109 protein-coding genes, 3 tRNA genes and 2 pseudogenes (1 of these 114 cut by a window edge) are annotated in these 113233 nt (G+C 67.9%); 63 read left to right on the forward strand and 51 right to left on the reverse strand.

All coding sequences use genetic code 11. The annotated features are described in order from the left end of the window. Positions 1–1073 precede the first annotated feature (1073 nt). Positions 1074–1214, forward strand: coding sequence for a hypothetical protein (locus F1D05_RS20650; protein ID WP_185441806.1), 141 nt, complete (start codon positions 1074–1076; stop codon positions 1212–1214). Positions 1215–3301: 2087 nt separating this feature from the next. Here F1D05_RS20650 and F1D05_RS20655 read toward each other — a convergent pair. The 8 genes from F1D05_RS20655 to rpmH form a co-directional block, all read right to left on the reverse strand. Next, positions 3302–4249, reverse strand: coding sequence for a ParB/RepB/Spo0J family partition protein (locus tag F1D05_RS20655; RefSeq protein ID WP_185441807.1), 948 nt, complete (start codon positions 4247–4249; stop codon positions 3302–3304). A gap of 222 nt (positions 4250–4471) precedes the next feature. Then, a complete protein-coding gene (locus F1D05_RS20660) occupies positions 4472–5407 on the reverse strand; it encodes a ParA family protein (RefSeq protein WP_185441808.1) in 936 nt (311 codons plus the stop codon). A gap of 752 nt (positions 5408–6159) precedes the next feature. Beyond that, entirely contained in the window at positions 6160–6795 is a 636-nt protein-coding gene (gene rsmG / locus F1D05_RS20665; protein ID WP_246485811.1) for a 16S rRNA (guanine(527)-N(7))-methyltransferase RsmG, read from the reverse strand. A gap of 52 nt (positions 6796–6847) precedes the next feature. Next, positions 6848–7369 carry a protein jag gene (locus F1D05_RS20670; RefSeq protein WP_428994968.1) on the reverse strand — a complete coding sequence of 174 codons (522 nt, stop codon included), beginning with the start codon at positions 7367–7369 and terminating at the stop codon, positions 6848–6850. 93 nt (positions 7370–7462) lie between these two features. Beyond that, positions 7463–8674 carry a membrane protein insertase YidC gene (yidC, locus tag F1D05_RS20675; RefSeq protein ID WP_185441810.1) on the reverse strand — a complete coding sequence of 404 codons (1212 nt, stop codon included), beginning with the start codon at positions 8672–8674 and terminating at the stop codon, positions 7463–7465. Beyond that, complete coding sequence (gene yidD, locus F1D05_RS20680; RefSeq protein ID WP_185449283.1) at positions 8675–8983, reverse strand: membrane protein insertion efficiency factor YidD; 309 nt, start codon at positions 8981–8983, stop codon at positions 8675–8677. Continuing rightward, positions 8983–9339: a ribonuclease P protein component gene (gene rnpA, locus F1D05_RS20685; RefSeq protein WP_185441811.1), complete on the reverse strand. Its 357-nt coding sequence runs from the start codon at positions 9337–9339 to the stop codon at positions 8983–8985. Before rnpA ends, yidD begins: the two co-directional genes overlap by 1 nt. Positions 9340–9378: 39 nt before the next feature. Further along, positions 9379–9516, reverse strand: coding sequence for a 50S ribosomal protein L34 (gene rpmH, locus F1D05_RS20690; protein ID WP_133979874.1), 138 nt, complete (start codon positions 9514–9516; stop codon positions 9379–9381). 658 nt (positions 9517–10174) lie between these two features. Between rpmH and dnaA the strand changes: the two are divergent. The 5 genes and pseudogenes from dnaA (at position 10175) to F1D05_RS20715 (ending at position 16339) form a co-directional block, all read left to right on the forward strand. Next, positions 10175–11702, forward strand: a pseudogene (gene dnaA, locus F1D05_RS20695) (chromosomal replication initiator protein DnaA). Positions 11703–12223: 521 nt separating this feature from the next. Beyond that, positions 12224–13369 carry a DNA polymerase III subunit beta gene (dnaN, locus tag F1D05_RS20700; protein WP_185441812.1) on the forward strand — a complete coding sequence of 382 codons (1146 nt, stop codon included), beginning with the start codon at positions 12224–12226 and terminating at the stop codon, positions 13367–13369. Positions 13370–13403: 34 nt separating this feature from the next. After that, entirely contained in the window at positions 13404–14321 is a 918-nt protein-coding gene (gene gnd, locus F1D05_RS20705; RefSeq protein WP_185441813.1) for a phosphogluconate dehydrogenase (NAD(+)-dependent, decarboxylating), read from the forward strand. A gap of 196 nt (positions 14322–14517) precedes the next feature. After that, positions 14518–15657 (forward strand): DNA replication/repair protein RecF, encoded by a 1140-nt coding sequence (gene recF / locus F1D05_RS20710; protein WP_185441814.1) that lies wholly within the window; start codon positions 14518–14520, stop codon positions 15655–15657. Then, positions 15650–16339: a DUF721 domain-containing protein gene (locus F1D05_RS20715; protein ID WP_343066492.1), complete on the forward strand. Its 690-nt coding sequence runs from the start codon at positions 15650–15652 to the stop codon at positions 16337–16339. Before recF ends, F1D05_RS20715 begins: the two co-directional genes overlap by 8 nt. A 42-nt stretch (positions 16340–16381) precedes the next feature. On the opposite strand, the gene F1D05_RS40535 is transcribed toward F1D05_RS20715, so the two are convergent. Beyond that, positions 16382–16870: a hypothetical protein gene (locus tag F1D05_RS40535; RefSeq protein WP_246485812.1), complete on the reverse strand. Its 489-nt coding sequence runs from the start codon at positions 16868–16870 to the stop codon at positions 16382–16384. A gap of 136 nt (positions 16871–17006) precedes the next feature. Here F1D05_RS40535 and F1D05_RS40540 point away from each other — a divergent pair, with 136 nt between their 5' ends. After that, positions 17007–17729, forward strand: a complete 723-nt coding sequence (locus tag F1D05_RS40540; RefSeq protein ID WP_246485813.1) for a hypothetical protein — start codon at positions 17007–17009, stop codon at positions 17727–17729. A 4-nt stretch (positions 17730–17733) separates the two neighbouring features. Here the strand turns inward: F1D05_RS40540 and F1D05_RS20725 are convergent, their stop codons facing one another. Further along, positions 17734–18294: a hypothetical protein gene (locus F1D05_RS20725; protein ID WP_185441815.1), complete on the reverse strand. Its 561-nt coding sequence runs from the start codon at positions 18292–18294 to the stop codon at positions 17734–17736. Next, positions 18291–18713 (reverse strand): hypothetical protein, encoded by a 423-nt coding sequence (locus F1D05_RS20730; protein ID WP_246485814.1) that lies wholly within the window; start codon positions 18711–18713, stop codon positions 18291–18293. The genes F1D05_RS20725 and F1D05_RS20730 overlap by 4 nt, the downstream gene beginning before the upstream one ends. On the opposite strand from F1D05_RS20730, the gene F1D05_RS40545 reads away from it, so the two are divergent. Continuing rightward, complete coding sequence (locus F1D05_RS40545; protein WP_246485815.1) at positions 18700–18954, forward strand: hypothetical protein; 255 nt, start codon at positions 18700–18702, stop codon at positions 18952–18954. The two genes, F1D05_RS20730 and F1D05_RS40545, sit on opposite strands and share 14 nt — an antisense overlap. On the opposite strand, the gene F1D05_RS20735 is transcribed toward F1D05_RS40545, so the two are convergent. Next, positions 18885–19517 carry a hypothetical protein gene (locus tag F1D05_RS20735; protein ID WP_246485816.1) on the reverse strand — a complete coding sequence of 211 codons (633 nt, stop codon included), beginning with the start codon at positions 19515–19517 and terminating at the stop codon, positions 18885–18887. The two genes, F1D05_RS40545 and F1D05_RS20735, sit on opposite strands and share 70 nt — an antisense overlap. A gap of 264 nt (positions 19518–19781) precedes the next feature. Here F1D05_RS20735 and gyrB point away from each other — a divergent pair, with 264 nt between their 5' ends. The 11 genes from gyrB (at position 19782) to F1D05_RS20785 (ending at position 28708) form a co-directional block, all read left to right on the forward strand. Further along, positions 19782–21860 carry a DNA topoisomerase (ATP-hydrolyzing) subunit B gene (gene gyrB / locus F1D05_RS20740; protein WP_428994969.1) on the forward strand — a complete coding sequence of 693 codons (2079 nt, stop codon included), beginning with the start codon at positions 19782–19784 and terminating at the stop codon, positions 21858–21860. A 90-nt stretch (positions 21861–21950) separates the two neighbouring features. Beyond that, positions 21951–24602: a DNA gyrase subunit A gene (gene gyrA / locus F1D05_RS20745; RefSeq protein ID WP_185441818.1), complete on the forward strand. Its 2652-nt coding sequence runs from the start codon at positions 21951–21953 to the stop codon at positions 24600–24602. Then, positions 24602–25582, forward strand: coding sequence for a DUF3566 domain-containing protein (locus F1D05_RS20750; RefSeq protein ID WP_185441819.1), 981 nt, complete (start codon positions 24602–24604; stop codon positions 25580–25582). The genes gyrA and F1D05_RS20750 overlap by 1 nt, the downstream gene beginning before the upstream one ends. 106 nt (positions 25583–25688) lie before the next feature. After that, positions 25689–25762, forward strand: a tRNA-Ile gene (locus tag F1D05_RS20755). Positions 25763–25794: 32 nt separating this feature from the next. Further along, complete coding sequence (locus F1D05_RS39405) at positions 25795–25926, forward strand: DLW-39 family protein (RefSeq protein ID WP_219732954.1); 132 nt, start codon at positions 25795–25797, stop codon at positions 25924–25926. A gap of 7 nt (positions 25927–25933) precedes the next feature. Continuing rightward, positions 25934–26006, forward strand: a tRNA-Ala gene (locus F1D05_RS20760). Positions 26007–26160: 154 nt separating this feature from the next. Further along, positions 26161–26520, forward strand: coding sequence for a VOC family protein (locus tag F1D05_RS20765; protein ID WP_185441820.1), 360 nt, complete (start codon positions 26161–26163; stop codon positions 26518–26520). A gap of 69 nt (positions 26521–26589) precedes the next feature. Continuing rightward, entirely contained in the window at positions 26590–27216 is a 627-nt protein-coding gene (locus F1D05_RS20770; RefSeq protein WP_185441821.1) for a class I SAM-dependent methyltransferase, read from the forward strand. Positions 27217–27335: 119 nt separating this feature from the next. Then, on the forward strand, positions 27336–27809 hold the full coding sequence (locus tag F1D05_RS20775) for a carboxymuconolactone decarboxylase family protein (RefSeq protein ID WP_185441822.1): 474 nt from the start codon (positions 27336–27338) through the stop codon (positions 27807–27809). Between the two features lie 255 nt (positions 27810–28064). Then, positions 28065–28442: a hypothetical protein gene (locus F1D05_RS20780; RefSeq protein ID WP_185441823.1), complete on the forward strand. Its 378-nt coding sequence runs from the start codon at positions 28065–28067 to the stop codon at positions 28440–28442. After that, positions 28430–28708 carry a VanZ family protein gene (locus tag F1D05_RS20785; protein WP_219732955.1) on the forward strand — a complete coding sequence of 93 codons (279 nt, stop codon included), beginning with the start codon at positions 28430–28432 and terminating at the stop codon, positions 28706–28708. The genes F1D05_RS20780 and F1D05_RS20785 overlap by 13 nt, the downstream gene beginning before the upstream one ends. Positions 28709–29009: 301 nt before the next feature. On the opposite strand, the gene F1D05_RS20790 is transcribed toward F1D05_RS20785, so the two are convergent. Then, positions 29010–29621 (reverse strand): pentapeptide repeat-containing protein, encoded by a 612-nt coding sequence (locus F1D05_RS20790; RefSeq protein WP_185441825.1) that lies wholly within the window; start codon positions 29619–29621, stop codon positions 29010–29012. A 93-nt stretch (positions 29622–29714) separates the two neighbouring features. On the opposite strand from F1D05_RS20790, the gene F1D05_RS20795 reads away from it, so the two are divergent. The 4 genes from F1D05_RS20795 (at position 29715) to F1D05_RS20810 (ending at position 32929) form a co-directional block, all read left to right on the forward strand. Next, complete coding sequence (locus F1D05_RS20795; RefSeq protein ID WP_246485817.1) at positions 29715–30620, forward strand: NAD-dependent epimerase/dehydratase family protein; 906 nt, start codon at positions 29715–29717, stop codon at positions 30618–30620. An 8-nt stretch (positions 30621–30628) separates the two neighbouring features. Next, on the forward strand, positions 30629–31390 hold the full coding sequence (locus F1D05_RS20800; protein ID WP_185441826.1) for a protein phosphatase 2C domain-containing protein: 762 nt from the start codon (positions 30629–30631) through the stop codon (positions 31388–31390). A gap of 108 nt (positions 31391–31498) precedes the next feature. Then, positions 31499–32650, forward strand: a complete 1152-nt coding sequence (locus F1D05_RS20805; protein ID WP_185441827.1) for a DUF4328 domain-containing protein — start codon at positions 31499–31501, stop codon at positions 32648–32650. A 21-nt stretch (positions 32651–32671) separates the two neighbouring features. Further along, positions 32672–32929 carry a hypothetical protein gene (locus F1D05_RS20810; protein WP_185441828.1) on the forward strand — a complete coding sequence of 86 codons (258 nt, stop codon included), beginning with the start codon at positions 32672–32674 and terminating at the stop codon, positions 32927–32929. Here F1D05_RS20810 and F1D05_RS20815 read toward each other — a convergent pair. Together F1D05_RS20815 and F1D05_RS20820 are read right to left on the reverse strand one after the other, a co-directional pair. Next, entirely contained in the window at positions 32910–34466 is a 1557-nt protein-coding gene (locus tag F1D05_RS20815) for a glycerol-3-phosphate dehydrogenase/oxidase (RefSeq protein ID WP_185441829.1), read from the reverse strand. The genes F1D05_RS20810 and F1D05_RS20815 overlap by 20 nt on opposite strands. Next, the gene (locus F1D05_RS20820; RefSeq protein WP_185449286.1) at positions 34463–35104 is read right to left on the reverse strand and encodes a TetR/AcrR family transcriptional regulator; all 642 of its coding nucleotides are present in this window, start codon (positions 35102–35104) and stop codon (positions 34463–34465) included. The genes F1D05_RS20815 and F1D05_RS20820 overlap by 4 nt, the downstream gene beginning before the upstream one ends. 117 nt (positions 35105–35221) lie before the next feature. Between F1D05_RS20820 and F1D05_RS20825 the strand changes: the two genes are divergently transcribed. Continuing rightward, positions 35222–36820 carry an FAD-binding oxidoreductase gene (locus F1D05_RS20825; protein ID WP_185441830.1) on the forward strand — a complete coding sequence of 533 codons (1599 nt, stop codon included), beginning with the start codon at positions 35222–35224 and terminating at the stop codon, positions 36818–36820. Positions 36821–36834: 14 nt separating this feature from the next. Here F1D05_RS20825 and F1D05_RS20830 read toward each other — a convergent pair whose 3' ends face one another. Next, complete coding sequence (locus F1D05_RS20830; protein ID WP_185441831.1) at positions 36835–36951, reverse strand: LuxR C-terminal-related transcriptional regulator; 117 nt, start codon at positions 36949–36951, stop codon at positions 36835–36837. A 211-nt stretch (positions 36952–37162) separates the two neighbouring features. On the opposite strand from F1D05_RS20830, the pseudogene F1D05_RS40550 reads away from it, so the two are divergent. From F1D05_RS40550 to F1D05_RS20845, 4 genes and pseudogenes are all read left to right on the forward strand, one after another. Next, positions 37163–39082 (forward strand): annotated as a pseudogene (locus tag F1D05_RS40550) (glycosyl hydrolase family 28-related protein); the annotation flags it as partial. Further along, complete coding sequence (locus F1D05_RS40555; RefSeq protein ID WP_343066493.1) at positions 39067–39372, forward strand: discoidin domain-containing protein; 306 nt, start codon at positions 39067–39069, stop codon at positions 39370–39372. The pseudogene F1D05_RS40550 and the gene F1D05_RS40555, both read left to right, overlap by 16 nt. A gap of 202 nt (positions 39373–39574) precedes the next feature. Further along, positions 39575–40294 (forward strand): SDR family NAD(P)-dependent oxidoreductase, encoded by a 720-nt coding sequence (locus F1D05_RS20840; protein ID WP_185441832.1) that lies wholly within the window; start codon positions 39575–39577, stop codon positions 40292–40294. Continuing rightward, positions 40291–41328: an S-adenosylmethionine:tRNA ribosyltransferase-isomerase gene (locus tag F1D05_RS20845; protein WP_185441833.1), complete on the forward strand. Its 1038-nt coding sequence runs from the start codon at positions 40291–40293 to the stop codon at positions 41326–41328. Before F1D05_RS20840 ends, F1D05_RS20845 begins: the two co-directional genes overlap by 4 nt. A gap of 268 nt (positions 41329–41596) precedes the next feature. Here the strand turns inward: F1D05_RS20845 and F1D05_RS20850 are convergent, their stop codons facing one another. The 3 genes from F1D05_RS20850 to F1D05_RS20860 form a co-directional block, all read right to left on the reverse strand. Continuing rightward, positions 41597–42385, reverse strand: a complete 789-nt coding sequence (locus F1D05_RS20850) for a sugar phosphate isomerase/epimerase family protein (protein WP_185441834.1) — start codon at positions 42383–42385, stop codon at positions 41597–41599. Beyond that, the gene (locus F1D05_RS20855; protein WP_185441835.1) at positions 42382–44361 is read right to left on the reverse strand and encodes a DUF4328 domain-containing protein; all 1980 of its coding nucleotides are present in this window, start codon (positions 44359–44361) and stop codon (positions 42382–42384) included. Before F1D05_RS20855 ends, F1D05_RS20850 begins: the two co-directional genes overlap by 4 nt. A 219-nt stretch (positions 44362–44580) precedes the next feature. Next, positions 44581–45378 carry a DUF4328 domain-containing protein gene (locus tag F1D05_RS20860; protein ID WP_246485818.1) on the reverse strand — a complete coding sequence of 266 codons (798 nt, stop codon included), beginning with the start codon at positions 45376–45378 and terminating at the stop codon, positions 44581–44583. A gap of 229 nt (positions 45379–45607) precedes the next feature. On the opposite strand from F1D05_RS20860, the gene F1D05_RS20865 reads away from it, so the two are divergent. Together F1D05_RS20865 and F1D05_RS20870 are read left to right on the forward strand one after the other, a co-directional pair. Beyond that, positions 45608–46087 carry a methylated-DNA--[protein]-cysteine S-methyltransferase gene (locus F1D05_RS20865; RefSeq protein WP_185441836.1) on the forward strand — a complete coding sequence of 160 codons (480 nt, stop codon included), beginning with the start codon at positions 45608–45610 and terminating at the stop codon, positions 46085–46087. A gap of 113 nt (positions 46088–46200) precedes the next feature. Continuing rightward, the gene (locus F1D05_RS20870) at positions 46201–46551 is read left to right on the forward strand and encodes a hypothetical protein (protein ID WP_185441837.1); all 351 of its coding nucleotides are present in this window, start codon (positions 46201–46203) and stop codon (positions 46549–46551) included. Between the two features lie 67 nt (positions 46552–46618). Here the strand turns inward: F1D05_RS20870 and F1D05_RS20875 are convergent, their stop codons facing one another. Next, positions 46619–47371, reverse strand: coding sequence for a DUF5324 family protein (locus tag F1D05_RS20875; RefSeq protein WP_185441838.1), 753 nt, complete (start codon positions 47369–47371; stop codon positions 46619–46621). Positions 47372–47632: 261 nt separating this feature from the next. Here F1D05_RS20875 and F1D05_RS20880 point away from each other — a divergent pair, with 261 nt between their 5' ends. Beyond that, on the forward strand, positions 47633–48175 hold the full coding sequence (locus F1D05_RS20880; protein WP_185441839.1) for a peptidylprolyl isomerase: 543 nt from the start codon (positions 47633–47635) through the stop codon (positions 48173–48175). A 64-nt stretch (positions 48176–48239) separates the two neighbouring features. Beyond that, entirely contained in the window at positions 48240–48974 is a 735-nt protein-coding gene (locus F1D05_RS20885; protein ID WP_185441840.1) for a rhomboid family intramembrane serine protease, read from the forward strand. Here F1D05_RS20885 and F1D05_RS20890 read toward each other — a convergent pair. The 3 genes from F1D05_RS20890 to F1D05_RS20900 all read right to left on the reverse strand — a co-directional run bounded on the left by F1D05_RS20890 (position 48971) and on the right by F1D05_RS20900 (position 51364). Then, positions 48971–50212 (reverse strand): RNA polymerase sigma factor, encoded by a 1242-nt coding sequence (locus F1D05_RS20890; RefSeq protein WP_185441841.1) that lies wholly within the window; start codon positions 50210–50212, stop codon positions 48971–48973. The two genes, F1D05_RS20885 and F1D05_RS20890, sit on opposite strands and share 4 nt — an antisense overlap. A 1-nt stretch (position 50213) precedes the next feature. Continuing rightward, entirely contained in the window at positions 50214–50564 is a 351-nt protein-coding gene (locus F1D05_RS20895; protein WP_185441842.1) for a YciI family protein, read from the reverse strand. Positions 50565–50650: 86 nt separating this feature from the next. Beyond that, positions 50651–51364 carry a TetR family transcriptional regulator gene (locus F1D05_RS20900; protein WP_246485819.1) on the reverse strand — a complete coding sequence of 238 codons (714 nt, stop codon included), beginning with the start codon at positions 51362–51364 and terminating at the stop codon, positions 50651–50653. A gap of 104 nt (positions 51365–51468) precedes the next feature. Between F1D05_RS20900 and F1D05_RS20905 the strand changes: the two genes are divergently transcribed. Both F1D05_RS20905 and F1D05_RS20910 read left to right on the forward strand, forming a co-directional pair. Then, positions 51469–52623, forward strand: coding sequence for an FAD-dependent oxidoreductase (locus tag F1D05_RS20905; protein WP_185441843.1), 1155 nt, complete (start codon positions 51469–51471; stop codon positions 52621–52623). 157 nt (positions 52624–52780) lie between these two features. After that, positions 52781–54445, forward strand: coding sequence for a M14 family metallopeptidase (locus F1D05_RS20910; RefSeq protein ID WP_185441844.1), 1665 nt, complete (start codon positions 52781–52783; stop codon positions 54443–54445). On the opposite strand, the gene F1D05_RS20915 is transcribed toward F1D05_RS20910, so the two are convergent. Further along, complete coding sequence (locus F1D05_RS20915; RefSeq protein WP_185441845.1) at positions 54442–55470, reverse strand: LacI family DNA-binding transcriptional regulator; 1029 nt, start codon at positions 55468–55470, stop codon at positions 54442–54444. The two genes, F1D05_RS20910 and F1D05_RS20915, sit on opposite strands and share 4 nt — an antisense overlap. A 125-nt stretch (positions 55471–55595) precedes the next feature. Here F1D05_RS20915 and F1D05_RS20920 point away from each other — a divergent pair, with 125 nt between their 5' ends. The 3 genes from F1D05_RS20920 to F1D05_RS20930 are packed head-to-tail and all read left to right on the forward strand — an operon-like array spanning position 55596 to position 60255. Continuing rightward, complete coding sequence (locus tag F1D05_RS20920) at positions 55596–57092, forward strand: alpha-N-arabinofuranosidase (RefSeq protein WP_246485820.1); 1497 nt, start codon at positions 55596–55598, stop codon at positions 57090–57092. Between the two features lie 26 nt (positions 57093–57118). After that, positions 57119–59347, forward strand: a complete 2229-nt coding sequence (locus F1D05_RS20925) for a family 43 glycosylhydrolase (protein ID WP_185441847.1) — start codon at positions 57119–57121, stop codon at positions 59345–59347. After that, entirely contained in the window at positions 59344–60255 is a 912-nt protein-coding gene (locus F1D05_RS20930) for a glycoside hydrolase family 43 protein (protein WP_246485821.1), read from the forward strand. Before F1D05_RS20925 ends, F1D05_RS20930 begins: the two co-directional genes overlap by 4 nt. Here F1D05_RS20930 and F1D05_RS20935 read toward each other — a convergent pair. Then, positions 60226–61587, reverse strand: a complete 1362-nt coding sequence (locus F1D05_RS20935) for a PLP-dependent aminotransferase family protein (RefSeq protein ID WP_185441848.1) — start codon at positions 61585–61587, stop codon at positions 60226–60228. The two genes, F1D05_RS20930 and F1D05_RS20935, sit on opposite strands and share 30 nt — an antisense overlap. Positions 61588–61653: 66 nt before the next feature. On the opposite strand from F1D05_RS20935, the gene F1D05_RS20940 reads away from it, so the two are divergent. Beyond that, positions 61654–62346, forward strand: coding sequence for a pyridoxamine 5'-phosphate oxidase family protein (locus tag F1D05_RS20940; protein ID WP_185441849.1), 693 nt, complete (start codon positions 61654–61656; stop codon positions 62344–62346). A 54-nt stretch (positions 62347–62400) separates the two neighbouring features. Here F1D05_RS20940 and F1D05_RS20945 read toward each other — a convergent pair whose 3' ends face one another. The 3 genes from F1D05_RS20945 to F1D05_RS20955 form a co-directional block, all read right to left on the reverse strand. Further along, positions 62401–63204: an ABC transporter permease gene (locus tag F1D05_RS20945; protein WP_185441850.1), complete on the reverse strand. Its 804-nt coding sequence runs from the start codon at positions 63202–63204 to the stop codon at positions 62401–62403. Next, the gene (locus F1D05_RS20950; RefSeq protein WP_185441851.1) at positions 63201–64169 is read right to left on the reverse strand and encodes an ATP-binding cassette domain-containing protein; all 969 of its coding nucleotides are present in this window, start codon (positions 64167–64169) and stop codon (positions 63201–63203) included. The genes F1D05_RS20945 and F1D05_RS20950 overlap by 4 nt, the downstream gene beginning before the upstream one ends. A 145-nt stretch (positions 64170–64314) precedes the next feature. Further along, the gene (locus F1D05_RS20955; protein WP_185441852.1) at positions 64315–64842 is read right to left on the reverse strand and encodes an EXLDI protein; all 528 of its coding nucleotides are present in this window, start codon (positions 64840–64842) and stop codon (positions 64315–64317) included. Positions 64843–64938: 96 nt separating this feature from the next. Here F1D05_RS20955 and F1D05_RS20960 point away from each other — a divergent pair, with 96 nt between their 5' ends. After that, positions 64939–65409 (forward strand): hypothetical protein, encoded by a 471-nt coding sequence (locus F1D05_RS20960; RefSeq protein WP_185441853.1) that lies wholly within the window; start codon positions 64939–64941, stop codon positions 65407–65409. 203 nt (positions 65410–65612) lie between these two features. Here the strand turns inward: F1D05_RS20960 and F1D05_RS20965 are convergent, their stop codons facing one another. Beyond that, entirely contained in the window at positions 65613–65879 is a 267-nt protein-coding gene (locus F1D05_RS20965; protein ID WP_185441854.1) for a cell division protein CrgA, read from the reverse strand. 126 nt (positions 65880–66005) lie between these two features. On the opposite strand from F1D05_RS20965, the gene F1D05_RS20970 reads away from it, so the two are divergent. Continuing rightward, positions 66006–66782, forward strand: coding sequence for a DUF881 domain-containing protein (locus tag F1D05_RS20970; RefSeq protein WP_185441855.1), 777 nt, complete (start codon positions 66006–66008; stop codon positions 66780–66782). Positions 66783–66805: 23 nt separating this feature from the next. After that, on the forward strand, positions 66806–67423 hold the full coding sequence (locus tag F1D05_RS20975; protein ID WP_185441856.1) for an aminodeoxychorismate/anthranilate synthase component II: 618 nt from the start codon (positions 66806–66808) through the stop codon (positions 67421–67423). 57 nt (positions 67424–67480) lie between these two features. Here F1D05_RS20975 and pknB read toward each other — a convergent pair whose 3' ends face one another. The 6 genes from pknB to F1D05_RS21005 all read right to left on the reverse strand — a co-directional run bounded on the left by pknB (position 67481) and on the right by F1D05_RS21005 (position 75013). After that, complete coding sequence (pknB, locus tag F1D05_RS20980) at positions 67481–69331, reverse strand: Stk1 family PASTA domain-containing Ser/Thr kinase (protein WP_185441857.1); 1851 nt, start codon at positions 69329–69331, stop codon at positions 67481–67483. A gap of 127 nt (positions 69332–69458) precedes the next feature. Next, a complete protein-coding gene (locus tag F1D05_RS20985) occupies positions 69459–70916 on the reverse strand; it encodes a peptidoglycan D,D-transpeptidase FtsI family protein (RefSeq protein ID WP_185441858.1) in 1458 nt (485 codons plus the stop codon). Beyond that, positions 70913–72310, reverse strand: a complete 1398-nt coding sequence (locus tag F1D05_RS20990) for an FtsW/RodA/SpoVE family cell cycle protein (protein WP_185441859.1) — start codon at positions 72308–72310, stop codon at positions 70913–70915. Before F1D05_RS20990 ends, F1D05_RS20985 begins: the two co-directional genes overlap by 4 nt. Further along, positions 72307–73692, reverse strand: coding sequence for a PP2C family protein-serine/threonine phosphatase (locus F1D05_RS20995; RefSeq protein WP_185441860.1), 1386 nt, complete (start codon positions 73690–73692; stop codon positions 72307–72309). Before F1D05_RS20995 ends, F1D05_RS20990 begins: the two co-directional genes overlap by 4 nt. Before the next feature lie 9 nt (positions 73693–73701). Then, positions 73702–74184: an FHA domain-containing protein FhaB/FipA gene (locus F1D05_RS21000; protein ID WP_185441861.1), complete on the reverse strand. Its 483-nt coding sequence runs from the start codon at positions 74182–74184 to the stop codon at positions 73702–73704. A gap of 10 nt (positions 74185–74194) precedes the next feature. Then, positions 74195–75013: an FhaA domain-containing protein gene (locus F1D05_RS21005; RefSeq protein ID WP_185441862.1), complete on the reverse strand. Its 819-nt coding sequence runs from the start codon at positions 75011–75013 to the stop codon at positions 74195–74197. Between the two features lie 233 nt (positions 75014–75246). On the opposite strand from F1D05_RS21005, the gene F1D05_RS21010 reads away from it, so the two are divergent. Continuing rightward, positions 75247–75330 (forward strand) — tRNA-Leu (locus F1D05_RS21010). 109 nt (positions 75331–75439) lie between these two features. Then, positions 75440–76267 (forward strand): carbon-nitrogen hydrolase family protein, encoded by an 828-nt coding sequence (locus F1D05_RS21015; protein ID WP_185441863.1) that lies wholly within the window; start codon positions 75440–75442, stop codon positions 76265–76267. On the opposite strand, the gene F1D05_RS21020 is transcribed toward F1D05_RS21015, so the two are convergent. Together F1D05_RS21020 and F1D05_RS21025 are read right to left on the reverse strand one after the other, a co-directional pair. Beyond that, the gene (locus F1D05_RS21020) at positions 76264–76866 is read right to left on the reverse strand and encodes a GNAT family N-acetyltransferase (protein ID WP_185441864.1); all 603 of its coding nucleotides are present in this window, start codon (positions 76864–76866) and stop codon (positions 76264–76266) included. The two genes, F1D05_RS21015 and F1D05_RS21020, sit on opposite strands and share 4 nt — an antisense overlap. Positions 76867–76953: 87 nt before the next feature. Next, a complete protein-coding gene (locus F1D05_RS21025) occupies positions 76954–77157 on the reverse strand; it encodes a hypothetical protein (RefSeq protein ID WP_185441865.1) in 204 nt (67 codons plus the stop codon). A gap of 214 nt (positions 77158–77371) precedes the next feature. Between F1D05_RS21025 and F1D05_RS21030 the strand changes: the two genes are divergently transcribed. Then, on the forward strand, positions 77372–78346 hold the full coding sequence (locus F1D05_RS21030) for a helix-turn-helix domain-containing protein (protein WP_185441866.1): 975 nt from the start codon (positions 77372–77374) through the stop codon (positions 78344–78346). A 41-nt stretch (positions 78347–78387) separates the two neighbouring features. On the opposite strand, the gene F1D05_RS21035 is transcribed toward F1D05_RS21030, so the two are convergent. Beyond that, on the reverse strand, positions 78388–82068 hold the full coding sequence (locus F1D05_RS21035; protein ID WP_185441867.1) for a S8 family serine peptidase: 3681 nt from the start codon (positions 82066–82068) through the stop codon (positions 78388–78390). A gap of 126 nt (positions 82069–82194) precedes the next feature. Beyond that, positions 82195–82539, reverse strand: a complete 345-nt coding sequence (locus tag F1D05_RS40560; RefSeq protein WP_246485822.1) for a PASTA domain-containing protein — start codon at positions 82537–82539, stop codon at positions 82195–82197. Positions 82540–82951: 412 nt separating this feature from the next. On the opposite strand from F1D05_RS40560, the gene F1D05_RS21045 reads away from it, so the two are divergent. From F1D05_RS21045 to F1D05_RS21055, 3 genes are read left to right on the forward strand one after another with little or no spacing between them, the layout of a single operon-like run. Further along, entirely contained in the window at positions 82952–84214 is a 1263-nt protein-coding gene (locus F1D05_RS21045; RefSeq protein WP_185441868.1) for an extracellular solute-binding protein, read from the forward strand. Positions 84215–84224: 10 nt separating this feature from the next. Beyond that, positions 84225–85190, forward strand: a complete 966-nt coding sequence (locus tag F1D05_RS21050) for a carbohydrate ABC transporter permease (protein WP_246485823.1) — start codon at positions 84225–84227, stop codon at positions 85188–85190. Further along, positions 85187–86020, forward strand: a complete 834-nt coding sequence (locus F1D05_RS21055; protein WP_185441869.1) for a carbohydrate ABC transporter permease — start codon at positions 85187–85189, stop codon at positions 86018–86020. Before F1D05_RS21050 ends, F1D05_RS21055 begins: the two co-directional genes overlap by 4 nt. A gap of 83 nt (positions 86021–86103) precedes the next feature. Here the strand turns inward: F1D05_RS21055 and F1D05_RS21060 are convergent, their stop codons facing one another. Beyond that, positions 86104–86808, reverse strand: coding sequence for a GntR family transcriptional regulator (locus tag F1D05_RS21060; protein ID WP_185441870.1), 705 nt, complete (start codon positions 86806–86808; stop codon positions 86104–86106). A 160-nt stretch (positions 86809–86968) separates the two neighbouring features. Here F1D05_RS21060 and F1D05_RS21065 point away from each other — a divergent pair, with 160 nt between their 5' ends. The 5 genes from F1D05_RS21065 (at position 86969) to F1D05_RS21085 (ending at position 91207) form a co-directional block, all read left to right on the forward strand. Beyond that, positions 86969–87919: a glycoside hydrolase family 16 protein gene (locus F1D05_RS21065; protein ID WP_246485824.1), complete on the forward strand. Its 951-nt coding sequence runs from the start codon at positions 86969–86971 to the stop codon at positions 87917–87919. Between the two features lie 405 nt (positions 87920–88324). Continuing rightward, positions 88325–89461, forward strand: a complete 1137-nt coding sequence (locus tag F1D05_RS21070) for an endonuclease (RefSeq protein WP_185441871.1) — start codon at positions 88325–88327, stop codon at positions 89459–89461. 54 nt (positions 89462–89515) lie between these two features. After that, complete coding sequence (locus tag F1D05_RS21075; RefSeq protein ID WP_185441872.1) at positions 89516–89947, forward strand: VOC family protein; 432 nt, start codon at positions 89516–89518, stop codon at positions 89945–89947. A 256-nt stretch (positions 89948–90203) separates the two neighbouring features. Continuing rightward, on the forward strand, positions 90204–90536 hold the full coding sequence (locus tag F1D05_RS21080) for an ArsR/SmtB family transcription factor (protein ID WP_185441873.1): 333 nt from the start codon (positions 90204–90206) through the stop codon (positions 90534–90536). Further along, positions 90533–91207, forward strand: coding sequence for a cation diffusion facilitator family transporter (locus F1D05_RS21085; RefSeq protein WP_185441874.1), 675 nt, complete (start codon positions 90533–90535; stop codon positions 91205–91207). The genes F1D05_RS21080 and F1D05_RS21085 overlap by 4 nt, the downstream gene beginning before the upstream one ends. 11 nt (positions 91208–91218) lie before the next feature. Here the strand turns inward: F1D05_RS21085 and F1D05_RS21090 are convergent, their stop codons facing one another. After that, positions 91219–92559: an ATP-binding protein gene (locus F1D05_RS21090; protein ID WP_185441875.1), complete on the reverse strand. Its 1341-nt coding sequence runs from the start codon at positions 92557–92559 to the stop codon at positions 91219–91221. Positions 92560–92742: 183 nt separating this feature from the next. Here F1D05_RS21090 and F1D05_RS21095 point away from each other — a divergent pair, with 183 nt between their 5' ends. After that, on the forward strand, positions 92743–93564 hold the full coding sequence (locus F1D05_RS21095; RefSeq protein ID WP_185441876.1) for a siderophore-interacting protein: 822 nt from the start codon (positions 92743–92745) through the stop codon (positions 93562–93564). A gap of 37 nt (positions 93565–93601) precedes the next feature. On the opposite strand, the gene F1D05_RS21100 is transcribed toward F1D05_RS21095, so the two are convergent. Then, positions 93602–94375: a hypothetical protein gene (locus F1D05_RS21100; protein ID WP_185441877.1), complete on the reverse strand. Its 774-nt coding sequence runs from the start codon at positions 94373–94375 to the stop codon at positions 93602–93604. Between the two features lie 63 nt (positions 94376–94438). Between F1D05_RS21100 and F1D05_RS21105 the strand changes: the two genes are divergently transcribed. The 5 genes from F1D05_RS21105 (at position 94439) to F1D05_RS21125 (ending at position 100006) form a co-directional block, all read left to right on the forward strand. Then, on the forward strand, positions 94439–95350 hold the full coding sequence (locus tag F1D05_RS21105) for an aminoglycoside phosphotransferase family protein (protein WP_185441878.1): 912 nt from the start codon (positions 94439–94441) through the stop codon (positions 95348–95350). 36 nt (positions 95351–95386) lie between these two features. Then, positions 95387–95845 (forward strand): group II truncated hemoglobin, encoded by a 459-nt coding sequence (locus F1D05_RS21110; RefSeq protein WP_185441879.1) that lies wholly within the window; start codon positions 95387–95389, stop codon positions 95843–95845. Positions 95846–96002: 157 nt separating this feature from the next. Next, the gene (locus tag F1D05_RS21115) at positions 96003–97088 is read left to right on the forward strand and encodes a quaternary amine ABC transporter ATP-binding protein (protein ID WP_185441880.1); all 1086 of its coding nucleotides are present in this window, start codon (positions 96003–96005) and stop codon (positions 97086–97088) included. Next, on the forward strand, positions 97088–99022 hold the full coding sequence (locus F1D05_RS21120; protein WP_185441881.1) for an ABC transporter permease: 1935 nt from the start codon (positions 97088–97090) through the stop codon (positions 99020–99022). The genes F1D05_RS21115 and F1D05_RS21120 overlap by 1 nt, the downstream gene beginning before the upstream one ends. Positions 99023–99043: 21 nt before the next feature. Beyond that, positions 99044–100006 carry an ABC transporter substrate-binding protein gene (locus tag F1D05_RS21125; RefSeq protein ID WP_206685782.1) on the forward strand — a complete coding sequence of 321 codons (963 nt, stop codon included), beginning with the start codon at positions 99044–99046 and terminating at the stop codon, positions 100004–100006. On the opposite strand, the gene F1D05_RS21130 is transcribed toward F1D05_RS21125, so the two are convergent. Then, positions 99963–102974, reverse strand: coding sequence for a BTAD domain-containing putative transcriptional regulator (locus F1D05_RS21130; protein ID WP_185441883.1), 3012 nt, complete (start codon positions 102972–102974; stop codon positions 99963–99965). The genes F1D05_RS21125 and F1D05_RS21130 overlap by 44 nt on opposite strands. 73 nt (positions 102975–103047) lie before the next feature. Between F1D05_RS21130 and F1D05_RS21135 the strand changes: the two genes are divergently transcribed. Both F1D05_RS21135 and F1D05_RS21140 read left to right on the forward strand, forming a co-directional pair. Next, a complete protein-coding gene (locus tag F1D05_RS21135; protein WP_185441884.1) occupies positions 103048–103923 on the forward strand; it encodes an NAD(P)-binding domain-containing protein in 876 nt (291 codons plus the stop codon). Between the two features lie 114 nt (positions 103924–104037). Beyond that, the gene (locus F1D05_RS21140) at positions 104038–104634 is read left to right on the forward strand and encodes a ParA family protein (protein WP_185441885.1); all 597 of its coding nucleotides are present in this window, start codon (positions 104038–104040) and stop codon (positions 104632–104634) included. A gap of 102 nt (positions 104635–104736) precedes the next feature. On the opposite strand, the gene F1D05_RS21145 is transcribed toward F1D05_RS21140, so the two are convergent. The 4 genes from F1D05_RS21145 to F1D05_RS21160 form a co-directional block, all read right to left on the reverse strand. Beyond that, complete coding sequence (locus F1D05_RS21145) at positions 104737–105549, reverse strand: SAM-dependent methyltransferase (RefSeq protein ID WP_185441886.1); 813 nt, start codon at positions 105547–105549, stop codon at positions 104737–104739. 72 nt (positions 105550–105621) lie between these two features. Next, positions 105622–106833 (reverse strand): ROK family transcriptional regulator, encoded by a 1212-nt coding sequence (locus tag F1D05_RS21150; RefSeq protein WP_185441887.1) that lies wholly within the window; start codon positions 106831–106833, stop codon positions 105622–105624. Between the two features lie 36 nt (positions 106834–106869). Continuing rightward, on the reverse strand, positions 106870–107757 hold the full coding sequence (locus F1D05_RS21155; protein ID WP_185441888.1) for an oxygenase MpaB family protein: 888 nt from the start codon (positions 107755–107757) through the stop codon (positions 106870–106872). Between the two features lie 39 nt (positions 107758–107796). Next, positions 107797–109155, reverse strand: a complete 1359-nt coding sequence (locus F1D05_RS21160; protein ID WP_246485825.1) for a histidinol-phosphatase — start codon at positions 109153–109155, stop codon at positions 107797–107799. Between F1D05_RS21160 and F1D05_RS40565 the strand changes: the two genes are divergently transcribed. Continuing rightward, positions 109145–109486, forward strand: coding sequence for a hypothetical protein (locus F1D05_RS40565; RefSeq protein WP_246485826.1), 342 nt, complete (start codon positions 109145–109147; stop codon positions 109484–109486). The genes F1D05_RS21160 and F1D05_RS40565 overlap by 11 nt on opposite strands. A 60-nt stretch (positions 109487–109546) precedes the next feature. Here the strand turns inward: F1D05_RS40565 and F1D05_RS21165 are convergent, their stop codons facing one another. Both F1D05_RS21165 and F1D05_RS21170 read right to left on the reverse strand, forming a co-directional pair. Beyond that, a complete protein-coding gene (locus tag F1D05_RS21165; RefSeq protein WP_185441889.1) occupies positions 109547–110092 on the reverse strand; it encodes a GNAT family N-acetyltransferase in 546 nt (181 codons plus the stop codon). Between the two features lie 26 nt (positions 110093–110118). Then, entirely contained in the window at positions 110119–111417 is a 1299-nt protein-coding gene (locus tag F1D05_RS21170) for an XRE family transcriptional regulator (protein ID WP_185441890.1), read from the reverse strand. A 215-nt stretch (positions 111418–111632) separates the two neighbouring features. Here F1D05_RS21170 and F1D05_RS21175 point away from each other — a divergent pair, with 215 nt between their 5' ends. Continuing rightward, positions 111633–111824, forward strand: coding sequence for a hypothetical protein (locus tag F1D05_RS21175; protein WP_185449858.1), 192 nt, complete (start codon positions 111633–111635; stop codon positions 111822–111824). 319 nt (positions 111825–112143) lie between these two features. Here F1D05_RS21175 and F1D05_RS21180 read toward each other — a convergent pair whose 3' ends face one another. Next, on the reverse strand, positions 112144–112554 hold the full coding sequence (locus tag F1D05_RS21180) for a MarR family winged helix-turn-helix transcriptional regulator (RefSeq protein ID WP_185441891.1): 411 nt from the start codon (positions 112552–112554) through the stop codon (positions 112144–112146). A gap of 28 nt (positions 112555–112582) precedes the next feature. Between F1D05_RS21180 and F1D05_RS21185 the strand changes: the two genes are divergently transcribed. Then, positions 112583–113014 carry a MarR family winged helix-turn-helix transcriptional regulator gene (locus F1D05_RS21185; RefSeq protein ID WP_185441892.1) on the forward strand — a complete coding sequence of 144 codons (432 nt, stop codon included), beginning with the start codon at positions 112583–112585 and terminating at the stop codon, positions 113012–113014. Positions 113015–113069: 55 nt separating this feature from the next. Here F1D05_RS21185 and F1D05_RS21190 read toward each other — a convergent pair whose 3' ends face one another. Beyond that, positions 113070–113233, reverse strand: the end of a protein-coding gene (locus tag F1D05_RS21190) for a GNAT family N-acetyltransferase (RefSeq protein WP_185441893.1). 850 nt of this gene lie beyond the right edge of the window; the window shows 164 of its 1014 coding nt (coding positions 851–1014); the start codon falls outside the window, past its right edge — the gene reads right to left on this strand; it ends in the stop codon at positions 113070–113072.

Here is a 113233-nt window from a genome sequence, read left to right on the forward strand (position 1 = left end):
TCGAAGTACGGGTGCGGGATCCGGGTACGGGAGACCTGGAGCGGCAGGCCAGGCGCCGATCCGGCTGCAGGAGGCCGGCAGCGGAAGCCGGATGCGGGAGGCCGGGGTCGGGAGGCGGATGCAGGTTGGCCGCAAGCGGGTCCCGTGAACCGCGAGTCGGCGATGGACGGCGGAGAGGCGGACGGGAGGCGGGCCGAGAGGCATCGCTGTCGGGCAGCGGCACTGGTCACACCCGCTCGAACAGGTCGGATGCTGTGATCACCACATTGCTCAGCCCGAGATGAGAGGCGGAAGCGGGAAACCGGGAGCCGGAAGCGGGTGGGGCGAAGCCGAATCCGGAAGTGGTTGGAGAGCTGGCAAGTGAGGGGCCGGGGATCGGGGCGGCGGGGCGACGAGGGACGGCCTTGGGGCAGAACGTTGGGCCGAGTCGGTAGCGGTCGTGAGTCGGGCGGTTGTAGGAGGTGACTGGGGTCAGGCTGAGCCGATGACTTCAATCTCTAGGCGTGCGCCGAAGAGGCTGATCTGCCGACGGTCGACCGTTGTCAGGCCGGCGCTCTTGGCTTCCGTCACGCGTCTATCCGCGAAGGTGCGAAGAACGAGTGCGCGACCGTCGGGCCGGAGTACTCGCCGAAGCTCGTGCCAGAACCGAGCCGGGTGGCGCTTCCGCGAGCCTGTCGCTCTTACCTGCCGATCCCATGGTGGGTTGGTGCTGGCTCAGTCCACCGACGTGGCGGCCAGCGACAATGGGCCGGCGTCCGCAGCCACCCACCTGGTCCTCGTGCCGGCTTGGCTGTCGATGAGGAGATCGCGTGGGTATGTGACTGTCGAGCGGCGAGTTGTCGTCCGGGGCTGGCTGCTTGGAGGTTGTTGGCCAGGGGAAGTTCAGCGGCTTCGTGTTCGCCTGCCACTGGTGGCTCAGGTTGCGTAGGGTCCCGGTCGCGCGGTCGAGGTCTGTGTCGAGGTGGAGACACGGGTCCGTTCGCGTGACGCCCCACATTTCGCGAGCTTCGGCGTATGGCGCTGCGCGCTCTGCCTCGGCTGCTTTGTGGCTGACGCCGCTGAGGGATTCGCTCATGCCGATGCTGTTCCGCGCCTTCAGGATCCGAACGCTGCGGGCCTTGGCATCGTGGCGCTTCTTTCCCGCTGTTTTGCTCCATGCTTTCGAAGACCGCACCGACCGCGATGCACTCGAAGACGCCGTCGGGCATTCCTAGTTCGCGCTCGACGACGGCGTGGGCGAGATCGTGAGGCACTCAATGCTTGCGCGACTAGGAGAGCAAGGTGAGTTCCGCGCCGTTTGCCCTTCGGATCAAAGTGAGGCACTCGCCACCGCGCGGGTCATGCACGAACGTCAGTCGCGTACGTCCACCCTGACTCCTCCCCTTCCTCACCCCCCAATTTTCGGCAGGCGCCAACCGGCCACCCGACCCGTTTCACGTGAAACTCGACCCATCCGCGCGGGTGCGGCGAAGCATCTGGCGTTGTCGTATTTGTCGAACGTCTAGTGGCTTCCCCGGCTCCGCTTTGCCGCCGTTCCCCCCGGAGACCGCCATCCCTCCCCCGGACACAGTCGGTCCGCGCGTGCTGCGAAGGCAGTGTGGTCCGGCAGTCTCACTGAATGCTCGCATCCGCACCCGCGCGTCCGAGCGGCGGATCTGTCTGCGCTCGTTGGCGGATCTAGATGGGTGGGCGCTGGCGCATCCGCCAGCGGTCCTACCCGCGAGACGAACGCAGCGCAGATCTGCCTGCCCGGCGCGCCGCTGCCGGGCGCCCCCTCGCGTCGCGGCTTCCCAGCGCGGCTTGCCGGCGCCACTACCGGCGCCACTATCCGGCTTCCCGGCGCGGCTTCCAGGTGCGGTTGTCGGCGCGGTTGTCGGCGCGGTTGTCCGGCGCTCCCAGCAGGAGCCCTCTGCCGGAGTCCTCGCCCCGGGCCCTCTCCCGGTGCCCCTTGCCCGCACCGTGGCCCCGACCGTTTGCGAGCTTTTCATGCGTGTCGCCAACGCGTGGGCATGTTTCACGTGGAACAGGATGGCGATGTGCATCGAGAGCAGCTAACACCGTGCACGGCCGGGCACGAGGCCCGTTGCTGGTCAACTTGTGCTGCTTAGCGCACACTGGACGCTCCTCTGCTATTGGCCCGAGTTGGCTTAGGAGGCCGCTCACAGAACTATTCGAGCATCTGCACTCGCGTACCGCCGACTCTCGCCGCCGGGCAGCCACTGGCGACAACCCACGCATATCGCGTCGGCGAGGTGCTGCGGCCAGCGGCGGACGCTTCGTTCTCCGGTAGCCGCACCGGTGATGCCCGCACGGTCGTGAGTGCACTCCGGCTGTCGGGACGGATCGCACGTGGGCGCTGGCTCGCCGAGGGTTGGGTTGGATCGCGCGGGCGGCCTATGGCCGGCGGATGCGGAGTGCGGGCCTCCCAGGTACGAGGTGCCAGGTACTGCCGCACGAGCAGTGCCGAGGGCGATGCCGAGTGCCTAGTGCGGCGCGCGGGTGCGGCGCCGGGCGCGGGGTGCGCGGTGCCGGGCGCGGGGTGCGCGGTGCCGGGCGCGGGGTGCAAGTGCGCGGTAGCGGGCGCGCGGTATCCCGGGCGCGGGGCGCGGTGCCGGGTGCGGGGCGCGGTGCCGGGTGCGGGGGTGCCCGGTGCGCCGTGTCGGGTGCGGCTTCGGCGTGCGGGGTGCGAACGAGAGCCCGTGGTCTGGCCCATGGGGGGTTCGCGGCTGCGTGATCCGGCTTGTGGGGGGTTCGCGGCCAGTCGGCACCTGACGGGATGCGAGGCACGAGACGTGCGGGGCAGGCGCGGTGCGGCGCGGATGGGCGGGTGCGCGGTGCGGATGCGGTGCGGATGGGCGGCTGCGCGGCGCGGATGCGGTGCGGATGGGCGGCTGCGCGGCGCGGATGCGGTGCGGATGGGCGGCTGCGCGGCGCGGATGCGGTGCGGATGGGCGGCTGCGCGGCGCGGATGCGGTGCGGATGGGCGGCTGCGCGGCGCGGATGCGGTGCGGATGGGCGGCTGCGCGGCGCGGATGCGGTGCGGATGGGCGGCTGCGCGGCGCGGATGCGGTGCGGATGGGCGGCTGCGCGGCGCGGATGCGGTGCGGATGGGCGGCTGCGCGGCGCGGATGCGGTGCGGATGGGCGGCTGCGCGGCGCGGATGCGGTGCGGATGGGCGGCTGCGCGGTGCGGATGCGGTGCGGATGGGCGGCTGCAGGATCGGGTCCGCCTGGAGAGTCGGGTGGAGATGGGTGCGCCCTCCGGCCGGGGGGCGGGAGGGCGCTGGTGGGGAGGGGCGAGGTTAGTCGGTGGACTTGTTGGGGTCCATGAGGGTGACTATTCGTTCTAGGTCGTCGATGGTGGCGAACTCGACGGTGATGCGGCCCTTGGTTTTGCCTAGGTCTACCTTGACGCGGGTTTCGAAGCGGTCTGAGAGGCGGTCGGCTAGGTCGACCAGGCGCGGGGCAACCGGCTTGTTGCGGCGGCGGGGTGGGATCGGGTCTTCGGCGGACATATCGCCTAGGGCAACGATCTCTTCGACTGTGCGGACCGAGAGGCCTTCTGCCACGATGCGTTGGGCTAGGCGTTCGATGGCGTCGCCGCTGGGGAGGCCTAGGAGTGCGCGGGCGTGGCCTGCCGAGAGGACGCCGGCTGCTACGCGGCGCTGTACGCCGGAGGGGAGCTTCAGGAGGCGGAGCGTGTTCGAGATCTGGGGGCGGGAGCGTCCGATGCGGGTGGCTAGGACTTCCTGGGTGCAGCCGAAGTCGTCGAGCATCTGCTGGTACGCCGCTGCTTCTTCCAGGGGGTTCAGCTGGCTGCGGTGAAGGTTCTCCAGCAGTGCGTCCCGGAGCATCACGTCGTCCGCGGTATCTCGGACGATCGCCGGGATGGTCGTCAGGCCGGCCAGTTGGGTGGCCCGCCAGCGGCGCTCGCCCATCACCAGTTCGTACTTGTCGTCCTCGAGCTTGCGAACGACGATCGGCTGAAGCAGCCCGATCTCCTTCACCGAGTGGACCAGCTCGTCCATCGCGTCTTCGTCGAAAACGCTCCGCGGCTGCTTCGCGTTCGGCGAGATCTTGTCGACCGCGATCTCAGCGAACTCCGCGCCCGGCACCGCGGCCAGTTCGGGCTGCGGCTTCGCCGGCGGTGCGCCGGGGATCGAGTTGGACTTACTGCCCATGACGGTGCTGCCGGGAGTGGTCGTGCTGGGAATCAGCGCACCGAGCCCACGTCCGAGTCGGGTGTTCATCGACGCTCCCTAGAAATTCGACTGTCCTGAACTGACAACAACTTCGTCATGCCGCCCCCGGGTACCTAAACACTCCAGAACACCTGCGCCACGGTAACCGGTCGACCCAGCCACTCGCCGTCCAACCCCACCATCGTCCGCCGCAAAGACCGGCGTGGACAGCTTCGTCCGGGCGCGTCTCCCCACAGAAAACTAGCCATGGCGAGGTCCTGCCTAGAACGGTCAGGCGTTGTTGCGCATGGCGATCTCGCGGCTCGCCTCGAGGTACGAGAGCGCGCCCGCGGAAGCCGGGTCGTACGCCAGCACGGTCTGACCGTGGCTGGGCGCTTCGGAGATGCGGACCGAGCGCGGGACGGCGGTACGCAGTACTGCGTCCTGGAAGTGGCCGCGGACTTCGGCTGCCACCTCGCCGGCGAGCTTGGTGCGAGCGTCGTACATGGTCAGCAGGATGGTGGAGACGTCCAGGGTCGGGTTCAGGTGCGACTTCACCATGTCGATGTGACGCAGCAACTGGGATAGACCTTCGAGCGCGTAGTACTCGCTCTGGATCGGGACCAGGACCTCGCGGGCTGCCGTCAACGCGTTCACGGTGAGCAGACCGAGCGACGGCGGGCAATCGATGAAGACGTAGTCGTACTTCTCGCCCGCTGCTTCCGTCTCCGCGAGGTGCGCGTCGAGGGCCTTCTTCAGGCGGCTCTCGCGGGCGACGATGCTGACGAGCTCGATCTCGGCGCCCGCCAAGTCGATCGTGGCCGGGACGACCATGATGCCCGGGTGCTCGGCGCAGGGGGCGAGCAACTTGCTCAGCGGCTCCCCTTCGATGACGGCCTCGTAGATACCTGGGGTCCCCTCCGAGTGCTCGATACCGAGGGCGGTCGAGGCGTTGCCCTGGGGGTCGAGGTCGATCACCAGGATCCGCGCGCCGTAGAGAGCAAGGCCGGCCGCGACGTTCACCGTGGTGGTGGTTTTGCCGACCCCGCCCTTCTGGTTGGCGACGACGAAGACCCGGGTTTCGGCGGGCAGCGGGAACTCGCGGCCCATGGTGCGTCCTTCGTTCACGAGCAGGGTCCGTTCGGTGGCGGCGGCGATCGGCGTTTCGAGAAGTCGTCGTTGAAGCTCGTCCGAGGTGGCCCGCGCGGCGATCTGTGCGGCAGTCATGGCGCCCATTCCAATAGGTGCGGGACTCGGCCCGAAGAGGATGTCCGTTGGGGTCGGGGCAGGTTTGCCCCCAGGTTCATCCACAGGCCTCTGTGGATGAATTCCCGCGTGAAGCGGTGTTTTCAGGGGGTAGTCATCCACAGGGCGTGGAGATTCCGGGAAGTCCTCGTCCTCGAGTGCGGGGGCCTCTGCTTCGACCAAAACCTCGGTAGCGGTTTCACGTGAAACAGGAGTCGGCGGCGCTTGGATCGGCTCACTACCGAGACCGAGCGAGGCTGCCGCGCGAAGCGGTGAAGGGGCGTCGTTGAGATCCGAAGACCGGTTCGGAGGCGAACGAAACTTGTCGCGGTCCGCCTCCGGGGCTGGCATCGAACCGGCAGACCGGGACGACTCGCCGACCTCAACATCCGCGTCGCCAGAGTCGCCGCCAGCGTGGGCATCCTCGACGGCAGGAGACTCGGCCTCGGTCACGGCCGTCGTACCAGGGACAACCGCACCACCGATGAGGGCACTGATCGATGGAGGAACAGAGGCGTCGCCGGTCTCGTGGTGCTTGACACCAGACTGCGGCGGAGCCTCCACAGGGCGATCAGCTTCAGTAGCGATGGAGTGGGGGGCATCCGAGGTGTCCGGATCCGGAGTCACCAGACGGACTGCTGCCGGGCCCGGAGTGGGCCAGCCGATCCCCTGTGTGGTCCGGGGTTCCCCGGTGCTCTTGTCAGGCCATCCGAGGGCACGACTCACGAACCCGCTCACCTCCCGCGTCTTCTGTGCTGGGATCCCCGCGCAGCACGTCCGGCCACAATACTCACGACTGTCGTCGGCTGGGCCAGTTCGTCTACACCGAGTTGGTGAACGTGCCATTCCTCCGCGCCGAGAGCCTCCAGCTCCGCTTCGGATCCGGCCAGTTCCTCCTCCGCGGACGCGCCCTTCATCGCCAGCATCAGCCCACCCTCGACACACAGCGGCAGGCACCAGCCGGCCAGCTTGCCCAGTGGAGCGACTGCCCGGGAGGCGACCACGTCGTAGGACGCCGGCGCCAGATCCTCGGCCCGCGCGCGAACGACCTCGGCGTTGTCGCAACCGAGTTGCTCGACTGTCTCATCCAGGAAGGTGGTACGCCGGAGCAACGGCTCGACGAGCGCAACCTCGAGGTCAGGGCGAACGATGGCGAGCACGATCCCCGGCAGGCCCGCGCCGGTACCGATGTCGGCCACCGTCGCGTACTCCGGGATCAAGCGCTCCAGCAAAGCGCAGTTCAGCAGATGCCTCTCCCAGAGCCGCGGCACCTCGCGCGGGCCGATCAGGCCCCGCAGCGTCCCCTCGGTGGCGAGCAACTCGGCATAGGCCGCAAGCCGATCCGCCGCTCGCGGAAACAGCTTCTCCACGAGCGGCGGGGTTTCACGTGAAACGCGATCCGTCACGAGCAGTACACGGCGATCATCGCGCGGGCTGAACGACGACCCGGCGACGCGGCTCCTCGCCCTCGGACTCGCTGGTCAAGCCGGCAGCAGCCACGACGTCGTGGACGACCTTGCGCTCGAACGGCGTCATCGGGTCCAGCCGCACCGACGTACCGGCGGCCTTGACCTCTTCGACGGCCTTACGCCCGACCTCTTCCAACTCGGCCTTCCGGTTCGCCCGGTAGTTCGAGACATCCAGCATCAACCGCGAACGCTCACCGGTCTCCCGGTACACCGCTAGCCGCGTGAGCTCCTGCAGAGCCTCCAGCACCTTGCCGTTCTCGCCCACCAGGTTGCTCAGGTCAGCGCCGACGATCGAGACCGCGGCACGGTCTCCGTCGATGTCCATGTCGATGTCGCCATCGAGGTCGGCGATATCGAGCAGTTCTTCCAGGTAGTCGGCCGCGATGTCACTCTCGGCCTCCAGCGCCTTCAGGTGGTCGTTCGCCGCCGGGGCGGACTTCTCGGTCGCCTCGGTGTTCTGCATGCCGTCGCTCACGGCCACTCCTTCACAGTTCGAGATCCGCCCCACGGGGACCCAGGTCGTTCACAGCAGAGGAAATACAGGCGGTACCGGCCCGGACCGGGCCAGCTATCGGTCCTGCGGGCGGGCCGGTGATCCCCCACCGGGCTTCTTCTGCGCGGCCTTCTTCTGGGCTGCCTGCCGTGCGGCGCGTGACTTCGCGGCCGGCTGACGCTTCGCTCCGGACGGAGTCTGGTTCGCCGCCGCTGCCTTCTTGGCGGCAGGCTGCTGGCCGTTGTTCGCCGGCTTCGTCTGCCCGTTGCTGACAGCGGTGCTCGGCGGGGTGTCCGTCGCGCCCGTGGCACCCGTACGCCGGTCGCTGCGCGACTGACGCTTCGGCTGCTGCCGGGCCACTGGGCGGTTCTCGGTGATCGTGTCGGTCGACGACTCGTCCGCGTCAGCAGGACGGCCGGCCTTCAGGTTGTGCTCACGCTTGCGGGCCTGCATGGAGTCGTACGCCGGCGTCCCGGGAGCAGGGTTGCGGCGGATCACGTAGAACTGCTGGCCCATCGTCCACAGGTTCGAGACGAACCAGTAGATCAGCACACCGATCGGGAAGTTGAAGCCACCGATCAGGAAGAAGACCGGGAAGACGTAGAGCATGATCTTCTGCATCTGCGCCGCCTGGCCCTCGAGGGCCTCCTTCGGCATGTTCTTGCGCATCAGCTGCAGCTGCGTGGTGAACATCGTCGCGGTCATCATGATGATCAACACGATGGCGACGATCTTGACGTTCGTCTCGCCCGAGCCGTTGGCCTTCAGGAAGGTCTGCGAGATCTCCGCGCCGAAGATCTTCGCGTGCTGCAGCGAGTTGACGTGCGGCTCCATGATGCCGCTGTGCGCCTTACCCTTCGACGCGTAGTCGAGCACGCGGAAGAGCGCCAGGAAGATCGGCGACTGGAGCAGCAGCGGCAGGCACGAGGAGAACGGGTTGGTGCCCGTCTCCTTGTACAGCTTCATCATTTCCTGGCCGAGCTTCTCCCGGTCGTGGCCGTACTTCTTCTGCAGTTCCTTCATCTTCGGCTGCAGCAGCTGCATGTTCCGGCTGGACCGGATCTGCCGCACGAAGAGCGGGATCAGCAGGGTCCGGATGACGATGGTCAGGCCGGCGATCGACAGCGCCCAGGCCCAGCCGCTGTTCGGATCGAACACCTGTGACAGCAGCCAGTGCCATCCGACCAGCAGCGCCGACACCGCCCAGTACAGCGGCGTCATGACGGCGTTGAAAATGCCTACGATCCCGTCCCACAAAGCGAGTTCGGGGATGGCCAGAAGAGTCACTCAAGCACCTCGCTGCGCTGGCCCGGCGTCGACAGACGATCCGGGCTGATTGGCGGAGACCGAGTCTCCGCGATCGACATCTATAGCTGGAACGGGGTCGTAGCCGCCGGGGTTCCACGGGTGGCAGCGGGCGAGTCTCCTCGCCGCCAGCCAGCTACCGCGCACCGCACCGTGGCGTTCGACCGCTTCCAGGGCGTAAGCAGAACAACTGGGGTAGAACCGGCACACCTGGCCGTAGATCGGGCTGATGACCTTCCGGTACACCTTCAGGAAGCCGATCAGCCCGTACGCGACGGGAGAGTGCTTCATCATCGGGCGTCCAGGACGCGCTTCAGGGCGCCATCGACATCGGCCACGAGTTCGTCGTACGACGAGGTGGCCGTCGCCGGCAGTGCCCGCACCACGGTCAGGCTGCCCGCGGGTAGTTCCTCGATCCGCGCCGCCATCACAGCGCGCAGGCGGCGGTGAACCCGGTTCCGCAGAACCGCATTTCCCACCGCTTTGTTCACCACGAATCCGACGCGAGCAGGCTCGGCATCGGCCGGCTGTGAGCCGGAGGGGCAGAACAGATGGACCACCACCGCGCGCCGGCCCGCGCGCCGTCCGGAACGGACAGCGCGGCGGAAGTCGTCGGACCGGCGGAGCCGGTTCGACGAAGGCAACACGGGGTGGTCACCGTCACCAGCGGGTGTCGGCCGGGTGGCTCACGCCGCCAGGCGCTGACGGCCCTTGGTGCGGCGGGAGGCGAGGATCGCGCGGCCCGCGCGGGTGCGCATCCGAAGACGGAAGCCGTGCTTCTTGTGCCGACGACGGTTGTTCGGCTGGAACGTCCGCTTGCTCACTGGAATGACTCCGGTTACTCGAGATCACGATGTCGACAAATCCACTGGTAGATCTGTCCTTGGTGGAACTCCTGCTCACCGCTCGAGAAACCAGGGTTCCTCATGGAGCGCAGCACGAAACGGCCGGTTCAACACCGACCGATCCACGGTACGTGGCCGCCTGTGGACAGGTCAAACCAGCCGTCCCCATAGTTTTCCACAGGCCTGTGGAAGAATCGCGTCCCGCGCTCGTCTGCGGCAGCTCGTCACACAGTGACGGAAACCGCTACCAAGCGCGACCGGCCACCATGATTACCCTCCGGCGTCCACCCGACACGCCGGAGGTTGCCCCCAATTTGCCATCCATAGCCTGTGGATGACGGCTTGAAGCGCCATGGCTGGACTTGTTAGCGTCGGCTCCTCACAGCAGAGGTCCCCTCCCCTCGGCTCGGTAACCAAGTAGCTCCGCGCTTCGTTCACAACTGTGGACAACGGTGTGGACAATGAGGAAACCGGCTGAGGAGAACAGCAACTGCACGATGTGGCCAGCACGTCACATCGGCAGGGGGTCGGGTCGAAAGGTCGCGCAGCGGTCGGGCGCTGCCACCGCAGCAAGTGATTCGGGGAGCAACGCGTGGTCGAGGACCAATCCGCCAATGCGGAAATCAAGGCGGACGTAATGGATCTGACCGAAGCCTGGACCCGCGTCCTGGCCGGCCTCCCACCGAACCAGCGGGCCTGGCTGACGAATTCCCGGCCGGTGACGCTGCACGAGAGCACCGCGATCGTCGCCGTACCGGACGACTTCACCCGCGGCCAGCTCGAGACCCGGCTGCGCCCCGACCTGGAGCGCATCCTCTCCGAGAGCTTCGGACGCGACATCCGGATCGCAGTCACGGTCGATCCGACCCTCGACCCCGAACTCCGCGAGCCCGCGCCCGCGCAGCCCGTAGTACAGGCTCCTACCGCGCCGATTCAGTCCGGTGCGCTGACGCCGGGGCCGTCGCTGCAGCAGCCCGGGCCGTTCCAGCCCGGCCAGTCGATCCAGATGCAGCCGGCTCCGCAGCAGGGGATCCAGCACGCGCCGGTGGACCGGATCGGCCAGCCGACCTCGGTCGCGCCGCCGCCGAACGGTTCGCCGATCCCGTCCCTGGCCGAGGCGCAGGGCGAGGCGCGGCTCAATCCGAAGTACACGTTCGAGACCTTCGTCATCGGCAGTTCGAACCGCTTCGCGCACGCCGCGGCCGTCGCGGTCGCCGAGGCGCCGGGTAAGGCGTACAACCCGCAGTTGATCTACGGCGACTCGGGTCTGGGCAAGACCCACCTGCTGCACGCGATCGGGCACTACGTCCGCAGTCTCTACACGGGTGCGCGGGTCCGGTACGTCTCCAGCGAAGAGTTCACCAACGACTTCATCAACGCGATCCGCGATGACAAGGCCGCCCAGTTCCAGCGCCGGTACCGCGACGTCGACGTGCTGCTGATCGACGATATCCAGTTCCTCGAAGGCAAGATCCAGACCCAGGAAGAGTTCTTCCACACCTTCAACACCCTGCACAACGCGAACAAGCAGATCGTGATCAGCTCCGACCGGGCGCCCAAACGTCTGGAGGCGCTGGAGGACCGGCTGCGGAACCGGTTCGAGTGGGGCCTGATCACCGACATCCAGCCGCCCGACCTCGAGACCCGGATCGCGATCCTGCGGAAGAAGGCCGCCACCGAGCGGCTGACCGCCCCGCCGGAGGTGCTGGAGTTCATCGCCAGCAAGGTCCAGACCAACATCCGTGAGCTCGAGGGCGCGCTGATCCGGGTGACGGCGTTCGCCAGCCTGAACCGGCAGCCGGTCGACCTGTCGCTGGCCGAGATCGTGCTGAAGGACCTGATCCCCGAGGGGAGCAAGCCCGAGGTGACGGCCGCGATGATCATGGGCCAGACCGCCTCGTACTTCGGTTTGTCGATCGACGACCTGTGCGGATCGAGCCGGAGTCGCGTGCTGGTGACGGCCCGCCAGATCGCGATGTACCTGTGCCGCGAACTCACCGACCTGTCGCTGCCGAAGATCGGCCAGCAGTTCGGCGGCCCGCGACCACACCACGGTGATGCACGCCGAACGGAAGATCCGGCAACTGATGTCGGAACGCCGCAGCGTCTTCAACCAGGTGACCGAACTGACCAACCGGATCAAGCACCAGGCCAAGCAGCAATGAGCTCCGCGGCCGGGTCGAAACAGCGTGTACGCCGAGCGCTACGACGCGGTCACAGGAACCACACAGGCTGGGGACAGTCCTGTGGATAACTGTGGGTATGTCGGTGGACACTCTCGCTTCGGCTGTGGACGGCCTGTGTGGATCAAATCCGCCGTCACCAGCCGTCCCAAGAACCGCCCCAATTCATCCACAAGTCGTCCCCAGCCACTTTTGGCCTCTGACCTGCGAACTCCCGGCTTTTCCACACTATCCACCGGTGCGAAGAACCCTATGGAATCCCTAAGGAAGTCCCAGTCCACAAAAGGGTGTTGCGGCCCAACCTGGGGAAAACTCGACTTTCGGGCCCATTCGGAGCACTGTCGGAACCACCTGTCAGGCTGGCCCCGCCAGCACCTGACGGACCCGGTGAAGGGCTGGTCCGCGACCCGCCCGAATCGCCACGTCAAGCCCTGTTGGCGCACATCACATCTGTCCGTGGCAGGATCTGCCTGGCACACAGCCGAATCAGGAGGCACCCAGCGGTGAAGTTTCGCGTCGAGCGCGACGTACTGGCCGAATCGGTGGCCTGGGCCGCGCGAAGTCTGCCCAGCCGTCCCAGCGTTCCGATCCTTGCCGGCCTTCTCGTCGAGGCCGAAGAAGGGCAGATCACTCTGTCCGGATTCGACTACGAGACCTCCGTACGCGTGACCGTTCCAGCCCAGGTGGCTGACGCGGGCAAGTGCCTCATCTCCGGCCGGCTGGTCGCCGACATCTCCAAGAGCCTGCCGAATCAGCCCGTGGACATCGCTGTGGACGGAGCGAAGGCTCAAGTCACCTGCGGCACTTCGCGGTTCACGCTCCAAACGCTTCCCACAGAGGAATATCCGGCTTTGCCGGACCTTCCGGCGGCCAGCGGCACCGTTCGCAGCGACGTTTTCGCCCAGGCAGTCGCCCAGGTGGTCACTGCCGCGGGCCGCGAGGACACGCTGCCGGTGCTGACCGGTGTCCGGGTCGAGATCGAGGGATCCACCATCTCGCTGCTCGCGACCGACCGCTACCGGTTGGCGATTCGCGAGCTCCAGTGGAGCCCGGAATCCCCAGATGCCTCCGCAGCAGCCCTTATCCCAGCCAGAGTGCTGTCGGAAACCGCGAAAGCGATGACCGGAACCGACATCACCGTCTCCCTGGCCGCTCCTGGAACCGGTGACGGCATCGTCGGCTTCGAGGGCCAGGTCTCCGGCGGCAACCGGCGGGCCACGACTCGGCTGCTCGACGGCGAGTTCCCGAAGGTTCGCGGCATCATCCCGACCGACGCGGCGATCGCGACCCGGGTGCGGATCGACACCGCGACCCTGGTCGAGGCCGTGAAGCGGGTCGCTCTGGTGGCCGAGCGGAACGCGCCGGTCCGGCTGACGTTCTCCGAGGACACTGTGACGCTCGACGCCGGCAGCGGCGACGAAGCGCAGGCATCCGAATCGATCGAGGCCCGGGTGGTTGGCGAGCCGGTTACCGTGGGCTTCAACCCGACGTACCTGCTGGACGGCCTGAACGCGATCGGCACCTCGGTCGCGCACCTGGCCTTCACGCAGGCGACGAAGCCGGCCGAACTGACCGGCGTGAAGGACTTCGATGGTGAACCGATCAGCGAGTTCCGGTACGTGCTGATGCCGGTCCGCCTGAACAGCTGACACCCAGGACGCCAACAGAACAAGGGGATTCACGATGGAGCTCGGCCTTGTCGGTCTCGGCAAGATGGGCGGCAACATGCGCGAGCGGATTCGCGGCGCGGGCCTGACAGTCGTCGGTTTCGATCACAACCAAGCGATCTCCGATGCCACCGACCTGGCCGACATGGTCGCCAAGTTGACGGCGACGGACCAGCCGAAGATCGTCTGGGTGATGGTGCCGGTCCAGGCCATCGACCCGGTGCTGACCGAGCTCGCGGAACTGTTGTCCGAGGGCGACATCGTGATCGACGGCGGCAACAGCCGCTGGACCGATGACATCCGCCGGGCCGAACTGCTCTCGCACAAGGGCATCGAGTTCGTCGACTGCGGTGTCTCCGGCGGAGTCTGGGGTCTGGAGAACGGCTACGCGCTGATGTGCGGCGGGGACGACGACACCGTCGGCACCCTGATGCCGATCTTCACCGCGCTCAAGCCCGAGGGCGAGTTCGGTTTCGTACACGCCGGCAAGGTCGGCGCCGGCCACTTCGCCAAGATGGTCCACAACGGCATCGAGTACGCGATCATGCAGGCGTACGCCGAAGGTTTCGAGCTGCTCGAGGCCGCCGAGATCGTGCAGAACGTTCCGGACACGTTCGACTCCTGGCGCGAAGGCACCGTGATCCGGTCCTGGTTGCTCGACCTGATGGTGAACGCGCTCAAGGACGACACCCACCTGGACAAGATCCGCGGATACGCCGACGACTCGGGCGAGGGCCGCTGGACCGTCGAGGCCGCCATCGACCACGCCGTACCGGTGCCGGCCATCGCCGCGTCGCTGTTCGCGCGGTTCTCGTCCCGCCAGGAGGACTCCCCCGCGATGAAGGCGATCGCCGCGATGCGAAACCAGTTCGGTGGCCACGCGGTGAAGGGCGCCGAGGACCCGTCGTACGCGACGCCGCCGATCAAGCACTGAGCCTGAGGATCCGCCCAGCAGAGGAATTCCAGTGTCCCGTGAGTGTCGTGGCTTGAACGATGGCGGTGTCCAGGCGCGTGCATCGCAAGGCGGAGAGGCGACCACGATGCCTTTCCATCATGGTCGTCTCTCCAACGCAGCGAGGTGCGTGCCTGGGCCCCGCCAGCGTCAAGCCACGACACTCACGGGACGCTAGGTGTTTGTCACCGCTCTTGGCCTGCTCGACTTCCGGTCCTACCCGCAGGTGGAGGTCCAGTTCGCCCCGGGCGTGACGTCCTTCGTCGGACCGAACGGCCAGGGCAAGACCAACCTGGTCGAAGCGATCCACTACACCGCGACGCTCGGCTCGCACCGGGTGGCGAACGACGCGCCACTCGTGCGGGCCGGCGCCGCCCGGGCGATCGTGCGGACCGAGATCCACAGCGATCACGACCGGGATCTGATCGTCGAGCTTGAAATCAATCCTGGGAGGGCAAATCGCGCCCGGGTGAACCGCTCGCCGGTCCCGCGGCCGCGGGAAGTGCTCGGTCTGCTCCGGACCGTGCTGTTCGCGCCCGAGGACCTCGCCCTCGTGAAGGGCGACCCGTCCGAGCGCCGCCGCTTCCTGGACGAGTTGCTCACCCTTCGGACACCCCGGATGGCCGGCGTCCGGCAGGATTACGACCGCGTTCTCAAGCAGCGCAACTCGCTGCTCCGCAGTGCCCAGCAGGCTCGCCGGCAGAACCGTTCGAGTGCCGCCGACGCCCAGCTGCGAACCCTCGAAGTCTGGGATTCCAACCTCGCCCGAACGGGCTCGGAACTCCTCGCCACCCGGCTGGAGTTGCTGGAATCCCTTCGCCCGTTGGTTTCCGGCGCCTACGATGCTGTTGCCCGAGGCAAGGGAGATGCCCGGCTCGAGTACAAGTCGTCGGTGCCGCTCGAGCCCGGAGTGACGAGTCGCGAGCAGTTGGCCGAGGTGCTTCTGAACGAGGTGCATCAACGTCGCCAGGACGAGCTCGATCGGGGCGTCTCGCTGGTCGGGCCGCACCGCGACGACGTCGTACTCGGGCTCGGGGACTTGCCTGCGAAGGGGTACGCGAGTCACGGTGAGTCCTGGTCATACGCACTCGCGCTGCGACTGGCGTCGTACGAACTGCTCAAGGCGGACGGGGGTGAGCCGGTGTTGATCCTGGACGACGTTTTCGCCGAACTCGACACGTCTCGCCGCGATCGTCTGGCCGAGTTGGTGGCGCCGGCTGAGCAGGTGCTGGTGACCGCGGCCGTCGGGGCCGACGTCCCGCCTGAGCTGACCGGCGTCCGGTACGACGTGGGCGACGGGACCGTACTCCGTGCCTAGCGACGGGGACCTCCGTCCGGACGCGGACCTGCTCGGCGGGTTCGGCATGCAGCCCCTGCCCGACCGGCCCGAACCGAAGCCTCGCGCCGAGCCCGCCAAGGACGGCTCAAAACCCCGGAATTCCTCTGAGAGCGGCTTCGAGAGCGAGGCTGGGGACGCCGCGGAACCGCCGAAAGAGGCTCCCGGGCACGACAAGCAGGGTCTCGATCTGGCCAAGGCACTGGCCGGCCGGCTCAAGGGAATGAGCCCGGTCAAGCCGGTCAAGAAGGCGCGCCGGCGGCGGCCGGGCTTCGGCTCCCAGGTCAGCGGATCACGACCGGACGATCGTGATCCACAATTGCTGACCAACACGCTGGGCCGGCTGATGCGCGACCAGGGCTGGGAGGTCGACGTCGCCGTCCATGGGGTGATGGCCCGCTGGCCGTCCATCGTCGGCCCTGAGATGGCCTCGCACTGCAAGCCGGAGAGCTACACCGACACCGAGCTCACCGTCCGCACAGACTCGACGGCTTGGGCGACCCAGGTCCGCCTGCTCGCCCCCGACCTCGTCCGCCGCTTGAATGCCGAACTCGGCGATGGCACCGTCACGCGGGTCAAGGTCGAAGGCCCCAACGCGCCCAGTTGGCGTAAGGGCCCCCGTACTGTCCGTGGCGGCCGCGGTCCCCGCGACACCTACGGCTGAGACTGCCTGCCACTCAGCTTGCGGCGAGGACCCACGCCTCCCCTAGGATCGGGCGCGATGCGCACGATAGTCGATGGCCTCCGCGAAATGGTCCAGCTGATCACCGATGCCTTCCGGCTCTGGTGGCGCAACCTGCTGCCCTTGGTGACCTGGTTCCTGGCCGGATACATCGGCTTCATGGCGTCCATCGACGCGGCCGTCTGGCTGGCCGAGCACGGCCACTCGAGTCTCGGCGTCGGTGTCTTCTCCGCCGGCGTGCTGTTCCAGATCGCCGCGACCGTGGGCATGATCCGGACCTGCGCGACCTCGCTCTACCGCTGGCGCGATGCCGCCAGCAACAAAGCCGAAGAGACCTCGGACCCGACCCAGCAAGGCTTGATGGAGTTGCTGGCCCTCACCCTGTTGCCGCTGGTCGCGGTCTGGTCGGCCTGGGGCTTCCTCGACGAACGCATCGGCACGCTCGGTGTCTACAACCAGATCATCCGCGGCACCCAGCCCGGCTCCCAGTTCTTCCAGCTCGGTGACGGGCACTGGAAGGGGTACCTGCCGGCCATCGTGACCCTGCTGGTCCTCCGCCGCGTCATCGAAGCGGTGGACGACCGCTGGCCGAGCCGGCCCGGTCAAGTTCGCCCAGGTCTGGGCCGAGGCGTTCTTCCTGCTGCTGACGGTGGTCGTCATCCCGTGGGCCGTGGACGACTTCAAGGACTGGTTCAAGGTCCGGTCCTTCTGGTACTTCTCGGTCGACTGGTGGGGCGGTGTCAAGGACTGGTTCGCCGGTATCCACGTGCCGATCCCGGCCGGCATCGAATTCCTCTGGGGAACCTTCTGGGAAACCCTCTGGCCGCTGTTCAAACTGGGCGTCGGCGAGCCTCTGACCTGGCTGGCCATCACCACCGTCGTCTTCGGGCACCGCGTTCTCTCCAGCGGCGGCGTCTTCCGCGGCACCCGGCTGGAGCGCCGGCTGGGCGGACGTACCGAGGACGCCAAGCCCGCGAACCGCATCGTCGCCTGGACCAATCAGGCGCCGAACCTGGTGCTGGGCGGGATCCGGGAGAAGTTCTACCCGACCCTGAACGCCTTCCGGCTGCTGGTCCGGGTCGGTCCCGTGTTCCTCGGTGTCGTCTGCTTCGTCTACACCCTGTGGAAACTGGGCCGGGACTGGATGCTGGTCGGGCTGCAGCACCTGATCGGCGTCCACGGTTCGCACTGGGGAATGATGAACACCGATATCGCCGGCTGGATCCGGGACGCCACCTTCGACACCTTCCAGATCGCCTTGCTGGCGGCGGCTTTCGACCTCTGCATCTCGGTCGGAGCGGAACGTAAGGCCGAGGCGGACGCGAAGAAGGCCGAGCAGGACGCCGAGGCGGCTCAGCCGGTCGAAGCCTGACCCCTCACCAGGTCAGCAGGATCCGTCGCAGTACGTCGGAATCCGCGTCCTCCACCTGGATGCCGATCAGGTGCGGTACCGCGGACGCCGGTACGACGTACACCTGGGCGATCTGGCCGGTCTGGTTCCGCTCGATCGGCCGGTCGTCGTCGCCGCAGTAGGTGGCCAGGTCCAGGCCGAAGACGCTGGTGTCCTCCCAGACGTTGCCGCGATCGTCGCGAAGCTTCGCCTCACAGGTGAAACCGTCGTCCATCTTCAGCCCATCGAGCGGCGTCACCGACACCTTCACCAAGATGATGACCGAGCCGGCCGGATGGTCGAACTCGATCTCCTTCTTCTCCTTGTCGATCAGCCTGGTGTAAGGCTGCAGGGAGTCGAGCTGCCAACGGATCTTGCCGATCTCGACCGGTCCGTGGCCGTCCACCTCGGTGACGGCACCTTCCCTGAAGACACGCTCCGCGTCGCCCAGATAGTTATGCACGGTCAGGTAGGCGCTGAGCCCGGTGAGCGTGACCAGCAACGAGATCTGCGCGGTCCACCGGAACGCCCGGGCGGAGATATTCATGACGCGACCCTGGTGCTGCGCTTGGGCAGAACGTACTGGTCGGCGGCCTTCTCTGTCAGTTGCTTGGCGACGGCGTCACTAGGGATGGCCAGATCGACGGCGATGTCCCGGACCGGTACTCCGGTGAAGAACTCGATGGTGCGGAGCTTCATCGTCAGACCTTTGACATCGGAGGTGTTCACCTCGAAAAGGAGGGCGCCCGACTCGGCGAACCCCGGCTGCGGGAAGTAGATGGCACTCGAAGCGCCCTGCGCCACCGGCTCGTAGACGGTGCCACCGGCCGCGGTCAGCGTGACGTCGTTGCTGCCGGGGTCGTCGGTGCCACGGACGGCGTCGTACTCGATCGCGACGAAGACCCCATCGGTCTGAACCGGCTTGTCGTCGTCCTCGTGCTCGAGGAACGTCTTGACGAACCGCATCCGGGTCACCGTCACGCTGGCGTCGCCGAAGGGGATCTTCTCGCCGATGGTGCCGTGGACGGTCACCCGGGGCCGGGTCGTCGTAGACCTGGTCGACATCGATCAGCCGGGCCAGTCCGCCGAGCAGGACGAACAGGATGCCGACGAGCACGGTGGCGGGACGGTAGAGCTTCACTTCTTCTCCGTCCTGGTCGTCGCTGGGATGCGGATGACGGCGTCCGCTACCTCGTTGTGCCAGTAGGGCTTGTTGGACAATCCCAGCAACGCGCTGTCCGCTTCGAACCGCTCACCCAGTACGCCGATCTCGACCACCGTCGCCTTGAAGTCGTTCGGCACCTTGAACTCCGCCGTACAGGTCAGCGCGGGGAGTCCGTAGACAAGCTTGTAGTTCAGCTGCCCACGGCAGCTGGCGCCGTCGGACTTGATGGGATCGCTGCCGTCCTCGGGCACCAGCTTGAGCAGATCGCCGGACAGCGACTGACTCGTCTTCTTCTCGCTGTCGACGTTCTTCAGGTCGAAGGTGATCACCAGCCGGGACTTGGCCGGGTCGTACGTCGTCTTCGGGGAGCGGATGATCTCCGCCGAGGTGAAGCCGTACTCGTATCGCCCGGAGGTCAGCGTGACCGGTGCCTCGAGCGTGTCGACCTTGCGGCCCTTCTTCTCTTTCCAGCCGCCGGTGACGAAGATGACCGCCGCCAGGACGAGGATCGCAGCGATCACGATCAGCCACTTGCGGCGGTGCCGATGGATCACCCGATCGGCGATCATGGCGTCGATGACGTCGTCCAGACTTTCCACGGCCATGATCCTAAGGGGCGGTGGGTGCGACGTACCGGGTCTCGTACCCGAGACGGTCAGGGGCGATCCGGCCAGAAGCCACTGAGTGCCGTGAGCGCTTTCGAAGCCCCCTGGGTGCGTGGGGGGACATGGACAGGAGTCCGAAAAGACGCCCTGACCCGAGTTTCGGGCGGCTGGTGGCAGGTTCTGCTTCGGTCGACGGGTAGGATGGAGCTGTTGAAGTAGCCGCCGGTACTGGTAACACAGTACGGCGGCTTGCACTGTGAATCGATGCCCCGCGTAGCCGGGGTCCGAGGAGGACAACAGCCGGTGACCGACGAGCCGACCGAGATCGACGAAACAACGTCCGCAGACATCACCGGCATCGAAGAAGCACCTCTCGGTGAGATTCAGTCCAGCGTCGTCGAGAAGGAATACGACGCCAGCGCGATCCAGGTCCTCGAAGGCCTCGACGCGGTCCGTAAGCGGCCGGGTATGTACATCGGGTCGACCGGTGAGCGCGGTCTGCACCACCTCGTCTACGAGGTCGTCGACAACGCGGTGGACGAGGCACTCGCCGGGTACTGCGACAAGATTCTGATCACCTTGCTGTCCGACGGCGGTGTTCGCGTCGTCGACAACGGCCGTGGCATCCCGGTCGACATCGTCGAGTCCGAGGGTAAGCCGGCCGTCACCGTCGTGCTGACCGTGCTGCACGCCGGCGGAAAGTTCGGCGGCGGCGGGTACAAGGTCTCCGGAGGCCTGCACGGTGTCGGTGTCTCGGTGGTGAACGCGCTGTCCGGCCGGCTCCAGGTGGACGTCCGCAAGAACGCGAAGATCTACACCCAGTCCTTCACCGTCGGCGTCCCCGATGCCGACCTGGCCGAGGTGGGCACGTCGGACTCCGACGGCACCACGATCACCTTCTGGCCGAGCGCCGACGTCTTCGAGACGACGGTCTACTCATTCGAGACGCTCTCGACCCGGCTGCGTGAGTACGCGTTCCTGAACAAGGGCCTTGAGTTGGTGATCCGCGACGAGCGTCCGGACCACACCCCCGACGGCGAGCCGGTCGAGCAGTCGTTCAGGTACGAGGACGGCCTGGTCGACTACGTGAAGTACCTGACCGGCATCCGCGAGACGGTGCACCGTGACGTGATCGCGTTCGAGGCGGCCCAGGGCGACGACAGCCTGAGCCTCGAGGTGGCGATGCAGTGGAGCGGTTCGTTCCAGGAATCCGTGCACACCTTCGCGAACACGATCAACACCCACGAGGGCGGCACCCACGAAGAGGGGTTCCGCGCCGCGCTGACGACGCTGGTCAACTCGTTCGGCGAGGACCAGGGCATGATCAAGAAGAAAGAGGACAGGCTCACCGGTGACGACATCCGGGAAGGCCTGACCGCGATCATCTCGGTCAAGCTCGGCAACCCGCAGTTCGAGGGCCAGACGAAGACCAAGCTCGGCAACACCGAGGTGAAGGGTTTCGTCCAGCGGGTCGTCAATGACCGGCTCGGCGCCTGGTTCGAGCAGAACCCGGCCGAGGGTCGCGAGATCATCCGTAAGGCCACCGCGGCCGCGAGTGCCCGGATCGCCGCCCGCAAGGCGCGTGACCTGGCCCGCAACCGCAAGGGCCTGCTCGGTGGCGGCGGTCTGCCGGGCAAGCTGTCCGACTGCCAGTCGACGAACCCCGAGGAGTGCGAGGTCTACATCGTCGAGGGTGACTCGGCCGGTGGCTCCGCCAAGGGTGGTCGCGACCCGAAGTACCAGGCGATCCTGCCGATCCGGGGCAAGATCCTGAACGTCGAGAAGGCGCGGATCGACCGGGTCCTGCAGAACAACGAAGTACTGGCGATCATCTCGGCACTCGGCACCGGCATCCACGAGGACTTCGACGAAGAGAAGCTGCGGTACCACAAGATCGTGCTGATGGCCGACGCGGACGTCGACGGTCAGCACATCCGTACGCTGCTGCTCACCCTGCTGTTCCGGTTCATGCGGCCGCTGATCGAGCGCGGTCACGTGTACGCCGCGCAGCCGCCGCTGTACAAGATCCGCTGGAGCAACCAGACGCCCGAGCTCGCCTACACCGAGCGGGAGAAGGACGGCCTGCTCGAGGCCGGCTTCGAGGCCGGCAAGAAGCTGCCGAAGGACAACGCGATCCAGCGCTACAAGGGTCTGGGCGAGATGAACGCGCAGGAACTGTGGGAGACCACGATGGACCCGGCCAACCGGGTCCTGCTGCAGATCACCCTGGACGACGCGGCCCGGGCCGACGAGACCTTCGCGACCCTGATGGGTGACGACATCGAGGCCCGTCGGAACTTCATCCAGCGCAACGCCAAGGACGTCCGGTTCCTTGACATCTGAGGGGCGCGGCCCCGCCTTCGCGGGGCTGCTGCCACTCCAGCGCCGACCTCACCGACGTACGACGTCTGACACGAACGGGACGAGCATCAGATGACCGAGACCCCAGTTTCTCCAGGACACGACCGGATCGAGCCGCTCGATCTGCAGACGGAGATGCAGCAGTCGTATCTCGACTACGCGATGGCCGTCATCGTCGGCCGCGCGTTGCCCGAGGTGCGCGACGGACTGAAGCCTGTGCACCGTCGCATCCTCTATGCGATGTACGACGGCGGCTACCGGCCGGACCGCGGCTTCTCCAAGTGTTCGCGCATCGTCGGTGACGTGATGGGTCAGTACCACCCCCACGGTGACTCGGCGATCTACGACACCCTGGTCCGGCTCGCGCAGCCGTGGGTGATGCGCGCGCCGATGATCCAGGGACAGGGAAACTTCGGCTCGCCGGGTAACGACCCGGCCGCCGCGATGCGGTACACCGAGTGCCGGCTGGCCCCGCTGGCGATGGAGATGGTGCGCGACATCGACCAGGACACGGTCGACTTCCGCCCCAACTACGACGGCCGCTCGCAGGAGCCGGTGATCCTGCCCAGCCGCTTCCCGAACCTGCTGGTGAACGGCTCGGCCGGTATCGCGGTCGGCATGGCGACGCAGATCCCGCCGCACAACCTGCGCGAGGTCGCGGCCGCGGCGCAGTGGGCCCTGGAGCACCCGGACGCCACCCAGGAAGAAGTGCTGGCGGCGTGCATGGAGAACATCAAGGGCCCGGACTTCCCGAACGGCGCGCTGATCGTCGGCTACAAGGGCATCGACGACGCCTACCGGACCGGCCGTGGCTCGGTCACCATGCGTGCGGTGGTGGACATCGAGGAGGACGCCAAGGGGCGGACCAGCCTCGTCGTCACCCAACTGCCGTACATGGTCAACCCGGACAACCTGGCGCAGAAGATCGCCGAACTGGTGAACACGGGCAAGATGACCGGCATCGCCGACATCCGGGACGACACCTCGTCGCGGACCGGCCAGCGCCTGGTGATCGTGCTGAAGCGCGACGCCCAGCCCCGCGTAGTACTGAACAACCTCTACAAGCACACGCAGTTGCAGGACACCTTCGGCTGCAACATGCTCGCGCTGGTCGACGGCGTACCGCGCACGCTCAGCCTGGACCTGTTCATCACGCACTGGATCGACCACCAGATCGAGGTCATCCAGCGGCGGACCCGCTACCGCCTCCGCGAGGCCGAGAAGCAGGCCCACATCTACCGCGGCCTGGTGAAGGCGCTCGACGCGCTGGACGAGGTCATCGCGCTGATCCGGCGCAGCCCGGACGTCGAGGAGGCCCGTACCGGCCTGATCTCCCTGCTGGAGATCGACGAGGTCCAGGCGCAGGCGATCCTGGACATGCAGCTGCGCCGGCTGGCCGCCCTGGAGCGGCAGAAGATCATCGACCGGCTGCTCGAGCTCGAGGCCGTCATCGCCGACCTCGAGGACATCCTGGCCGACCCGGTCCGGCAGCGGACCATCGTCCGCGACGAGCTGGCCGAGATCGTCGAGCGGTACGGCGACGAGCGGCGTACGGAGATCATCGCGGCCGACGGCGACCTGTCCGTCCAGGACCTGGTGCCGGACGAGGACGTCGTCGTCACCATCAGCCGCGGCGGCTACGCCAAGCGCACCAAGACCGACCTCTACCGCACCCAGAACCGCGGCGGTAAGGGCGTCCGTGGCGCGGCGTTGCGGGCCGAGGACGAGATCGGTCACTTCTTCGCCACCACGAACCACCACTGGATGCTGTTCTTCACCACCAAGGGCCGGGTGTACCGGGCCAAGGTCTGGCAGCTGCCGGAGTCCGCGCGTGATGCAAAGGGTTCGCACGTGGCCGGTCTGCTCTCGTTCCAGCCGGACGAGGAGATCGCCCAGGTCCTGACGCTGCGCGACTACGAGCAGTCGCCGTACCTGTTGCTGGCCACCAAGCGTGGACTGGTGAAGAAGACGGCGCTGACCGACTACGACTCGGCCCGGCAGAGCGGCATCATCGCGGTGAACTTCCGCGAGGACGACGACGAGCTGATCGGCGCCGAGCTGGCCTCCGCCGAGGACGACCTGATGCTGGTCTCCAAGAAGGGTCAGTCGATCCGCTTCACCGCGAACGACGAGCAGCTTCGCCCGATGGGCCGGGCCACCTCCGGCGTGACCGGGATGAAGTTCCGCGGCGGCGACGAGTTGCTGTCGATGGCCGTCATCCGGGCCGGCTCGGAGGAGGACGCGCAGTACGTCTTCACCGTCACCGACGCGGGCTACGCCAAGCGGACCGCGGTCGCGCAGTACCGGCAGCAGGGCCGTGGCGGCCTCGGCATCAAGGCGGTCAAGTTGAACGACGAGCGTGGCTCGCTGGTCGGTGCGCTGATCGTCGTGGACGCCGACCAGGTGCTCGCTATCAAGAACAGCGGTCAGGTCGTCCGCAGCCGGGTGGACAGCGTTCCGGTCAAGGGCCGCGACACGATGGGTGTGAAGTTCGCCGGAGTCGGGGAGTCTGATGCTGTGGTCGCCATCACCCGTAACACCGACCTCACGGTGAGTGAGGAAGAGCTCGAAGCTGTCGAAGGCACCGAAGAGGGTGTCCAGGATGTGGATGGTTCGCCAACCGAAACAGCCCCCGAGAGCGTCCAGAATGATGACCAGCATTCGACGGACATCGAGGGCGCGGCTACCGTCGAAGACGACGAAGCCGGCCAGGAGGGCACCTGATGACCAACCGCGCGAGGCCGACATGGCCTGACGGGGCGGCTGACAGCTCCAAGTCCCAGACGCCGCCGGGTCGTACCGGCCAGGGCGCCAATGGGAAGGGCCAGCCGACTCCACCGGCCACACCGACCTCCAACGGTCGTACGCCCTCCGGCAACGGCCAGCGGCCCGGTACACCGGCCCAGCCGCAGCGTCCTGCCCAGCCCTTGAACCAGTCGGGGACCGCGGCCAAGCCGGTGCAGCGCCCACCTCAGCAACCGCCGGTCCGCCCGCCTTCGGGCCCGTCCTCGGCCGGCACCCAGGCCGGTACTGCGAGTCCGGTGGCGCCTGTACGGCCGCCGCTGAGCCCGAGTACGCCGGGACGCCCTGAGCCACGCCCCCCGCTGGGTGAGCCGGTTCGGAGCGGCCGGCCCGCGACGCCGGCGTACGGGCAGACCGGCAAGATCGCGACACCGTCGGCTCCGGCCGAGACCTTCGGGGACAAGGTGAACGCGGCGAAGCAGGCTGTGCTCGACAAGGCGGCCGCGGTCAAGGACGCCGCTACGCAGGGCGCCGATCGGATCGGCTCCGACAACAAGACAGAAGCGGCGGCCAAGACCTCCAGCCGGCCGCAGACCCGGAAGGCGCGGCTGCGGCTGTCCAGGGTGGATCCGTGGTCGGTGATGAAGACGGCGTTCCTGCTCTCGATCGCCTTCGGTATCGTCACCTGGGTCGCGGTGTTCATCGTCTGGTCGGCGATCGGCGCGGCCGGCGTCTTCGACAACATCAACAACACGGTCTCGGAGGTGCTCGGTACGCCCTCGGCCGAGCCGTTCCGGATCGAGGACTACGTGAACACCGGCAAGGTGATGGGATTCACCACCCTGCTGGCCTGTGCGGACGTGCTCATCATCACCGCGCTGGCGACCCTCGGATCGTTCCTCTACAACATCGCGGCCACCCTGCTGGGCGGTCTCGAAGTGACGTTGGCCTCCGAGGACTGAGCCTGTCAGCCGCTTCCGGTCGGGTGCTTTGACGGCCCGGCCGGAACCGGTTTGGGAGACAGGCCGTCAGTGCGGTAATCTCTCTCCGGTTCGTCCCCGCAATTGCGGGCCTATAGCTCAGTTGGTTAGAGCGCTGCCCTGATAAGGCAGAGGTCACAGGTTCAAATCCTGTTAGGCCCACCCCAGATCGAAACCGATCCAAGGAGTCCCCGGTGCTGAAGAAGGTTCTGCTGGTTCTGCTGGCCAGCGTCGGTGGATACTTCGTGTACAAGAAGACTCAGCAGTCCCGCGCCGAGCAGGACCTCTGGGCCGAGGCCGTCGACCCGGTCACACCCGGGCACTGATCCCCACGGGGGCGTAGCTCAACTGGCAGAGCACTGCCTTTGCAAGGCAGGGGTTAGGGGTTCGAGTCCCCTCGTCTCCACCCCACAGACAAGCCGGTTCCACCAGGGGCCGGCTTTCTGCTTGTACTGCGAAGTGCACCCACGCACCCTCTGTCACGCATGCCATTGACCTTGGAGGGCGGGCGGTCGAGGGTTTGGTTGTTCGGGGTGCCCTTGCGGACGAAGGAGGCTGTTGTGCGGGCTACGCGCGTCATTGCGAATCTGTCGGTTCCTGATATCGGCGAAGCTCGTGACTTCTATGTCGGGTATCTCGGGCTCAGTGACGAGGGGATCAAGATGGACTGGGTTTCCAGATTCCAGTCGCCCGATGGCGGGGCGGTCGTTCAACTCGTCACCCGCGACGCCACCGCTCCGCAGGATTCGGTGATCTCGGTCGCTGTCGGCGACGACGTGGAGGAGGCGTACGAGGAGGCGATGAGACGCGGCTTCGAGATCGTCTATCCGTTCACCGCCGAACCGTGTGGCATGCGGAGGTTCTTCGTACGCGCTCCTGACGGCAACCTGATCAACATCAACAGTCATAAGGACGACTAGAGCCGGGTACGCCGTACGCGAACTCGGCGCGATCGAGATTGTCTGAGCGCTGGTCTAGCGTGCCGGTCCATGAGTTCTGAAGACTGGCAGGCAGATACCCGGATCTCCTACGACACCGTCGCCGGGAGCTATGCCGAGATGGTGCGTGGGCTGTTGGACGAGACGCCGTACGAGCGGGCGGCGCTGGAGTTGTTCGCCCGCCAGGTTGGTGGTGGGGTGGTTGCTGATGTGGGGTGTGGACCGGGGCGGATCACGGGGTATCTGCGCGGGCTGGGAGTAGACGCGTTCGGGATCGATCTGTCGCCGGCGATGATCGACATCGCTCGGCGGGAGTTTCCCGGCGTACGGTTCGAGGTCGGGTCGATGACCGAGCTTGAAGTTGCTGACGCCTCGTTGAGCGGGTTGGTCGCGTGGTACTCGCTGATTCATGTTCCTGATGAGGAGATCGGTGCGGTGCTGGCGCATCTCAGGCGCGTACTGCGGCCGGGGAGTCCGTTGTTGCTGGGGTTCCACGTCGGTGATGAGACGCAGTTGAAGACGCAGGGGTACGGCGGGCATGCGATGAAGGTCTACGTGCATCTGCGGCAGCCGGAGCAGTTGGCTGCGTGGCTCGAAGAGGCCGGATTCACGGTCGAGATGCAGATGACGCTCAGCTCGGCCGAGAGCCGGCGCGGCGCCATTCTCTTCGCGCGCTGAACGGCCTCTTCGCGCGCTGATCAGGAAGGGACGCAGGTCACAGTTGGGCGTCCTCACATCGTGGTGGGCCGTTTCGTCGGAGGGGTTGTAGACAACGAAAATCGGCTGAGGAGTTCACCATGGACGCACGTTTGAACCTTTACGAAACCCCGTCCGCAGGCAAGGCGCTGAAGCATCTCGTCTCTGCCGGCCGGGCGGCGCTGGAGACGTCGCTCCCCCTTGCCACGCAGGAGTTGGTGCGGCTCCGCGCGAGTCAGATCAACGGGTGCGGCTACTGCACCGACATGCACACCAAGGATGCCGCCGCTGCCGGTGAGACCGCGCAGCGCCTCCACCTGGTGGCAGCCTGGCGGGAAGCCACGGTCTTCACCGAGGCGGAGCGCGCCGCCTTGGAACTGGCGGAGCAGGGCACCCGCCTCGCCGATGCCTCAGGCGGCGTAACGGACGAGGCCTGGGCGAACGCGGCCAAGCACTACGACGAGGAGCAGCTCGCCACGCTGGTGTCGGTGATCGCCCTCATCAACGCCTTCAACCGGATGAACGTCATCATCCAGCAGCCCGCCGGCGACTACCAGCCCGGCCAGTTCGGCTGATCGAGGGATTGGTTGCCGGGCCACGAAGGTTGTTGCTGGGTGCATCTATATGGCGTGACGGTTCGGGTACGGATTGTCACGAGGTACGCATTGTTTGTTTGCGGGTGCGTGCAGATGTCCGGAGTGGCCTAGCGGGCAGTGGAGTCGACGGCTGATCGTCTGTTGAGGAAGCGACATCGGGCGATCACTGACGACGTGTCGACGCGGGGACCTAGTGCCGCGCGTCGACCGGTCGACTACGGAGGATCCGGACACGTGCCCGAGACCTATCGCGGCATCCCGCACCTACTGGACACCTGGCTCGTTCTGATCGCGATGACGCTGCCGGTCGCCATCTCGTCGGCCCAGCGGCTGGGCGGCGTGGTGCCGCGGCTGGCGTCGCTGCTGATGCCGGCGTCGTTCGCGCTGATCCTGGCGGCGACGCTGAGCCTGACCGCGCACCGGCTGACCGGCGTCGGTGTCTGCGGGACGCACCTGACGACGACCGGTGGGCTGACCTCGATGCAGGGCCTGCTGAATGTGCTGCTGTTCGTCCCGCGGCCGGGATGCCGACGCTTGCCAGCGGACGCCCTGCCGACGGGATCGCGGCCGGGATCGGGTTGTCCGCTGCCGTCGAGGCGATGCAGGCGCTGATCCCGCTGGGACGGTCCTGTCAGTTGCACGATCTGATCGCGAACACGCTGGGCGCCTTCGCGGGCGTCGGGCTGGCGGCAGCGGTCCAGGTGGCGACCCGGACCAGGACACTGATCAGCCCCGCGTACGTCGTGGAGCACGGCGCGGTACTCGTATCCCGCAGCCGGGGCCCGGCCCGGCACCGACGGGGCGAATTCGTCGCCCGGTCCGCCCGGCCGATGCTGGCGAGAGCCGGCCGGCTGCACCCAGTCGCCAGGCTCCGCTGAGAGGCGGCTACGCCATGCTCGCAACTCCTCCGTCGGCAGCTCGCAAGGGCTGTCGTCGGCGGGTGGTCTAGCGGAAGTGCTCGGTGGTGGTCGGGCAGGTGGCGTTGGCCTGCGAGCGGGTGGGTCGGCAGGCGTCGCGAGCAGGCGTCGGGAGCTAGCTCGCCAGCGGCCGGTCGGCAGGACGGCGTCGAGAACGTCTGGGTGAACAGTTGAGGGCGGGGTGGGAAATGCGCGCATAGTTTTCCACAGGGTGTGGATGAACCGGGGGATGACGGACCAGCGGGGTGCAGATATCCACAGGTCAGGGGCGGACTTCGAGGCCTAGGGAGGTGGTGATGACGATCGCCTGGGTGAGGTCGACGATCGTGCCTTTGAGCTCGACTGTGAGCGGGTCGAGGGTCGCCAGGTCCGAGCCGCGCAGGTCGCAGCCGGAGAAATCGGCTCGTTGCATCGAGGCTCCGGAGAGGTCGAGATCCCGCAGCACGGACTTGGCGGCGCGCAGGCCGGACAGGTCGGCTTCGCGCAGCTTCACCCCGGACAGCTCGGCCCCGCGGAGGTCCGCACCGGGGAGACCGACGAAGGACCAGTCGCCGCCGGTCACCTTCATCAGGCTGTAGGTGCAGTCGTCGAACACGCTGCCCATCAACTTGCAGCGGGTGAAGGTGGTGTCGAAGAAGGAGCAGCGGACGAAGGTGCAGTTCACGAACGCCGCGTCGGTATGGGTGGAGGCGTTGAACCGGACGCCGCGGAAGGTGCACTCGTCGAACACCCCACCGGAGTTGCTGATCTCGGTCAGGTCCGAGTCGATCAACAGCACCCGGCGGTAGGTCTGCCCGGACGGATCGGCGTCGTCCCAGTCCCGGACGGTGGATTCTGTCGCGGGCCTCTGACGCCCGTGGTTGCGGTCGGCCACAGCACTCCCTCTCGATTCGAACTCCCCTGCATTGTGACGACCTCGACAGACAATATTCAGCCAGTCGTCGAACAAGGCAGGCAGGATTGAAGGGTGACCGGATCAGAACGGGTGATGGTTTTCGGCGCCGGCGGCTTCCTCGGCGGCCGGATCTGCGCGCTGCTGGCCGAGCGCGGGATCGAGCATCGCGGTTTCACCAGGAGCAGTGGCGACCGCTGCCGGCAGTTCGACCTGGCCGTCGATCACAACTACGCCCTCGATACCCAGATCGGGATGTACAAGCCGACCGCGATCATCAACGCGGCCGGCGCGACCCAGGGCGATATCTCGGCCCTGACCAGGGGAAACGTGGTTGCGGTCCAGGCACTGCTCGAGTCGGCGCGGCACCACGCCACCAACGCCCGCTTCGTCCAGATCGGTTCGGCGGCCGAGTACGGCGGGGCGCCGCAGGGGACGAGTCAGGACGAGGACGCGGAGCTCCGGCCGGGAGCGGCGTACGGGATCACCAAGCTCGCAGGTTCGGAGCTCGTACTGCGCGCGCAGCGGAACGGGGCCGACGCCGTCGTTCTGCGCTCGTTCAACATCAGCGGGCCGGGTTCGCCTGCCAGCACGCTCCTCGGCCGGGTGGTACGCCAACTGGGGACGACTGACGCGCTGCAGCTCGGGTCGCTCGAGGCGTGGCGGGACTATGTCGACGTACGGGATGTGGCCGAGGCCGCGGTGGCAGTGGCGACCGTGGCGGACAGGCTGCCGCCAGTGCTCAACGTGGGTTCGGGCCGGGCGGTACTGGCCCGGGAGGCGGTCAACCGGCTGGTCGAGCTGAGCGGGACGGCCACGAAGGTCGTCGAAGGCGTCGCACACGCGGGTCACGCCGGCTCGGCGGCGGAAGACGTCCCGTGGCAGCAGGCCGACACCACCCTGATCCAGAAGCACCTCGGCTGGTCGGCGGCGATCAGCCTCGACCAGTCCCTGAAGGACACCTGGGCAGCCCGGGGTTGAATGGCCGGGTGGAGATCCGCTCAGCCTGCCAACCCGCGCCGGATCGGCTGTCGTCGTCCGTCAACGAGGATCTGGTCCTGACCGGACAGGACTTCGTGGTCGTGCTCGACGGGGCGACGGCGCCGCCTCAGCTCGATTCGGGCTGCCGGCACGACGTCCCGTGGCTGGTCGAGCGGCTTGGCACGCACTTGGTCCTGCCCCTGCTGGCGAGGTCGACGACGCCACTGGCGGACCTGCTGGCTGACGCGATCGCGGCGGTCTGTGCGGAGCACGCGGGCACCTGCGATCTGACCAATGCGGACAGCCCGTCCTCGACGGTGTCGATGCTGCGCGTCGGACCGGATCAGGTCGAGCACCTGGTGCTGGCCGATTCGCCGATCGTGCTGCGGTCCCCGGAGCGCCAGGTGACGGTGCTGGCGGACAACCGGGTCGACCTGCTGCCGGAGTACACATTCGATGCAGTACGGCGGCTACGGAATCAGCCTGGTGGGTTCTGGGTGGCGAGCACGGCGCCCAAGGCGGCGTACGAAGCAGTGGCCGGTACTACGGACCGCGCGGTGGTTGAGGTGGCCGCGGTGCTGACCGATGGCGCATCCCGGTACGCCGAGCGGTATGGGCACAGCTGGGACGAGTTGGTCGACGTGCTTGCCGCGGATGGACCGCAGGGGTTGATCGATCGGGTTCGCGAGTACGACGCGGTGGCGGTGGCGGGGAGCTTTCGGGGGAAGCGGCATGACGACGCGACCGCTGTGCTCTGCCGGCTGAGCTGACCTCTCGATCTCGGTTGAAATCTGCGGCTATTGGCCTGTGGACAACCCCGGCACGCTCCGGTGCTGCGATAACTTGTGGAGTAAGGGGACTGGGGAGGTGGGGAACAAGTGAGTCAGTACCAAGGGCCGTACTCCGGCCCGCCGTCGCAGTCGCCGTACCCGGGACCGCCGGCGGGTCCACCGGCGCAATACCCGCGTCCTCAGGACGGCCAGCACTTCGGGCCTCAGGGGCAGTACCCCGGACCGCAGGCGGGGCAATACCCGGGAGCGCCTAATCCGGGCGGCTATCCGATCGTGCAGACGGGGCCGAAGTACCGGTCGTTGCGGCGGACCGCGCAGGCGAGCGTCGTCCTGATGGGGCTGACCTCGGTGGCCGCCGTGATCCAGTCGATCCTGCTGTGGAAGTCGTACTCGGGCGTCAAGCGCTTCATCTACCTCCAGGTGTCCGAGGACGAGTACCAGCGTGGTGCGGAGCGGATCGCGCACACCGGACCGCTGCTGGACCTGACCAACTACCTTCTCCTCGGCACCGGGATCGCGTTCGTCATCTGGCTCTGGCAGGCCCGGGAGAACACCGAGGTGATCAGGCCAGGCTTCACGGCGAGCTACCAGGGCGGTTACAACTCGCACAGTGGTGCGCACAGGCACGCGCAGGGCTGGACCGTCGGCGGCTGGCTCTGCCCGATCGTCCAGTTCTGGTATCCCCTGCAGGTCGTCCAGGATGTCGTCACCGCCAGCGAGCCGCCGAACGAGCCGGGTGCCGCGAGGCAGGCCCGGCCGCTGCTCTTCAGTTGGTGGGCGTCCTGGACCGCGTTCTGGGTGATCCTGGTCGGCGGCGGCGGATTCGCCGGCGTCAGCTTCATCGTCTGGCTGGTCCGGCTGGTCGACAGCGCGGATGCCGCCGAGGCGACCGGCGACTACGTCGACATCTACGACCTGCAGACCTTCATGGTCCGGGTCGCGCTCGGGGTCGACATCGGATTCACCGTCGCCACGGTCTTCCTGATCGTGGCTGCCGTCACGAGTTCGCTGCTGCTGTTCCGGGTGACAGGCTGGCAGCAGGCACAGGCCGACGCCCTCACGCCGCCCGCGCCGTCAGGCCCCACCGGTCAGCAGCCGCCGGGCTATGCCCCGCCCGGGCAGCCGCAGTACGGATCTCGGCCGTTGCTGGGTTCCACCGGTCAGCCAGGACAGCAGTCGTTTCCGTCCTACGGAAACCCGCAGGAGCAGTTCGGAGACTACAAACCGCGCTCCGACTGACCTGGGCAGAAACTGCGGACGGTGACGCTTGGGCAGAAAGCGACCGCGGTGATCAGGGTCCGGCCGTACACGAATCTCACGGCCACGATCCAGCGGTGGAACGGCAGCGCGTGGGTCACCCACAGCAGTGTGCCGGTTCGGTCCGGCGATGGGACCTACTCGTACACGCCGACAGCCCGCGGGACTCAGACCTTCCGGTACCTGGTGCCGAGTTCGACCTACAGCGGCCTCAAGATCGACTGGATCGCGACCGCTGGTTTCACCCTGACTGTGCGCTGAGCTGGAGCGCGGCTTCGGCGGCGGGGAGGGCGAGCGCCCGATCCGCCGCGGACAGGCCGAGCCGGGTACGCCGATCGAGCAGGTCGTCCGTCGTCAGCGCTCCTTCATGCCGTACTGCGAACTGGAACTCCGCGTGCGTCGTGGCCAACCCAGGTGCAACGGGCTCCAGCAGCGAGGGGTCGCCGGCGATTACGGCGGTCGCCTCGACGCCGTAGCGGTGGACGAAGCGCGCCGGGGCTCGTACGGCGGCGAGCGTGACCCGATCGGCGGCACCGACGAGCGGGATCCGATGGGTCAGACACGGCCGCCGGGCCGTCAGCCGGGTGCTGCCGGCCAGCCCGGCGTCGAGCGCGTCCTGAGCCATTCGCCGGTACGTCGTGAGCTTGCCGCCCACGATCGTGACGAGCCCGTCCGTACCCGTGATCACCGCATGCCGCCGGGAGATGTCCGCGGTCTTGTGTTCACCCCGGTGATGTCCCAGGTCCAGCAGTGGACGCAGCCCGGCGTACGTGCCGAGTAGATCGGATCTGGTCAGCGGCACCTGGACGGCCGAACTGATCGTGTTCAGGAGGAAGTCGATCTCGGCGTCGGTCGCCACCGGCACGTCGCTGACCGGGCCCGGCGCCTCCTCGTCGGTCAGTCCGACGTAGACCCGCCCGTCCGGCGCGGGAATCGCCATCACCACGCGGCGCAACTCCCCCGGCACCGGCACAGTCAGCACCGCGGACAGACCACCGAAGGCGGACTGCGGCAGCACCAGGTGGGCGCCGCGACTCGGCCGGAGTTTGATGCCGGAGGCAACTTGATCCGCCCAGATCCCGGTCGCGTTGATCACCAGCGAGGCATCGACGTCGATCCGCCGCCCCGACAGTTGGTCGACCACCACGGCGCCGCGTCCGGTCACCTCTTCAGCCGCGCAGCGGGTCAGCACACGAGCGCCGTACTGCGCGGCGGTGCGCGCGATCGCGACGACCAGCCGCGCATCGTCGTACAGCTGCCCGTCCCAGGTGAGGAAGCCGCCGCGTAAGCCGTGCGGGCGCAAGGTCGGCGCGTAGCGGAGGATCTCGGCCGAACTGACCCGGCGCGAGTGTGGCAGGTAGTCGTCGCTCGTGTGCGCGAAGGTGCGCAGCACATCACCGCCGAGGAAGGCCCCGCGGAGCATCGCCGCCTGCATGAACCTTGCCTGCGGCAACCATGGCGCGACCTGCGGAATCGGATGAACCAGATGCGGAGCTGTCGTCTTCATCAAGATCCCGCGCTCGACCGCGCTCTCGTAAGCGATGCCGACATGCCCGGAAGCCAGGTACCGCAAGCCGCCGTGGACGAGCTTCGAACTCCAGCGACTGGTCCCGAAGGCCAGATCGTGCTTCTCCACCAGGGCGACGGTCAACCCGCGAGCAGCCGCGTCGAGGGCAACACCGACACCCGTCACGCCGCCACCGATGACCAGCACGTCGACCTGGCCGGTGGTGTCCAGCCAGTCGAGCTCGCGGGTCCGCCGGGCCGCGTTCAGGCTGGCATTGCCGACCGAGATCATGGCTCCAGATACCTCGTCAGCATCGCCCGCAGCTCCTCGTCGAGCTTCGGGTACTCAGCTGCTTCGGCGAGCACCGGACCGGACACGGCCGATGCCAGCGACACCAGGATGATCTGCCGCGACAGCCAGTCGGAATCGCCGGCCCGGATCGAACCGTCCTCCTGACCGGCCCGGATGCCGGCCTCGACCAGCGCGAGGTGGGCGACCGTACTGCTGCCACGCCGCTCCAGCAGGTACGGCGTGAGGAACTCAGGGTCGAGCTCGATGATCTTGCGCATCAACGGATGGGTCCGGGTCTTCGCGACCACCTCGACCACGCCCTCGACCAGCCGGGCGCGGCCGTCCACCGCGTCGGGCTGGAACGCCGACATCAGCGCCGTGGTCCACTCCCGCGTCATCAGCGCGGCCACCACCGCCTGCACGTTCGGCCAGCGCCGGTACAGCGTCGCGCGGGACACCTCGGCATGCCGGGCGATGTCCGCCATCGTCATCCGCCGCATCCCGATCGCCAGCAGCAGTTCGTACGCCGCGTCCAGGATCCGCTCCTCGCCGATCGCGTTCGCGGGAGCGGGCCGGGTCGAACCGGTGGGTTCCGGGGTGCTGGATCCATTGTCGGTATCGCTGATACGCTGAGACATCACACGTCAGAGTGTATCAGCGACTCTGGCGTCCGGGAATGGTCTCGCGGGAGCCGGAGTCAGGGGTCTTGTTCCCGCGAGACGCTACCTCCCAAGCCGACCGATGGGGAGTATGTGATGACCGAGTCCGACCTGCCGGTGGCGCAACTCACGCCCGGCCGCTGGGGCGACCCCGCCCGGACAGTCGCTCTTCCGGCCGCCGCGCTCGAAGCGCTCAAGCACCTGGGCGTATGCCGGCCTGCCGATCCCGCCGATCCCGCCGACCGCCCGGGTCTTGCCGGCGAGGCGATGGAACTCCTGGAGAAGCTCCTCGGCGCCGAGCACGTGAAGACGGACCTGGAGACCCGCTGGGGCCACACCCGCGGCTACTCGACCCCTGACCTACTGCGACACCGTGCCGGCGACACGACCGATATGCCTGCGGCTGTGGTCTACCCAGGCTCACATGACGACGTACAGGCTCTCCTGACGGTTTGTTCGGAGCGTCGCCTCGTTGTGGTCCCGTATGCCGGTGGCACTTCGGTCGTCGGCGGTCTCGCGCCACAAGGAACGGCTTTCATCGCCGTCGACCTTCGCAGACTCGACCGGCTGGTGGAGATCGACGAGATCTCCCGGACGGCGACGATCGAGGCCGGCGTCCGCGGTACGGCCGCCGAGGCGTTGCTCGCCGACCGCGGCTACACCCTCGGTCATTTCCCACAGTCCTACGAAGGCGCCAGCATCGGCGGCTATGCGGCGACGCGGTCGAGCGGCCAGTCGTCGGCCGGCTACGGGCGCTTCGACCAGATGGTCGTCGGTCTGACGATGGCGACCCCGCGCGGCACGATCCGGCTCGGCCGCGCGCCGATGTCCGCGGCCGGCCCGGATCTGCGTCAGCTCATGCTCGGATCCGAAGGCACCCTTGGCATCATCACCTCGGTCGTGCTGAGGATCCGCCCACGTCCGGTCGAGCGGTCCTTCGAGGGCTGGCGGTTCGAGTCTTTCGATCAGGGCCTCGCCGCGATCCGCCGGCTCGCGCAGGACGGTCCGCTGCCGACCGTACTGCGGTTGTCCGACGAGGCGGAAACGGCCATCAACCTCGCCGATCCCAACGTCCTCGGCGGCGGCTCCGGCGGCGTGCTGGCGATCGTCGGTTTCGAGGGCGAGCACACCGCAGTACGCCGTACTGAGGTGGCGGACGTTCTTGCCGCGGCCGGTGGCGAGGCGCTCGGCGAAGGGCCGGGTGAGACCTGGCGGGAAGGCCGCTACCGCGCGCCGTACCTGCGTGATCCCTTGCTCGACGAGGGCGCGCTGGTCGAGACGCTGGAGACCGCCGGCTTCTGGTCAGCCCTTCCGGCCTTGAAGGCGCAGGTCACCGAAGCGCTGGTGACCGCGCTCACCGGGCAAGGCACGCCGCCGATCGTCCTCTGTCACGTCTCCCACGTCTACGAGACCGGCGCCTCGCTCTACTTCACCGTGCTCTGCGCACAGACCGACGACCCGATCGGCCAATGGCAGCAGGCAAAATCCGCCGCCAACACAGCGATCGCCGCCGCAGGCGCCACCATCACCCACCACCACGGCGTAGGCACCGACCACAGCACCGCGTACGCCGCCGAGGTCGGCCCGCTCGCCATTGAGGCGCTGCAGGCGGTCAAGCACGTGCTCGACCCCAACAGCATCCTCAACCCCGGCATCCTGATCTCACCGCAACGCGAGGACGGATCTCCTGCCTGACACCAGAAACCGGGTCAGCCGAGTAGCCGGGTGAGTTCGACTCGGGAGCGGACCTCCAGGCGGGCGAAGATGTTGCGGAGGTGGTGTTCGACGGTTCGGTGGCTGATGAACAGCTGGGCGGCGGCCGACACCGCAGGAGGTGGGCCTCGTCGGCCAGTGACGGGGCCGGGGTGGACCTCTGTCCACAGTGGTATCAACAGCTGTTGATAAGTTGCGTAAAGCAGTCGAACTATTGCGGAAAGTTAACTCCTTCCTTAAGGTGTGGCGCATCTTGCCCCTCGGCCGGTGAACGCGTCGCGTTCGCCGGTCCTCCGCCCCGAGGAAGGTGCAGTTCAGATGGCTATGCCTCGTTTGGCCGCATTCCTGGCGGTCGCAACCGGTACGGCGCTCGCCGGAACCGGTCTGTCAGCCGCCGCACTCCAGTCCCCAGCCCTGTCCCCACCGCTGGCCGCTCCGGCGCTTCAGGCCGTCGGCGCCTCGCTGCCGTTCACCATCATCGAGGCGGAGAACTCCGCCACCAACGGCAGCAAGATCGGCCCGAGCTACGCGCAGGGCACCCTCGCCGCCGAGGCCTCGAATCGGCAGGCGGTCACACTCAACGGCGGCCAGTACGTCGAGTTCACCGCGCCCGCCACGACCAACGCGATCAACGTCGCGTACTCCGTTCCGGATGGCCGGACCGGCACCCTGTCGGTCTACGTGAACGGCCAGAAGCTCTCGCAGTCCCTAGCGGTGACGGCGAAATACAGCTATGTCGACACCGGCTGGATCGTCGGCTCACGAACGCACAAGCTCTACGACCATGCCCGCCTGCAACTCGGCCAGACGGTCAACGCGGGCGCGAAGATCAAGCTGCAGGTGGACGGCGAGAACACCGCCGGGCCGTACACGATCGACGACGTCGAGTTCGAGAATGTGGCCGGTGCGGCCGGCCAGCCTGGTGGCTCGATCTCGATCACCGACCGCGGTGCGGACCCGAACGGCAACAACGACTCGACCGGCGCGATCCAGAGCGCGATCGACGGTGCCCGCGGTTCTGGTGGAACCGTGTGGATCCCGTCCGGCCGGTTCAAGGTCGGCGGCACGATCAATCCGGACGGCGTCACGATCCGCGGCGCCGGGCGCTGGTACTCGACCCTGCTGAGCAGTCACCTGATCGACCGCCCGAACGGCGGCGGCAGCGTGAAGCTCTACGACTTCGCGGTGATCGGCGAGGTGACCGAGCGGCACGACGAGTCCCCCGACAACTTCGTCAACGGCAGCCTCGGCCCGAACTCGATCGTCTCCGGTCTGTGGCTGCAGCACCTCAAGGTCGGGATGTGGCTGACCGGCAACAACGACAACCTGGTGGTCGAGAACAACCGGTTCTACGACATGACCGCGGACGGCCTGAACCTGAACGGCACCGCGTACAACGTGCAGGTGCGGAACAACTTCCTCCGCAACCAGGGCGACGACGCCCTCGCGATGTGGTCACTGCACGCGGCCAACCGGAACAGCACCTTCGCCAACAACACGATCGTGCAGCCGAACCTGGCCAACGGCATCGCGATCTACGGCGGCACCGACCTGACCGTGCGGGACAACCTGGTGGCCGACACGAACGCGCTCGGTGGCGGCATCGCGATCTCGAACCAGTCGTTCGGTTCGCCGTTCTACCCGCTCGCGGGCACCATCACGGTCTCCGGCAACACCTTGCTCCGGACCGGCGCGATGAACCCGAACTGGGGCCAGAACCACCCGCACGGTGCGATCCGGGTGGATGCGTACGACACCGCGATCAACGCGTCGGTCCGGTTCACCAACAACCGGTTGGTGGCCAGCCCCTGGTCGGCGTACCAGTTCGTCGACGACGGCGGCGCCGGGCGCGCAGTACAGAACGTGACTGTGGACGGTGGCTCGATCGAGGGTGCGGGCACCTTCGCCTTCCAGGCCGAGACGACCGGCTCCGCGTCGATCAGCAACGTCGCCGCGAGTGGCGTCGGCCGGGCCGGCGTCTACAACTGCGCCTACCCGGGCGGCACGTTCGCCCTGAATCGCGGCAGCGGCAACAGCGGTTGGGATTCCACCTGGAGCGGCTGCAACTGGGTCGAGCCGGGCAGCGGTGGTGGTAGCGATCCCAACCCGCCGGCGGGGAACCTCGCGGCCGGACGACCGGCGACGGCGACCAGCTCAGTGCAGTCGTACGTCGCGGGGAACACCGTTGACGGGAATGCCAACAGCTACTGGGAGAGCGCCAACAACTCGTGGCCCCAGTCGCTCACCGTCGACCTCGGCAGCAGCCAGAGCGTCAAGCGACTGGTGCTGAAACTTCCCCGAGTTCGGCCTGGGGCGCGCGGACGCAGACCATCGCCGTACTGGGTAGCACCGACGGGTCGTCGTACAGCCAGTTGGCGGGAGCCGCGGGGCGCAACTTCGATCCGGGCTCCGGCAACACCGCCACGATCACGCTCCCGGCCGCGGTGAACACGCGGTACGTCCGGCTCACCTTCACCGGCAACACAGGCTGGCCCGCGGGTCAGCTCTCGGAGTACGAGGTCTACAGCTCCTGATCCCCGATCGGAACGGCCGGGCCGCTGCCCGGTCCGGCCGTTCCGCTCGGCGGCGACACCACGCGGAGGGAGTCCCCCCGACCGACCCCACCTCTGCTCTACTGAATCACCGGGGGTTCGCACGGGCGGGTGCGGACCTCCGGCCCGCGATCTGCCGGTAGCTCTTGACCTCTAGCTTGCTTGAGGTATGAGGGTTGTCGGCATGACTCCTCATTCTTCGACTCGTCCTGTTGCACTGATCACCGGCGCCTCTGCCGGGCTGGGGCTGGCGTTGGCCCATGGGCTGGCCGATCGCGGCTGGGCGTTGATCATCGACGCGCGCGGCGCGGATCTGCTGAAAGACGCCGCCGACGCGTTGGCCGACCGGACCGACGTGGTTCCGCTCGCCGGTGACGTGACCGATGCCGAACACCGGGCCGACCTGGTCGACGCCGTCGGCGAACTCGGCCGGCTCGACCTGCTGGTGAACAACGCGAGCTACCTCGGGCCCAGTCCGTTGCAGCCGTTGGCGGCGGCGGATCTCGACCAGCTTCGCCGCGTCTACGAGGTCGACGTGATCGCGCCGGTCGCGTTGACCCAGGCATTGATCCCGGAGCTGACCAGAGCTGCCGGCACCGTCATCAACATCAGCTCCGACGCCGCTGTGGAGGCGTACGAGGGCTGGGGCGGCTACGGCTCGGCCAAGGCGGCGCTGGATCACGCGAGTCGCGTGCTGGCCGCCGAGCACCTCGACATCGTCGTGTACGCGGTGGATCCAGGCGACCTCCGTACTGCGATGCACCAGGCCGCGTTCCCAGGCGAAGACATCTCGGACCGGCCCGAGCCGGCGACCGTAGTACCGGCCTTCCTGCAGTTGCTCGATTCCCGGCCGGCGAGCGGGCGGTACCGGGCAGCGGAGTTCGCGCCGGCGGTGGCCTCGTGAAAGTTCATCCACGGACGCGATTCACCTTGCCGGACGCGCTGAACGCGGCCGAACCGCCCGAGGCGCGCGGCCTGGCGAGGGACCAGGTGAAGCTGCTGGTCGCGGAGGGGGCGGCCATCACGCACACGCGCTTCGACCGGCTCGGCGATCACTTGCGGGCCGGAGATCTCTTGCTGGTCAACACCTCCGGCACGTTGCCGGCAGCCGTCGACGGCACCTGGATCACCGGCTCAGGTGTTGCTCCGGTGACCGTGCATTTCTCCACGGCGCTCGACGACGGCACCTGGGTGGTGGAGCTGCGGAACGGCGATTCGCCCTTGTTCGGTGGGGCTTCCGGCGATCGCGTCGAGCTTCCGGAGGGTGTGCTCACTCTGCTGGCGCCGTACGAGGTCGACCAGAACCGCCTGTGGCGAGCGCGACCACCTGCCCCGGACGTGGTCGGCTACCTCGGTCGGCACGGGCGGCCGATCACCTACAAGTACGTCGGAAAGCGCTGGCCGCTCGCGCTCTATCAGACCGTGTTCGCCCGCGAGCCGGGAAGCGCGGAGATGCCCAGCGCAGCAAGGCCGTTCAGCTTCGAGTTGGTGAGTCACCTCGCCGCGGCCGGCGTACTGATCGCGCCGATCCTCTTGCACTGCGGCGTTTCCTCGCAGGAGAGTCACGAGCCGCCGCTGCCCGAGCGGTACGACGTACCGGAGCACACCGCTCGCCTGGTGAACTGGGTAAAGGCGAACGGCGGTCGCGTGATCGCTGTCGGAACCACGGCCGTGCGGGCGATCGAGTCGGCCGCCCGCACGGACGGCTCGGTCGCTGCTGCCAGTGGCTGGACCGACCTGGTGCTAGGCCCGGACCACCCGGCCCGGGTGGTCGACGGTCTCGTCACCGGCATGCACGCCCCGGAGGCGTCGCACCTGCTGTTGCTGGAGTCAGTTGTCGGTGGTGAGGTCGTCCAGCTCGCCTACGACGCCGCCCTCGAACGCAGCTACCTCTGGCACGAGTTCGGCGACGTCTCCCTGCTGCTTCGCGACCGGTAGCTCGGTGGGCGGCCCTTCGTTGCCGGGGCGGGCTCGTTTGTCCACCGCGCGCGGGCTCACCGCAGCCACCACCTGGCAACTGCTGGGGTCAGGGCACAGCTCAGGGCATGCGTCATTGCGAGTCCTTCACCTGTCGGTCCCCCGTCGGGACGTCACCGGGTTTGACGAATCAACAGTGCCCAACGTCATGCATCGGTGCGGAACTGAAGCCGTATTGTGGCCTAGGCCCGAATAGTTCAACCCTTGATGGTCAACGCGCAAGGGACTTTCAGCCGGCGGAGATCCAGCTCCAGGTGGCCGGCAGGGCCTCGTCGAGGGGCGGCAGGTCGGGATGCCACTTCAGCTCCCACTCGAGGGAGAGCCAATAGTCGGTGTCGCCCAAAGCCTGCAGGAGCCGGCCGATCGGGTAGTCGCCGGTGCCGATCGAGACCGGTTTGTAGTCCTGGGTGGAGTCGCTGTCCTTGATCTGGACGAAGTCGATCCACGGCCTGAGCAGGTCGAGAGCCTGGGCCGGGGTCTCGCCATGGCTCCAGGTGTGGGCGCTGTCCCAGATCACCTTCGCGTTGTGGCCGGGCGTCTCGGTGTCGAGCAGCCTGCACAACGCGGCCATCCTGCTGCCGGCCGAGTGCGAGTCGTGCGTCTCCAGGAAGATGTGCACGTCCTTGGCTGCGGTGGTGACCCGATCGAGGGCCCGGTACTCGCCGGGGGTCGGGCCCTCCGCAGTACCGGCCGGGTCGGCACCGGCCGGATCGTCGCCCGGGAAGACGCGGACGCCGCGGGCGCCCAGGTCGGCGGCGAGTTCGAGATGCGCATCGAGGGGTTGCTCCTCGACCGCGCAGAGCCGCACGTAGCTGTTGATCGCGAGGATCTCCAGCCCGGCGTCCTCGATCCGGGACCGGAGTGTCCGACGCTCGGCCGCGGTCAGGCCGACGTGGGTGAACTCGTCGTCCGCGGCCCGGAGTTCGAGGCCGCCAATATTGTTGCCTTTGGCAAGCTCAAGGACCCGGTCGAGCGGTGCGCCCGCACACCCGAGGGTGGAGAAGGCGAGGTCGGTCATACCCAGCGTCGGCGGGGGACGGTGCGGGGAGCGGTGTTCTCGGCGTCGTCCGCGGCCGGCGGCTCGGCCGGCTCGTAGGAGTACGGCGTCTGCTGCTGGTACTCGGTAGCGGGCTGCTCCGGCGTGTAGGTGCTATCCGGAGCGGTGTACGACTCGGGGGTGTAGTTCGGGCTGTACGACGAGTCGTAGCTCTCGGTGCCGTACTCCGTGCTGCCGTAGGAATTCTGCGAGTACGAGTCGTACGACGGGCTGTAGCCATCGTACGTCGGCTCGACGGGCGCAGCCGGCGTGTAGGAGTCGTACGCCGGGTAGGTCGGCTCCGGAGCGGTGTAGGTGGTCTCTGCCGGTGCCGGGTAGTCGTAGGACGTGTAGTCGGTGCTGTACGACGAGGACTCGTAGCTCGAGGAGGCGGCCGGGGCTTCGTACGCGTTGTACGTCGTCTCGGGCGTGTAAGCGGGCTCCGGGGTGTAGCTGGTCTCCGGCGTGTAAGCAGGCTCCGGCGTGTACGACGGCTCAGGCCCGTACGACGGGACGGTCGGCAGCGGCTTCGACGGGGTCAGGTAGTCGTCGTCCTGGCCGAGACCGATGGTCGAAGGGCTGTCCACCGCCACCCGAGCGGCCCGGCGACCGGCGCGCGCAACAGGCGCGGGCGCGGGCTCCGGCTCGGGAGCGGCGATCGGCTCCGACGGCGGCAGGTAGTCGGAGGCCGAGGTCTCGTAGGAGTACGGCTCGGAGTACGAGGTGGACCAGGACGGCTCGCTGATCTCGTACGACGTCGAGGCGTACGAGGTGTCCACCAGGGACAGCGGCGGCGGTGCGACCGTCTCGGCCTGCCAGCTCGGCAGCGGGGCCGACAGCAGGTCGTCGTTCGAGGTGGTCGAGTACTGGCCGGCAGGGCTCGCCCAGCTCGGGCTCTCCACACCGGCCGCGGTCGGCTGGTACGACGGGGTGGCTTCCTCGACCGGGCTGGTCAGCGTGCCGGTGTCGTCGCCCCACGACTCGACCGGGCGGTAGTGCGGATTCGCGGGAGCCTGCTGCTGCCAGCTCTCGGCGACCGGGGCGAACGGGCTCCACTGCGGAGGAGCTTCCTCGGCGCCACCGCCGGCCAGCTGCATGACCGGCTCGGGCTGACGCTCCAGGCGCAGGGTGGGTGCGACCGCGATCGGCTCGCTGATCGCCATCTGCTCCGAGGTGTCGTCGTCGGCGTACGTCGGGACGGCGGTCAGCTTCGGCTCGCGCTGGTCCCACCACGGCACCCACTCGCGGCTGGTCTGCATGCTGTTGATCTTGCGGATCACGAAGGTGGCGGCGACCGCGGAGGCGACGGTCAGGATCAGCGACGCCGTACCGGCCAGCGCGATGCCGCGGAGCGAGCCGACGGTGGCGTCCATCCACATCAGGAGGCGGCGGATCACCACGTCGAACGCGAGTGCGCCGACCCAGGTGCACCACCACACCTTGGTGAGGAGGGGCTTCCTGAGCCGGCGCAGGTCGTCGGCGTACACGGGCGTCGCCGGATCGCTGGCCAGCCAGACGTCGTCGACGATCTGCTTGGGGTAGAACAGGTTCGGTCCGGGGCAGAACCAGCTCGCCAGCACCCAGCCGTGGCTGCGCCGGTGGTCGGCCTGGCAGAGCACCTCGGAGTTGACCCGCGCGCGCCAGAGCCAGATCACGAAGACCACGGCGGCGGCGACGGAGATGAGCACGTTCGGGTACGCGGTGATCTTGGCGATCGCGTCGGCGCGGTTCAGGTCCGCGTCATCGACGTTGGGGCCGCCACCCAAGTAGGTGTGAACCACCCCGTAGGTGTTCCAGTCGGACCAGGTCGAGAGCAGATGGGTCACTGTCGAAGCGCCGAGCAGACCGACGGCGATCTTGCCGACCTTGTCGACCTGCTGGAACTCTTCGGCGGCGTGCGGTTGCCACACTTGGGGCTCTTCGGCAGCGGACAGCGCTGCTGGTTGCGGGTGGCTCACGTCTCGCGTCCCTCGCGTTGCTGGAACTCCGTCTGTTCGGCGTCTCGATCGAATCCTGCCCCCGCGTGACCGAGCCACATTGATACCACGAAGTAAGTACCCGTGTGGAGTCGGTGTCAGCACGGAGGGTATCGACTTAACGAGTTCTTTTCGTAGGCCCATCACGACATGTAACGAGCGATTGAACGGTCCGTGACGATCTGTTTGCGGCCGCGGCCTTCAGCGAGCGGACGATCCGAACGGCGGTTGAGCCTGGTCGGCGGCCCACCAGGGCGTCCACGGACGCCGGATCTGGAGCTCGTTGACGCGCTGGATCAGCACCATCACGAGGACGGCAGCGGCGGTCGTGGCGACAGCCGAGATGCTGGACAGTACTGCGTTCGTCCGTAGCCCGCCGAGCTCTGCGGCGCCGTCCAGCGTGCTGCGCTGCGCCACGTTGCCGAGCACCAGCCCGATCACCCAGGTGATCCACCAGGCCCAGACCAGCCGGGTGCCGGGGATACCGCGCAGGAGGTTGGTCTGCGGCGGTGTCCGCGGATCGCTGGCCGCGACGATGTCGTCGACCACCCATTTCGGGTACCAGAGGTTCACCACCGGACAGATCCAGCTGCCCAGCACCCAGCCCCTGGTCAGCCGGTGCTCCCCGCGGCAGAACATCTCCGCGTTCCAGCGCACCCGCCAGAGCCAGACGATGAACACCACCGCCGCCGCGAACAGCGCCAGCGCGGAGACGATGCCCGACGAGCCGGAGATCAGATCGGCCTGGGCGAGTTTCCCGTCGTCGTCCGGAAACGCCTTCAGAGCGCCGTACGAGTGCCAGTCGGACCAAGCCGACGCCCAGCTCGCGACCGTGTCGACGCCGATCAGGATCGAGGCACTGAGGCCCATTGCCTGCTCGGAGGTGAACCAGCGATCCAGCGGTGGCGGCTTCGGCGCCTGCTGTGCGCCCGCCGGCACACGCTCGGAGTACGCCGGTACGCCGTACGGGTTCGGCTCGTAGGCCGACGGACCGGTCACGTGCACCCCTCGTCGCCAGGCCCGGCGCCAGGGATGAAGCGACCGGACGATATCCGCCGTTGTACGGCGGGGAAACAGGAATAGCACAACCGGGCGTAATCGGGCGAGAACCATGCGTGTTGATGGCGCGCCGCCTGGTCGGGGAAGAACTGTGCCCCGTGCTGCGACCGGTGAAAACTGTCGGTGCCGAGGGGCAGAATCGGGGGTGTCGAGGCAGAGAGGACGACCCATGCGCTGGTCCGTGATCGATTCGCCCATCGGTGACCTGTCCCTGGCTGTGGACGACGTCGGGTTGTGCCGGCTGCGGATGGGGACGGCCGAGGTCGAGCCGGGCATCGTCCGCGACCCGGTGCTGCTGCGGGCCCAGGAGGAGCTCAAGGCGTACTTCGCCGGCGAGCTGACCGAGTTCTCGGTGCCGCTGTCGGTGCCCGGTGGGTCCGACTTCGAGCGCGCCGTCTGGGCGCAGCTACGCCGGATCCCGTACGGCGAGATGCAGACGTACGGCGAGGTCGCCAAGGTGGTCGGGGACGCCGGCGCCGCCCGGGCGGTCGGAGTGGCCTGCAATCGCAACCCGATCGCGGTCATCGTGCCGTGCCACCGGGTGGTCGGTGCCGGCGGCAAGATGGTCGGTTTCGGCGGCGGGATCCCGCGCAAACGCCACCTGCTCGAACTCGAGGCCCGGGTCAGTTTCGAAACGCTCTGGGGTTAGTAGCAGTCCCTCGTTTCCGGGGTGATCCGATCGAGGTCTAGCATCACCACCGGTAACGCCTGTACTACGTTCTGCCCCCGCCGCTCCGACCCCTGTCCCCGGAGACGAATGAGATGACCCAGACCCCAGAGAGCTCGTCGCCCAACCCCGATCTGAGCGATCTGATGGACAAGAGTGCCGAGGAGTGGTCCGCCCCGGAGATCCAGAGCGCTGCCCGCTCGGCCCTGCAGTTGCATGCGCCCGATCGGGAGCCGTTGACCTGGATCAAACACTTCGGCGTCCTCCCCTGGCTGCACCGCAACGACGCCGTCTGCCGCGAGTGCGGCGGGACCTATCCGTGCATCACCCATCGCTACGCGACGCAACTGCTGTCCGCAGGCCGGATCACCACCACCCGGACCCCGGCCGACACCGAGGAAGACGCCGACGAGCCGTCGGAGCACCGGGGTCCTGAGTACAACTGAGCCTGGTAAAGACGAAGGCCGCGATCCCCGAGGGGGTCGCGGCCTTCGCCGTTGCGGTCGGTAAGGCTCAGGACTCGGACGGCTTGGAGCTGTTCGTGCCGGTCGACCGGCGCTGAGTGCCGGTCGCCTTCTTGGCGGTTCCGTTCGGGGCCGAGGTGTCGGCGTTGTCGTCGGCCGGCTTCTCGTCGGCCTTCGCCTCGGTCTTGCCGTTGGACGCCGCGACGTCCGGCTGGGCCGCTTGCTCGGCGGGCTTGTCCGCGGCGTGACGCGGCGTAGTACCGGCGGGTGCGGAGCTGTAGTCGCGACCGCTGGTCGGGGTCGACTGCCAGGCCGGCTCCGGCGGGGTGAGCAGCTTCTTCACGGCTGCCGCGGCGAGTGCCCCGAAGCCGAGGAACAGCACCACCTTGCGGAGCTTGTGGCTCTTCTTCGGCACGTCGATCTCACCCCTGAGCGCGGCCTTGGTGGCCTTGCCCCGACGTGAGGTCTCCTCGACGACCGGCTCGGCGGCGGCTGCCAGCGTCGCCAGTGCGGCGGTCACCTTCGGTAGTACGTCGTCGTTGAACCGCTCGCGAGCCCTCTCGGCCGCGTGCTCGGTGGCCGGGCCGACCTTGCTCAATGCATCGTCGATCACCGGGCCGGCCTTCTCCACCGCGGCGTGCGCAAGGGTCGCGCCGCGCTCGACTGCCTTCTCCGCGTACGGCGACACCTTCTCCCGTGCGGTCCCAACGGCCGGTCCGACTCGTTGCGATGCCGATTCGGCGAACGGCCGGACCTTGTCCTTGGCGGACTCGACCCGGCCCTTGGACTTCAACAAACCCACGGTTCCTCCTCGGCGGCGCCCGTCGCTGGCGCCTGAGTACTGGCCCATCGGCGACATGGACGACCTGGTACGGCTCTGGACATTTCCGGCTTCGTCTGCATCGTACGTCGTACCCAGCCGATAAACGCCTCCGGGCGACCCGGACCGGTCCCTGAGCGTGACCACCGGTGCGGAAACCGCTGCCCGGCCGGTCGATGCGGGTCCGGTTGGAGTCGCATGACAGGATCGATGCCGTAAGCCGTAACCGATGAGGAGTATCTCGTGGCCGAAGAACTGTTCGCGACGCTGGAGACGACGAAGGGCGATGTCGTCATCAAGCTGTTCCCCGATCACGCCCCGAAGACGGTGCAGAACTTCGTCGGCCTGGCCGAGGGCACCAAGGAGTGGACCGACCCGCAGACGGGTCAGCCCAGCCATGAGCGCTTCTACGACGGCCTCGGCTTCCACCGCGTGATCGACGGCTTCATGATCCAGGGCGGCTGCCCGCTGGGCACCGGCACCGGCTCGCCGGGCTACTCGTTCGACGACGAGATCCACCCGGAGCTGCAGTTCGACCGCCCGTACCTGCTGGCGATGGCGAACGCGGGCATCCAGTTCGGCCGCGGCACCAACGGCTCGCAGTTCTTCGTGACGGTGGTCCCGACCCCGCACCTGAACCGCAAGCACACCATCTTCGGCGAGGTCGCCGACGACGACTCGAAGAAGATCATCGACGCGATCGCCACCGCGAAGACCGCGCCGGGCGACCGTCCGATCGAGCCGATCGTGATCAACAGCGTCAAGATCGAGCGCAAGACCGTCTGATCCACCGCGGACCGGCCGCTCCGGCGGCCGGTCCGTCCTTTTCTCGACTGTGGAGGACCACGGCGTGACCGAGACCGTCTGCTACCGGCACCCGGATCGGCCCGCCGGGGTGCGATGCCAGCGCTGTGACAAGCCGATCTGCCCGTCCTGCATGAACAGCGCGGCCGTCGGCTTCCAGTGCCCGTCCTGCTTCAACGAGGGAGTCAAGTCGATCCCCCGGACCCGGACATCGCTCGGCGGCATCCAGCGCGGTAACTCGCAGGTCGTCACCATCACCATGCTGGCGCTGAACGTGCTGGTCTTCATCGCAGTCCGGTCCGGCAGCCCACGGCTCGTCAACGACCTGGTGCTCGTTCCGGTGCTGGTGGACTCCGAGCCGTGGCGACTGCTCACGTCGGCATTCACGCACGTACAGATCTTCCACATCTTCTCGAACCTCTTCATGCTGTGGCAGCTCGGCCCGATGCTCGAGCAGATGCTCGGCCGGGTCCGGTTCGCCATCCTCTACCTGCTGTCCGCGCTCGGCGGCGGCGTCGCCGTCTGGGTGCTCGGCGCCCCCGGCAGCGCGACGCTCGGAGCCTCCGGTGCGGTGCTCGGCCTGGTCGGCGCCCTGCTGGTGATCAGCAAGGCCCGCGGCCTCGACGTCACCTGGATCATCGGCTACGTGGCGATCACCGCGGTGCTCTCGTTCCTCGTCCCGAACATCTCCTGGGAAGGCCACCTCGGCGGCTTCGTGACCGGCGCGGCCGTAGCCTGGCTCTTCCTCCAGGAGACCAAGCGCCGCCAGAACACGCCCTAGCCCTCGCCGAGCTCGGCCAGGCGCTGTCGGAGCGAGTCGCGTTCGGCCTTGTTCTCGGTGAAGGTAAGTGCTTCCTCGAAGGCGGCTCTGGCCTCCTCCCGGCGGCCGAGCCGGTGGAGGAACTCGCCGCGGGCGACAGCGGCGTACGGGTAGGTGGCTAGCTGAGGTTCGGTGGCCAGCCTGTCCAGCGCGGCCAGTCCCGCCTCGGGGCCGCCCGCGAATCCGCTGGCGACCGCGCGGTTCAGCGCCGCGACCGGTGAGGGCCGGCGCGCGATCAGTACGTCGTACAGGCCGACGATCTCGTCCCAGTCCGTGGCTCCCCACGACGGCGACTCGGAGTGGACGGCTGCGATGGCCGCCCGTACTGCGAACTGCCCGGGCGGCCGTCGTCGCAATGCCCGGCGGACGAGGCTCTGCCCTTCCCGGATGGCCGCTTGGTCCCACAGGCCGCGGTCTTGGTCGGGCAGCAGGACGGCTGCGCCGGACGAGCCGAGTCGCGCCGCCCGGCGGGCATCGGTGAGCAGCAGGAGCGCCAGGAGACCCGCGACCTCCTCGTCGCCAGGAAGCAGTTCGACAAGCATCCGGGCCAGGTCGACAGCCCTCGAGATCAGTTCGGTGTTCATCAGGTCAGGGCCGTTCGGGGCGACATGCCCGGTCGTGAACAGCAGGTCCACCACGGTCAGGACCATCTCGATGCGGTCGGACAGGTCCTCCGCGTCCGGGATCCGGTAGGGGATCCGCGCGACCGCGATCTTCTTCTTCGCCCGGGTGATCCTGGCGGCCATGGTGGATTCGGTCACCAGGAACGCCCGCGCGATCTGCGCGGTGGTCAGCCCGCAGACCAGCCGCAGCGTGAGTGCCACTTGAGCCTCGGGAGCCAGCGCCGGGTGGCAGCAGGTGAAGATGAGCCGCAACCGCTCGTCGGCGATGTCTTCGCCGTCCGCCGGTCCGCTGGTGGTCTCCTCGTCGGCCAGCAGCGGTAGCGCCGTCCGGAAGAACGCCTCGCGCCGGATCAGATCGATGGCCCGGTTCCTCGCGGTCGTGGTCAGCCAGGCGCCCGGCCGCGCGGGCACCCCGGTCTCGGTCCAGGTCGTGAGCGCTTTGGCGTAAGCGTCCTGAACACACTCCTCGGCCAGGTCCAGATCGCGGGTGACCCGAGCCGTCGCCGCGAGCACGAAGGCCCACTCCTGGCGATGCGCGAGCGCGACGGCCTCGGCGACGGTCAGGTCTTCCCGCATCTCAGTGCATCGGCCGTACTTCGACCGCGGCGTCCCCGACCTCACCGAAGAACGGCAGCCGTTTCGCGACGGCCAGCGCCTGGTCCAGAGTCGCGACGTCGATCACGTAGTACCCGCCGAGAGCCTCCTTGGTCTCGGCGTAAGGCCCGTCGGTGAGCAGGAAATCGCCCTTGCCGTCCTGCCGTACGACGGTCGCCGTCGTCGATGCCTGCAGATGGCCGCCCTCGACGATGATGTCCTTGTGCTCGCGGGCGAAGACCTCATGCCCTTCGTCGAGTGCTTGCCGTTCGTCGGCGCCGGCCGTGTCGTAGTAGGCCTCGTTGTCGTGGATGAGCAGCAGATACCGTGCCATGGTCGGTTCCTTTCGGGGGGACTCTTCTCACCTTGACGACGAACGGCGCGGCCGCGGAATCGACAGTCGGCGGAGTCAGTTGCCGCTCAGCGCGTGCCGGTGAGGTAGCGGGTGATTGTCGGGCCGAGCCAGGCGACAGCTTCAGCTCGGGTGAGTGCGGCCACCGGCTGCAACTTCAGGACATAACGGCAGAGAGCAAAGCCCAGCGCCTGAGTGGCAACAAGCCCGGCCCGCGTGGCGACGGAGTCGCCTCCCGCGGCGCTGGCTCCCGCGGCGCCGGCTCCCGCGGCGCCGGCCGCCGCGGTGTCGGCGCCGATCGGGGTAGCCAGGCGGGCGATCAGCGGGCCGAGTTGCTCGGCGAACAGCAGGCGCATCCGGTCGGCGGCGACCTCGTTGGTGACGCTGGCCCGGAGTAGCGCCTTGAGGGACTCGTCGTCCTCCCAGCGGTCCAGGAAGTGGTTCGTCAACGCTGCCCCGCGCTGCTCCGGCGGCAGCGAGGCGAGGTCGGGCAGCCGCAGGTCGAACTCGGCGGCCGCCGCGAAGAGTTTCTCCTTGTTGCCGAAGTAGCGCATCACCATTGCCGGGTCGATCGCCGCGTCGGCCGCGATCGCCCGGATCGTCGCCCGCTCGTACCCGTCCGCCGCGAACCGCTCCCGCGCCGCCGCCAAGATCCCCGCCCTGGTCCGATCCGACCGCCGTACGCCGCCCCCCGCCTGCTCCGGCTGCGCCATCGCGGCCGTCTCCGCGGCCGCCTCGTCTGCCGGCTCTGCCTGCTGGGCGGCCTGCGCTCTTTCCGTCATGGAGCCACCGTAGGTCAACAAGTGTTGACTTCGCTAGCGAAGCTGCCTACAGTCGAAGTCAACAAGCGTTGGCCAACAAGTGTTGACCTAAAGGAGCCGGAACAATGAACGGAATCCCGGAACGGACCGAGGTGCTGGTGGTGGGCGCGGGGCCGGTCGGGCTGGCGGTCGCGACCTCACTCGCGGGACACGGCCGCGAGGTCACCGTCATCGACCGGCAGGCGGCCGGCGCGAACACCTCGCGCGCCTCGGTCGTGCACCCGCGCACGCTGGAGATGCTGGAGCGGATCGGCGTCGCGAAGCGGCTGACCGAGCTCGGCCGGCACGTCGAGCAGTTCAACATCGCCGACGGCGACCGCACCCTGGTCCCGGTCCGGTTCGACCACCTACCGACCGACTACCCGTATGTGCTGATGATTCCGCAGAACAACACCGAGCAGGTCCTGCTCGAACGCCTAGAGGAGCTGGGCGGCACGGTCCACCGCCCGTACGTCGCGGCCGGCGTCCGCCAGACTCCCGACGGTGCGGAGGTCACGCTGGAGAGCGGCGAGGTGATCAAGGCGCAGTACGTCGTGGCCGCGGACGGGATGAACAGCCGGATCCGCGATCTCGCCGGTCTCGGGTACGACGGCAAGGACGTGCTGCCGCTGAACTTCACCCTCGCCGATGTCCGGGTCGAGAGCGGCTTGCCGGCGGACGAGGTACTGCTCTACTTCTCGCGGCCCGGCATGCTCGTGGCTGCTCCCCTGCCCGACGGATCCTTCCGCCTGGTCGCCGAGGTGGATGACGCGCCGGAGCACCCGGATGTGGCGTACGCGCAGCGGCTTCTCAACGCACGTGGTCCGCAGCAGACGACGGCCCGGGTGACCGAGGTGATCTGGGGATCAAGGTTCCGGATCCACGAGCGGGTGGCGGATCGCTACCGGGACCAGCGGATCGTGCTGGCCGGCGATGCGGCTCACACGCACAGCCCAGCCGGCGGTCAGGGGATGAACCTCGGACTACGCGATGCAGTGACCCTGGGCGATGCGCTGGCCGAAGCGCTCGACAGTGGGAACGAGGATCAACTGGAGGCCTACGCGACCGACAGTCGCGCCGAGGCTCTTCGGGTCGTCTCGCTGGCTCACCGCCTGACCCGGCTCGCCACCGCGCCGGCCGCGGTCCGTCCGGCACGGAACGCGGGGCTTCGCCTGCTCTCCTACCTTCCCGCCTTCCGCCGCACCCTTGCCGAGCAACTCTCCGCCATCGGTCACCGCTGAAGCCGACTGCTCAGGCGGACTGCAGAGCCGACTGCTGAGCCGACTGCTGGGGCCAGCGACTGATTCCCCGCACTGTTGCCGGATCGGCTTCCGCGCGGAGGCCTAGGGCCATACCCTCCAGTTACCCATAGCAATAGCCTCACTACTGGAGGTCACCGTGTTCCATCCCGCCCGATGGCACCGACTTGTCCCCCTGGCGATAGCGGCGGCGGTCGCCGTCGGTGCCGGCAGCCAGGTCCAGGCCGCGGCACCACCCGACCACAAGGCGCAGGCGTACGCGAACAACGAACTCATCCAGCTGCTGCGGATCGACGCCCCGACCACCGCGGACAAGAAGCGGCTGAACACCCTCGACCTGGATCTGGCCGAGTCGGCCGGGAAGGACTTCGTCGACGTGGTTGCCTATGGCAATCAAGATCGGCGGCTCCTGCAGCTCGCGGGATTCAAGTGGACCGTGCTCGAGGACGACCTGGTCGGCGCCGACAAGGAGCGCGAGGCCGCCGACGCGGCGTACGCGAAAGCCGTCAAGAACAAGGCGGTCGCGGCGACTCTGCCGAGTGGGCGTACGGCGTACCGGACACTTGCCGACTACAACAACGAGCTCGCGGCGCTGGCGACGCAGTACCCGACGAAGGTCAAGCAGTTCACGCTGAAGAACGCCTCGCTCGAAGGCCGCACGATCCGCGGTATCGAGGTCAGCCACGACGTGAACACCAGCAACGGCAAGCCGGTGTTCCTGATGGTCGGGCTGCACCACGCGCGGGAGTGGCCGTCGGGTGAGCTGACGATGGAGTTCGCGTACGACCTGCTGAAGAGCGACGGGGTGGACCCGCGGATCACCAACATCCTGGAGAAGTCCCGGGTGATCTTCGTACCGGTGGTGAACCCCGACGGCTTCAACCTGAGCCGCACCCTCGGCTACGAGATGAAGCGGAAGAACTGCCGGATCACCAACGGCCAACTCCCGACCAGCGGCCAGTGCGCGTTGTCGTCGAACCAGTCCCGTGGCACCGACCTGAACCGGAACTACGCCGGCTTCTGGGGCGGTCCGGGTGCGTCCACCAGCCTGACCTCGGAGACGTACCGCGGCGCGAGTGCGTTCAGCGAGCCGGAGTCACGCAACATCCAGGCGCTCGTCTCGGCGAACCAGGTGACGACGCTGATCACCAACCACACCTACTCGAACCTCGTACTGCGTGAGCCCGGCTACGCCGGTGCGGGCAACACCCCGGACGAGGCGATCTACAAGTCGCTCGGCGACCAGATGGCTGCCCAGAACGGGTACGACAGCCAGTTCGGCTACGAGTTGTACGACACCACCGGGACGACGGAGGACTGGTCGTACTACGCGACCGGCGGGCTCGGTTTCACCTTCGAGCACGGCGCGAGCAGCTTCCACCCGGCGTTCTCGAACATAGCCAACTACTACTTCGGCTCCGGCAGTACGGCGGGCAAGGGCAACCGCGGGGCGTACCTGCTCGCGGCCGAGAGCACCATCAACGCCGCCCGGCACTCGATCATCAGCGGGACCGGCCCGGCCGGCGCCGTACTGCGGTTGAAGAAGTCGTTCAACACCAAGACGTGGAACGGCACCAACATCCCCGACGTGCTCGACACCACGATGGTGGTTCCGGCGGCCGGCACCTACAGCTGGCACACGAACCAGTCGACCCGGCCGATCGTCGTCCAGCAAGGCGGCACCGAGTCGTGGACGATGACGTGTGAACGGCCGACCGGTCAGGTCCTGGAGACCCGGCAGGTGACCGTCGCGCGCGGCGCCAGTGTCACCGCGAACCTGACTACCTGCGCGGCTGTCTTCTAGCCACCGGTCGATTCCCTGATCTGCAAGGTGTACGGGACGGTGAGGTCGACGCGGTCGGCCTCACCGTTGCCGGCAGAGTCCCGCCGGCCGGCGGAGCCGGCGATCCGGTCGAGCAGCAGCGCGACCGCGTTCTCGGCCAGCCACTCCTTGTCCGGCGAGATCGTGCTCAGCGACGGCGAGTGGAACCGGCCGTCCTCGATGTCGTCGAAGCCGATCACGGCGACGTCCTTCGGTGCCGACAACCCGGCGTCCGCGAGGGCCCGGAGAGCGCCGATGGCCAGCAGGTCGTTGAAGCAGAACACGGCGTCCGGCGGCTCGGGCAGGGCCAGCAGTTCGCGCATCGAGGCCGCGCCGTCCTCGCGGTGGTAGCCGGGGCCGCCCACCTCCAGCGTCGGATCAACTTCGAGCCCGGCTGCCTTCAGCGCTTTGCGGTAACCCTTCCGGCGGACGGAACCGGTGCCCGCGCCGCCACCGACCCCGATCGCGGCGATCCGGCGCCGGCCGATCGAGATCAGGTGCGTGGTCGCGTCGAAGGAGGCCTGCACGGAGTCGACCGCGACATGGTCGAAGGTGCCGCCCGCGTGCCGCTCACCGAGCAGCAGCAGCGGCTTCGCGGTGTCGGCCGAGCCGATCTTGGCCGGCGAGGTGGTGATCGGCGAGAAGATGATGCCGTCGATCAACTGGCCGCGCATCCCGTCCAGGACGAGCTTCTCGCCGGCGGCCTCGCCCTCGGTCTGGTCGATCAGGACGGTGATGCCGCGCTTCTTGGCGGCCCGGCTGACCGCGGCGCCGAGCTCCGCGAAGTACGGCGAGGCCATCTCGGGGACAGCCAGCGCGATGAAATCGGACCGGCCCTTGCGCAGCGACCGGGCGCTCACGTTCGGGGTGTACTCGAGTTCGGCGATCGCGGCCTCGACCTTGGCCCGGGTGCGCGCGGTGATGTGCGGGTAGTCGTTGATGACGTTGGACACCGTCTTCACCGAGACGCCGGCCCGCGCTGCCACGTCGCTCAGCCTGGTCGCCATCCGATCTCCCTCCACCCGGTTGTTGCCTGAGTGTGCCACGGCTGTGTGCGGCGAACCCTTTACAGCGGATGTCAATCGTTGCAAAACTCTGGGTTAATCGTTGTAAAGATCGTCCTGGAGGACTTGTGGCTCGTCTCGCGGTGGATCCCTCGTTCGTGGTCGGAACGCTCGACCGGCGCCTGTTCGGCTCGTTCGTCGAGCACATGGGGCGCTGTGTCTACACCGGCATCTACGAACCGGGACACGCGGCCGCCGACCCGGACGGGTTCCGCGAGGACGTGCTCGCGCTGGTCCGCGAACTCGGCGTCACCGCGGTCCGGTACCCGGGTGGCAACTTCGTCTCCAACTACCAGTGGGAGGACGGTGTCGGCCCGAAGGACGAGCGGCCGCGCCGGCTCGACCTGGCCTGGCGGGCGATCGAGCCGAACCAGTTCGGCACCGACGAGTTCGTCGCCTGGTCCCGTAAGGCGGACGTCGAGCCGGTCTGGGCGGTCAATCTCGGCACCCGCGGGATTACCGAAGCGGTTCAGTTGCTGGAGTACTGCAACCTGCCCACCGGCACCGAACTGCCGGACCGGCGCGCCCGCAACGGCAGCAAGGAGCCGCACGCCATCAAGGTGTGGTGCCTCGGCAACGAGATGGACGGGCCCTGGCAGATCGGCCACAAGACCGCCGAGGAGTACGCCCGGCTAGCCGAGGAGACCGCGAACGCGATGCGCCGGGTCGACCCGGGCCTCGAACTCGTCGCCTGCGGCTCCAGCAACGCCGGGATGCCGACCTTCGGCGACTGGGAGCGAACGGTGCTCGAGCGCACCTACGACCTCGTCGACCACATCTCACTGCACGCGTACTACGAACCGAAGGCCGGCGACCAGGCCAGCTTCCTCGCCAGCGCGGAGGGGATGGACCGGTTCATCGACTCGGTCGTCGCCACCGCCGACCACGTGAAGGCGCTCAAGCGCAGCGACAAGGAGATCACCTTGTCGTTCGACGAGTGGAACGTCTGGTACCAGCAGCACTTCCCCGGTGAGCTCGGCCTCGACGTCCGCGAGGTGAGCCCGTTGATCGAGGACGCCTACACGGTCGACGACGCGGTCGTGGTCGGCAGCCTGCTGATCACGCTGCTCCGGCACGCCGACCGGGTGAAGATCGCCTGCCTGGCCCAGTTGGTGAACGTGATCGCCCCGATCCGGACCGAGCCCGACGGGCGCGCCTGGCGGCAGACGATCTTCCACCCGTTCGCGCTGACCGCGCGGTACGCCGGTTCGAAGGTACTGCGGACCGAACTGGCCGGGCCCGAGATGGAGACCGCGGAGTACGGCCGGATCGCCGCCTTGTGGAGCACCGCGACGTACGAGGAGAGCACCGGCGAGGTGGCCGTCTTCGTGGTCAACCGGAGCGAGACCGACGCGGTCGAGTTCGAGGTACCGGTCTTCGCCGGTCATCAACTGGTCGAGCACCTGGCGCTGTACGACGACGACCGGACCGCCAAGAACACCGCTGACGAACCCGACCGGGTGGTCCCTCGCCAGATCACCGGCACGTCGATCGCCGACAACATCTGCACGGCCACGCTGCCCCCCGCTTCGTGGCACTTGATCAGGCTCGCTCCGGCGAACTGATACCCACCTCAGAGAGGACCCCGCCCGTGCCTCCCAGACTTTTCCTTGCCGCCGCCCTCGCCGTCGCCGCGGTCACAGCCGGTACTACGGCGGCTGTCGCCGCACCCGGCCCGGCTGCTCCCCCGACCACGCTCAACGCGATCTCGTCGTCCTTCGCCGATACCTTCGCGGACCCGTCGATCATCCAGGGCCGCGACGGCTACTGGTACGCGTACGCCACCTCCGACCCACTCGTTGCAGGTGGCCCCTTCGGCCTGATGCACATGGCCAGGACCAAGGATTTCGGCTCCTGGGAGTACCTCGGCACGGTCTTCTCCGATGCGACCAAACCGTCCTGGGCGGCGCCCGGCTCGTTCTTCTGGGCACCGGACATCCGGTACTTCGGCGGTAGGTACGTCATGTACTTCACCGTCACCGACACCCTCGCCAACCCGGGCGGGGATCCCGCGATCGGCGTGGCCACCGCCCCCACGCCGTCCGGCCCCTGGACCACGACAGACGGGCCGGTGGTCGCCCCGAAGCCCGACGGCAGCGGTGGCTACTTCGGCACGATCGACCCGGCGTTGCTCACCGCCGCGGACGGCAAGCGCTACCTGTACTCCGGTGGCTTCTACGGAGGTCTCTCTGTCACCGAGTTGAGTGCTGACGGCCTGCACTCGGTCGGTGAGCCGACCCAGGTCACCATCGGCGACCGCTACGAGGGCTCGTACGCCGTCTATCGCGACGGCTGGTACTACCTGATGGGCTCGACCTCGAACTGCTGCGCCGGCCCGACCACCGGATACTCCGTCTTCGCCGGCCGGTCGAAGTCGCCACGCGGGCCCTTCGTGGACGCGACCGGCGCGCGGATGGACGAGTCCCGCGTCGGCGGGACGACGGTGATCACCCAGAACGGCAACAAGTGGATCGGCCCCGGGCACCACGCGTTCATCACCGACGCGGCCGGGCAGGACCACATCGTCTACCACGCGATCGACCGCGGCACGCCGTGGCTGACCGACCCGTTCGGGATCAACCGGCGGCCGATGCTGATCGACAACATCGACTGGATCGACGGCTGGCCCCGGACCCGCGCCGGTCTCGGCCCGTCCGACACCCCGCAGCCCGCTCCGGTCACGGGGTCCGCAGCCGGTATCAACTCGGTCGATCCCGCAGCCGGACTCTGGGGTGCGATCAGGCAAGCTGGTGACTCGCTTGGTGGACCTACCGCTTCCATCCGTGGTGCAGCCACCACTCGGCAGGCTGCTCCGGGTGGATCCGTGCGCGTCGAGGCCGACGTGAAGCTGTGCAACAGCTTCACCACCGTGCTCGGCGGTTCCGTGGTCGCCACCCTGAGCGGTAGCAAGATCAGTGTTATCGTCGGCCGCCGTACTGCGAGTGCGACGCTTCCCGCCGATTTCGATCGCAGCCAGTGGAACAAGCTCAGCGTCCAGGTCGTGGGGAACACCGTGACCGTCCGGGTGAACGATGCTGGGCTGGGCGACCTGTACGCCGAGGCGCAACTCGCAGTACCGGGGTTGAAGCTGCGGTCTGCTCCGGTGCGCTGGCTGGGATCGGCTGAGGTGGACAACCTGACTGTCCGGGCCGTGGCTGAGCCGGTGCGACGGCTGGCCGCAGTACCGCGGGCTGGGAAGTTGCTGGTCGGGGACGAGTTCGACTTGGGCCTCGGCGCCGGGTGGAACTGGCTGCGGCAGGACAGCAACGCGATTGTTGCTGATGGCAAGTTGTCCTGGCCGCTGGAGAACGCGGACATGGTCGGATCCGGGAACAACGCCGGATTGCTCTTCCACGACACGCCTGCCGGCGACAGTTGGATCGCGGAGACGCAGCTGCACCTGGAGCTGGGTGAGGGCGATATCCGCAACTACCAGCAGGCCGGGATGATCGCGTATCGCAACGACGACGACTTCGCCCGGTTGGGCGACGTGTCGATCTGGAAGACGCGGCAGACCGAGTTCGGCCGGGAGTTGGTGGCTCGCGCCTCCGATGGTGCGACCAGTTACGGCGGCGCTGCCATCGGCCGCCCGGCGCCGACGATGTGGATGCGGCTCGCCTACCACCGCAACGCGGCCGGCGAACACGTCTACCGCGCGGGCACGAGTATCGACGGCAAGGCCTGGACCTGGGGTGCCTCCTGGGTGCTGCCCGCCGGCGCGACTCCCAAGCTCGGCCTCTACGCGCACGGCGACCAGACCGGCGTGACCCCGCCGCCAGTCGCCACCTTCGACTACCTCCGCTTCTACGAAAGCAAGTGACTGTGCACTTCACGAACCCTGTGTACGGCGGGAGCTTCGCGGACCCGCAGGTGATCGCCGTGAACGACTTGTACTACGCCTTCGCGACGAACGGACCGCTTGGCAATGTGCAGACGCTGAAGTCGGCCGACCTGGTCTCTTGGGACCAGGTCGGCGACGCACTCCCCGAATTGCCGGCCTGGACGTCACCGGGAAGGGTGTGGGCGCCCGAGGTCGCAGTACATGGTCCTGATCGATTCGTCTTGTATTACACGACTTCTGACGACTCGTCCGGCCGGCAAGCGGTCAGCGTAGCAGTGGCCTCGGACCCCAAAGGTCCATATGTCGATAAATCGAGTCGGCCACTTGTTCTCGAGGCCGACGAGGGCGGTTCGATCGACGCGAGCCCGTTCCAGGACTCGTCCGGTCAGCGCTGGCTCTACTGGAAGAACGACGGCAACGCGATCGGTGTCGACACCTGGATCTCCGTCTCGCGGCTGTCCCCCTCCGGGCTGACCCTGATCGGCGAGCCGACCAGGCTGATCAAGCAAACGCTGCCGTGGGAGGGCAACCTGGTCGAGGCGCCGTACATGGTCGAACGCGACGGCGCCTTCCACCTCTTCTACTCCGGCAACGCCTTCGACAAAGCGTCGTACTCCGTGGGCCACGCCCTCTGCGCCACCCCCGAAGGCCCCTGCACCAAATCAGGCGACCCCATCCTCAAGACTTCCCCCGACGCCGCCGGCCCCGGCCACAACATGGTCCTCCACACCCCCACCCAGGACTGGTTCGTCTACCACGCCTGGGATCCGGCCATGGTCGGCACCGACCCCCGCGGCCGCACCATGTGGCTCTCCGAACTCACCTGGCTGGATGGCAAGCCCACCGTCCAGCCACCGCTATGCGAGAACGGTGGCGAGGAGGGATAGGGCGGTCTGGAGGTCCTCGTCGGTGGGGCGGGCGTAGCCGATGACGAGGCCGGGTGGGCCAGGGATGGAGCGGCGGTATTCCGAGAGAGGGGCGACGACCACGCCTGCTCTGCGGGCGCGGGCGGCCACCTCGCGGTCGTCGATCGAGTCTGGGAGGAGCAACGTGATGTGGAGGCCCGCGTCCTGGCCGATCACGCGGCCGTGCGGCGCGAGTACGGCGCAGGTGAGATTGCGTCGATCGGCGTACAGGCGACGGGTTCGGCGGATCACCTGGTCGAGGTAGCCGTCGCGCAGCATCGCCAGGAACGCGGCCTGCATCGGCCAGGCCGGCCAGTCGCCCGACTGCGCCCGGTACGCCGCCAACGCGTCGACCACCTCCGTCGACGCGACCAGCCAGCCGAGTCGCAGCGCGGGGCTGAGGATCTTCGACAAGGTGCCGAGGTGCACGACCCGATCGAGGTCGAGCTGCGCGAGCGCGGGCAGCGGCGCCACGTCGTACCGGAACTCGCTGTCGTAGTCGTCCTCGATCAGCGTCGCTCCGGTGCGTCGCGCCCACCGGATCAACTCGTTGCGTCGGGCAACGGGTAGCCGGCCGCCGAGCGGGTACTGGTGCGACGGCGTCACGTACGCCGCGGCGAGGTCGTCGCCGAGCTCGGAGACCAGCAGGCCGTCCTCGTCGACACCGATGTCGACGACCTCCAACTGGTGATCGCGCGCCGCGACGACCGCGTTCAGATAGCCGGGATCCTCGATCGCGATCCGCTCGCCCGGCCGATGACGGACCGAGAGCAGGAGCCGCAGACCGTGGATGGTCCCGTTCGTGATCAGCACGTTCTCGGGGCCACAGGCAATCCCCCGGACCCGGCGGACATGCGCCGCCATTGCCTCCCGCAACGCAGGCATCCCGGCCGGCTCTTCGTACCCGGGCGGCGGAAGCTGCGCCGACACCTCGCGCCAGGCCCGCCGCCAGCCGGCATCAGCCGAGCCGCCGATGAACGGAATGCCCGCCCGCAACGACAACAGCTTCTCCTGCGGAGCCGGCGGTTGCGGCACCCGCCGGCGCTCGGCCGGCTGCAGCGGTACTACGTCCGCCACGTAGGTGCCCGATCCCGTCCGGCCCTGGATCCACCCCTCGGCGTGCAGTTGGTCGTACGCCGCCTGCGCCACCGACCGTGACACCGACAAGTCGCGAGCCAGGTCGCGGGTGGACGGCAACCGGTGGCCGGCCTGGAGCCTCCCGTCGCGGATCGCCGCGCGGAACTGCTCGGCCAACTGCAGGTGCAGCGGCCCGCTGCCATCGCGGTCGAGGACGAGTGGGAGCGAGCTATCCAAGTGGACTACCTGATTCGGACGGGAATGGACCGTGCCAGCATGCCATTGTCCGGTCACGCTGGTTCCATGACCATCACCACGCCGCTCCAGCCCACCGACCGGACCTCCTTGCGCCGTTCGAAGGAGCGCGCCGGCACCGATCGCGAGGCGTTGCACGCCGTACTGCGGGAAGGCATGTTCTGCCATCTCGGCGTGATCCTCGGGGACGCCCCGCTGGTGCTGCCCACGGCGTACGGCATCGACTTGGACAAGGGCATCGACGGGACTCTTTACCTGCATGGCTCGGTGGCCGCCCGGAGCGTGGTCGCCGCCCCGGAGCAGACGATCTGCGTGACCGTCACCCACGCCGACGGCCTGGTGCTGGCCCGGTCGGCGTTCCACCACTCGGTGAACTACCGGTCGGCGGTGATCTTCGGCATACCGCGTCTCGTCACCGACCCGGACGAGAAGCTGCACGGCCTGAACGTGATCGTCGACCACCTCGTCCCCGGCCGCTCGCACGGCACCCGCCCGCCGAACCGCAAGGAACTGGCCAAGACCTCGGTCATCGCCCTCCCCCTCACCGAAGCCTCGCTGAAGACCCGCGACGGCGAGGCGAACGATGAACCCGAGGACCTGACCTTGGAGTACTGGACCGGCGTCATCCCCCTCCGCGTCGTCGCCGACGAACCGGTCAACAACTCCGACTGCGACCTCCTCGTCCCGGCCCACATCCGTACCCGGGCCAGCCAACTCGGCGCGCCGTCGGCCATGCGCTGACGACAAGTGCCCCGTACCCGGACTTCGGGCACGGGGCACTGATGCGGGCGGAGGTCAGGCCGCGGTGCCCTTGTTGTAGCTCTTCTGGGCCCAGAAGTAGCCGACCAGGGCGATGGCCACGCACCAGGCGAGTGCGAGCCAGCCGGTGCCGCTGTCCATCGGCGCTCCCAGCAGCAGGTGGCGCAGGGTGTCGATGATCGCGGTGAACGGCTGGTACTCGGCGAACCAGCGGATGCCGCTCGGCATCGACTCCAGCGGGATGAAGGTGTTGCTCAGGAAGGGCAGCAGCAAGCTGATCGGCAGCACGATGTTGCTCGCCCCTTCCGCGGTCTTGCTGGTCAGACCCAGCGCGATCGCGAACCAGGTCAGGCTGACGGTCACGGCGATCATCAGTCCGGCCGCCAGTACCCATTCGCCGAGCGACGCGTTCGGGCGGAAGCCGATCAGGACGGCGAACCCGATCACCAGTGCCAGGCTGGCGATCGTCAGGATCACGTTGCCCAGCACGTGCCCGGTCAGTACGGCCGGCCGGAAGATCGCCATCGTCCGGAACCGGGCGACGATGCCCTCGCTCATGTCCATCGCGGCGCCGACCGCCGGCGACATCGTCCCGGACGCGATGGACATCAGCAGGATGCCCGGGGTGAGGAAGTCGATGTAGTCGAAGTCGCTCCCGCCACCGGTACCGCCGCCGAGGCCGGCCGAGAAGGTGTCGCCGAAGATCAGGCCGAACAGCAGGATCATGATGACCGGCATCCCGAGCGCGCCGAGAGACAGACCGGGGTAGCGCAGGGCGTGCCGCAGGTTGCGGCGCAACATCGTGGCGGTGTCGGCGATCGGGTAGCTCACGGTGCTCATTTGCTCGTCACCTTCTGGTCGTCGTTCTGGTGGCTGGTGGGTTGGCCGGTGACGGCGAAGAACACGTCGTCCAGGTCGGGGGTGTGGACGGTCAGTTCGTCCACCTCGAGGGAGGCGTCGTCGATCCGGGCGAGCAGGGCGCGCAGCGACTGCACGCTGCCGTCGTTCGGCACTAGGAGGACCAGCGACTCGTCGTCCCTCGATGCCGCCGGCAGCACCTGGGCCGCCGCAGCGAACTCGTCGGGCGCGGTGAAGCGGAGCCGGATGTGCCCACCCGGTGCCAACCGCTTCAGCTCGGCCGGGGTGCCCTGGGCAACCAGCTTTCCGTGATCCAGTACTGCGATCTGGTCGGCGAGCTGGTCCGCTTCCTCCAGGTACTGCGTGGTCAGCAGGACGGTGACGCCACCGGCGACCAACTCCCGGACGAGCTGCCACATGCCGTGCCGGCTGCGTGGGTCGAGCCCGGTCGTCGGCTCGTCCAGGAAGATGATCCGCGGGCTCCCGACCAGCGTCATCGCGAGGTCGAGTCGCCGCTTCATGCCGCCGGAGTACGTCATCGCGAGCTTCTTGCCGACGTCGGCGAGGTCGAACTGCTCCAGTAGCTCGGTCGCCCGGCGGCGCCCTTCGCTGCGGCCGAGGTGGTGCAGGTCGGCCATCATGATCAGGTTCTCCGCGCCGGTCAGGAGACCGTCGACCGCGGAGAACTGGCCGGTGACGCCGATCGCGGCGCGGACGGCCTCGGGGTCGTTGCTCAGGTCGTGCCCGGCGACCCGGATCTCGCCGGCGTCGGCCGTGATCAGGGTGGACAGGATCTGGACCGCGGTGGTCTTGCCGGCGCCGTTCGGGCCGAGCAGCGAAAAGATGGTGCCCTCGGCAACTTTCAGGTCGATGCCGTCGAGGACGAGCTTGTCGCCGTACGACTTGCGCAGGCCGGTGACGTCGATCGCCAGGGATGAACTGTTCATGCTTCCTCGCTTGTTTTTGGGCAGGGTGAACCTGACCTGATGGCCAAAAGGGGTGATGGGAGGAGATTCAGGGCGTGCGGATCCAGCCGGCCGACCGGTGCCGGCCGCTACTGGGGTGGAGCTTCAGTTGTCGTGGTGCGGGGGATCAGATGTCGAGGTCCTCCACCGCCGGCTGATCGGCGGCTTCCTCGACCAGGGCGTACAGATCGTCGGGGACCAGCTCGCGCAGTTCCTCGACCGTGTCGACGACGTGCAGCGTGGTCTCGCCCTGCGCCATGCTCCAGGTCTGGTTGGTGGCGAAACTGCCGATCCAGGTCCGCCAGCCGGTCAGTTCCTCACCGTCGACGGTCGTGGTGCTGGTGAACTGGTTGCTCCGGTCGGCGTGCAGGACGAACTTCCCGGTCTTGCTCCGATAGACCTTGAAGGCTTCGTAGCCGTTCTTGTTCGAGCGGCCACCTTCGGCGATCAGCACACCGGAGAACCGCTGCTTGCGCCCCGATCCGCGCCCGACCCGAACGGTGATCTCGTCGAACCCCTCGAGCCGGCCCTCTTCCATCTCCACATACCGGCGCAGCGCGGTCGAGATCGCTTGAGACAGGTTCCCGGCCAGTTCCTGGGCCCGCTTGTAAAGTGCCAGGTCGTCGTCGGAAACATAGATCGTCTTGTTCGGCATCTTCTCTCCTCCTACGTAGAACTATACGCACATCTCTACGTAGACGTCTACATATATTCGTCGCGAGCGTTCGAGCGGCTCCCTAGCATCAGACTCGTGACCAGCCCAGAGAGCCGCTATGACGACCTGACGGATCGCGCCTCCGCCCTGTACGACGAGGGCAAGCTGGAGGCGGCTCTGGAGGTGCTGGCCGAGCCGCGTCCCGGGCTCGAGCCCTGGTTTGCCGAGCTCGCCCACTTCGAGGCCTGCTTGCATGGCGCTCTTGGCGATACGGCTGCCGGCGGGCGGGCGGCCCTCGACTGGGCGTTGACCGAGGCACCGACAGCGGCGTCCGGCGTCGTCGTACTAGCTCCGGCCTTGCGGGAGTTGCCTGCCGAGGCTCAAGGACCGTTGACACCCGCGACCGTGCTGATCGGCACGGGCGACGACCTACGCGAGGTCGTGGACGAAGCCGCAGACAAACTGACCGCTTTCGGCCTGGCCGTCCAGCAGCTCCCCGGCCTGGTCCACGAGTATCCCCAGGACTTCGCCCAGCGGTTGGCCGAACTCCTCCCCAGTTGTGGATAAGGCGGTGGTCAAACCTCCTTCATCCACAGATTTCGGCGACTTTCGGCTCCGCGCGGGCCAAAGTCGGGGAAAACCTGGGGACAAGCCGGGGAAAAACTGTGCACACCTGGGGATACCCATGTGGATAACTCCACTGGTGTAATTCGGTTTGCGCGCCGCGGAGCCAGTGCTCCGCGGCGTGGTGCGGTGCTAACTGAGTGGGGTCAGATCCACTGGGTGGAGACGACGAAACCGGTCGCGATCAGGCCCATGCCGATCAGCAGGTTCCAGTTGTTCAGGTCTCTCATCACCGGGATGTCCTGGCCCGCCACGTAGAAGACCACGAGCCAGGCGAGTCCGAGCAGCCAGCAGCCGAGCATCAGCGGCGCCACCCAGACGCGACTGGTGGTGCGGGGCTTCTTCGGAGTCTTCTCCACCTTCACCTTCTCGGCGGAGGACTTCTTCGTTTTGCGACTGCTCGACTCGGGCACGGATTCGACTCCTTGTAGCGGACACTAAGGTGAGTGGTGTCGCCTCGGTTCGCGAGGCCGGCACCAGCCACACCACTGGGTCTGGCCTCGGTTAGCGTAGTGCAGACGGGAGCAAGGGGTTCACGGGTGAGCAGGCTGCGGCGGTTTTCGCTCTGGCGCGCGGGTGCGCCGGTGGCGCTGCTGTGCGCCGGTCTGCTGTTCGCGACCAGTGCCACCAACGCTCGTGGCACCGATTTGCGCCCTAGCCGCAACACTACGCTCGCGGGTCTCGTGGAGGAACAGAGTCGCCGCAGCGCGACCCTGACCCGGCAGCACGCGGCTCTAAGCCAGGACATCGAGAAGCTCCAGGCGCAACAGGGCTCGATCGCGCCGAAGCTGGCCAAGCAGCTGAAGGATCTGTCCGAGCAGGTCGGCACGGTCCCGGTCGCCGGCCCGGGTCTCACCGTCACGCTCAAGGACGCCCCGTCGCAGGTGGTGAAGGACAACCCGGACGTCGACGCCGACTGGCTGGTGATCCATCAGCAGGACATCCAGGCCGTCGTGAACGCGCTCTGGGCCGGTGGCGCCGACGCCATCTCGATCCAGAACCACCGGGTCATCTCGACCACCGGGATCAAGTGCGTGGGCAACTCGGTGGTCCTGCACGGCGTTCCGTACCTGCCGCCGTACAAGATCACCGCGATCGGGGATCGCCGCATGCTGCAGAAGGCGCTGGACGATTCGCAGTACATCGACAACCTGCAGGACTACGTGGTGAAATTCCAGCTCGGCTACGAGGTGAAGACCCAGTCGTCGATCTCGATGCCGGCGTACGAGGGCACGCTGGACCTCCAGAGCGCGACAGTGCCGGGTTTCGAGAAGACGCCGACGGCCAGTCCGTCCTCGTCCACCAGCGGTCGTTGAGCAGGCCTGTCAGAATGGTCCGCATGCCGCGGATTCTTGTCGTCGACAACTACGACTCCTTCGTCTACAACCTGGTGCAGTACCTCCAGCAGTTGCAGGCCGACACCACTGTGCTTCGCAACGACGAGATCACGCCGGACCAGGTCACGGAGTACGACGGCGTGCTGCTGTCGCCCGGACCGGGGACGCCCGAGGAAGCCGGGGCGTGCGTCGACATCGTGAAGGAGAAAGGCGGCCAGGTCCCGATCTTCGGGGTCTGCCTGGGCCTGCAGGCGATCGGAGTCGCGTACGGCGGGGTGGTCGGTCGCGCGGACGAGTTGCTGCACGGCAAGACCAGTCAGGTGTTCCACGAAGGCGCAGGGGTGCTCTCCGGGTTGCCGTCGCCGTTCACCGCGACCCGGTACCACTCGCTGGCGATCGCACAGGACAGCGTGCCCGACGAGTTGCAGGTGACGGCGCGGACCGAGGCCGGTGTGATCATGGCGGCGCGGCACCGGGACCTGGCGGTCGAGGGCGTCCAGTTCCACCCCGAGTCGGTGCTCACCGAGGGCGGCCACCGGATGCTGGCCAACTGGCTCGCGACCTGCGGCGACCCCGAAGCGGTGGGCCGCTCGGCCGGGATGGCTCCCGTCGTCAGCTGAACCAGGACAAACAAAAAGGACCGCGGGACGAATCCCGCGGTCCTTTGTCGTTCTCCGTCAGCGCTCGCCGCTGGGGCTCCGGCCGGGCACCCCGCCGCCGATGATCGGCGTCTCGGTGGTGCTCGGGGGGTCGGTCGGCGTGCTGCTCGGCGGGTCCGTCGGCTCGACCTTGGTCGCGATCGAGAGCACGACCTTGGTGCCCTTGTCCACCTTGCTGCCCGCCTTCACGCTCTGCTTGACCACGGTGCCCTCGGCGATGGTCGGGTCGGTGGTGGGCGCCGACAAGTAGCCGACAACCAGCCCGAGAGCCTTGAGTGCCTGGGTCGCGTCGTCCTGGTTCCGCGTGGTGACGTCCGGCACCTCCACCTTCACACTGCCGCTGGACAGGGTCAGCGTGAACCGGGTGCCGGGCGCATACTGGCCGCCGGCGTCCGGGCTGATGCTGACGACGGTGCCCTTGGGCTTGTCGCTGTCGGTGGTGTTCGTCTTGGACGCCACCTCGAACTTGCCCGGCGAGTTCTCCAGGGCGTCCCGGGCGTCCGACTCGGACTTACCGATCACGTTCGGCACCGCGAAGGTGTTCGGTCCGGCGGACACCACGAGGTTGACGGTGGAGTTCTTGTCGACCATCGCGTTCGGACCGGGGGTCTGCCTGGCCACCGAGCCCTTCGGTACGTCGGTGCTGGCCGCGGAGGTCGAGGCCACCTGCAGCCCCTTCGCCTCGATGATCGCGGTCGCCTCGGCCAGCGACTTACCGACGACACTCGGCACGGAGACCTGGATGGCGACGGGGGGCGCGTCGTCCTTCTTGCCCATGTTCGTGATGATCGCGTAGGCGCCGACCGCGACGGCGACGATCGCCAGGCCGAGCAGGAAGTACGCCAGGCCACGGTTCCGGCGGGCCCGGGCAGCTTCGACCTCGTCGTCCCCGTTGTCCGGCGGCAGCAGGTCGCTCTGCTGCGGCCGGTACGCCTGGGTCGCGGCCGTGGACGGTGCCACGGCGGTCTGCTGGATCGCGCGGGTCTCGGCGACCGCGACCATCGGTGCGGTCACCTGCTGGCCGGCCAGCACCCGGTGGATGTCGGCCCGCATCTCCGAGGCGCTCTGGTAGCGGTGCTCGCGGTTCTTGGTCAGCGCCTTCAGGACGACCGCGTCGACCTCCGGCGGGATGTCCGGATCGTACGACGACGGCGGCAGCGGCTCTTCCCGGACGTGCTGGTAGGCCACCGAGACCGGCGACTCACCCACGAAAGGCGGCCGGCCGACGAGCAGTTCGTACAGCAGGCAGCCGGTCGAGTACAGGTCGGACCGCGCGTCGACCGTCTCACCACGAGCCTGCTCGGGCGACAAGTACTGCGCGGTGCCGATCACGGCCGCGGTCTGGGTCATGTCGGAGGTGGTGTCCGCGACGGCGCGGGCGATGCCGAAGTCCATCACCTTGACCTGGCCCTGCGGGGTCAGCATCACGTTGCCGGGCTTGATGTCGCGGTGCACGATGCCGGCCCGGTGGCTGTAGTCGAGCGCCTCGAGCACGCCGGAGGTGATCTCCAGGGCGCGCTCGGGCATGATCTTGCGGCCCTCGCGGATCAGGTCACGCAGCGTCTTACCGGTCACCAGTTCCATCACGATGTACGGAATGGTGATGCCGGAGCCGTTCGGGTCCGGCTCCTCGCCGGTGTCGTAGACCGAGACGATGGTCGGGTGGTTCAGCGAGGCCGCCGACTGTGCCTCGCGCCGGAATCTGGCCTGGAAGGTGGAGTCGCTGGCCAGGTCGACCCGGAGCCGCTTGATCGCGACCGACCGCCCGAGCCGGTTGTCGATGCCCTTGCGGACGTCGGCCATACCCCCTCGACCCAGCGGCTCGCCCTCTTCGTAGCGGCCGCCGACGAGACGTGCCTGCGATGTCATTCCTCTGCCTTCCAACCTGCGCGGATCGAACTCGGCCAAAACAAACTCAAGCCGCCCACGGTAGCCGGGGTTACCAGCCGGCCCCGGTGCTGCGGACGCTCTGTCACCTGGTTGTACCTCATCGTTGTCACTGGTTCAGCACCGCTTCCATCACGGCCTTGGCGATCGGCGCCGCCAGAGCGCCGCCGGCGATGTCGTTGCGCGGGACGTTCGCGTCCTCGATCATCACCGCGACCGCGATCTTCGGGTCGTTGGCCGGCGCGAACGCGGTGAACCAGGCGAACGGCGGCTTGTCCGGCGAGGTCTGCGCCGTACCGGTCTTGCCGGCCACGTCGATGCCGCTGATCTGGCCCGGCTTGCCGGTGCCGTTCTTCACCACGTCGACCATCATCGCGGTCAGCTGGGCCGCGACCTCCGGCGAGACCGCCTGGTGCAGCGACTCCGGCTTGGTCTCGGAGACCGTCTTCAGGTCCACGGTCTTGATGTTCTGGACGATGTACGGCTTCATCACGTCGCCGCCGTTGGCGATCCCGGCCGCCACCATCGCCATCTGCAACGGTGTCGCCCGGACGTCGAACTGGCCGATCGCGGACTGGGCCGTCTGCGGTGCGTTCGGGTCAGCCGGGAACTGGCTGGCCGCGGCGCCCAGTTCGGGCAGTTGCCGCTCACCGAAGCCGAACTTCTCCGCCTGGTCCCGGAGCGCCTCGGCGCCGAGATCGAGGCCGATCGAGCCGAACGCGGTATTGCACGAGTTCCGCAGCGCCACGGTCAGCGTCGCGTTGTCGCTGCCGCCGCAGTTGCGGCCGTTCTCGTTGGGCAGCTTGACCGTGGTCTGTGGCAGGTCCAGCTCGGCCGGTGAGCGCACCTGGGTCTGCGGGTTGTACTTGCCGCTCGACAGGGCGGCGGCCGCGGTGACCAGCTTGAAGGTCGAACCCGGCGGGTAGAGCTCCTTGATCGCGCGGTTCGACATCGGCCTGTCCTTGTCCGCGTTCAGCGCCTTCCAGCTGGCGCCGACCTTGGTCAGGTCGTGCCCGGCCAGCTCGTTCGGGTCGTAGGTCGGCAGGCTCACCAGCGCGAGCACCTTGCCGGTCTTCGGCTCGATCGCGACGACCGCACCCTTCTTGCCTGCCAGTCCCCGGTACGCCGCCTGCTGGGCGGCCGCGTTCAGTGTCAGCGAGACGCTCGCGCCCTGCTGCCGTCGATCGGTGATCACGTCGACCACCCGGCGGAAGGCCAGCGACGGGTCCGAGCCGTTCAGCTCCGAGTTCTGGCTCAGCTCGATGCCGGCCCGGCCGAACAGGTAGGAGTAGAACCCGGTCACCGGGGCGTAGATCTTGGCGATGTTCGGCGGGTAGGTCCGCTGGTACACGAACCGATCGTTCGACTCCGCGCTCTTCGCGACCGGCGTACTGCCGACCAGGATCGGGCCGCGGTTCACCGAGAACTGCGAGTCGCGGACCCGGCGGTTGTCATTGCGGCCGTTCAGTTCACCGGCCCGGAAGGCCTGCAAATAGGTGGAGTTGGCCATCAGCGCGAGCATCAGGATGATCGCGGCCACGGCCAGTCGTCGGATTGCTGAGTTCACTGCTTCTGCACCGCCATGGCGATCGTCTCGTCGGACACGGGAGCCGCCGGGGTCTGCGGCCGGCGGGCCTGGTCACTGATCCGCAGCAGCAGCGCGATGATCGCCCAGTTCGCCACCAGTGACGTTCCGCCCAGCGCCATGAACGGCGTGGCCAGGCCGGTCAGCGGGATCAGCCCGGTGACCCCGCCGATGATCACGAAGACCTGCAGCGCGAACGACATCGCCAGACCCGTCGCGACCAGCTTGCCGAAGATGTCCCGGCAGCCGAGCGCCGTCCGCAGGCCGCGCTCGATGATGAGCGTGTAGATCAGGATGATCGCGACCAGCCCCGTCAGGCCCAACTCCTCGGCGAACGAGGAGATGATCATGTCGCTTTGCGAGTACGCGGTGAGCTCCGGCCGGCCCTGGCCGAGGCCGCGGCCGAGCGCGCCGCCCCAGCCCTGACCCATCAGGCCGACCGCGATCTGGCCCTGGTCGATCGAGAACGGGTCCAGCCAGTCGGTGATCCGCTTATGCACGTGACCGATGGTCGAGTACGCGAAGTACGCGCCACCGACGAACAGCAGGCCACCGATGATCAACCAGCCGGCTCGTTCGGTGGCCACGTACAGCAGGAACAGGAACAGGCCGAAGAACAGCAGCGACGACCCGAGGTCGTTCTCGAACACCAGCACACCCAGGCTGACCAGCCAGGCGATCCCGATCGGCCCGAGGTCGCGGGCGCGGGGCAGGTCGAGGCCGAGGAACCGGTGCCCGGCCAGCGTCAGCACGTCGCGCTTCACCACCAGGTAGCCGGCGAAGAAGACGACCAGGCACAACTTCGCGAACTCACCGGGCTGGAACGACATCCCGGCCAGCCGGATCCAGATCCGGGCGCCGTTGATGTTCACGCCGAGCCCCGGGATCAGCGGCAGCACGAGCAGCAGCAGACCGGCCAGTCCGGCGGTGTAGGTGAGCGCCTGCAGGCGGCGGTGATCTCTGATCACAAGGATCACCGCCAGGAAGAGCACGACGCCGACCGCGGTCCAGGTGATCTGCTGCGGAGCCGCCGGTGACTTCGGGGTCCGGCCGGCCGCGACCGCGATCGCCCTGATACCCGGGTCGAGCCGTTGGATCATCGCCACCCCGAGGCCGTTCAGCAGCACCGCGCAGGGCAGCAGCACCGGATCGGCGTACGGCGCCCGGTAGCGCAGCGCCAGGTGGGCGATCAACGCGAGCAGGCCGATGCCGGCCGCGTAGTACCCGGTGCTCGCGGGGACCTTGTCCTGCACGGTGATGCCGATGTTGACGTAGGCGCCGACCGAGACACCGATCGCGACGATCAGCAGCATCAGCTCCACCCCGCGACGGGTGCGCGGCATGATCTGGATGACGGACGTCGAGGCGATGCTCATCGCACCCCGTCGCAGTCGTCGGGGCTGCCGTCGGCCGGGGTCGAGGACGGTGAGGCCGGGACAGTCGCCGGCGGCTTGGAGACGGGCGTCTTCGGCGGTGTCGTGACTGGCGGTGTCGTGACCGGCGGTGTGGTGGGCTTCGTGGGCGGCTTCGTCGTCGCCTTGGCCGCGCACTCGTCGGCGGTCCGCTGCAGCTCGTTGACGATGGTCCGGGCGCCCGCCAGGTCGTCCGCCTGGATGCTTCCTTCCACCTGCTCACGGCTGTACGTCGGGAGCTTGTCCACCTGCAGCGTCTGCCGCTCGTAGACGTTGGACAGCGTGAGGCCGGGGAACTCCTGGTCCACACCCTTGAAGATCGCCACGTAGTCGCCGTCGGTGCCCACGTAGTACTGCTTCTGGGTCCAGCTGTAGGCGAACCAGCCGCCACCACCGATGAGTGCCAGCACTACGACGAGCACGGCCAGCCGGCGCAGCCAGAGGAAACGCTTGGGCGCCTGGGGCGCGTAGCGCAGCTCCTCAGGATCGAGCCCCGCACCGCCACCGTGGCCGTCCCCACCACCATGACCCCGTACTGCGATGGTCGGCTCGCCGCGACCGGTGCCGCCTTGGGCGAGCTCCGCTGCCGCGCCGACCAACTGCGGCTGGTCGCCACTGGCAGGCGGGGTCTCGACGACATCCGCGACGACGCAGGTGATGTTGTCGTTCGACCCGGCCTCGAGGGCGTGGGTGATCAGCTCGACCACGACCGAGTCCGGCGTACCGTCGGCCATCGAGGCGACGATCACCTCGTCGCTGACGTAGTCGGGCAGCCCGTCGCTGCACAGCAGCAGCCGGTCGCCCACCTGGACGTCGAGCATCTCCAGGTCCGGATCGGAGTCCGGCCGGCCGTCGAGGACGCGGAGGATCAGGTTGCGGTGCGGGTGGGTGAAGGCCTCTTCCTTGGAGATCCGGCCTTCGTCCACCAGTGATTGCACGAACGTGTGGTCGTGGCTGAGCTGGTAGAGCAGGCCGTCGCGCAGCCGGTAGGCCCGGGAGTCGCCGAGGTGGGCCATGCCGAGGTGCTCGCCGTCAAAGAGCAGGGCGGTCACCGTGGAGCCCATGCCCTCGCGCTCGGGGTCTTCCTCGACCAGCTCGGAGAGCCGCTCGTTGGCCCGGTGGACGGCGCCCGCGAGCGCCTCCATCATGTCCGGACCGGTGATTCCGGACGTGTCCAGCCGGCGGATCACCTGGACGGCGGCGGCGCTGGCCACCTCACCCGCGGCGGCTCCACCCATGCCGTCGGCGAGCAGCAGCAGATGCGGACCGGCGTACGCCGAATCCTCGTTGTTGCGGCGCACCCGTCCGACGTCGGACAGTGCGGCGTAGTCGAGCGACAGGGTCATGGAATGGGCCTACTTCGCGATGTTCAGCGTCGTACGGCCGATCCGGATCGAACCGCCGATCTCGGCCGGCACCGGACGGGTCACGCGCTGACCGTCCAGATAGGTGCCGTTGGTGGACCCCAGGTCCTCGACCCACCACTCGCCCTCGGACTGGAACACCCGGGAGTGCCGGGTGGAGGAGTAGTCGTCGTCGAGCCGGATCTGGCAGTCCGAGCCGCGGCCGATCACCACCGGCTCCGAGGTCAGGGTGGCGCCGACGCCGGCCTGTGGGCCGTCCGCGATCGTGACCGAACCGGGCAGGCCCTTGCGCTTCTTCGCCGGCTTGGTGGCCTTGGGGGTCCGGCCGGCCGGCGCGACCGGCGCGGCGACCGCGCGCGAATCCACCTTGGCGCCGAACAGGTCCGACCGGATCACCGACAAGACGGCGAGGACGAACATCCACAACAGGGCCAGGAACCCCAGTTTGATCAGGGTCAGCGTCAGTTCCGACATGGAAGTCCGGTCACCACCCGCTGCTCGGCGGCTGGGCGATGGGCTCGTCCGCTAGGCGCAGCGTCATGGTGGTGTTCCCGATCCTCACGGTAGATCCGTCGGTCAGTTCGGCCTCGGCGGCCCGGCGCCCGTTCACCAGCGTTCCGTTGGTGGAGCCCAGGTCGACGAGGACCACCTTGACACCTCCGGGGCCCTCGGGCATCAGCCGGATCTCCGCGTGCCGCCTGGACACGCCCGGATCGTTGATCTGGATGTCGGCATCGGTCCCGCGGCCGAGCACCACGCCGGGCGGGTTGATCGGGCGGCGCCGGCCGTTCACCTCGAGCATCACCTGCGGGTGGCCCTGGCGTGCCGATGGTGTGGGCGGCGGCGGGACGGGGGCGCTCTGCATGACGGTCTGGCCCTCGTTCGGATCGGGGATGTACGGCTGCTGGGGTTGCGGCCGGGGACGTTGTGGCTTGCCGATGGTCGCGCTGACCACCCGGAACTTGCCGGTCGGCAGGTCCTCGAGCCGGGTCAGCTCGATCTCGACCGGTCCGGAGAAGGTATACCGCTGGATGTCGGCGTGGTCACGCAGTTCGTTGGCCAGCTCGTGGTTCAGCGTCCGGCCGTACGCGTTCAGCCGTTCGAAGTCGTCCGGCCCCAGCTCGATGGTGAAGTGATTCGGCACCAGCCGCCGGTCCCTGGACAGGATCCGGGCGGTGTTGTCGATCTCACGCTTGAGTGCGGCGGCCAGTTCGATCGGCTCCACGTCACCCTTGAACGCGCGCGCGAAGACACCACTCACGATGCCTTCCAGGCGCCGCTCGAAGCGCTGCAGCGGTCGCACGCGTCCTCCTCCACGGTCGGTCGTCAGCTGGAGCCAACGATCGTGCTTGCCGTCCGGCGGCTCCAACAGGCTCGCCGTACGCCGTGCCCACCGGTGTGGTGGGTACACCAGGTACGACGATCGATCGTATCGGGAGGTTCGACCGAACCCGCAATGTCAGAGTCTGCCTCAGCCCGTGCTAATCTTCTTCCTCGGTTGCAGATAGCGTTTTTCGAAGCTTTCGGTAACCATGCGCGCGGGTGGCGGAATAGGCAGACGCGCACGGTTCAGGTCCGTGTGCCCGAAAGGGCGTGGGGGTTCAACTCCCCCCTCGCGCACAGCGTCTCGAACTCCCGGCCAGGAAACTGGCCGGGAGTTTTTGCTTCTCCCAGGCTCTTGCGATGGCCCGTGACGGGTTCTGTCGGTGCGGCCTGCGATCGTTGGGTGATGACGGGGATACGGATTGCGATCGCCCAGCCGGAGATCACGGCTGACGCGCGGAAGAACGGGGCGGAGGTCCGGCGGCTGATGACAGCGGCCGCCGCGGGGAAGGCACGGCTGGTGCAGTTCCCGGAGGGCCTGCTGTCGGGGTATGCGAAGGAGCAGATCCAGGACTGGGCCGAGGTCGACTGGGACGCGGTCCGGGCCGAGCTCGAGCAGATCATGGCGCTCGCCGCGAAGCTGAAGCTGTGGGTGGTGCTCGGCTCCGCGCATCCGCTGACCCCGCCGAACCGGCCGCACAACAGCCTGTACGTGATCTCCGACCAGGGCCGGATCGTCGACCGCTACGACAAGCGGTTCTGCTCGCAGACCGAGATCACGCAGTACTACAGCCCCGGGTTCGAGCCGGTGGTGTTCGATGTCGACGGGTATCGCTTCGGGCTGATGATCTGCGTCGAGATCAACTTCCCGCACCTGTTCTCGGAGTACGAGCGACTCGGCGTCGAGTGCCTCCTGCTGTCCGCCTACCCGGTCGACTCGATCTTCGAGCTGAAGGCCCGTGCGTACGCCGCGATCAACGCCTACTGGGTCGCCATGTCCCTGCCCGCCCAGACGAACCACCTGATGCCGTCCGGCCTGATCAACCCGGCCGGCACCTACGCGGCCCTGGTCTCCGGCACCGATCTGGTCATCGCCGACCTCAACCGGGACGACCCCGACCTCCATATCCCCCTCGACCTGGCCCGCCCCTGGCGCTCCACCGCCTTGAAGGGCGACCTCTACCGCACCCGCCGGGTAACCGACCCCCGCTCCACCAACCGCACCACCACCTAGCCGGTACTACGCCCGAGGTAGGTGACGACCTCTACTCCCGGGACGGGGATGTGGTGGAAGCCGAGGCGGTCGTAGAACGCTCGGGCCGGGGTGTTGCTGGTGAGCATCGTCAGGTGGATCGCGGGGATGCCTCTGTCGGCAAGGGCCTTCAGTAGGCAGGTCATCAGGGCGCGGCCGTGGCCGGCTCCCTGGTAGGCGGGCAGCAGGTCGATGTGCAGGTGCGCGGGGTAGTCCGCGACCTCGGGGATGACCAGGCGCTCGGGGTCGTGGAGCAGGCCGATCATCATCTCGGTCGGCGTCTGGGGTGGTCCGGTCAACGGCTCGTACTGCGGGACGCGGGGTAGCCACTCGGAGCGAAACCGCCGGGCGAAGTCCGGTGTGTCCGCGCAGCCGATGACGTAGCCGACCGCGCGATCGCCGTCGTCGAGGACGAAGGCCAGCTCCGGCTCGAGGTCGACGTACGGGAACGCGAAGATGCTCGGCATCAGGTCGAGGTCCGGGTAGAGCGATCGGGAATCGCCGCCGTTGTCGGCAGTGCGGACACAGATGTCGCCGACGGCGGGCCGATCGCTCACCCGGTACGGCCGAATCTCAGGCATGGACCCCTCCAATAGACTTGAGAGCGCTCTCATACGATAGAGGATCGCGGTGGCCGACGTCGCCGAGGCCAGCAAGCTCAAGGCGTCTCAGCGGATCCCGAGGCGGTGCAGGATCCGGCCGGCGGGTGCAGCGCGGTGGCGTCCTGACCGGGCGGTGAGTGCGGGCGGGTGAGTGGCGTGCCGGTGGTCGCCCCGGTGCGGGGTGGTGTTGCCGGCGCCCAGCAGCAGCCAGGCGGCGAGAACGGCGGCGGCAGCCAGCCCGACGAGGCCGGCGTAGTCAGTCCAGTTCATGGTGGTTCTCTCTCGATGGCGGCTCGGGCGGGAGTCTCGCGATTGCGTCCTTCACCGGTAGTGACGGTGTGGCGGGAGTTTCGTGATGGCACTCCGGTGCCAGGAGTGCCAGAAGATTCGATGACCCAGTTGTGCCGGATTGTGGACAAAATGCTCGCCACTGCGCTGGATCGCCTGATTAGGTGGAGCTTCGAGCACGGGAGGTGAGGCCACGATGCAGGACGGGTTGCTGGACGAGCGCGAGGAGCAGGCTTACCGGCTGCTGGTCGGATTGTCCGTGGCCAGGCCGGCCGAGCTGGCCGAGGTCGCGGAACTGCCGCAGCAGGAGGCGGACGAGGTGCTGCAGCGGCTGCAGGCGAAGGGACTGGTCGCGATCCAGCCCGGCGACGACCCCGTGTTCCGGCCGCTGCCGCCCGACGTCGCCCTCGGTACGACGCTGCTGCGGCGGCAGGAGTCGCTGGAGTCGGCTCGCAAGACCGTGGCCTCGCTGAGCGAGGAGTTCCGGGCCAGCGCGAGTCGCCGGGACGCGCATCACCTGGTCGAGGTGATAGTCGGCGCGATCCCGCTGCGGGACCGGCTGCGCGATCTGCAGAACTCGGCCCGCGAGGAGATCCTCTGGTTCTGCCGGGCGAATCCGCTGGCGATGCAGGGTGCGGACAACACAGAGGAGTACGGCGCGCTCAGCCGCGGCGTACGGTATCGCGCCATCTACGAGCGGGCCTTGCTGGAGACACCCGGTGAGCTGGACAGCATCGCCGAGGGCGTCGGCTGGGGCGAGGAGGCCCGGAGCCTTCCGACCCTGCCGGTGCGGCTGGCGATCGTGGACCGGGCTACTGCCGTCTGTCCGTTGGTCCGCGACGACGAGCTGGGTATCGGCGAGCCGACTGCCGCGGTGATCGGCCGTGGACAGCTACTGGACGCACTGCTTTCTCTGTTCGAGAGCCACTGGGAGCAGGCGACTCCGGTGAAGTTGCAGGCCGGGGAGCAGCAGGGGCCGGACGGGCTGGACGACTCCGAGCGGTTCCTGCTGTCGCTGCTGGTCGCCGGCGTACCGGACAAGTCGATCGCGTCGCAGCTCGGGATCAGCCGCCGTACGGTGCAACGCCGCCTCGATCGGCTGATGACGCTGGCCGGCGTGGACACCCGTACCGGCCTGGCGTTCCAGGCTGCGAAGCGGAGCTGGTTGTAGAGGGCGCGGGCAGGTTGCTATCTGCCCGCGCCCTCCGGCTACTACTTCAGCCCGTAGGCCCGGATGACCGTCTGGCTGATCTTGTTGCCCGCGTTGTCACCGGCAACAACCCGTAGCGAGACGGTGCCCTTGCCCGCCGGCACTACGGCTACGTAGTGACCGCGAGTCCCTACCGCGATGATCCGGCGCCACGTCTTGCCCTCGTCGAACGACACCTGGGCCTGCAGCGAGGTAGAGCGAGGCGCGGCGACCCCTGCCTGCTGGTGAACCTTGAACCCGATCAGGTGCGTCCGGGCCGCCACTCGCCCGGTCAGATCCGTCGGCACCTCGTAGTCCACCTGCAGCAGCGGTAGTGCCGTCGCCGTGGTCTCCGAGGCCTTCTTGGACCGGAAGTCCCAGACCGTACGGGTGCTGGTCCCCCAGTTCCATTCACCTTCCTCGTCGACCCGCGCTGTCGACAGATCCAGCTTGTACGCCGAGTCGCCGCTGCTGGTGATCACGTCCTGCCAGGCATCGGGGAGTTCGCCGACTACCTTGCCGTCGCGGCTCAGTACGGCCGAGGCGGACGTGGTCTCACCGAGCGTGTGGTGCCCGGCCGCGTCAACGAACGTCGGCACCCGCAGCGACAACCTGTCACCCGTCCTGGTGGACACCAGACCAGGTGCGGCCGCCGGACGGACTACCGGCCCGAACCAGGTCTCCGTGGACGAACCAGGGCGGTAGCTGCGCGGTACGGAGGTCATGCCGCCGCTCAGCGGGTTCATCGAGTCCCAGGTGTAGAGGTGGTGGACCCGGTGCTGCCAGAGCGAGTCGCCGGACGTCACCCACTCCTCGCGGACCTTCGGAGTCTCGATGGCGCGCTGCGAGTCGTTCCAGGAGTACTCCTGCCACGGACGCCAGCCGAACCGCTGCTCCTTGGCCCAGTTGAAGCCACCGTTGTCGGCGTACGCCGTGGTCACTCGCGCGCTGTTGGCGGCAGTGACCTTGTAGGTGATCCTCGCTGGGATCTGCCCGGCCGAGACCTGCTGTACGTCGTACAGGTAGGGGCTGGAGGGGGTCAGCGTGAGATCGATCGTCGCGTGTCCTTCGCCGGCCCGGTCGATCAGCTTCTGGCCGTCCTTGGTGGTCGTCACCATCGCCGGGATGGGTTCGCGATCACCTGTGGGCGTCCAGACGGTCCAGGCCGACCAGTCCGGCGGCCGGACCAGGATGACCCCGGCAGCACCGCCCTTGGCCGCCGCTGCGATCTGGTCTTCCTCACTGACGTCTTCGCTGTCCTTCAGTACCGCGACAGCACCCTTGACGACCTTGGTGGTCAACGGGAACCGCTTCTTCCCGGCCAGGGAAGGCGACTGGTGCAGCAGGTTGATGTCCAGCGGCCCGGTGACGCCCGGGATGGACGCCTGCACGATCGGCGCGGCCAGCTGCCAGCGGGACGAGAACTCGAAGGTTCCGTCGGCGACCGGCTTGGTCGGGGTGGCCAGCACCTGCTTGACCGTGCTGAAGTGCATCACGCCGTGACTGATCTGGCGGCCGTTGCCGTACTCGCGGTGCACGTAGTAGCTGAGCACTGCCTGCTGTTCCGACGGCTTGGGCGTCTCGATCGTGATCGGGACCGCCTTGCGAGCATCGATGACCACCTCGATGTCCTTGGTCACCGCGATGTTCGGATCCGTGAACAGGCTGACCTTCTCGTCCTGCGGGTCGTTGTTCTCGACGATCGAGTGCAGCAGGTACGTGCCTTCCTCGACCGTGGCCTTGAAGGTCCCACCGTCCGGGATCCACGCCAGCGAGTCGGACCGCGCGTTGTCGCCGTACAGCGAGACCACCGGTACGCCGGTCGGCTTGCCGTCGAGGCCGACGGCTCGCAAGGTGACCGTGTGGCTGGGGCCCTGGCGCCAAGCGCCGACTGCCGTGTGCGTGACGACCCCATCGGGGCCGGTGGCAACGATCCAGCCGCTGTGCAGACCACGGTCGAGCTTGGCCGCGTCCAGAGCCACCGGCACGTCGGCGCTTCCGCCTGCGGGCACGGTGACGGTGCTAGGCAGGGTGATCGCATCTGTCTCAGGCTTGTGCGTGTCCAGGTTGTCCACGTCGGCCACGAGGTTCAGCGTGATCGGTGCCCTGCCGTCGTTCCGGTAGGTGACCGTCTTGGTCGATCCACCGGTGGTGGTCTGCAGACCGAAGTCGGCCACGCCGGTCGCGAAGACCTGCTGTGCAATGGCCCGGGCCACATCGACCCGACCGGCTCCCTGCGAGTACACGCTCACGTCCGCAGCGGTCTTCGCAGTACTGACCAGCGCTTCCTTGAGGCGGTCTGCCTTCCAGTCAGGGTGCGCCTGGGCCAGCAGCGCGGCAGCGCCCGCTACGTGCGGCGTAGCCATCGACGTACCCGAGGCCGCCGTGTAGAGGTCGTCCAGCGGCTCGCCCATCGCAGTACCGGCGGCGCGGGCCGCCACGATGTTCACACCGGGTGCAGTGATCTCCGGCTTGAGGCCACCGTCACCGAGCCGAGGTCCGCGGCTGGAGAAGTCGGCCATCTTGTCGTCACGGTCGACCGCACCGACAGTGAGCGCGGCGGCGGCGCTGCCCGGCGTATCGATCGACTCGTCCGCGCCGTCGTTGCCCGCGGCGATGACGAACAGCATGCCGGTACGAGCGGTGATGTCGTTGACGGCCAGGCTGAGCGGGTCGGTGCCGTCGGTCGGCTCGCCACCGAGGCTCATGTTGACCACGCGGGCGCCTTCCGCGGCAGCCCACTCCATGCCGGCGATGATGGACGAGTCGTAGCCGTAGCCGTCGTCGCCGAGCACCTTGCCGATCAGCAGGTCGGCCTTGGGCGCCACGCCCTTGCGGGTGCCACCAGCGCCCGCTCCCGTGCCGGCGATCGTCGCGGCGACGTGCGTGCCGTGGCCGAAGTGGTCCTCGGTGCCGCTGGGGCTCGCCGAGAAGTCCATTGCCTTCTTGATCTTGCCGGCCAGGTCAGGGTGGTTGCCGTCGGCACCGGTGTCCAGTACTGCGACCGAGATGCCTGTGCCCTCGTATCCGGCCTGCCAGGCAGCAGGAGCGCCGATCTGCGGCACGCTCCGGTCCAGCACCGGCCGCACTCGAGCGTCCAGCCAGACCTTGCTGACGCCGCTGTTGAGAGTCCGTGCCGTCTGCGCAGGCTTCAGCGACTGCCAGAGCGAGGTGAGCTCGCCCTTGCCCGCCCGGATCGCGGTGGCGCCGATCGACGGGAGTTGCCGGACGGTCGTCGTACCGGTGAGTGTCTGCGAGCGGGCGTTGTTCTGGTCGGCGTACCGCACGATCAGCGGGAGCGTCGTCGCTTTCGAGTCGCCGAAGCCGTCGGCGATCAGCTCGTTCACGTCGAACAGGTTCGCGTCCAGAACGCCGCTGGAGATGTACGGCACCGCGTCGCTCGGCAGGATCCGCAGGCCGCCGTCCACCTCGATCGTGTGGAACGCGACCTGTTCCCGGCCGGGTGCGGGCTGCACCGACGCGGCCTTCTTCCCACCGCCGGCGTCGGCCACCTGCACTACATCACCGGTGACCAGCGTGACCTTCTGTACGCCGGACGCCGGGCTCGAGGTGGTGCGTGGCGTGGTGGTGCCGCCGGGGTCTGGCGGGGCAGCGGTCGCCGGGACCGCCGTAGTGCTGATTGCCGTAGCACTGATTGCTAGGACAGCCGCAAGGATGGCGGCACGCTTCTTCGGGGAGGACATGGGTGCGACTCCTTCGAGAGGCTAGGGCAGGCACCTCTTCCGAGTGAGTCTGCGGCCGCTACCTACCCCCGCGCCCTGTCCAACCCTGCCGTCCCTGCGCCATGTCCCAACAACGCCAGCCCGGTGCTACTCGCCGATCTTCTTCGAGCGGAGCAGGATCTTGGTGTCGAGGGGGGCCTTGGTTCCGCCGGTGGGCAGTTGGGAGACGACTACCCAATTGCGGTCGTTGATGAGCAGGCGGCCCTTGCCGGTGGCGTCCTGCTCGGTCAGGTAGAAGTAGCCCGCGGCCTGCATGGTGTCCTGGGCGAGCTGGTGGTTCACCCCGACCACGTCGGGCACTACGCCGGACGCGCCGGTCGGGGTCGGTGTCGGAGTGGGCGTCGGTGGAGGCGGGGTGTTGGTGACGGTGACGGTTGCCGGGCCGGCCGGCTCGCCGGAGCCGCAGGCCGCGTTGGCCGCCAGCAGGAGCACGCCGCATCCCAGCACTGAAGCGATACGTAGTACGGGCACTGTGAGTACCTCCTGCCTCGACGGTCGCCGACGCAGGCACTCTGCGCAACCCGACTTGCAACTGAGCGTCAACGAGACACGTGGTGAACCGCTGCGCTCGCCGTACACGTACAGGATCGAACTGGTCCGGTAAACAACTTACCAGCCGTGGAACTGGTCCATTGCGCCATTTGCAACGACAAATGCAGGCGATGCTCCAGGGTGCCAGATTTCGATCAGATTTCTGGACGTGCGCGCTCTCACGACTTAATAACGGATACTACTGAACTATTGACTGGTTAGTCGACTCTGGGCAAAACTCTGCGCCACTGAACGACAGGTTCATACCAGTCAGCCGGGGGGAATCTCCGGCTACTTCGCCAGAGGTGATCCGATGAAGTTCCGTCCCCTTGCCGTTGCCGCAGTCGCGGCTCTATCCCTGACCGCGCTCGCCGCTTGTGGCAGCTCGGACAAGAAGGACGCCGCCGCGTCCGGCCCGACGACCATCGACGTGTGGCTGATGAAGGGCAGCGTCTCCGACGACTTCCTCAAGCGGTTCACCGCCGACTTCGCTGCGAACCACCAGGACATCAAGGCCAACGTCCAGATCCAGGAATGGAACGGGATCGGCCCGAAGATCATCGGCGCGCTGGCCAGCAAGGACGCGCCGGACGTGATCGAGGTCGGCAACACCCAGGTCGCGCAGTACTCCGCTTCCGGTGGCGTCAAGGATCTGACCGACAAGAAGTCCGACCTCAAGGGTGACGACTGGATCGCCGGTCTGTCCGAGCCGGGCAACTTCGACGGCAAGCAATTCGGCATTCCGTACTACGCCGCGAACAGGGTCGTGCTCTACCGCAAGGACCTGTTCCAGGCAGCCGGCATCACCGCCCCGCCGAAGACGCGGGAGGAGTGGCTGGCCGACACCGCCAAGGTGAACACCGGCGGCAACCAGGGCATCTACCTGCCCGGCCAGAACTTCTACGTCCTGTCCGGCTTCATCTGGGACGAGGGCGGCGACCTCGCGGTCAAGGACGGCGACTCCTGGAAGGGTGCGCTGGAGACCCCCGAGGCACTGAAGGGGATGGACTTCTACAAGCGGATCCAGGCGCTCGGCAAGGGCCCGAAGGACTCCGACGAGGCGAAGCCGACCCAGACCGACGTGTTCGCCCAGGGCAAGGTCGCGCAGATGATCGCAGTACCGGGTGCCGCCGAGCTGATCGCGCAGGCGAACCCCGCGCTGAAGGACAAGATCGGCTACTTCCCGATCCCGGGCAAGACCGCCGACAAGCCGGGTGCCGTCTTCACCGGTGGCTCCGACCTGATCATCCCGGAGGCCGCGGCCGACCAGGACGCGGCGTACACCTTCATCAAGGAACTGGCCGGCGAGAAGTGGCAGGTCGACCTGGCCAAGTCGATGAAGTACGTGCCGAACCGGACCGCCCTCGCGTCGTCGGTCGGCGCGGACCCGGGCGTGGCGGCGATGGCGGCCGGTGCGGCCAACGGCAAGGCCACCCCGAACTCCCCGAACTGGGCCGCGGTCGAGGCGAAGAACCCGATCAAGGAGTACCAGACCAAGGTGCTGACCGGCGGTGACCCGGCCGCCGCGGCCAAGGCCGCCGACGAGATCATCACCCAGGCCCTGAACGCCAAGTAGAACTATGGCTGTGGCTGAGATCGACACCACCACAGCGGCCCCCGCCCCCGAGCCCGGTAAGCCGGTCTCGGTCAGGCGGGGGCAACCCCTGTGGGTCCGCGTCCTGCCCTATCTGCTGGTCGCGCCGACGGTCATCGGTACGGCGTACCTGCTGGCCTATCCGTTGGTCCGCAACCTGCTGATCTCGTTCCAGAAGTTCGGCATCGCCCAGCTGATCCGCGGTGGTGCCGAGTTCGTCGGCATCGACAACTACCAGCAGATCCTTTCCGACGACAAGTTCTGGGGTGTGGTCGGGCGGACGTTCGTGTTCACCGCGATCAACGTCGGCCTGATCATGGTGCTGGCCACCTTGGTCGCGGTGCTGATCGGTGCCCTGGGCAAGTGGATGCGGTTCGCCGTGATGGGTGGCCTGGTGGTCGCCTGGGCGATCCCGGTGATCGCCGCGACGACCGTCTTCCAGTGGCTGTTCCAGTCCCAGCTCGGGGTCGTGAACTGGGTCCTGGTCGCGCTCGGCTTCGAGCAGTTCGACGGCAAGGCGTGGTTCGCGGACGGCAACTCGACGTTCGCGATCATCGTGTTGCTGATCGTCTGGCAGTCGGTCCCGTTCGCGGCGCTGACCCTGTACGCCGCGATGACGACGGTGCCGAAGGAACTGCACGAGTCGGCCCAGATCGACGGGGCCGGCTCGGTCAAGACCTTCTGGCTGATCACCTTCCCGATCCTGCGGCCGATGTTCGGGCTGATCGGTTGCCTGGAGGTGATCTGGGTGTTCAAGAGCTTCGTCCAGATCTGGGCGATCAGCCAGGGCGGGCCGGGCAACGCGACCCTGACGCTGCCCGTCTACGCCTACCAGATCGCCCAGTCGCTGAACCGCTACGACCTGGGCGCGGCGATCTCGATGGTCACGGTGCTGATCCTGGCCGTGGTGCTGCTCGCCTACTTCCGGCAGATGTTCAAAGAGGAGGGTGAACTGTGAGGACCCGGCTCAGCCGCAGGCTCACGCTGAACGTCCTGGCCCTCGGCGTCTTCTTCTTCTCGGTCTTCCCCGTCTACTGGATGGTGCTGACCGCGTTCAAGCCGACCAGGGAGATCCAGGCGGAGACGCCGTCCTTCCTCCCGACGAACGTCACTTTGGACCACTTCAGTACGGCGGTGCACGCGGACGGCTTCTGGACCTTCTGGCGCAACAGCGGGATGGTCGCGCTCAGCGCAGTGCTGCTGTCGCTGGTGGTGGCCTGCCTGGCGGCGTACGCCGTCGGCCGGATGAAGTGGAAGGGCCGGCAGGCGTTCATCCTGATGGTGTTCATCGCGCAGATGACGCCGTGGGAGGCGCTGCTGATCCCGATGTACGTGATCGCCCGCGACACCGACATGCTCGACAAGCTGCCGATGCTGACGCTGATCTACTTCATGATGACGCTGCCGTTCACGATCGTGACGCTGCGCGGCTTCCTGAAGGGCATCCCGGTCGAGCTCGAGGAAGCAGCCCAGGTCGACGGCTGCAACCAGTTCGAGGCGTTCCGGCGGATCGTCTTCCCGCTGCTCGCGCCGGGGCTGCTCTCGACGTCGCTGTTCGGTTTCATCACCGCCTGGAACGAGTTCGCCTTCGCGAACCTGCTGATCATCAAGAACCAGAACCAGCGCACGCTGCCGGTCTGGCTCTCGTCGTTCAGCAACACCTTCGGCACGGACTGGGGCGCCACGATGGCGGCGGCGACCCTGTTCATGCTGCCCGTGCTCCTGATCTTCCTCGTCCTGCAGGGACGGGTGACGACAGGCGTGGCCGCAGGGGCCGTCAAGGGTTAGTCGAGCCCCTGGGACCCACGGCCGGTGCCGCGACCTCACCCGAGGGCGCGCCACCGGCCGTTGGCTTCACTCCTCCGGCTCTGCTAGTCAGGGAAGGTCAGCCGGGTGGTGATCCGGTAGCGGTCGCCGCGGTAGATGGATCGGGTGTACTCGATCACGGCGTCGTCCGCGTTGCGGGTGGTTCGCTCGAACAACAGAGCAGGTGAATGCAGTGGTACGCCGAGGAGCTCGGCCTCCTGAGCGTCCGTCACCGTCGGCTCAGTCGTCTGTACTGCGGTCCTCGCGGCCACGTGGTACCTCGACCGCAGCAAGCCGTAGAGGGAACCCACCTCGAAGTCCCGGCCGGTGATGCCGGGCACGAAGGCAGCCGGGATCCGGATCCGCTCGATACACATCGGCGCGCCGTCGACGAGTCGCAGCCGGACCACCGAGACGAGTTGGTCGCCCGGTGAGATCTCCATCCGCTGGCCCAGCCGGGCGCCGGCGGGTTCGAGCTCGAAGGTGATCAGCCGGCTCTGCCACGGCGTACCGTCGGCCGGCGGCACCTGGAAGTGGCCGTCGGGGGTGGGCTCGAGGGCCTGATGGATCTTCCGCGCGCTCGTGAACGTGCCCCGGCCGTGCTCGCGGACGACGAAGCCGTCGCGGGCCAGATCGTCCAGCGCCGCCCGCAGGGTCGGCCGGGAGACGCCGAGTTCTTCGCTCAGGCTGCGCTCGGACGGCAGCGCCTCGCCCGGGCGGCGGATCTCGATCAGCTGCAGCAGCCGATCGCGTGCCTCGGTCCTTCTCATCAGGCAACTCTAGCAATCTTTACCAGTGGTCATACCGAAAGGGAAATCGTTTGCGCTCACGGCAGGTCTTGACTTTACCAATTGGATAGACCAGTTTACGGAGAGACCCTTTGCAATGAGCTCTTCCGCCCCCGAGACGAACAAAGGTGTGTGACCTCCCATGGCTCGTTCACGCAAGCTCCGCATCACCGCCGCGGCCGCAGTACTGGCCGCTCTGGCTGCTGGAAGCATCAGTACTACGGCCAGCGCCCGCCCCGCACCGGACAAGGCCCGCAAGGTGGCTGCCTGTGGCGCGTTCTTCGACGACTTCAACTACAGCTCCCGGACCGACCCGAACTTCACCGGCCACGACTGGAGCGTCCGGACGGGCGGAGGTGGCCCCGGCATCGAGGGCACCTGGACCGCGAGCAACGTGACCTTCCCTGTCGTCGACGGTCAGAAGTCGATGCAGTTGCGCGCCGCGACCGACGGCACCACCGGGGGCACCACCCAGTCGCAGGTCCAGCAGAACCAGGAGCGCTTCTTCGAAGGCACCTACGCGACCCGGTTCAAGTTCAGCGACACCCCCGCGAGCGGCAACGACGGGGATCTGGTGAACCAGACCTTCTACACGATCTCGCCGCTCGACTACGACTGGGAGCCGACGTACAGCGAGCTCGACATCTCGGAGTACCTGCCGAACGGTGGCTGGGGTGAGACCGGGCCGGTCGACTTCATCACCAGCTGGAACACCTACCAGGCCGACCCGTTCGACGGCTGGCGGATCAGCGCCGCGCGCAGGTTCAGCCACGCCGGCTGGCACACCCTGGTGGCGGTGGTTTCGGGTGGCCACGTGAAGTACTACATCGACGGTTCGCTGGCCGCCGACCACACGACCGACGGGGCCGGCCATTCGGTCTACCCGCGGCGGCCGATGACGCTCAACTACAACCAGTGGTTCATCGACCTGACCGGCCACACCGGCGGGACGAGTGCCTACGTGCAGTCCGCGGACTGGGTGTACTACGCCAAGAACGAGGCGCTCTCACCGGCGACCGCCACGGGCCCGGGTGAACTCGTACCGGTCCGCCGGCACCAGGCACGCGGACACGATCAGCTGCTGAATCAGTGACCCGTCAATAGCGTGAGACAGACCCCATACACCATAGACAATCCGTTCCGGACTGAGTACGGTCCGTAACGGCGTCCGCACCACGCCTGACCCGGAATGGGACCCAGTGTCCACATTCTCACCGGTCGGTGAGGTGCTGCCCGCCAGTAGCGCCTCGCTGGTGGACGGGCGAGCAGAACGCGGTGAAAGCCGCGAACTGATGGGGGCCCTGACACCTAGGTGGGGCGGTCCAGCGCCAACGCGCTGCCGCCCCACCGACTCAATGACCGGGGTGGTGGGGCGGGGAAAGTATCAAGTTTGCCGGATCGTCGGACAAAATTATCTCCGGATCACGCTTCCCCGGCCTGCTTGCAGGGCAGACTGCACTGCGACGCCCGTATTTCCACCGCCCCGTGGGAGATCGTTGTGCAGAATCGCCGTGCCTTACGCCCAGCCCTGATCGGAATACTTCTTCTAGGCCTGCTCGGCTACGGCATAACGCCGTCGACAGCGGCCACTACTGCCACTATCTCCGTCAGTACCGCGCTGCAGCAGCAGAACGGCTCCGTGGCCACCGTCGAGGGCTACGTCGTCGGTCAGCCGACAGCGACGAACACTGTTGTCCGCAGCAACTTCCCTGGCGACACTGCGCTGGCGCTGGCGGACTCGAGCAGCCAGACCAGTACGTCGTCGATGCTGTACGTCCAGATCACTAGTGCCTTCCGCGCGCAGTACGGGTTGATGACGAACCCGGGACTGCTCGGTACGAAGATCACCGTGACCGGGACGCTGACGGCGTACTTCTCGCATGGCGGGCTGAAGGACCCGACGGCCTTCACCGGTGGTGGCGGTACGGATCCGGGTGATCCTGGGGATCCGGGCGACTACTACGCGACCGCGGCCGGGAAGACCGGTGCGGCGTTGAAGGCCGCTCTGCACACGATCATCTCCAATCAGACCAAGCTCACCTATGACCAGGTCTGGAACGCGCTGAAGGACACCGACCAGGATCCGGCCAACACCAACAACGTGATCCTGCTGTACTCCGGTCGCTCGCAGAGCAAGTCCACCAACGGCGGTGACCCGAACGACTGGAACCGCGAACACGTCTGGGCCAAGTCCCACGGCGACTTCGGTACCACGACCGGTCCCGGTACCGATGTCCACCACCTGCGTCCCGAGGACGTCTCGGTGAACGCCGCCCGCGGCAACCTCGACTTCGACAACGGCGGTACGGCGGTGTCCGAGTGCCCCGGCTGCACGGCGGACTCCGACTCGTTCGAGCCGCGGGCAGCGGTTCGCGGTGACGTCGCGCGGATGATCCTCTACATGGCCGTCCGGTACGAGGGCGACGACGGGTTCGCGAACCTGGAGCCGAACGACTCGGTCAACAACGGCACGGCGCCGTACATCGGCAGGCTGTCGGTGCTGAAGGCGTGGAGCGCGGCCGACCCGCCGGACGCCTTCGAGAAGCGCCGCAACCAGGTCATCTTCGACACCTGGCAGCACAACCGCAACCCCTTCATCGACCACCCCGAATGGGTCTCGTCGATCTGGCCCTGAGTTGGCCTGTGGACAACCGGCGGTGAGGTCGAACGGGCTCGTATCTTCTAGAGCATGACTGATTCGACCTCACCCCTGCCGCGCTTCCACCTCGCCATGCCCGTCGACGATCTGGCCGCGGCAGCGGAGTTCTACGGCTCCGTGATCGGCTGCGAGCGCGGCCGCAGTTCCGACACCTGGATCGACTGGAACCTGCGCGGCCACCAGTTCGTGACCCACCTCGCCCCCGCGCGGCCTTCCTCGATCCACAACCCGGTCGACGGCCACGACGTCCCCGTCCCGCACTTCGGCCTGATCCTCACCGTTCCCGACTTCCACGCCCTCGCCGACCGCTTCCGAGCCGCCGGCACCCCCTTCGTCATCGAGCCCTACCTCCGCTTCGAGGGCCGGCCCGGCGAGCAATGGACCATGTTCCTGCACGACCCCGCCACCAACGCCCTCGAATTCAAAGCCTTCGCCAACGACGAAGCCGTCTTCGCCACCTGATCACGGCCCCTTAGCCCGTCTCCAGGCAGCCGTTGCCCCGCCCTGCCCCGCCACCTGCCCTTCCTCACCTGGTCAAAGTGAGCAGGATTGGTCTACTCCCACTTGTGGCTTCAACCCAAGGAGGAATAGTGACCACAGGAGCACTGATGGACATTGGCATCCGAGAACTCCGGGACGGGCTCAGCCGGCATCGCGCCGCCTAGTGGCGGGTAGTACAGGTTCTGGTGAATACAGCAAATCGTGTACTGTCGCGGCTGTGGACACCATTGTTGGTAGGGGTGAGGTGCTGGCTCGGTTTGGGCATGCGTTGTCGGATCCGACTCGGACGCAGGTGATGCTGGTGCTGCACGAGGGGGCGAGTTATCCGGCGGAGCTGGCTGAGCGGATCGGGGTCAGCAGGCAGTCGCTGTCGAATCACCTTGCCTGTCTGCGCGGGTGTGGGCTGGTCGTGGCGGAGCCGGAAGGGCGGCGGACGCGGTACGAGCTGGCCGATCCGAGCCTCGGTACTGCGCTCGCCGAGTTGCTCAACGTCGTACTGGCGGTCGACCCCGCCTGCTGCCGCCCGGACGCTGAGGGCGACTGTCGATGAGCGAGTTGTTCGAGCTGAGCGTCCCCGACCGCGGAGCTGAGGAGCGGCGGAAGGCGTTGGGCCGGCGGGCGCAACTGCTGGCCGGCGCGAGTGTCACCTACAACGTCGTCGAGGCGGTCATCGCGATCTCGGCGGGTTCGATCGCCGGATCCGTCGCACTGGTGGGATTCGGGCTCGACTCGGTCGTCGAGGTGGCGAGTGGGTTGATCATCCTCTGGCAGTTCCGGCATCCGCTGCCGGAGACGCGCGAACGCCGCGCACTGCGATTGATCGCACTGTCATTCTTCGGTCTTGCCTTGTACGTCGCGGTGGAATCCGTCCGCGCGCTCCTCGGCCGAGGCGCTGAAGCCGAAACTTCGGGAATCGGCATCGGCCTGGCGATCGCGTCTCTGATCGTGATGCCGCTGCTCTCGTACGCGCAACGTCGTACCGGCAAGGCGCTCAACTCCAACGCGGTAGTTGCCGACAGCACCCAAACTTTGTTGTGTACCTACCTGTCCGCTGTGCTACTCGTCGGATTGCTGCTCAACGCGACACTTGGGTGGTACTGGGCAGATCCCGTCGCCGGACTGGTGATCGCCGCAGTCGCCCTCCGCGAAGGCATCCAGGCCTGGCGCGGCGAAGGCTGCTGTGCGCCGACAGCAGCTACTTGCCAAGACGGCTGCTGCTGACCGATAGGCGACTAGCGGTTGACGGTGAAGGTCGTCGTACCGACCTGGCGGGTGGTGCTGCTACCGCGCTGCCCGTGCCGACCCGACTCGGCGGCGTTGGCAGCGGGCTGGCTGAGCGCAGGCCCCGCAGTACCGGCCAAGGCGACACCCGACTGCGCGGCCGACTGACCAACTCGCGTCTGAACCCAGTCCTGCAACCCAGGATCCGCGACCTTCACCCGCTGGCCGCTGTCCCGAAGCATGCCGCGGGCAACCAATCCCTGACGCGCCGCATCCACCGCCTGCCACTGACCCGGGCCGGCTGCCTGCGTCTCGGCCGGCATCGACAAACCACTCGCTCCCCGTACTGCGACCTTGGCGAGCAGGTCCTTCTCGGCATCGGAACACGAGTTCCACGCGGCCTGGTAGAAGACCCGGGATCGCGCGTTGACCTGAGCAGTCGCCGCCTTGGCGACGTCCGCAGTGATCCCGTACGCCGGTTGTGCCAACTGCAACGAGGTCTCCGCCAGATCCTGTAGCCGCCCGGGATCCCCGTTCGCCGCCTTGAGCAGAGTGTCGACCGCGAGATCCTCGTACCGAACTCCCGCCTGCCGCAGCGGCTCGGTCACCGAAGGCCGGAGTTCGTCATCCGCCAGCGGCCCGCACTCGCGGACGTCGAACCGGTTCGTCACCGCGGTGCCGATGCCGGACATCCCGCCGGACGCGGCCAGCAACCGGGTGGCGGCCATCTCGCCACCCGCGCCGATCAGGTACACCTGTTGCCCGCCCTGCTCGAGATGAGCCGACAACTCGGTCAGCGCGGCGAGATCCCGCTCGGAGGCGACGTCGAGGTTGTCCACCATCAGCAGTACCGGCGTGCCCTTCTTCGCCGACAATTCGCCGAGGTTGTCCGCGAGCTGATTCAGCGTGCTGCCGACGCCGTCCTTGCCCGGCGCCTCCCACTGCTTCTTCACCACCGCCTGGACCGGCGCGACCCCGAGCCGGATCTCCGCGCCGTGCTGCTGGCTGCGGTTCCGCTGGGTGAGGTCCCGCAGGGTCTTCTTCAGCTTGCGCAACGAGAAGAACCCGTGCTTCTTCCGCAGCCCGCCGAGATCCTCGCTGACCGCGCGGACGAACCGGTTCTCCAACGGCTCCCGGGGCGAGGCGTCCACCCGGACGCAGGTCCAGCCGTTCTGCTTGGCGACCTGCTGCGCACGATCGAGCTCGAGGCTCTTGCCCATCCCGGGGCCGCCGGTGAACAGCACCGAAGTACTGGCCGGTCCTCGCCGGTCCAGCGAGATCGGCCGGCCGAGCTGGTCGGTCCGGGTGATCATGTACGCCGGCTGCCGGGGCGTGCCGAAGACCTGGCTCATCCCCCGAGCCTCACCGCCCTACCCGACCCCGACGCGGGCGCTCGGCAACCAGCAGATGAACAGCTGGCTACACCCCCTGCCGGCAGCTCCCAAGTACAGAGGGTGGCGGTTTTCCGCGTGTCGGTTAACCTGACTTAGGTATGCCTAACTATCTGTCCGAAGTCCTGAGAGGACCGTGGTCGCGTGACCAGCCCCGCACCCCGTAACCGCCGCGCGAAACTGGCGGTCGTCCGCCGGAGCGAGCGGATCACCCCGCACATGATCCGGCTGGTGCTGAGCTGCGACGACTTCGTCGACAACGGCACCTCCGACCACTACGTCAAACTGCTCTTCCCGAAGCCCGGCGTGACGTATCCCGAGCCGTTGGACATGGGCGAAGTCCGCGAACAATTCCCGGCCGACCAGTGGCCGACGTCGCGGACCTACACCGTCCGGAGCTGGGACGAGGCCGCGCGTGAACTGACGATCGACTTCGTCTACCACGGCGACGAGGGGATCGCCGGTCCGTGGGCCGCCGCCGCCCAGCCTGGCGACAAGGTCTGGTTCAACGGTCCGGGCGGTGGCTACTCGCCGAGCCCGGAGGCGGGCTGGCACCTGCTGGTCGGCGACGAGAGCGCGCTGCCGGCGATCGGCGCCGCGATCGAGCAACTTCCGCCGGGCGCGCGGGCGAAGGTGTTCGTCGAGGTCGAGGACGGGACCGAGGAGCAGAAGCTCGGCGGCTCCGGCGAGGTGGACCTGACCTGGTTCCACCGCACCGACACTCGTGGCGAGGACCTGGTCCGCGCCGTCGAGGAGCTCGAGTTCCCGTCGGACGACGTGCACGTCTTCGTCCACGGCGAAGCCGGCTTCGTCGCGCGACTCCGCCGCCACCTGCACACCGACCGCGGCCTCCCCCGCAACCGCGTCTCGATCTCCGGCTACTGGCGCCTCGGCAAGAACGAGGACGGCTGGCAGGCCGAGAAGGTCGAGACCTCCCGCAAGGAACGCGAAGCCGCCGGCGCCTGACCCCAGCACGACCGTGTCCGAGGTACCGGCTGAATCCTCAGAGCGTCAGTTTTGCGGCGGCGACCCGGCGGTTCAGGAACTCGGCGACCGCGTCGGCTGGTCCGAGTGGCAGCACCCAGTCCTCGCCGCGGGCCTGCAGGATCAGGGCCGGGCCGGCTGATCCCACCGGCTTCATCGGTAAGGCGATGGGGAACTTGAGCCGCTCGGATCCGGTCAGCGAAGCCGGGAACACGCCGGTCACCTCCGACAGCGGATACGTACGCCGTGCGGCATCCCCGCCGCCCGGTGGCTTGCCGAAGAACCGTGCCCGGACGGTCACCGTCGAGGTCCCGATCTCCAGCGTCGTCAGCAGCACCCCACGCAACTGCAGGACCAGCTCGTACTGCGTACCTGCGAGCTCCGGCCGCAGCGGCGCCATGATCGCCCGTTGCGCGGTACGCCCGAGCAGAGCGCCCAAGAACGCCCCGAGCAATACAGCGGGTGCGATGACCGCGCCCAGCCACCGGACATCCAAACTGAGCGACAGGAGCCCGAGGTAGAGCCAGGAAACCCCACTGAACCACGCGCCGGCCGTGGTCCACCGGCCGAGCTGATACCGCTGTCGCCTCCACAAGAACCAGCCGAGCACGATCACGGCCAGTGGGAACACCAGCGCGGGCCAGGCGAACGGCGACTGCCTGTTCGCGATCAGCACACTCGCCGCCAGGAACGGAAGCGGGAGCGCGAGGTAGACCCGGGCCAGATAGTTCTGAGCCCGCTTGTGCTGCCGGGCCACTGCACGGGCCGGATCGGCCGCCTCCACTGAGCTCACGGGGAAAACCCAAGCACACAATCCCCGCACCACCTACTGTCGGATCTCGCGGAAGGAGTCCACTTGCCCGAGTTCGCAGTACCGGCGGCGCTCCGGGAGATCCACGGAGACCGCCCGGAGTCCCGCCCTTGGCTGGACGCGTTGCCGCAGCTGACCAGCGGCTACCTCGATCAGTGGGCCCTCCAGTTCGACGGCGACCCCCTGTACGGCGCTGCCTCGCTAGTGCTGCCCGTAGTCCGCCAGGACGGCACCCAAGCGATGCTGAAGCTGCAGCCGCTCATCGACGAGAACGCCGGCGAGGCCCTTGCACTGCGTACGTGGAGCAGCGACGACGTGGTCGAGGTCCTGGAAGACGACCCGGCCACTTGCACGATCCTGCTGGAGCGTCTGAACCCCCGGATGCTCAGCGACCTCCCCGACGACCAGGAGGCCACACAGATCCTCGCGGAGCTCCTAGCCCGGCTCAGCGCAGTACAGGCTCCTCCCACGCTCCGGACGCTCAAAGACATCGCCGGCGAGATGTTGGCCGCGGCACCGAAGCAGATCCCGTTGCTGGCCGATGCGAAACAGCAGGCCCTCGTACGCCGGTGCGCTGCGCGGCTGGCCGAGTTGGTAGATGAGCCCGGTGACCGGCTGCTCCACTGGGACCTCCACTACGACAACGTGATGGCCGCAGAGCGCGCACCGTGGCTAGTGATCGACCCGAAGCCGCTCGTAGGTGATCCGGGTTTCGACCTGTTCCCGGCGCTCAACAACCGCTGGAACGATCTGGTCGCGACGGGTGACGTGCCGAAGGCGATCCGGCGGCGGTTCGACCTGATGGTCGAGGTGGTCGGGCTGGACCGCGACCGGGCCGTCGGCTGGACGCTCGGACGGGTCCTCCAGAACGTGCTCTGGGACCTCGAGGACGGCGAGAACGAGGTCGATCCGGTGGAGGTCGCGATCGCCAGGGCCTTGATGAACCTCGACTTCTGATTACATGATTACACGGCAATCAGGAGGAGGATCGGAATGACGACACCGACGGTGTACGAGTGGGCCGGTGGGGTGGACGCCCTCAGGCGGCTCACCGAGGTGTTCTACGACAAGGTGCTGGAGGATCCGATCCTGGCGCCCGTGTTCGCGCACATGAGCGACAAGCACCGCGAGCACGTGGCGCTCTGGCTGGGCGAGGTGTTCGGCGGCCCCAAGACCTACACGGACGAACTCGGCGGCTACCCCGCGATGCTGGGCCACCACCTCAACCTCGGGCTGACGGAGGAGCAGCGCGCTCGCTGGGCCGCTCTGATCGCCGCCAGCGCCGATCCGGCCGGGCTTCCGGACGACCCCGAGTTCCGGTCCGCCTTCGTCGCGTACGTCGAGTGGGGCACCCGGATCGCGCTGGCCAACTCCCAGCCCGGTGCGACCCCGCCGCCGCAGGCGCCCGTACCGAGGTGGGGCTGGGGCGAAGCACCGCCGTACCAGCCCTAATACGCAGTACCAACGGCAGTGCGCGGACGGGTTGGTGGTGTTTGGGACGGGTAAAGGTTGAAGGGTCAGACACCCGCGGGGGCACCGGGGAGCCGGGGCTTCGATAAAGTCGCGGTTCACGACGAACCCGGTGGCGGGGATGCGAGGGTGAACCATTGTGACCGCTCAGCTCGAGTACCCCGATCCGCAGGAGTCTGACGCACTACTGTCGATCCAGGGCCTGTGGAAGGTGTTCGGGCCGAAGGCGGACCGCGTACCGCGACGTCCCGACCTCGCGGCCCTCGATCGCAAAGAGCTCTACCAGAAGACCTCCTGTACCGCGGCCGTCCGCGATCTCAGTTTCGACGTGGCCCCGGGCGAGGTGTTCGTCGTGATGGGCCTGTCGGGGTCCGGCAAGTCCACGCTGGTCCGCTGCCTGACCCGGCTGATCGAGCCGACCGCGGGCAGCATCTACTTCGAGGGCGAGGATCTCCGCGCCGCCGACGAGAAGCGGCTGCGGACGCTGCGGCGGAGCAAGTTCTCGATGGTGTTCCAGCACTTCGGCCTGCTGCCGCACCGGCGAGTGATCGACAACGTCTCCTACGGCCTGGAGGTCCGCGGCGAGAACAAGCCGGATCGCCGCCGCAGGGCCCAGGAGGTCATCGACCTGGTCGGCCTGTCCGGCAACGAGCAGCTCTACCCCGAGCAACTGTCCGGCGGCATGCAGCAACGCGTGGGCCTGGCCCGGGCGCTCGCCAACGACCCCGACGTGCTGCTCTTCGACGAGCCGTTCTCCGCGCTCGACCCGCTGATCCGCCGCGAGATGCAGACCGAGGTGGCCCGGCTGCACCGCGAGGTCGGCAAGACGATGGTGTTCATCACCCACGACCTGTCCGAGGCGCTCAAACTGGGCGACCGGATCCTGCTGATGCGCGACGGCGCGGCCGTCCAGCTCGGTACCGGCGACGAGTTGGTCGGCGCGCCGGCCGACGACTACGTCCGTGAGTTCGTCCGCGACGTACCGCGGGCCGACATCCTCACCCTGCGCTGGATCGTCCGGCAGCCCCGGCCCGACGAGCAGCTGGACGGTCCCGAACTCGGCCCGGACGTGCTGGTCCGCGAAGCGACCAGGCTGGTGCTCGAGTCCGACCGCCCGGTGAAGGTCGTCTCCGAAGGCCAGCTCCTCGGCGTGATCAGCGACGAGGAGATCCTCGCCGTCGTCGCGGACTCGGACACTTCCCCCGCGCGTCCTGCGCGGCCCTGATGGCCTCCATCACCGGCTCGGTCGAGATCCGGGTTCGCAAACCTCGCCGTGCGGTCATCGCCGGCGTGCTGCTGGTCGGCTGGGTGGCGGCCTGGTTCGTGCTGAGCGGGATCGACACGCTCACGATCGGCGGCCAGGAGACCACCGCGCTGCACCGCTGGCTGACCGAGCACCGCGACTTCCTCGGTAGCGGCAACGTGGTCCTGGACGCGATCCGGATCGCGGTCGACCACCTGGTCGTCCTGTTGCAGAACGTGCTCTCCCAACCGGCGTACGGGCGACCCGTGCCGGTGGTCGGCTGGCTCGGCGTGGTGGCCGTCGCGGCGTACCTCGCCTGGGCCTTCGGCAACTGGAAGGTAGCTCTGCTCGCCGCGGCCGGGCTGACCTTCGTGGGGATGCAGGGGCTGTGGCAGGAGACCATGGACACGCTCTCGCTCACCATCGCGGCCGTCGCGCTCTCGCTGCTCGTCGGCATCCCGCTGGGGATCTGGGCCGGCCTGTCGAACCGGGCGTTCAAGGTCGCGACGCTGATCCTCGACCTGATGCAGACGCTGCCGACGTTCGTGTACCTCGCGCCGCTGACCCTGTTCTTCGCGATCGGCCCGGCCGCCGCGACCATTGCGACTCTCATCTACGCGGCGCCTCCGGTGGTGCGGTTGACCGCGCACGCGATCCGCTCGGTGCCGGCCGAGAGCGTCGAGGCGGCCCGGTCACTCGGATCCACTCGCGGCCAGACCCTGATGAAGGTGCTGCTGCCGATGTCCCGCAGTACGGTCGTGGTCGGGATCAACCAGACCATCATGGCCGCGCTGTCGATGGTGACGGTGGCCGCGCTGATCGATGCGCCCGGTCTCGGGCAGACCGTGCTGAAGGCGCTGCAGACGCTGGACGTCGGCGTCGCGTTCAACGCCGGTCTTGCGATCGTCGTGATCGCGATCGTGCTCGACCGGGTGACCACCGCGGCCGGTGACCGACCGTGGCGTACTGCGAGCGTCCGCCGCCGGGTGCTGCTCGGTGCCGGCGGTGTCGCCGCCCTGGTAGCGGTCTGGTTCTCACGGACTTACGTATGGGCGGCCGAGTTCCCGACCGGTGCCAGCATCGGCTCGAGCATCGCCGTCGCTGCCTCGGATGTGACGACCTGGGTCCAGGACGTCTTCGGCGGCTTCACGTACGGCGTACGGGACGCGGTGACCGAGGGGATCCTCAACCCGCTGGAAGGCCTGCTCACCGAGTCGCCGTGGTGGCTCGTGACCGTGGTGATCGTGGCGCTGGCCGCGTTGCTCGGCAGCTGGCGCGGCGCAGTACCGGCTGCTGTCTGCCTGGGACTGCTGGTCGCGACCGGGGTGTGGCACGACAGCATGGTCACGCTCGCCTCCACGTTGCTGGCGACCGTCGTAGTCGTTGCTGTAGGCATCGTTCTCGGTGTGTGGACCGGGCGGAACCAACGAGCAGACAGCTGGTTGCGGCCGATTCTCGACGCGGGGCAGACGATGCCGCCCTTCGTATACCTGGTCCCGTTCCTGGCGCTGTTCGGCACCAGCCGGTTCACCGCGATCGCGGCCGCGGTGGTGTTCGCAGTACCGGTGACCACCAAGATCGTTGCCGACGGCATCCGGGCCGTGCCGGTCGCGACAGTGGAGGCGGCGAACTCGGTCGGCTCCAGCAGCTGGCAGGTGATCAGCAAGGTGCAGCTCCCGGTCGCGCGGCGGGCGATCACCCTCGCGGTGAACCAGGGCCTGATCTATGTACTGTCCATGGTGGTCGTCGGCGGCCTGGTCGGCGCCGGTGCACTCGGGTACGACGTGGCCGCCGGCTTCGCGCAGAGCGAGCTGTACGGCAAGGGCCTGGCTGCCGGGTTGGCGATCGTGCTGCTCGGAGTCATGCTCGACCGGATCACGCAGGCCGCGGCCAAGCGGACCCGGAAGTTCAGTTAAATCATGAGGAGACAACCTGTGGTGACCAACAAGCTGCTGCGTTCTGCCGGCGTGCTGACCGCTCTCGCGCTCGCGTTGACCGCGTGCGGCGGTGCGAAGGTCGGCGACGCGGAGAAGCCGGCCGCGAGCGGCAAGGCCTGCGGCACCGTGAACCTGACGGTCAGCCCCTGGGTCGGGTACGAGGCGAACGCGGCCGTCGTCGCCTACGTGGCGACCAAGGAGCTCGGCTGCAAGGTGGTGAAGAAGAACCTCAAGGAAGAGATCGCCTGGCAGGGATTCAGCACCGGCGAGGTCGACGCCAACCTGGAGAACTGGGGCCACGAGGACCTGAAGAAGAAGTACATCACCGACCAGAAGGTCGCGGTCGAGGCCGGCTCCACCGGCGTCAAGGGCGTCATCGGCTGGTACGTGGCGCCGTGGATGGTGGCGAAGTACCCGGACCTCAAGGACTGGCGCAACCTGAACAAGTACGCGTCGCTGTTCAAGACCTCGGAGTCCGGCGGCAAGGGTCAGCTGCTCGACGGCGACCCGTCGTACGTGACGTACGACGAGGCGCTGGTCAAGAACCTGAAGCTCGACTACAAGGTGGTCCAGAGTGGCAGCGAGACGTCCCTGATCCAGGCCTTCCGCCAGTCCGAGGCGCAGAAGAAGCCGCTGCTCGCGTACTTCTACGAGCCGCAGTGGCTGTTCGACGAGCTGAAGCTGGTCAAGATCGACCTGCCGCCGTACAAGGCCGGCTGCGACGCCGTACCGGAGAAGATCGCCTGCGACTACCCGCCGTACGACCTGGACAAGATCGTCTCGAAGAAGTTCGCGGACTCCGGCAGCCCGGCGTACGAGCTGGTGAAGAACTTCAACTGGACCAACGCCGACCAGAACGTGGTCGCGAAGTACATCGCCGAGGACAAGCTGACCCCCGACGCCGCCGCCGAGAAATGGGTCAAGGACAACCGGGCCAAGGTCGACGGCTGGCTCGGAAAGTAATCCTGTCCACGTCGAAGCGTTCGCCGGGTGGCAAGGGTGCACCTACCGCCCGGCGTAAGGCCTCAGCCTCTGCCAGCAGTACTACGGCCTCGTGGCTGAGGCCGGCACCCGCCTTGGCGCCGGCAAGACCCTCCAGGGCCAGCGCGATCGCGCGTTCGTCACCGAAGCTTTTGGCCGTCGCGTAGCCCTGCTGCTGGAGCTCCAGTGCCCGCTCGTACTCCCCGCGCTGCTCGGCGATGAAGCCGAGTTGCGCGAGGATGAACGCCGTACCGGCTGTGCCGCCGACCTGCTGCAGCCAGCCGAGCCAGTTGGTGAAGTGCCGCTCGGCCTTGTCGAGGTCGCCCTGCCTGCGGGCACTCAGGCCGAGCCCGACCTCGGCGTACTCCTCGGCAGACTTGTTGGACTGCTCGATGGCCAGCCTGCGCGCCTTCTCGTGCAGCTCGTCGGCCCGCGTGTAGTCCCCGGCGAGCAGAGCCATCCGGCCGAGCCCGGCCGTTCGCAGCGAGACCTCCGTCCACATGCCGAGGTCCTCGGCGAGCCGCGCGGACTCGGTGAGCCGCCTGGTCGCGGTCTCGTAATCGCCGGTGATCTCAGCGGCCACGATCAGCGAGTAGTTGGCCTGCTGCCGGCCCCAGCCGTCTCCCAGTTCGTCGAAGATCCCCAGGCTCCGCAGGCCGTCCTGCTGCATCGCGTCGAGGTCCGCGTGGGTCAGCGCGAGCTGCGCGCGGGTACTCAGAGCCGCGGCCAGACCCCATCGGTCGCCATGCTCGGTCATGCTCTCGATGGCCCGATCGACTCGCTGCAAGAGCAGACCGGGATCGCCGTAGGCCCACTGCGTCGCAGTAAGGAACCACTCTGCCCGTGCCTGACCTCGCGGGTCGTCCACGTCTCGGTAGAGAGCCAGGGCCCGCTCGCTCGCATCGGTGAGATTGGCGCTGTCGGCAGCGGTCGCGGCCATCCCCGCGCTCCAAGCGGTCGCCTCCGCCTGCAGCATCGGCGACGGGTTCGGCAGACCTAGTGCTGTCGTCAGCGAGCGCCGGGCTTCGCCTAGCCGGCCGCGGAGATACCAGTACCAGGAGCAGGCGTTGACGAGGCGCAGAGCCAGCTCGGTCGCTTCGGTTCTTGCTGCATGGTCCAGGGCGGTCCGTAGGTTGGCGCTCTCCTGGTCGAGACGCCCCAGCCACACCTGCTGCTCACGACCTCGCAGCCGCGGCTCGGCCCGCTCCGCCAGCGCAACGTAGTACGCCGCATGCCTTCGCCTGAGCCGAGTCTCTTCGCCAGCCTCAGCCAGACGTTCTAGGCTGTAGGCGGCCACCGACTCCAACAGCCGGTAGCGGCCCGCTGTGGCGACTACCAGCGATCTGTCGACGAGCTTGCCGAGCAACTCATCGGCAGGAAGGTCGCTGACCTCACCAGCGGCGTCCAGCGTGAAGCCGTCTGCGTACACGGCCAATCGCCGCAGCATCACTCGCTCCTGCTCAGCCAGCAGGTCCCAGCTCCAGTCGATGGTCGCGCGCAGCGTCCGCTGCCGCTCCGGCACGCCGCGGCCTCCCGCTAGCAGGCGGAATCGATCGTCCAGCCGTGCAGCCAGCTCCTGCACACCCAGAGCGCGGACCCGGGTCGCGGCAAGCTCCAGCGCCAGTGGAATCCCGTCCAGCCGTCGGCAGATCGCTGCCACGGCCTCGGGATCGTTCGCGAAACCGGGCGTTGCTGCAGCCGCCCGCTCCAGGAACAGTCGTGCGGCCTCGGGCGGCTCCAGCGGCTCTACCTCCAGCAGGTGCTCACCAGCCAGACCGAGAGGCTCCCGGCTGGTGGCCAGCACCCGCAGACCGGCCGCGGCAGCGAGCAATCGTCGTACGAGGTCTGCGACCCGCTCTACGACGTGTTCGCAGTTGTCGAGCACCAGGAGGACCGGGCGGGCGGCTAAAGACTCGGCCAACCGATCGGCCAGCTCCCCGGACTCGTCGTCGCGGAGTCCCACAGTCGCTGCGATGGCATCCAGTACGTCGGGTGCGCGGACCACCGCGAGTTCCACCAGCCGTACTTCGGTCGACTGGTCCCGCCCGATCTCGAGAGCGAGCCGGGTCTTGCCGACTCCACCAGGGCCTACCAACGTCACCAACCTCGCCGCGCAGAGCAGCTCGTTGCCCTGGGCCAGGGACTTCTCCCGGCCGATCAACTCGTTCAACGGTGTTGGCAGGTTGGTCTTCGGCCGGCCGGACAGCACCGGGTCGTGCCTGAGTATCGCCTGGTGCAGAGCGGCGAGCTCACGGCCCGGATCGGCACCCAGTTGCTCGGCCAGGGCCTCCCGCAACTCCGCGTACGCCGTTAGCGCCGCCTCCTGCTGTCCGGACCGGTACAGCGCCTTCAACTGAGTACTGCGAAGTCGCTCGCGCAGCGGATGCCGTGCTGTCAGCTCGGCAAGCTCTCCGACCAGCTCGGCATGCTCACCCAGCTCCAGCCTGGCCTCGGCCCGTTCCTCCCAGGCAGCCAATCGCTGCTCCTCCAGGCGGTTCCGGGCAGCTCTGGCGAACTCCTCGTCCGCCACGTCGGCGTACGCCGGACCACGCCAGAGTTCCAGCGCCTCGGTGAGGCAGGCGATCCGTTCACTCAGGTCGCGAGTGGCCTGGGCGTTGGTGACGAGCAGCTCGAACTTGTTGCTGTCGACAACTTCTGGGGAAACCTGCAGCGTGTAGCCGGCCGGGCCGTGGGCTACCAGAGCCCGCGCGCCGGGCTCAGCCCGCGCCAGCGCAGTACGGAGTTGGGAGATGCGGGCTTGGAGTGTGCCTCTCGCGTTGCGCGGCGGGTGGTCGCCCCAGAGGGCGTCGATCAGGCGGTCGGCGGAGACTGGCCGGCCGAGGTTGACCAGCAGGTTCAGTAACAGCGTGCGGACCTTGGTGTCGGGCACGGTAATCGGGTCGCCCGTCTCCGTCCGGACAAGCAGCTCGCCCAGCACCTCGAAGTACACGCCGCAACAGTAGCCAGCGGCACCGACAGCTCACCCGTAGTCGATCCGTAGCGCCTTTGGACAGCATCAAGCCATGAGCACTCACGAAGCAGTCACAGTCATCGGTCTGGGCGCGATGGGAGCGACCATGGCCGAAGTGCTCCTGGCAGCAGGCCACCAGACAACCGTGTGGAACCGTACGCCGGGCCGAGCGCCGCACCTCGTCGGAGTAGAGGTAGCCACGGCCGCCGAGGCAGTAGCGGCCAGCGAGCTGGTCCTGATCAGCCAGGTGGACTACGCGGCGATGGACGAGTCACTGGCCGGTGTCGACCTCACCGGTCGAGTCCTGGTCAACCTCAGCTCCGACAGTCCGGACCGTCTGCGCGCAGCGGATCGTCTGGTTGCGGAGCGCGGCGGCACGCTGATCACCGCAGGCATCATGGTGCCGCCACCAGGCATCGGCAAGCCCGGCTCTTACGCCTTTTACACCGGCCCTCGCCAGACGGTCGAGGCCCACCGCGAGGCGTTGGAGACGTTGGGCCGCATCGAGTACGTCGGAACCGATCCGGGGCTGGCGATGCTGTTCTACCAAGCCATGCTGAACGTGTTCTGGTCGAGCCTGACCAGCTACTTCTACTCCGCGGCGCTGGTGGGCTCCGCCGGAGTCAGCGCCGAGGGCCTTCGTCCGTACGTGGCCGCGATGCTCGCCGACCTGACCGAGGACGGGCCGATGGGTTTCCTGAAGATCCTCACCGCGGAGCTCGAGGCCGGCGTCTACCCGGGCGAACTGAACAGCCTCCACATGCAGGCCGTCGGCAGTGAGCACGTCGTAGCCGCCTTCCGGCAGGCGGGCCTGGACACCAGTTTCCCGGCCGCGCTCGCCGCTGTCTTCGGCCGCGCCGAGGCCGCCGGTCTGGGCTCAGGCGGACTCGCCGGCCTGATCGAGGTGATCCGGAAGCCAGCCGCCTGACACCGGGCTGAAGCGCGATCGAGGTTGTTCTGGGCAGTCGGCAACTATCACGACGCGTTCGAGCAACGCCGACGACACGCCGGAAATCGGACAAGACCGGGTAGCGTCGGTTCCATGATCATCGTGACAGCTGCACTGAAGGGCGGGGTCGGCAAGACAACCACGTCGGTGTATTTGGCCGCGCTGGCGTCTTCCAACCGTCGCACCGCAACCCTGGTCGATGCCGATCCACAAGGCAGCGCTGCCGACTGGATCGAGAACTCCGACGACGAACACCTGGCCAGGATCGAGATCGCCGAGGCGCCGACCGAGCGCCTCCTGACCAAGGCACTGGACAAGGTTCCGCCCGAGGGCATCGGCGTCGTCGACATGCCCCCGTCGCACGAGCGGCTGCTGAACAAGGCACTCGAGCGGGCCCGGATCGTCATCATCCCGACCCGGGTCGGCGGCGTCGAGACGCCCCGGGTCCGGGCGGTGCTGGAGCTGGTTCCGAAAGAGATCCCGGTCGGCGTGGTGATCTGTTCGGCCCGGACCTACACCCGGGCCTACCAGGAGGCCATGCAGCAGTACGCCGCGGAGGAGATCCCCGTCTGGGGCACCATCCCCGAGCGGGTCTCCATCACCGCCGGCCCGACCGGCGTCCTGGCCGAGGACGGCCTGGAGTCCTACCGCAAGGTCTGGCGCAAGATTCTCGCCGCCGCCCGCAGCTGAGGCGGCCGCCGCGAGCCGTCCTTCCAGCCTCCCGAGGCAGGAAGGACGCTTCGGCGCGTACTACGACGCTGAGGCTTGAGGCCCGTACTACGGCCGCTCGGGCTAGGGCTTGATTGCGAGTGCGGCGGCGATCAGCCGCTCCCAGTCGGTCAGCTCGCCGAGCTCCCCGACCGGGCGCCACTCGGCCGCGGGCACCAGACCGGGCGGCAGGATCTCCAGCTCAGGACCGAACAGCGCCAGCAGCTCCTCGTCCGTCCGCCACCGCCCGCGCCCGAGCGAGCCCTGCAGCAACTGCTGCATCTCCGCGCTTCGCGCGTCGTTCTCGCTGCGGAAGTGACTGATGAACACGTAGCTGCCGGACGGAATCCGGTCGACCCAGAACTTGACCAGCCCGGCCGGGTCCTCGTCGTCGTTCACGTGGTGCAGGATCGCGCTGAGGATGATCGCGACCGGCTGATCGAAGTCGATCAACTCCTGGGTTTCCGTGGCCTGGTAGATCTTCTCGGAGTCGCGCAGGTCGCCCTCGATCACCGTCGTGTGCTCGTTCTCGGCCAGCAGCGCGCGGCCATGGGTCAGGACGACCGGATCGATGTCGACGTAGACCACCTTCGCCGATGGCTGGTGGCCCTGGGCGACCTGATGGACGTTGTCCGCGGTGGGCAGTCCGCTGCCCAGATCGATGAACTGCTTGACCCCACTGGTGACGATCTCGCGGACTGCGCGGATCAGTGCGCCGCGGTTGTCGTACGCGATGGCACGCGACCCGGGCAGGTCGTTGATGAACTTGTCCCCGAGCGCACGGTCGACAGCGAAGTTGTCCTTGCCGCCCAGCAGATAGTCGTAGGTCCGCGCGATACTCGGCTTGGTGGGATCAACGCCTGGAATCGATTGCTCCGGCGTGTCTTGCGCTGTCATCGCGAACTAACCTTCCAGGTCAACTGAGGTCTGGCTTCACTCTATGCGATTGATCGGCGACACAGCAGCCGGTCAGCGTTGCAGTGGTGGTTCGCCGCGGACGTAGGAGCGGATCACCGTGGCGGCCGCGCCGCGGGCCCAGTCGTCGAAGGTGTGCGAGCGGAGCATCAGGGTGCAGTCACCGGCGGCACCGAAGGCGTGTTTGGCGAACGCCTGCCGCATCCGCTGGTCGTACAGGTCGTAGTCCGCGACCCCCTCGCCCGCGATCACGACCAGCTCCGGCCCGACCAGGTTCACCATCGCGGCCAGCGCGGATCCGATCACCTCGCCGGCCCGGTCGAACGCCTCCCGGGCATGCGCGTCACCGGCGCGCGCGAGCTCGATCGCCCCGGACAGATCCAGCTCCGGCTGCCCGGTCGTCTCCCGGACCCGCGCGAGGATCGCGTCCGACGAAGCCACCGTCTCCACGCAACCACGCCGGCCGCAGGTGCAGACGAGATCTCCCGGCGCGAGCGGCAGGTGCCCGAGTTCGCCCGAGACGCCGTGCGCGCCCGAAACCACCTCGCCGTTGACGTAGAGCCCGCAGCCGACCCCGGATCCGATCGTCACCACCGCGAACGAGTCCGCGTCGACGCCCACCCCGAACCAGTGCTCGGTCACCGTCAACGCCCGTACGTCGTTGGACACGACCACCGGCACCCGCAGCTTCTCGCCCAGCGGAGTCGCGACCGGCACGTCCCGCCAACCCATGAACGGCGAATCCCGGACCACTCCGTGCAGAGTGTCCACATCGCCGGAGACCGCGACGCCGATGCCGATCAACGGACCGGACGGGTCCGCCTCGTCGTCCAGCGTGTCCATCAGCTCGGTCGCGAGCGACGCGAGTTGCTCGATCACCGTCGCCGCGGACAGGTCCGTCAGTTGCTGGTGCCGGACCGCGAGGATGCCGGCCTTGAAGTCGGTGGTCACGCCGATCAGGTCGGTCGGAGTCACCTTCAGCCCGATCACCGAGACGCTGTCGGCGACCACCGTCAGCGGACTCACCGGTCGCCCGATGCCCAGCTCGGGCCGGCCCTCGGCCGCGTCCTCGGCCAGGGCCTGCTGGTCCGTCACGAACCCGGCCTCGATCAGAGGTGCGACGGCCTTCGTCACGGCCGCCTGGGAGAGTCCGGTCCGGCGGGCGATCTGGACCCGCGGGATCGGGCCCTGGGTGAGGATCTTGGTCAGCACCTCGACCCCGGCCGGCGTACCGAGCGGTAGCGGGCGGTTCAGGCGCTTGGACATGGGAGAAAACTACCGGCTATCAGCCACCAGCACCTGCTACTGACGGGCCGGGGTGAGCGTCGGCGAGGCCAGCGCCCAGCGGATCGTGCGGGTCAGGCCGCTGCCGGCCACCCGGACCATGGTGCTCTCCGCCAGCGGCAGGTAAGGCAACCGCAGCGGCCAACGGCTCCACGACGGCAACAATCCAACCGCCGCCGCGGTCAGCACCCCGTACGCCGGGCGAGCGGCCAAGGGCACCGGAGGATGCACCAGGATGAACCGCGCCGCCTCCCGAGCCTCCGTCGTACCGCGTAGCTCGGGCCGGTACGACTCCAAGGTCGCCCGTAGCTCCGCCTCGGTAGTGGGCGGATCTAAAACCCCCAGTGCGCGAGCCACTCGTGCCGTGTCCTCCACATAGCCGTCTCGCTCGGCAGCGTCGAGCGGCGCAGCGCCGTATCGCTGGTGAGCGGCCAGGAAGCTGTCCACCTCCGCGACGTGCACCCACTTGAGCAGGTGAGGGTCCGATGCCCGGTAGGGCGTCCCGTCCGGACTGGTGCCGCGCACTCGCTCGTGCACTGCCTTGACCCGGGCGATGGCCTCCTCGGCGTCCGGCGCAGCGCCGTACGTCGTGATGGCCAGGAAGTAGCTGGTGCGTTGCAGCCTGCCCCACGGGTCACCGCGATAGCCGGAGTGCGCCGAAACCGCAGCCATCGCGAGTGGGTGGAGCGACTGCAGCAGGAGCGCCCGCAGCCCACCCGCGAACATCGAGGCGTCGCCGTGCACGCGCCGGATCGGCCGGTCCGGCGCGAACCACCTAGGACCGGGGGTGCTGTGGACCCGGTCCCGCTCGGCCGACGGATCCGGCCCGGCCACCTTCGTCAGGATCATCCGGGCCAGGCCGTCCCGCATCGGGTCCAGCAGATTCAGTCGTGACGTGATTGCCATACGACCAGTCTCCCCACCACTCCAACCCCTCGACCATGCTCAACGAACCACGTCCACGAAGACGGGATTCGTATAGAGCCAGGTGTCCAGCCAGGGATCGCCGTCGGCCGGCGGGTGCTGGATCGGCCCAGCGGGGTCGATCTGGCGGCCCAGGTACCCCGCTCCGTTCCGCTTGCCGTCGCTGCCGCGCAGCCGCAGGTAGTGCGATCGGTCGGCCCGGCCCAGCGGGATCCGCAGCGTGTAGGTGCCGGTCTTGCGCTGTACGTCGAGCTGCTCGACCACCCGCGTGTCCGGTGCCTTCCAGCTGTCGCGGTCCTTGGCGGCACCGGTCACGATGCCCCGGATCACGTCCAGGTGGGCCAGCCTCGGCAGCACGCCGTGGAAGTTCGGCCGGGTCGCGCTGGTCACGGTGACCCGTAGCTCGAGTCGCTCGGTGCGGCGAACCTTCAAGCGACCACCCAAGGTCACACCGCGCTGCTTGGACCCGGCAGGAGCAACTCGTACGTCGATGTCGTCGACCAGCTGGCCGTGGTCCACCCAGACCCGTCCGGCGCGCAGCCCGGCCATCACGTCCAGGTAGCCGTACCGGGTGACACCGACGTGAGTCCGGCTGAACTGACCGGGCCAGAAGTCGCTGCCGGCCTGCGGCGTACCGGCGTCGGTCGGGGACGGCTTCCAGCCGAGCGAGTCGAAGTTCTGCCCGGGCGGGAACTCGCCGTCCTTCCAGGTGTCCCAGATGGTCCGGTGGTTGTCGCTGTTGGAGGTGATCGAGAACAGCCGGCCCTCGGCGAGCAGGGAGTCCCACAGCCCGCCCACGGTCGCGGTGGCCCAGTCGAAGCCGCCGTACGTGCGGTACGCATCGACCGGATAGCCCGCCCAGCTCCCAGCGCCCGGGTTGTTGGTGTACTCGCCGCGCTGGTTGGTCGTAGTACCGCGGAACGCGCACCAGGCCGGGTCCGCGTCGCCCTGCGAACCAGGTGCGCCCTCCATGCCGATGCAGACGCCGCTGTCGCGCCAGGCCCGGAGCTCGTGCGGCGAATCGATCCCCAGCCGCATCGGATGGTTGGCGAACACCAGGACGTCGTCGACGAACCTGGTCCGCTTCTGCTCGGCGAGCCAGCTCAGTGCCTTCACCGCGTGCTGCTCGTTCTCGGGAGTGTCCGCCGAGCGGTTGGTGAGCTTGCCGTCGTACTCGCGCTCGAACTGCTGCAGCAAGGCGACGTTGTTCGCACCGGGCGCGACCAGGACCGTGCCGTGCTCGGCGGCGGGGAGGTACCACTCCAGCCCCTGGAACACGAGCATCCGCGGGTTCTCCGCCCGAGCCTTGAGCACCTCGGCGTTCTCCGCCTGCGCACCCTTGTCCGCGTGCCCGAAGTTGCTGTGCTCGGTGAACGCCATCCAGTCCAGCCCGAACTGCGACCCGCGGCAACGCCAGCTGACTGAAGTCGTACTTCGCGTCGTGGCTGTACCGGCTGTGCACATGGTGATCCCCGACCAGATAAACCAGGTCAGGATCATCCCCGTACTGCGAACTGCTCTCGGCCGCGGCGGCCTCGCTTGTCCCCAGTACGCCGGCAGCGGCGAACCCGGCTCCCAGCAACCCGGCCCGCCGGATCAACCCACGCCGCGAAAACCCCTGCGGATCCAGCTCCTCCTCGGGCACGGCCGGATCGGCCCACTCGGGAACCTGCTGCTCAGACGTCATGGCGGAATACCCTCCTTGTGCTGACAAGCCACTGTCAAGGCACCGCATGACGTGAAGATGTTCCCCGGATGAACTACCGGCGGATCAGCGTGGGGTGAGGGAGGCCGTCTCGGTGCTGAGGAGGGAGTAGAGGACCGAGTCGCGCCAGCCGCCGTTGGTGAAGACGTGGTCGCGGAGGTGGCCTTCGTAGGTGAAGCCGAGGCGTTTGACGACGGCGATCGAGGCGGAGTTCTCCGGGCCGATCGCGGCGGTGACGCGGTGCAGGGCCAGTGGGCCGAAGGCGAAGCGGAGCATCGTGCGGGTCGCGTCGGTGGCGTACCCGTTGCCCCAGTGGTCGGCCGCGATCATGTAGCCGAGCTTGGCCGCCTTGCCGCCAGTGCCGGCGAGCCGGATGAAGCCGATCACCTGGTCGTCGTCGATCCGGGTGATAGCCAGCCCGAAGACGGTACGTGGCTCGACCGCGATGTCGGCGATGCAGCCGTCGAGCAGTTGCTGGGCCTTCTCGCGGGTATGGCTGTCGAACGCCATCCAGTTGGTGACCCTGTCGTCACCGGTGATGGCCAGCAGATCATCGAGGTCTGCCGACCGGAAATCGCGCAGGCGAACGCCATCGCCGGTGAGCGGGTCCATGGGCGGGATGCTAATCCTTGAACGGTTTACCGCGGGTAGGTCTGCATCGGCGTCCGGGTGAACAGTTCGATCTCTTCCTGCAGGTCGCGAGCGTCGTCGGCCCGGCCGGACTGCCGCAGGGCCTGGTGCACCCGGCGGGCGGAGTGGACGACACCGTTGATCCGGCGCTCGGTCGGCAGACCGAGGACCGGCGCGATCGCGTCGGCCGCGCCGTCCAGTTCACCGTTCGCGATCCGGGTGATGGCCATCGCGGCGTGGCTGCCGGCGGCGTCGCCGAAGGCCCACTCGGGGTGCGACTGGTCCGTGTACGCGTCCACGGCCTGACGGGAGTACCGCTCGGCGGTCTCCCGCTCACCTGGCAGCCAGGCGAGCGCGTCGGCCGCGTAGTACAGCTGCCGGTTGCGGCCGAAGGTGCACAGACCGCCCATCTCGTCCAGGTCGTCACCCTCGACGACCGTGGACCAGGCGTTTTCCGCGCGCTCCAGCGCGGCCCGGGTGGCGTCGGCGTTGCCCAGCGCGGCCCAGGCACGGGCCTCGCTGACGGGGAGCCAGACGCTGGTGGTGCTGTTGGCCTGCTCGGCGTAGCCGGCGCCCAGCTGGGCGTACCGGACCGAGTCGTGCGGGTTGCCGGCCCAGTAGGAGACCAGCGACTGCAGCCCGCGGACCCAGGCGCGCAGCCCGTGGTGGTCGGCGTTGTCGGCGCAGAGGAAGGCGGTCCTGGCCTGGGTCAGGGCGGCGTGCGGGTTACCGAGATCATGAGATGCCTTGGCGAGTAGACCACCGGTCACTCCACCGAGGAAGTACAGCTGCCGCAGGTGTTCCGGACGCTGCCGGCTCTCCAGCAACGCGAAGACCAGGTCCTGCGTCTCGACCAGCTGGCCGAGGATTTCCGGCAGCGGGCGCTGCGGATAGGCCTTCGCGACGTGTCGGACGTCGTCGTACACCTGTTCCATAGCCTCGCTTCCGAGACCGGTCTGGGCCGCGAGGGCGAAAGCCCGCGCACGGCTGGCAGCCATGTCGAGTACCTCCATCTCATTACCTGTCGTGATCCGCCCACCCGTTGCAGTCACCGGCACCACCTGGGCGGCCTGCTCGGGGACATACGGGGCGAAGAGCTCCTCGACCGGCTTGCCGAACATGCGTTGCAGGGTGCGCCGGGTCTGTGGAGTGGTCCCTGCTCGCTCGCCCGATGCGAGGCGCCGCAGGTGCCGCTCGGTGATGGTTCCACCCAGCTCGACGAACTCGGCGACGATCTCGGAGTAGGTCTGGTTCCGGCGCTGGATCAGGTGCGCAAGAACCGTCTTTGGCGTATACCTACCCGCCATCGTTCCTCCCGTTCACGTCAGATCAGACGTTGTCTCGACTGAATGCCCCACGACAAGGTGCAGATCGGCTTTGTCCGCCAGAGGTCCGGGAGAGGTCCGGCAAAGGTCCGGTCCAGGTCCTAGAGCGGTCACGGTCGGTCTGTGCACCATTACTGCCATGACAACCAGTAAGTCCAACTGGTTGCAAGGCCTGAGAGTTACGGGGTGAGCAAGTAGTGGCAATCGCGGAGATGACGTCGCGGCAGCACCGCCGCAGAGTGCGGGTCTGGTTCGGCGAGCACGTGATCGCGCAGTACGTCGCCGAAGCACCGTTGGCGGCGCGCTACGAGCAGGCGATGCGGAGGCGTTTCACCGGCCTCCGGGTCACCAACGACATCCTCGGGCCGCAGGAACACGCGGACATCTGAGCCTGCCGGGTCCTCCTCAGACCCGGTTGTCACTCCTGGAGTCTCCTCACGTCCAGGAGTGGTAAGTGAAGGTCCGGGGGCACTCCTCAGCCCCCGGACGAAACCAGAGGTGCGGTCCGGAGCTCTCCTCAGCTCCGGACCGCACCGCCCGAAGCCCGGCTGGGCAAGCGGTTGAGTCCCTGTATCGCCGCTGCCCAGCCGTTCCAACCACCTCCTGGCCGACACCTCGGGCCGGGCGGGGCAAGTGGCTAGTGACACCTCACCACTAGCCACACTCCGAGGTGGCCGACTCCGCTGTGTGACCACCGCGCCTGGGTGGTCACACAGCGGAGTTATTTGGGTCCAGGTTGGCGGCCATCCGCCGCAGTACGTCGATCGTCTGCAGGTACTCCGCGTCGACGATGCCGTTGGTGACCCGGCGGCGCTGCGCTCGTACCTTCTCGGTCAGCTGCTCGTGCGCGACCGCTCCGGCCGGCGTCAGCCGATCGCCGTCGAGCCAGCCCCGAGCAGTCAGCGGGCCGGTCAACGAGGCGAGCTCGGCCGGGTCGCCGGACAGGAACGGCGCCAGCGCGACGGCGAACTGTTCTTCCCGGCGGGCCGCGTTGAGGATCTGCCACTGGCGCCGGTTCAGCCCGTCCGCCGCGAGGGTCTGCTCGAACGTCACGTCGAGCAGCCGGTCCACTTCCTTCAGCCACCACCCGATAGGCTTGTTGTCACCTGACATATACATGTCAACAAGCATATATCCGGGAGAGCTCATGGTCGAGCCCGTGGCCGCGGTCGAGACGGCGATGGTGGCGATCCGCCGTCGCCAGATGCTGCGGTTCTTCGCCCAGGCCGCGGGCGTGCAGGACGACTCCGGCCAGCAGGTGATCGACGCGATCGAGGCGGCCGGCGACGAGCCGATCGGTGTGAACGGCGTCGCCGAACGTCTCGGCGTCGACCAGCCGCGGGCGAGCAAACTGGTCGCTGCCGCGGTCGGCGCCGGCCTGATCCGGCGCGAAGCCGATCAATTGGACGGCCGGCGGATCAATCTCGTCCTCACCGCCGCGGGCCGGGACCGCCTCGAGATCGTCCACACCTTCCGCCGCCGCAAGTTCGCCGCCGCCATGGCCGACTGGCCGGAAGCCGACCAGGAAACCTTCGCCGTCCTCCTGACCCGCTTCGTCACCGCCCTCGGCACCCAGTAAAACTCCGCCGACCACCCATCCGGGCGCCCGCGCCCCGCCCGCCGCCGGAGGCGGCTCAGGCGGTTGTTTCGTAGACGGCGAAGGGGGCGTCGGGATGCAAGCCTTCCTTGTTCTCGACCAGCCCCTCCGTGCGGATCTCGCCGGCGTACTTCATCCCGATCCGTTCCATCACCGCCCGCGAGGCGAGGTTGTGCCGTTCCGTCAGCGCGATCACCGACC

The organism is Kribbella qitaiheensis, assembly GCF_014217565.1.
Classification (GTDB): domain Bacteria; phylum Actinomycetota; class Actinomycetes; order Propionibacteriales; family Kribbellaceae; genus Kribbella; species Kribbella qitaiheensis_A.

What these genes read in the sequence shown, in the direction of transcription:
- F1D05_RS20650 (WP_185441806.1), top strand. Translation starts at nt 1,074, where the DNA reads ATGCCGATGCTGTTCCGCGCCTTCAGGATCCGAACGCTGCGGGCCTTG.
- F1D05_RS20655 (WP_185441807.1), bottom strand. Translation starts at nt 4,249, where the DNA reads ATGAACACCCGACTCGGACGTGGGCTCGGTGCGCTGATTCCCAGCACG.
- F1D05_RS20660 (WP_185441808.1), bottom strand. Translation starts at nt 5,407, where the DNA reads ATGACTGCCGCACAGATCGCCGCGCGGGCCACCTCGGACGAGCTTCAA.
- yidD (WP_185449283.1), bottom strand. Translation starts at nt 8,983, where the DNA reads ATGAAGCACTCTCCCGTCGCGTACGGGCTGATCGGCTTCCTGAAGGTG.
- gnd (WP_185441813.1), top strand. Translation starts at nt 13,404, where the DNA reads ATGGAGCTCGGCCTTGTCGGTCTCGGCAAGATGGGCGGCAACATGCGC.
- F1D05_RS20725 (WP_185441815.1), bottom strand. Translation starts at nt 18,294, where the DNA reads ATGAATATCTCCGCCCGGGCGTTCCGGTGGACCGCGCAGATCTCGTTG.
- F1D05_RS20730 (WP_246485814.1), bottom strand. Translation starts at nt 18,713, where the DNA reads ATGCGGTTCGTCAAGACGTTCCTCGAGCACGAGGACGACGACAAGCCG.
- F1D05_RS20735 (WP_246485816.1), bottom strand. Translation starts at nt 19,517, where the DNA reads ATGGCCGTGGAAAGTCTGGACGACGTCATCGACGCCATGATCGCCGAT.
- gyrB (WP_428994969.1), top strand. Translation starts at nt 19,782, where the DNA reads ATGCCCCGCGTAGCCGGGGTCCGAGGAGGACAACAGCCGGTGACCGAC.
- gyrA (WP_185441818.1), top strand. Translation starts at nt 21,951, where the DNA reads ATGACCGAGACCCCAGTTTCTCCAGGACACGACCGGATCGAGCCGCTC.
- F1D05_RS20750 (WP_185441819.1), top strand. Translation starts at nt 24,602, where the DNA reads ATGACCAACCGCGCGAGGCCGACATGGCCTGACGGGGCGGCTGACAGC.
- F1D05_RS20770 (WP_185441821.1), top strand. Translation starts at nt 26,590, where the DNA reads ATGAGTTCTGAAGACTGGCAGGCAGATACCCGGATCTCCTACGACACC.
- F1D05_RS20775 (WP_185441822.1), top strand. Translation starts at nt 27,336, where the DNA reads ATGGACGCACGTTTGAACCTTTACGAAACCCCGTCCGCAGGCAAGGCG.
- F1D05_RS20785 (WP_219732955.1), top strand. Translation starts at nt 28,430, where the DNA reads ATGCAGGCGCTGATCCCGCTGGGACGGTCCTGTCAGTTGCACGATCTG.
- F1D05_RS20815 (WP_185441829.1), bottom strand. Translation starts at nt 34,466, where the DNA reads ATGATCTCGGTCGGCAATGCCAGCCTGAACGCGGCCCGGCGGACCCGC.
- F1D05_RS20820 (WP_185449286.1), bottom strand. Translation starts at nt 35,104, where the DNA reads ATGTCTCAGCGTATCAGCGATACCGACAATGGATCCAGCACCCCGGAA.
- F1D05_RS20825 (WP_185441830.1), top strand. Translation starts at nt 35,222, where the DNA reads ATGACCGAGTCCGACCTGCCGGTGGCGCAACTCACGCCCGGCCGCTGG.
- F1D05_RS20840 (WP_185441832.1), top strand. Translation starts at nt 39,575, where the DNA reads ATGACTCCTCATTCTTCGACTCGTCCTGTTGCACTGATCACCGGCGCC.
- F1D05_RS20850 (WP_185441834.1), bottom strand. Translation starts at nt 42,385, where the DNA reads ATGACCGACCTCGCCTTCTCCACCCTCGGGTGTGCGGGCGCACCGCTC.
- F1D05_RS20865 (WP_185441836.1), top strand. Translation starts at nt 45,608, where the DNA reads ATGCGCTGGTCCGTGATCGATTCGCCCATCGGTGACCTGTCCCTGGCT.
- F1D05_RS20870 (WP_185441837.1), top strand. Translation starts at nt 46,201, where the DNA reads ATGACCCAGACCCCAGAGAGCTCGTCGCCCAACCCCGATCTGAGCGAT.
- F1D05_RS20890 (WP_185441841.1), bottom strand. Translation starts at nt 50,212, where the DNA reads ATGCGGGAAGACCTGACCGTCGCCGAGGCCGTCGCGCTCGCGCATCGC.
- F1D05_RS20895 (WP_185441842.1), bottom strand. Translation starts at nt 50,564, where the DNA reads ATGGCACGGTATCTGCTGCTCATCCACGACAACGAGGCCTACTACGAC.
- F1D05_RS20900 (WP_246485819.1), bottom strand. Translation starts at nt 51,364, where the DNA reads ATGACGGAAAGAGCGCAGGCCGCCCAGCAGGCAGAGCCGGCAGACGAG.
- F1D05_RS20905 (WP_185441843.1), top strand. Translation starts at nt 51,469, where the DNA reads ATGAACGGAATCCCGGAACGGACCGAGGTGCTGGTGGTGGGCGCGGGG.
- F1D05_RS20915 (WP_185441845.1), bottom strand. Translation starts at nt 55,470, where the DNA reads ATGGCGACCAGGCTGAGCGACGTGGCAGCGCGGGCCGGCGTCTCGGTG.
- F1D05_RS20940 (WP_185441849.1), top strand. Translation starts at nt 61,654, where the DNA reads ATGACCATCACCACGCCGCTCCAGCCCACCGACCGGACCTCCTTGCGC.
- F1D05_RS20945 (WP_185441850.1), bottom strand. Translation starts at nt 63,204, where the DNA reads ATGAGCACCGTGAGCTACCCGATCGCCGACACCGCCACGATGTTGCGC.
- F1D05_RS20950 (WP_185441851.1), bottom strand. Translation starts at nt 64,169, where the DNA reads ATGAACAGTTCATCCCTGGCGATCGACGTCACCGGCCTGCGCAAGTCG.
- F1D05_RS20955 (WP_185441852.1), bottom strand. Translation starts at nt 64,842, where the DNA reads ATGCCGAACAAGACGATCTATGTTTCCGACGACGACCTGGCACTTTAC.
- F1D05_RS20975 (WP_185441856.1), top strand. Translation starts at nt 66,806, where the DNA reads ATGCCGCGGATTCTTGTCGTCGACAACTACGACTCCTTCGTCTACAAC.
- pknB (WP_185441857.1), bottom strand. Translation starts at nt 69,331, where the DNA reads ATGACATCGCAGGCACGTCTCGTCGGCGGCCGCTACGAAGAGGGCGAG.
- F1D05_RS20990 (WP_185441859.1), bottom strand. Translation starts at nt 72,310, where the DNA reads ATGAGCATCGCCTCGACGTCCGTCATCCAGATCATGCCGCGCACCCGT.
- F1D05_RS20995 (WP_185441860.1), bottom strand. Translation starts at nt 73,692, where the DNA reads ATGACCCTGTCGCTCGACTACGCCGCACTGTCCGACGTCGGACGGGTG.
- F1D05_RS21000 (WP_185441861.1), bottom strand. Translation starts at nt 74,184, where the DNA reads ATGTCGGAACTGACGCTGACCCTGATCAAACTGGGGTTCCTGGCCCTG.
- F1D05_RS21015 (WP_185441863.1), top strand. Translation starts at nt 75,440, where the DNA reads ATGACGGGGATACGGATTGCGATCGCCCAGCCGGAGATCACGGCTGAC.
- F1D05_RS21020 (WP_185441864.1), bottom strand. Translation starts at nt 76,866, where the DNA reads ATGCCTGAGATTCGGCCGTACCGGGTGAGCGATCGGCCCGCCGTCGGC.
- F1D05_RS21025 (WP_185441865.1), bottom strand. Translation starts at nt 77,157, where the DNA reads ATGAACTGGACTGACTACGCCGGCCTCGTCGGGCTGGCTGCCGCCGCC.
- F1D05_RS21030 (WP_185441866.1), top strand. Translation starts at nt 77,372, where the DNA reads ATGCAGGACGGGTTGCTGGACGAGCGCGAGGAGCAGGCTTACCGGCTG.
- F1D05_RS21035 (WP_185441867.1), bottom strand. Translation starts at nt 82,068, where the DNA reads ATGTCCTCCCCGAAGAAGCGTGCCGCCATCCTTGCGGCTGTCCTAGCA.
- F1D05_RS21045 (WP_185441868.1), top strand. Translation starts at nt 82,952, where the DNA reads ATGAAGTTCCGTCCCCTTGCCGTTGCCGCAGTCGCGGCTCTATCCCTG.
- F1D05_RS21060 (WP_185441870.1), bottom strand. Translation starts at nt 86,808, where the DNA reads ATGAGAAGGACCGAGGCACGCGATCGGCTGCTGCAGCTGATCGAGATC.
- F1D05_RS21065 (WP_246485824.1), top strand. Translation starts at nt 86,969, where the DNA reads ATGGCTCGTTCACGCAAGCTCCGCATCACCGCCGCGGCCGCAGTACTG.
- F1D05_RS21075 (WP_185441872.1), top strand. Translation starts at nt 89,516, where the DNA reads ATGACTGATTCGACCTCACCCCTGCCGCGCTTCCACCTCGCCATGCCC.
- F1D05_RS21085 (WP_185441874.1), top strand. Translation starts at nt 90,533, where the DNA reads ATGAGCGAGTTGTTCGAGCTGAGCGTCCCCGACCGCGGAGCTGAGGAG.
- F1D05_RS21090 (WP_185441875.1), bottom strand. Translation starts at nt 92,559, where the DNA reads ATGAGCCAGGTCTTCGGCACGCCCCGGCAGCCGGCGTACATGATCACC.
- F1D05_RS21110 (WP_185441879.1), top strand. Translation starts at nt 95,387, where the DNA reads ATGACGACACCGACGGTGTACGAGTGGGCCGGTGGGGTGGACGCCCTC.
- F1D05_RS21120 (WP_185441881.1), top strand. Translation starts at nt 97,088, where the DNA reads ATGGCCTCCATCACCGGCTCGGTCGAGATCCGGGTTCGCAAACCTCGC.
- F1D05_RS21135 (WP_185441884.1), top strand. Translation starts at nt 103,048, where the DNA reads ATGAGCACTCACGAAGCAGTCACAGTCATCGGTCTGGGCGCGATGGGA.
- F1D05_RS21140 (WP_185441885.1), top strand. Translation starts at nt 104,038, where the DNA reads ATGATCATCGTGACAGCTGCACTGAAGGGCGGGGTCGGCAAGACAACC.
- F1D05_RS21145 (WP_185441886.1), bottom strand. Translation starts at nt 105,549, where the DNA reads ATGACAGCGCAAGACACGCCGGAGCAATCGATTCCAGGCGTTGATCCC.
- F1D05_RS21150 (WP_185441887.1), bottom strand. Translation starts at nt 106,833, where the DNA reads ATGTCCAAGCGCCTGAACCGCCCGCTACCGCTCGGTACGCCGGCCGGG.
- F1D05_RS21155 (WP_185441888.1), bottom strand. Translation starts at nt 107,757, where the DNA reads ATGGCAATCACGTCACGACTGAATCTGCTGGACCCGATGCGGGACGGC.
- F1D05_RS21160 (WP_246485825.1), bottom strand. Translation starts at nt 109,155, where the DNA reads ATGGCGTTCACCGAGCACAGCAACTTCGGGCACGCGGACAAGGGTGCG.
- F1D05_RS21165 (WP_185441889.1), bottom strand. Translation starts at nt 110,092, where the DNA reads ATGGACCCGCTCACCGGCGATGGCGTTCGCCTGCGCGATTTCCGGTCG.
- F1D05_RS21170 (WP_185441890.1), bottom strand. Translation starts at nt 111,417, where the DNA reads ATGGCGGGTAGGTATACGCCAAAGACGGTTCTTGCGCACCTGATCCAG.
- F1D05_RS21180 (WP_185441891.1), bottom strand. Translation starts at nt 112,554, where the DNA reads ATGTATATGTCAGGTGACAACAAGCCTATCGGGTGGTGGCTGAAGGAA.
- F1D05_RS21185 (WP_185441892.1), top strand. Translation starts at nt 112,583, where the DNA reads ATGGTCGAGCCCGTGGCCGCGGTCGAGACGGCGATGGTGGCGATCCGC.